This is a genomic window from Sphingobacterium sp. 40-24 (genome assembly GCF_001899705.1).
In the GTDB taxonomy this organism is placed as follows: domain Bacteria; phylum Bacteroidota; class Bacteroidia; order Sphingobacteriales; family Sphingobacteriaceae; genus Sphingobacterium; species Sphingobacterium multivorum.
In genome coordinates this window covers 1-115,343 of sequence record NZ_MKWH01000032.1, presented here as the reverse complement: position 1 = coordinate 115,343, position 115,343 = coordinate 1, and the positions used below count along the sequence as shown (strand labels likewise).

General features: G+C 39.4%; 109 protein-coding genes and 3 tRNA genes (1 of these 112 running past the window's edge). 68 read left to right on the top strand and 44 right to left on the bottom strand.

Annotated elements, in window-relative coordinates:
• Window positions 1–550 carry the final stretch of a M13 family metallopeptidase gene (locus BGP15_RS11740; RefSeq protein ID WP_286769607.1) on the top strand. 1,454 nt of this gene lie to the left of the window's left edge, so the window shows 550 of its 2,004 coding nt (coding positions 1,455–2,004); the start codon falls outside the window, past its left edge; the stop codon is at window positions 548–550.
• 75 nt (window positions 551–625) lie between these two features.
• Here the strand turns inward: BGP15_RS11740 and BGP15_RS11735 are convergent, their stop codons facing one another.
• The 6 genes from BGP15_RS11735 to BGP15_RS11710 form a co-directional block, all read right to left on the bottom strand.
• Window positions 626–1,840, bottom strand: coding sequence for an MFS transporter (locus BGP15_RS11735; protein ID WP_286769606.1), 1,215 nt, complete (start codon window positions 1,838–1,840; stop codon window positions 626–628).
• Window positions 1,841–1,961: 121 nt separating this feature from the next.
• A complete protein-coding gene (locus BGP15_RS11730) occupies window positions 1,962–2,921 on the bottom strand; it encodes a bifunctional metallophosphatase/5'-nucleotidase (RefSeq protein ID WP_286769605.1) in 960 nt (319 codons plus the stop codon).
• Window positions 2,899–3,660, bottom strand: coding sequence for a 5'-nucleotidase C-terminal domain-containing protein (locus tag BGP15_RS11725; RefSeq protein ID WP_286769604.1), 762 nt, complete (start codon window positions 3,658–3,660; stop codon window positions 2,899–2,901). The genes BGP15_RS11730 and BGP15_RS11725 overlap by 23 nt, the downstream gene beginning before the upstream one ends.
• A gap of 145 nt (window positions 3,661–3,805) precedes the next feature.
• Window positions 3,806–4,873, bottom strand: coding sequence for an EamA family transporter (locus BGP15_RS11720; RefSeq protein WP_286769603.1), 1,068 nt, complete (start codon window positions 4,871–4,873; stop codon window positions 3,806–3,808).
• Between the two features lie 18 nt (window positions 4,874–4,891).
• Window positions 4,892–5,365 carry an Lrp/AsnC family transcriptional regulator gene (locus tag BGP15_RS11715; RefSeq protein ID WP_046673335.1) on the bottom strand — a complete coding sequence of 158 codons (474 nt, stop codon included), beginning with the start codon at window positions 5,363–5,365 and terminating at the stop codon, window positions 4,892–4,894.
• A 183-nt stretch (window positions 5,366–5,548) separates the two neighbouring features.
• The gene (locus BGP15_RS11710) at window positions 5,549–6,052 is read right to left on the bottom strand and encodes an FUSC family protein (protein WP_046673336.1); all 504 of its coding nucleotides are present in this window, start codon (window positions 6,050–6,052) and stop codon (window positions 5,549–5,551) included.
• A 210-nt stretch (window positions 6,053–6,262) separates the two neighbouring features.
• On the opposite strand from BGP15_RS11710, the gene BGP15_RS11705 reads away from it, so the two are divergent.
• The 8 genes from BGP15_RS11705 (at window position 6,263) to BGP15_RS11670 (ending at window position 18,478) form a co-directional block, all read left to right on the top strand.
• Entirely contained in the window at window positions 6,263–9,184 is a 2,922-nt protein-coding gene (locus BGP15_RS11705) for an FAD-binding and (Fe-S)-binding domain-containing protein (protein WP_286769602.1), read from the top strand.
• A gap of 93 nt (window positions 9,185–9,277) precedes the next feature.
• Window positions 9,278–9,928 carry a hypothetical protein gene (locus BGP15_RS11700; protein ID WP_046673338.1) on the top strand — a complete coding sequence of 217 codons (651 nt, stop codon included), beginning with the start codon at window positions 9,278–9,280 and terminating at the stop codon, window positions 9,926–9,928.
• Window positions 9,929–10,086: 158 nt separating this feature from the next.
• Window positions 10,087–11,301, top strand: a complete 1,215-nt coding sequence (locus BGP15_RS11695; protein WP_286769601.1) for a DUF763 domain-containing protein — start codon at window positions 10,087–10,089, stop codon at window positions 11,299–11,301.
• A gap of 189 nt (window positions 11,302–11,490) precedes the next feature.
• Window positions 11,491–11,787 (top strand): hypothetical protein, encoded by a 297-nt coding sequence (locus BGP15_RS11690; protein ID WP_286769600.1) that lies wholly within the window; start codon window positions 11,491–11,493, stop codon window positions 11,785–11,787.
• 178 nt (window positions 11,788–11,965) lie between these two features.
• A complete protein-coding gene (locus BGP15_RS11685; protein ID WP_046673341.1) occupies window positions 11,966–13,048 on the top strand; it encodes an efflux RND transporter periplasmic adaptor subunit in 1,083 nt (360 codons plus the stop codon).
• Window positions 13,049–13,069: 21 nt separating this feature from the next.
• Complete coding sequence (locus BGP15_RS11680; protein WP_286751920.1) at window positions 13,070–16,234, top strand: efflux RND transporter permease subunit; 3,165 nt, start codon at window positions 13,070–13,072, stop codon at window positions 16,232–16,234.
• The gene (locus tag BGP15_RS11675; RefSeq protein WP_286769599.1) at window positions 16,227–17,666 is read left to right on the top strand and encodes a TolC family protein; all 1,440 of its coding nucleotides are present in this window, start codon (window positions 16,227–16,229) and stop codon (window positions 17,664–17,666) included. The genes BGP15_RS11680 and BGP15_RS11675 overlap by 8 nt, the downstream gene beginning before the upstream one ends.
• Before the next feature lie 125 nt (window positions 17,667–17,791).
• Window positions 17,792–18,478, top strand: a complete 687-nt coding sequence (locus BGP15_RS11670; protein WP_286751919.1) for a Bax inhibitor-1/YccA family protein — start codon at window positions 17,792–17,794, stop codon at window positions 18,476–18,478.
• A 79-nt stretch (window positions 18,479–18,557) separates the two neighbouring features.
• On the opposite strand, the gene BGP15_RS11665 is transcribed toward BGP15_RS11670, so the two are convergent.
• The 5 genes from BGP15_RS11665 to BGP15_RS11645 form a co-directional block, all read right to left on the bottom strand.
• A complete protein-coding gene (locus BGP15_RS11665; protein ID WP_286751918.1) occupies window positions 18,558–19,070 on the bottom strand; it encodes an SRPBCC family protein in 513 nt (170 codons plus the stop codon).
• Between the two features lie 139 nt (window positions 19,071–19,209).
• Window positions 19,210–19,650, bottom strand: coding sequence for a carboxymuconolactone decarboxylase family protein (locus tag BGP15_RS11660; protein WP_286769598.1), 441 nt, complete (start codon window positions 19,648–19,650; stop codon window positions 19,210–19,212).
• A gap of 124 nt (window positions 19,651–19,774) precedes the next feature.
• On the bottom strand, window positions 19,775–20,140 hold the full coding sequence (locus BGP15_RS11655; RefSeq protein ID WP_286769597.1) for a VOC family protein: 366 nt from the start codon (window positions 20,138–20,140) through the stop codon (window positions 19,775–19,777).
• A 22-nt stretch (window positions 20,141–20,162) separates the two neighbouring features.
• Window positions 20,163–21,194 (bottom strand): glutaminase A, encoded by a 1,032-nt coding sequence (gene glsA / locus BGP15_RS11650; RefSeq protein ID WP_286769596.1) that lies wholly within the window; start codon window positions 21,192–21,194, stop codon window positions 20,163–20,165.
• Window positions 21,195–21,296: 102 nt separating this feature from the next.
• Window positions 21,297–22,688, bottom strand: a complete 1,392-nt coding sequence (locus BGP15_RS11645; RefSeq protein ID WP_286769595.1) for a glycoside hydrolase family protein — start codon at window positions 22,686–22,688, stop codon at window positions 21,297–21,299.
• 320 nt (window positions 22,689–23,008) lie between these two features.
• Here BGP15_RS11645 and BGP15_RS11640 point away from each other — a divergent pair, with 320 nt between their 5' ends.
• From BGP15_RS11640 to BGP15_RS11615, 6 genes are all read left to right on the top strand, one after another.
• Window positions 23,009–24,175 carry a porin gene (locus BGP15_RS11640; protein WP_286769594.1) on the top strand — a complete coding sequence of 389 codons (1,167 nt, stop codon included), beginning with the start codon at window positions 23,009–23,011 and terminating at the stop codon, window positions 24,173–24,175.
• A 20-nt stretch (window positions 24,176–24,195) separates the two neighbouring features.
• Window positions 24,196–25,626: an anion permease gene (locus BGP15_RS11635; protein WP_286769592.1), complete on the top strand. Its 1,431-nt coding sequence runs from the start codon at window positions 24,196–24,198 to the stop codon at window positions 25,624–25,626.
• Window positions 25,627–25,642: 16 nt separating this feature from the next.
• The gene (locus BGP15_RS11630) at window positions 25,643–26,299 is read left to right on the top strand and encodes a succinate dehydrogenase cytochrome b subunit (protein WP_046673350.1); all 657 of its coding nucleotides are present in this window, start codon (window positions 25,643–25,645) and stop codon (window positions 26,297–26,299) included.
• Window positions 26,300–26,311: 12 nt separating this feature from the next.
• Window positions 26,312–28,228 (top strand): fumarate reductase/succinate dehydrogenase flavoprotein subunit, encoded by a 1,917-nt coding sequence (locus tag BGP15_RS11625; protein ID WP_286769591.1) that lies wholly within the window; start codon window positions 26,312–26,314, stop codon window positions 28,226–28,228.
• A gap of 11 nt (window positions 28,229–28,239) precedes the next feature.
• A complete protein-coding gene (locus BGP15_RS11620) occupies window positions 28,240–28,989 on the top strand; it encodes a succinate dehydrogenase/fumarate reductase iron-sulfur subunit (protein ID WP_286769590.1) in 750 nt (249 codons plus the stop codon).
• 248 nt (window positions 28,990–29,237) lie between these two features.
• Window positions 29,238–30,134, top strand: coding sequence for a polysaccharide deacetylase family protein (locus BGP15_RS11615; RefSeq protein WP_286769589.1), 897 nt, complete (start codon window positions 29,238–29,240; stop codon window positions 30,132–30,134).
• Here the strand turns inward: BGP15_RS11615 and BGP15_RS11610 are convergent.
• Window positions 30,131–30,511, bottom strand: a complete 381-nt coding sequence (locus BGP15_RS11610; protein ID WP_286769588.1) for a GNAT family N-acetyltransferase — start codon at window positions 30,509–30,511, stop codon at window positions 30,131–30,133. The genes BGP15_RS11615 and BGP15_RS11610 overlap by 4 nt on opposite strands.
• 491 nt (window positions 30,512–31,002) lie before the next feature.
• Here BGP15_RS11610 and BGP15_RS11605 point away from each other — a divergent pair, with 491 nt between their 5' ends.
• Window positions 31,003–34,218, top strand: coding sequence for a SusC/RagA family TonB-linked outer membrane protein (locus BGP15_RS11605; RefSeq protein WP_159332945.1), 3,216 nt, complete (start codon window positions 31,003–31,005; stop codon window positions 34,216–34,218).
• A gap of 36 nt (window positions 34,219–34,254) precedes the next feature.
• Window positions 34,255–36,132 carry a RagB/SusD family nutrient uptake outer membrane protein gene (locus BGP15_RS11600; RefSeq protein ID WP_046673353.1) on the top strand — a complete coding sequence of 626 codons (1,878 nt, stop codon included), beginning with the start codon at window positions 34,255–34,257 and terminating at the stop codon, window positions 36,130–36,132.
• Window positions 36,133–36,392: 260 nt separating this feature from the next.
• On the opposite strand, the gene BGP15_RS11595 is transcribed toward BGP15_RS11600, so the two are convergent.
• The 3 genes from BGP15_RS11595 to BGP15_RS11585 all read right to left on the bottom strand — a co-directional run bounded on the left by BGP15_RS11595 (window position 36,393) and on the right by BGP15_RS11585 (window position 38,607).
• On the bottom strand, window positions 36,393–36,536 hold the full coding sequence (locus BGP15_RS11595; RefSeq protein WP_159332944.1) for a hypothetical protein: 144 nt from the start codon (window positions 36,534–36,536) through the stop codon (window positions 36,393–36,395).
• Between the two features lie 111 nt (window positions 36,537–36,647).
• On the bottom strand, window positions 36,648–37,859 hold the full coding sequence (locus tag BGP15_RS11590) for an MFS transporter (protein WP_070564519.1): 1,212 nt from the start codon (window positions 37,857–37,859) through the stop codon (window positions 36,648–36,650).
• 88 nt (window positions 37,860–37,947) lie between these two features.
• Window positions 37,948–38,607: a FadR/GntR family transcriptional regulator gene (locus BGP15_RS11585; protein WP_112374116.1), complete on the bottom strand. Its 660-nt coding sequence runs from the start codon at window positions 38,605–38,607 to the stop codon at window positions 37,948–37,950.
• Between the two features lie 204 nt (window positions 38,608–38,811).
• Here BGP15_RS11585 and BGP15_RS11580 point away from each other — a divergent pair, with 204 nt between their 5' ends.
• The 3 genes from BGP15_RS11580 (at window position 38,812) to BGP15_RS11570 (ending at window position 41,651) form a co-directional block, all read left to right on the top strand.
• Window positions 38,812–39,171, top strand: coding sequence for a hypothetical protein (locus BGP15_RS11580; RefSeq protein WP_286751909.1), 360 nt, complete (start codon window positions 38,812–38,814; stop codon window positions 39,169–39,171).
• A gap of 377 nt (window positions 39,172–39,548) precedes the next feature.
• Window positions 39,549–41,345: a serine hydrolase gene (locus BGP15_RS11575; protein WP_286769587.1), complete on the top strand. Its 1,797-nt coding sequence runs from the start codon at window positions 39,549–39,551 to the stop codon at window positions 41,343–41,345.
• 39 nt (window positions 41,346–41,384) lie between these two features.
• Window positions 41,385–41,651 (top strand): hypothetical protein, encoded by a 267-nt coding sequence (locus tag BGP15_RS11570; RefSeq protein WP_046673356.1) that lies wholly within the window; start codon window positions 41,385–41,387, stop codon window positions 41,649–41,651.
• A gap of 80 nt (window positions 41,652–41,731) precedes the next feature.
• Here the strand turns inward: BGP15_RS11570 and BGP15_RS11565 are convergent, their stop codons facing one another.
• On the bottom strand, window positions 41,732–43,309 hold the full coding sequence (locus BGP15_RS11565) for a Na+/H+ antiporter (RefSeq protein ID WP_115048708.1): 1,578 nt from the start codon (window positions 43,307–43,309) through the stop codon (window positions 41,732–41,734).
• A 353-nt stretch (window positions 43,310–43,662) separates the two neighbouring features.
• On the opposite strand from BGP15_RS11565, the gene BGP15_RS11560 reads away from it, so the two are divergent.
• Entirely contained in the window at window positions 43,663–44,607 is a 945-nt protein-coding gene (locus tag BGP15_RS11560; protein WP_286751906.1) for a pentapeptide repeat-containing protein, read from the top strand.
• Window positions 44,608–44,759: 152 nt separating this feature from the next.
• Here the strand turns inward: BGP15_RS11560 and BGP15_RS11555 are convergent, their stop codons facing one another.
• Window positions 44,760–45,224 carry an Lrp/AsnC family transcriptional regulator gene (locus tag BGP15_RS11555; RefSeq protein ID WP_046673359.1) on the bottom strand — a complete coding sequence of 155 codons (465 nt, stop codon included), beginning with the start codon at window positions 45,222–45,224 and terminating at the stop codon, window positions 44,760–44,762.
• Between the two features lie 192 nt (window positions 45,225–45,416).
• Between BGP15_RS11555 and eat the strand changes: the two genes are divergently transcribed.
• The 14 genes from eat (at window position 45,417) to BGP15_RS11485 (ending at window position 59,640) form a co-directional block, all read left to right on the top strand.
• On the top strand, window positions 45,417–46,739 hold the full coding sequence (eat, locus tag BGP15_RS11550) for an ethanolamine permease (RefSeq protein ID WP_115048706.1): 1,323 nt from the start codon (window positions 45,417–45,419) through the stop codon (window positions 46,737–46,739).
• Window positions 46,736–48,097: a glutamine synthetase family protein gene (locus BGP15_RS11545; protein WP_156167603.1), complete on the top strand. Its 1,362-nt coding sequence runs from the start codon at window positions 46,736–46,738 to the stop codon at window positions 48,095–48,097. Before eat ends, BGP15_RS11545 begins: the two co-directional genes overlap by 4 nt.
• 7 nt (window positions 48,098–48,104) lie before the next feature.
• A complete protein-coding gene (locus tag BGP15_RS11540) occupies window positions 48,105–49,262 on the top strand; it encodes an iron-containing alcohol dehydrogenase (RefSeq protein WP_286769586.1) in 1,158 nt (385 codons plus the stop codon).
• On the top strand, window positions 49,237–50,013 hold the full coding sequence (locus tag BGP15_RS11535) for a gamma-glutamyl-gamma-aminobutyrate hydrolase family protein (RefSeq protein ID WP_286769585.1): 777 nt from the start codon (window positions 49,237–49,239) through the stop codon (window positions 50,011–50,013). Before BGP15_RS11540 ends, BGP15_RS11535 begins: the two co-directional genes overlap by 26 nt.
• Entirely contained in the window at window positions 49,991–51,370 is a 1,380-nt protein-coding gene (locus BGP15_RS11530; protein WP_286769584.1) for an aldehyde dehydrogenase family protein, read from the top strand. The genes BGP15_RS11535 and BGP15_RS11530 overlap by 23 nt, the downstream gene beginning before the upstream one ends.
• Window positions 51,371–51,637: 267 nt before the next feature.
• Window positions 51,638–52,126: an NUDIX hydrolase gene (locus tag BGP15_RS11525; protein ID WP_286751901.1), complete on the top strand. Its 489-nt coding sequence runs from the start codon at window positions 51,638–51,640 to the stop codon at window positions 52,124–52,126.
• Window positions 52,127–52,152: 26 nt separating this feature from the next.
• The gene (locus tag BGP15_RS11520; protein WP_286767204.1) at window positions 52,153–52,854 is read left to right on the top strand and encodes an HAD family hydrolase; all 702 of its coding nucleotides are present in this window, start codon (window positions 52,153–52,155) and stop codon (window positions 52,852–52,854) included.
• Window positions 52,855–52,965: 111 nt separating this feature from the next.
• Window positions 52,966–54,693, top strand: coding sequence for an amidohydrolase (locus BGP15_RS11515; protein WP_286769583.1), 1,728 nt, complete (start codon window positions 52,966–52,968; stop codon window positions 54,691–54,693).
• Between the two features lie 398 nt (window positions 54,694–55,091).
• Window positions 55,092–55,814: a hypothetical protein gene (locus tag BGP15_RS11510; RefSeq protein WP_286769582.1), complete on the top strand. Its 723-nt coding sequence runs from the start codon at window positions 55,092–55,094 to the stop codon at window positions 55,812–55,814.
• A 9-nt stretch (window positions 55,815–55,823) separates the two neighbouring features.
• Complete coding sequence (locus BGP15_RS11505) at window positions 55,824–56,309, top strand: hypothetical protein (protein ID WP_286769581.1); 486 nt, start codon at window positions 55,824–55,826, stop codon at window positions 56,307–56,309.
• Between the two features lie 47 nt (window positions 56,310–56,356).
• Window positions 56,357–56,554, top strand: a complete 198-nt coding sequence (locus BGP15_RS11500; RefSeq protein WP_286769580.1) for a hypothetical protein — start codon at window positions 56,357–56,359, stop codon at window positions 56,552–56,554.
• Between the two features lie 162 nt (window positions 56,555–56,716).
• Complete coding sequence (locus tag BGP15_RS11495) at window positions 56,717–57,919, top strand: S41 family peptidase (protein ID WP_286769579.1); 1,203 nt, start codon at window positions 56,717–56,719, stop codon at window positions 57,917–57,919.
• A gap of 80 nt (window positions 57,920–57,999) precedes the next feature.
• Complete coding sequence (locus tag BGP15_RS11490) at window positions 58,000–58,995, top strand: hypothetical protein (protein WP_286751896.1); 996 nt, start codon at window positions 58,000–58,002, stop codon at window positions 58,993–58,995.
• Between the two features lie 177 nt (window positions 58,996–59,172).
• Window positions 59,173–59,640, top strand: coding sequence for a GNAT family N-acetyltransferase (locus BGP15_RS11485; protein ID WP_286769578.1), 468 nt, complete (start codon window positions 59,173–59,175; stop codon window positions 59,638–59,640).
• Between the two features lie 112 nt (window positions 59,641–59,752).
• Here the strand turns inward: BGP15_RS11485 and BGP15_RS11480 are convergent, their stop codons facing one another.
• Window positions 59,753–60,478 (bottom strand): DUF6090 family protein, encoded by a 726-nt coding sequence (locus BGP15_RS11480; RefSeq protein ID WP_286751894.1) that lies wholly within the window; start codon window positions 60,476–60,478, stop codon window positions 59,753–59,755.
• 242 nt (window positions 60,479–60,720) lie between these two features.
• On the opposite strand from BGP15_RS11480, the gene BGP15_RS11475 reads away from it, so the two are divergent.
• Window positions 60,721–61,878, top strand: a complete 1,158-nt coding sequence (locus BGP15_RS11475) for a TlpA disulfide reductase family protein (RefSeq protein WP_286769577.1) — start codon at window positions 60,721–60,723, stop codon at window positions 61,876–61,878.
• A 111-nt stretch (window positions 61,879–61,989) separates the two neighbouring features.
• Here the strand turns inward: BGP15_RS11475 and BGP15_RS11470 are convergent, their stop codons facing one another.
• Window positions 61,990–62,487, bottom strand: coding sequence for a GNAT family N-acetyltransferase (locus tag BGP15_RS11470; protein ID WP_286769576.1), 498 nt, complete (start codon window positions 62,485–62,487; stop codon window positions 61,990–61,992).
• Window positions 62,488–62,565: 78 nt separating this feature from the next.
• Between BGP15_RS11470 and BGP15_RS11465 the strand changes: the two genes are divergently transcribed.
• Window positions 62,566–62,709, top strand: coding sequence for a hypothetical protein (locus BGP15_RS11465; RefSeq protein ID WP_286769575.1), 144 nt, complete (start codon window positions 62,566–62,568; stop codon window positions 62,707–62,709).
• 229 nt (window positions 62,710–62,938) lie between these two features.
• Here BGP15_RS11465 and BGP15_RS11460 read toward each other — a convergent pair whose 3' ends face one another.
• The 3 genes from BGP15_RS11460 to BGP15_RS11450 form a co-directional block, all read right to left on the bottom strand.
• Window positions 62,939–63,484 carry a hypothetical protein gene (locus tag BGP15_RS11460; protein ID WP_286751890.1) on the bottom strand — a complete coding sequence of 182 codons (546 nt, stop codon included), beginning with the start codon at window positions 63,482–63,484 and terminating at the stop codon, window positions 62,939–62,941.
• Between the two features lie 2 nt (window positions 63,485–63,486).
• Window positions 63,487–63,699 (bottom strand): hypothetical protein, encoded by a 213-nt coding sequence (locus tag BGP15_RS11455; protein ID WP_046673369.1) that lies wholly within the window; start codon window positions 63,697–63,699, stop codon window positions 63,487–63,489.
• Between the two features lie 487 nt (window positions 63,700–64,186).
• Window positions 64,187–64,274: transfer RNA gene (locus BGP15_RS11450), tRNA-Ser, on the bottom strand.
• A gap of 144 nt (window positions 64,275–64,418) precedes the next feature.
• Between BGP15_RS11450 and BGP15_RS11445 the strand changes: the two genes are divergently transcribed.
• Complete coding sequence (locus BGP15_RS11445; RefSeq protein ID WP_286769574.1) at window positions 64,419–64,889, top strand: 3-oxoacyl-ACP synthase; 471 nt, start codon at window positions 64,419–64,421, stop codon at window positions 64,887–64,889.
• A gap of 74 nt (window positions 64,890–64,963) precedes the next feature.
• Window positions 64,964–65,476: a BON domain-containing protein gene (locus tag BGP15_RS11440; protein WP_286751889.1), complete on the top strand. Its 513-nt coding sequence runs from the start codon at window positions 64,964–64,966 to the stop codon at window positions 65,474–65,476.
• A 76-nt stretch (window positions 65,477–65,552) separates the two neighbouring features.
• Here BGP15_RS11440 and BGP15_RS11435 read toward each other — a convergent pair whose 3' ends face one another.
• From BGP15_RS11435 to BGP15_RS11410, 6 genes are all read right to left on the bottom strand, one after another.
• Window positions 65,553–66,278, bottom strand: a complete 726-nt coding sequence (locus BGP15_RS11435) for a tRNA threonylcarbamoyladenosine dehydratase (RefSeq protein WP_286751888.1) — start codon at window positions 66,276–66,278, stop codon at window positions 65,553–65,555.
• Between the two features lie 78 nt (window positions 66,279–66,356).
• Window positions 66,357–67,022, bottom strand: a complete 666-nt coding sequence (locus BGP15_RS11430; RefSeq protein WP_286769573.1) for a TatD family hydrolase — start codon at window positions 67,020–67,022, stop codon at window positions 66,357–66,359.
• A gap of 61 nt (window positions 67,023–67,083) precedes the next feature.
• A complete protein-coding gene (locus tag BGP15_RS11425) occupies window positions 67,084–68,370 on the bottom strand; it encodes an anthranilate synthase component I family protein (RefSeq protein ID WP_286769572.1) in 1,287 nt (428 codons plus the stop codon).
• A gap of 3 nt (window positions 68,371–68,373) precedes the next feature.
• Window positions 68,374–69,651: an adenylosuccinate synthase gene (locus tag BGP15_RS11420; protein WP_286769571.1), complete on the bottom strand. Its 1,278-nt coding sequence runs from the start codon at window positions 69,649–69,651 to the stop codon at window positions 68,374–68,376.
• 127 nt (window positions 69,652–69,778) lie between these two features.
• The gene (locus BGP15_RS11415) at window positions 69,779–70,270 is read right to left on the bottom strand and encodes a Fur family transcriptional regulator (RefSeq protein WP_046673375.1); all 492 of its coding nucleotides are present in this window, start codon (window positions 70,268–70,270) and stop codon (window positions 69,779–69,781) included.
• 110 nt (window positions 70,271–70,380) lie between these two features.
• The gene (locus BGP15_RS11410; protein ID WP_070564136.1) at window positions 70,381–72,600 is read right to left on the bottom strand and encodes a RelA/SpoT family protein; all 2,220 of its coding nucleotides are present in this window, start codon (window positions 72,598–72,600) and stop codon (window positions 70,381–70,383) included.
• 151 nt (window positions 72,601–72,751) lie between these two features.
• Between BGP15_RS11410 and BGP15_RS11405 the strand changes: the two genes are divergently transcribed.
• The 3 genes from BGP15_RS11405 (at window position 72,752) to bshB1 (ending at window position 74,794) form a co-directional block, all read left to right on the top strand.
• Entirely contained in the window at window positions 72,752–73,384 is a 633-nt protein-coding gene (locus tag BGP15_RS11405) for a DUF4294 domain-containing protein (protein WP_070564139.1), read from the top strand.
• A gap of 19 nt (window positions 73,385–73,403) precedes the next feature.
• Window positions 73,404–73,895 (top strand): glutathione peroxidase, encoded by a 492-nt coding sequence (locus BGP15_RS11400; RefSeq protein WP_070564142.1) that lies wholly within the window; start codon window positions 73,404–73,406, stop codon window positions 73,893–73,895.
• Window positions 73,896–74,062: 167 nt separating this feature from the next.
• Entirely contained in the window at window positions 74,063–74,794 is a 732-nt protein-coding gene (gene bshB1, locus BGP15_RS11395) for a bacillithiol biosynthesis deacetylase BshB1 (RefSeq protein ID WP_286769570.1), read from the top strand.
• Window positions 74,795–75,080: 286 nt separating this feature from the next.
• Here bshB1 and BGP15_RS11390 read toward each other — a convergent pair whose 3' ends face one another.
• Genes BGP15_RS11390 through BGP15_RS11375 form a run of 4 tightly spaced genes read right to left on the bottom strand, consistent with a single transcriptional unit; the run spans window position 75,081 to window position 78,561 of the window.
• Window positions 75,081–75,839, bottom strand: coding sequence for a phosphate ABC transporter ATP-binding protein (locus tag BGP15_RS11390; RefSeq protein WP_236560198.1), 759 nt, complete (start codon window positions 75,837–75,839; stop codon window positions 75,081–75,083).
• A gap of 8 nt (window positions 75,840–75,847) precedes the next feature.
• Complete coding sequence (locus BGP15_RS11385) at window positions 75,848–76,699, bottom strand: PstA family ABC transporter permease (RefSeq protein WP_046673380.1); 852 nt, start codon at window positions 76,697–76,699, stop codon at window positions 75,848–75,850.
• The gene (gene pstC, locus BGP15_RS11380) at window positions 76,692–77,588 is read right to left on the bottom strand and encodes a phosphate ABC transporter permease subunit PstC (RefSeq protein WP_286769569.1); all 897 of its coding nucleotides are present in this window, start codon (window positions 77,586–77,588) and stop codon (window positions 76,692–76,694) included. Before pstC ends, BGP15_RS11385 begins: the two co-directional genes overlap by 8 nt.
• Before the next feature lies 1 nt (window position 77,589).
• Complete coding sequence (locus tag BGP15_RS11375; protein WP_286769568.1) at window positions 77,590–78,561, bottom strand: PstS family phosphate ABC transporter substrate-binding protein; 972 nt, start codon at window positions 78,559–78,561, stop codon at window positions 77,590–77,592.
• A gap of 145 nt (window positions 78,562–78,706) precedes the next feature.
• On the opposite strand from BGP15_RS11375, the gene BGP15_RS11370 reads away from it, so the two are divergent.
• The 9 genes from BGP15_RS11370 (at window position 78,707) to BGP15_RS11330 (ending at window position 87,622) form a co-directional block, all read left to right on the top strand.
• Window positions 78,707–80,812 carry a ferredoxin-like domain-containing protein gene (locus BGP15_RS11370; protein ID WP_112374135.1) on the top strand — a complete coding sequence of 702 codons (2,106 nt, stop codon included), beginning with the start codon at window positions 78,707–78,709 and terminating at the stop codon, window positions 80,810–80,812.
• A gap of 12 nt (window positions 80,813–80,824) precedes the next feature.
• Window positions 80,825–81,583, top strand: a complete 759-nt coding sequence (cobA, locus tag BGP15_RS11365; protein WP_286769567.1) for a uroporphyrinogen-III C-methyltransferase — start codon at window positions 80,825–80,827, stop codon at window positions 81,581–81,583.
• A gap of 2 nt (window positions 81,584–81,585) precedes the next feature.
• Window positions 81,586–82,164 carry a precorrin-2 dehydrogenase/sirohydrochlorin ferrochelatase family protein gene (locus BGP15_RS11360; RefSeq protein WP_070564161.1) on the top strand — a complete coding sequence of 193 codons (579 nt, stop codon included), beginning with the start codon at window positions 81,586–81,588 and terminating at the stop codon, window positions 82,162–82,164.
• Window positions 82,154–82,855, top strand: coding sequence for a phosphoadenylyl-sulfate reductase (locus BGP15_RS11355; protein ID WP_070564164.1), 702 nt, complete (start codon window positions 82,154–82,156; stop codon window positions 82,853–82,855). Before BGP15_RS11360 ends, BGP15_RS11355 begins: the two co-directional genes overlap by 11 nt.
• 54 nt (window positions 82,856–82,909) lie before the next feature.
• Window positions 82,910–83,800, top strand: a complete 891-nt coding sequence (cysD, locus tag BGP15_RS11350) for a sulfate adenylyltransferase subunit CysD (protein WP_070564167.1) — start codon at window positions 82,910–82,912, stop codon at window positions 83,798–83,800.
• Between the two features lie 29 nt (window positions 83,801–83,829).
• A complete protein-coding gene (locus BGP15_RS11345) occupies window positions 83,830–85,074 on the top strand; it encodes a sulfate adenylyltransferase subunit 1 (RefSeq protein ID WP_286769566.1) in 1,245 nt (414 codons plus the stop codon).
• Window positions 85,075–85,599: 525 nt separating this feature from the next.
• On the top strand, window positions 85,600–86,931 hold the full coding sequence (gene gdhA, locus BGP15_RS11340) for an NADP-specific glutamate dehydrogenase (RefSeq protein WP_070564173.1): 1,332 nt from the start codon (window positions 85,600–85,602) through the stop codon (window positions 86,929–86,931).
• Window positions 86,932–87,033: 102 nt separating this feature from the next.
• Window positions 87,034–87,279 (top strand): hypothetical protein, encoded by a 246-nt coding sequence (locus BGP15_RS11335; protein WP_046673390.1) that lies wholly within the window; start codon window positions 87,034–87,036, stop codon window positions 87,277–87,279.
• A 7-nt stretch (window positions 87,280–87,286) separates the two neighbouring features.
• Complete coding sequence (locus BGP15_RS11330) at window positions 87,287–87,622, top strand: hypothetical protein (RefSeq protein WP_231585243.1); 336 nt, start codon at window positions 87,287–87,289, stop codon at window positions 87,620–87,622.
• Between the two features lie 28 nt (window positions 87,623–87,650).
• Here BGP15_RS11330 and BGP15_RS11325 read toward each other — a convergent pair whose 3' ends face one another.
• From BGP15_RS11325 to BGP15_RS11315, 3 genes are all read right to left on the bottom strand, one after another.
• The gene (locus tag BGP15_RS11325; RefSeq protein WP_112374139.1) at window positions 87,651–88,307 is read right to left on the bottom strand and encodes an MgtC/SapB family protein; all 657 of its coding nucleotides are present in this window, start codon (window positions 88,305–88,307) and stop codon (window positions 87,651–87,653) included.
• Window positions 88,308–88,370: 63 nt separating this feature from the next.
• Complete coding sequence (locus BGP15_RS11320; RefSeq protein ID WP_286769565.1) at window positions 88,371–90,740, bottom strand: endonuclease MutS2; 2,370 nt, start codon at window positions 90,738–90,740, stop codon at window positions 88,371–88,373.
• Window positions 90,741–90,761: 21 nt separating this feature from the next.
• Entirely contained in the window at window positions 90,762–91,532 is a 771-nt protein-coding gene (locus tag BGP15_RS11315) for a DUF4296 domain-containing protein (RefSeq protein ID WP_286769564.1), read from the bottom strand.
• Between the two features lie 73 nt (window positions 91,533–91,605).
• Here BGP15_RS11315 and BGP15_RS11310 point away from each other — a divergent pair, with 73 nt between their 5' ends.
• The 10 genes from BGP15_RS11310 to BGP15_RS11265 all read left to right on the top strand — a co-directional run bounded on the left by BGP15_RS11310 (window position 91,606) and on the right by BGP15_RS11265 (window position 99,542).
• Window positions 91,606–92,298, top strand: a complete 693-nt coding sequence (locus BGP15_RS11310) for a YggS family pyridoxal phosphate-dependent enzyme (protein ID WP_070564188.1) — start codon at window positions 91,606–91,608, stop codon at window positions 92,296–92,298.
• Complete coding sequence (locus BGP15_RS11305) at window positions 92,291–92,743, top strand: GNAT family N-acetyltransferase (RefSeq protein ID WP_046673395.1); 453 nt, start codon at window positions 92,291–92,293, stop codon at window positions 92,741–92,743. Before BGP15_RS11310 ends, BGP15_RS11305 begins: the two co-directional genes overlap by 8 nt.
• Before the next feature lie 21 nt (window positions 92,744–92,764).
• Window positions 92,765–93,556, top strand: a complete 792-nt coding sequence (locus BGP15_RS11300) for a DUF3298 and DUF4163 domain-containing protein (RefSeq protein WP_070564193.1) — start codon at window positions 92,765–92,767, stop codon at window positions 93,554–93,556.
• Window positions 93,557–93,579: 23 nt separating this feature from the next.
• Entirely contained in the window at window positions 93,580–94,842 is a 1,263-nt protein-coding gene (locus tag BGP15_RS11295; RefSeq protein WP_070564195.1) for an aspartate kinase, read from the top strand.
• Window positions 94,843–96,030 carry a THUMP-like domain-containing protein gene (locus tag BGP15_RS11290; protein WP_286751874.1) on the top strand — a complete coding sequence of 396 codons (1,188 nt, stop codon included), beginning with the start codon at window positions 94,843–94,845 and terminating at the stop codon, window positions 96,028–96,030.
• A gap of 46 nt (window positions 96,031–96,076) precedes the next feature.
• Window positions 96,077–97,066, top strand: coding sequence for an LLM class flavin-dependent oxidoreductase (locus tag BGP15_RS11285; protein ID WP_286769563.1), 990 nt, complete (start codon window positions 96,077–96,079; stop codon window positions 97,064–97,066).
• A 58-nt stretch (window positions 97,067–97,124) separates the two neighbouring features.
• Window positions 97,125–97,937: a hypothetical protein gene (locus BGP15_RS11280; RefSeq protein ID WP_286769562.1), complete on the top strand. Its 813-nt coding sequence runs from the start codon at window positions 97,125–97,127 to the stop codon at window positions 97,935–97,937.
• 10 nt (window positions 97,938–97,947) lie between these two features.
• Window positions 97,948–98,604 (top strand): DUF1345 domain-containing protein, encoded by a 657-nt coding sequence (locus BGP15_RS11275; RefSeq protein WP_286769561.1) that lies wholly within the window; start codon window positions 97,948–97,950, stop codon window positions 98,602–98,604.
• A 43-nt stretch (window positions 98,605–98,647) separates the two neighbouring features.
• A complete protein-coding gene (locus tag BGP15_RS11270) occupies window positions 98,648–99,031 on the top strand; it encodes a hypothetical protein (RefSeq protein WP_115048675.1) in 384 nt (127 codons plus the stop codon).
• A 91-nt stretch (window positions 99,032–99,122) separates the two neighbouring features.
• Entirely contained in the window at window positions 99,123–99,542 is a 420-nt protein-coding gene (locus BGP15_RS11265) for a c-type cytochrome (RefSeq protein WP_070564210.1), read from the top strand.
• Window positions 99,543–99,747: 205 nt separating this feature from the next.
• Here BGP15_RS11265 and BGP15_RS11260 read toward each other — a convergent pair.
• A tRNA-Leu gene (locus BGP15_RS11260) sits at window positions 99,748–99,827 on the bottom strand.
• A 182-nt stretch (window positions 99,828–100,009) separates the two neighbouring features.
• On the opposite strand from BGP15_RS11260, the gene BGP15_RS11255 reads away from it, so the two are divergent.
• Window positions 100,010–100,963: an aldo/keto reductase gene (locus tag BGP15_RS11255; protein ID WP_286769560.1), complete on the top strand. Its 954-nt coding sequence runs from the start codon at window positions 100,010–100,012 to the stop codon at window positions 100,961–100,963.
• 192 nt (window positions 100,964–101,155) lie between these two features.
• On the opposite strand, the gene coaD is transcribed toward BGP15_RS11255, so the two are convergent.
• The 3 genes from coaD to BGP15_RS11240 are packed head-to-tail and all read right to left on the bottom strand — an operon-like array spanning window position 101,156 to window position 102,961.
• On the bottom strand, window positions 101,156–101,632 hold the full coding sequence (gene coaD / locus BGP15_RS11250; protein ID WP_075992599.1) for a pantetheine-phosphate adenylyltransferase: 477 nt from the start codon (window positions 101,630–101,632) through the stop codon (window positions 101,156–101,158).
• A 1-nt stretch (window position 101,633) separates the two neighbouring features.
• A complete protein-coding gene (gene rsmD, locus BGP15_RS11245) occupies window positions 101,634–102,173 on the bottom strand; it encodes a 16S rRNA (guanine(966)-N(2))-methyltransferase RsmD (RefSeq protein WP_112374789.1) in 540 nt (179 codons plus the stop codon).
• Window positions 102,164–102,961 carry a DUF3822 family protein gene (locus BGP15_RS11240; protein ID WP_286769559.1) on the bottom strand — a complete coding sequence of 266 codons (798 nt, stop codon included), beginning with the start codon at window positions 102,959–102,961 and terminating at the stop codon, window positions 102,164–102,166. The genes rsmD and BGP15_RS11240 overlap by 10 nt, the downstream gene beginning before the upstream one ends.
• Before the next feature lie 85 nt (window positions 102,962–103,046).
• Here BGP15_RS11240 and BGP15_RS11235 point away from each other — a divergent pair, with 85 nt between their 5' ends.
• From BGP15_RS11235 to BGP15_RS11225, 3 genes are all read left to right on the top strand, one after another.
• Entirely contained in the window at window positions 103,047–104,471 is a 1,425-nt protein-coding gene (locus BGP15_RS11235; protein WP_070564226.1) for an ATP-dependent DNA helicase, read from the top strand.
• A gap of 87 nt (window positions 104,472–104,558) precedes the next feature.
• A complete protein-coding gene (locus BGP15_RS11230; RefSeq protein ID WP_286769558.1) occupies window positions 104,559–107,045 on the top strand; it encodes a S9 family peptidase in 2,487 nt (828 codons plus the stop codon).
• Window positions 107,046–107,052: 7 nt separating this feature from the next.
• Complete coding sequence (locus BGP15_RS11225; RefSeq protein WP_070564232.1) at window positions 107,053–107,595, top strand: HEAT-like fold family protein; 543 nt, start codon at window positions 107,053–107,055, stop codon at window positions 107,593–107,595.
• Between the two features lie 20 nt (window positions 107,596–107,615).
• Here the strand turns inward: BGP15_RS11225 and ruvB are convergent, their stop codons facing one another.
• From ruvB to pdxH, 5 genes are all read right to left on the bottom strand, one after another.
• A complete protein-coding gene (gene ruvB, locus BGP15_RS11220; protein WP_286769557.1) occupies window positions 107,616–108,638 on the bottom strand; it encodes a Holliday junction branch migration DNA helicase RuvB in 1,023 nt (340 codons plus the stop codon).
• A 12-nt stretch (window positions 108,639–108,650) separates the two neighbouring features.
• Window positions 108,651–109,388: a polyprenol monophosphomannose synthase gene (locus BGP15_RS11215; RefSeq protein WP_286769627.1), complete on the bottom strand. Its 738-nt coding sequence runs from the start codon at window positions 109,386–109,388 to the stop codon at window positions 108,651–108,653.
• A gap of 364 nt (window positions 109,389–109,752) precedes the next feature.
• A complete protein-coding gene (locus tag BGP15_RS11210; protein WP_502688438.1) occupies window positions 109,753–110,949 on the bottom strand; it encodes an NADH-quinone oxidoreductase subunit D in 1,197 nt (398 codons plus the stop codon).
• Between the two features lie 5 nt (window positions 110,950–110,954).
• Complete coding sequence (locus BGP15_RS11205; RefSeq protein ID WP_286751866.1) at window positions 110,955–111,443, bottom strand: NADH-quinone oxidoreductase subunit C; 489 nt, start codon at window positions 111,441–111,443, stop codon at window positions 110,955–110,957.
• A 2-nt stretch (window positions 111,444–111,445) separates the two neighbouring features.
• Complete coding sequence (pdxH, locus tag BGP15_RS11200) at window positions 111,446–112,099, bottom strand: pyridoxamine 5'-phosphate oxidase (protein ID WP_070564556.1); 654 nt, start codon at window positions 112,097–112,099, stop codon at window positions 111,446–111,448.
• Between the two features lie 153 nt (window positions 112,100–112,252).
• Between pdxH and BGP15_RS11195 the strand changes: the two genes are divergently transcribed.
• The 3 genes from BGP15_RS11195 (at window position 112,253) to BGP15_RS11185 (ending at window position 115,195) form a co-directional block, all read left to right on the top strand.
• Window positions 112,253–112,816: a YqgE/AlgH family protein gene (locus tag BGP15_RS11195; RefSeq protein ID WP_286769556.1), complete on the top strand. Its 564-nt coding sequence runs from the start codon at window positions 112,253–112,255 to the stop codon at window positions 112,814–112,816.
• A gap of 168 nt (window positions 112,817–112,984) precedes the next feature.
• Entirely contained in the window at window positions 112,985–114,874 is a 1,890-nt protein-coding gene (gene htpG, locus BGP15_RS11190; RefSeq protein WP_286769555.1) for a molecular chaperone HtpG, read from the top strand.
• Between the two features lie 247 nt (window positions 114,875–115,121).
• Window positions 115,122–115,195: transfer RNA gene (locus BGP15_RS11185), tRNA-His, on the top strand.
• The last annotated feature ends 148 nt before the right edge of the window (window positions 115,196–115,343 follow it).

Sequence of the window (115,343 nt, the reverse complement as noted above, 5' to 3'; positions counted from 1 at the left end):
TTATAAAGCTGATGCTGCAGTTAATTTCGGCGGTATTGGTGCGGTAATTGGTCACGAACTTTCGCACGGATTTGACGACCAGGGTGCGAAATACGATGGGAATGGAAACCTGAACAATTGGTGGAGCGACAGTGATAAGGCGAAATTTGAAGCAGCGGCTGATGCTTTGGTACGTCAGTTTGAGTCCTACGAACCTGTACCAGGTGTTTTTGTGAACGGTCGCTTTACATTAGGGGAGAATATTGGGGATTTAGGTGGCTCATCAGTGGCTTTTGATGCATTGCAACTCTATCTGAACGATAAGGGAAATCCTGGTTTAATAGATGGTTTTACACAGGACCAGCGCTTTTTCCTTTCCTGGGCAACGATTTGGAGAACGAAAACTACCGATGAGTTTGTGGTCAATCAAGTAAAAACTGATCCACATTCTCCAGCACAGTACCGTGCTTTTGCCCCAATCATTAACCTAGATGCTTTCCATAAGGCTTGGGATACAAAGAACGGCGACAAAATGTTTGTTCCGGTCGATAAACGTATCAAAATTTGGTAGGTTTCAGGCATGTTTAATGAAAAACGGGTGTATCTCACATGAGCATACACCCGTTTTTCATTTCTCAAGTGTAGGTTACTTCATCCATCTCAGAACCAAGTAGAATCCGATCGCCGTAGCAGATAAGGTTAATGCGGTTGCCCACCATAAGGTTGTAAAACCGAAGGAATCGACAATGCTAGTCCCTAAAAGCGGCGAAAATATATTTGCAGCTGAAAATGCCAACGAATTGAACCCCATGTATGCTCCTTGTGTTTTAGGTGTCGAACGGTTAACAGAAACCGTTGCCATAAAGGGTAGTGTCAGCATCTCGCCAAGGCCGAAGATAAAGAATGTGAAATATAACCACCCGAGTCCACCTGAAAAATTTAACATGGCATAAGAGCTGGCACATAAAAATGTTCCAAAGACGAGCGTGCTTATAAGCGAGAATCTTTTTTCAGCTATATGGACAATGAACATCTCCAGTAATACGATAACGAATCCACTCCAGCCGAGTAGAAATCCGATTTGGTGATCATTCAAATGGTGAACTTCTCGGTAGAAAATAGGTAACGTTGTGATCAACTGAAAGAAACAGAATGAGAAAATGCAACAAAAGATATTGAATAAGACAAAAGGCAGGTCGGTATAGGGATTTCGTGTCTTTTGAGGTAATTCGTTTTCAGCAGTAATCTCTTTTTTAGATTTAATATCGCTTCTTTTTTCTCGTTTATGAAAAAAGACAAAGAAAATCACTGCAGCGCAAAGGACGGCAAAAGAATTTCCATAAAAGATCCAATTGAATGAGATGGTGGCCAAAAATCCAGCCACCGCCGGGCCGATTGAAAATCCCAGATTTATGGCAAGACGATTCAATGAAAAGGCGCGCGTGATATTTTCGGGTTTAGCGTAACTTGCCACTGACACGGAGTTTGCAGGTCTGAAGGCATCAAAGATTAAGCTTAACGTAAAAATCATGATGGATAAGGACTGTACCTCTTTGAAATGTGGGATCAGTAAGAATAAAGGGGCCGCCAATACCAGACTTCCGAACTGAACCTTGAAGCTGCCAATCCGGTCAGTCAGCCAGCCACCAATATAGGAACCACAAACGGAGCCGAATCCATAACTCATCAATACCACACCGACCTGTTTAATGTCAAAATGTAGAATCTGGGTCATGTAGAGGCCAAGAAAGGGAATCACCATACTTCCCATTCTATTAATGAGCATCACTATGGCAAGTAGCCATGCGGCTTGAGACAGTCCCTTAAAGGAGTCGAGGTAAATCGATAAAATTCTTTTCATTGAATGACGAATCAGCGTGTATAGACCGTATAAGTTTTTACTTCATACGTCTTCTTATAGTATTGGTAAAAAAAATGCCAAATTGATTAGTCAACTTGGCATTTGTTAAAATTAGATTATATTATGCCAACATGGACTCCGGAATTGTCGGATTGACCTGATAGGTACTTGCGACCATTTGTTTCTTCTCAGACCCTGGTTCCATAATAAAGTCAATACGTCCTAGATTAATTCCAGCAAAACCGACTTGATTCACAACGGTCTTTGTTCCTTTTAAATTTGTAACCAGTGTTGGTTCATTTAAGAAGGTGTGCGTATGTCCTCCGATAATGAGATCAATGTCTGAGGTTTTGGCGGCAAGGATCAGATCCGACACCTTGTCGTTTTCATATTGATAGCCCAAATGCGATAAACAGATGACCAAATCACATTTGTGTTTTTCTTTCAATGTGCGGACCACCTTGTTGGAAACTTCAATAGGATCCAAATATTTCATTCCCCTGAAGTTATTGGGGTCAACCAATCCCTCAATATCTACCCCTAGTCCAAACACGCCTATTTTTATTCCACCTTTATAGAATATGGTATAATCTTGGGTTCTGCCCTCCAATACGGTTCCTTTGAAGTCGTAATTTGCCGTTAAGAACGGAAATTTAGCGTGATCCAGGTACTTTACAAGACCGTCAAGACCATTGTCAAATTCATGATTTCCAAATGTCCCGGCATCATAACCTAACTTTGTCATGAGGTCAAGTTCAAGTTTTCCTCCAAAAAGATTAAAATAGGGGGTACCTTGAAACATATCGCCTGCATCGAGTAATAGAAGATGTTCTTCTTCTTTGCGGATTTTATTGATCAGTGTACTTCGGCGCGCAACACCAGCCAATCCCTGATATTTCCCGCCGTCCATTGGAAACGGTTCAATACGGCTATGAACATCGTTGGTATGTAAAATTGTAAGTTTTACCTTTTTGCTCTTCGCGTCGACTTGAAAAGGAAGTGATCCCAAAGCAACTGCAGCAGAAAATCCACCAACTTGCTTGATAAAAGATCTTCGGTTAATTGATTTTAATTCTTCCATCTAATTCTGCATTTACTTTTTTGCCTTCTTTTGTTAATTCGCTCACATATTCAATCAAACCTTCACGCATGCGTTGCGGATAATTAGCCCGGGATACAGGTTGTGTCAACAGGCTGAGGTTGTCACCACCATTGGCAAGATAATCATAGGTCACTAATTTATATAACTTATTGTCTTCAATAGCTTGACCTTTGATCTTTATGTCCTGAGCTTTGTTGCCCGTAATTGTCAACGTCATTCCGGCTATAGGTTGTCCATGTGTTGTAGCAATATAGTCAGCCAGCTGACGAATCTGACTACCTTTGAGCTCGAGTATCGTCAATGTGTTCTCAAAGGGCATAACCTCAAAAATATGTCCTACTGTAATATCGCCTGCTTTAAGATCATTTCGGATACCACCTTTTGTTGCGAACGCCAAATCCGCGGGGTTATGGGCATTGTGTTCACTCATCCACAACAAGGCTTCACAAAAAAAATTGCCCATTAATGTTTCCGCTGTTTTCTCTTTTGTCAATGCCTTGTCCGCATTTCCAATCACACGATTCATCTCCGCTTCCATTTTGTGTTTGAAGGGTTCGTAGATTGACACGACTGCAGGATCAGCTTGCATATCGCTATTGATATGATATTGTTGGAAATCTTTTTGCGTTGGATGGAGTTGTTTTGTACAACCTGTAATCATCAAAAGCGAAGCGACACCAAGGCTACCAATAAAGGCAATTTGCTTCGAAATATTCATTCTTTTTAATTTAACCAAATAGTACGCAAAGTTAGCCAATTATATATGAACAAATCTTATCCAATGTTAGCTAATTTTTAAAAACAACAAAAGCTTAACATTGTTACACGTTAAGCTTTGCACATATAATTAGAAAAATAACAACCTAATGAACTAATTCCGTCTCAGGAATATGTTTGTTGTCCGTTTGGGGATCCGCTGCTATCAAACGCTCTAAACTATTCTCCTGCTGAAGGATCTTTTTCCTTTTGCTGCGCGAGGACAGCTTGGTACGATATGCTTTCCAGTTCATTAATAGGACCGAGAATAGAATAACCGCTAGTCCAACAATTTGCAATGAGGTCACCACATGCGAAGTGAAAAAATGACTTAATATAAGTGCAATAATTGGGTTCACATAAGCATAGGTACTTACTTCCATTGCTGGACGTACCTGCAATAACCAAATATACGAGCTAAAAGCAAGGATGGAACCAAATGTGATTAAATACCCCAAGTTAAACCAGTCAATAGGTGCTACACTGCTCAGTGTAAATGATGCATATTCACCGGTAAATAGCGCCGTGATATTAAAGAGAACACCTGCGGTAACCATTTGCCAAGCAGTCTTCACCATAACATGCAGGTCCTCTTTTTCTTCTTTTTCGGATTTTTTAAAATACTTGGAAATCAATGAACCTACAGTCCAAGCGATAGAACCCAATACCAAAATAGATAGGGCAATTACCTTAAGGGTACCGTCTGTATGATCATTTGTCGCCATGATCTGTTCAGCGAAAAGCATCACAACACCACAGAAACCTAATGCTACACCAGCAACCGTGCTAATGCTGCTAAAGTTTTCTTTCCACTTGGGTTTATCCAATAAAATAAACCAGATTGCAGCGGCTGCGGCAATAATAGCGGCAACACCACCAGACACATATTGCTCGGCCCAGATAACCCCGGCCATATCGACAAAGAGCAATAAAAAACCTACGATTGCGGCCTCTTGAATAGAACGCTTGTTAAATAATTTATACCTTTTTATAGCACAATATGTCATTAGAATTGCACTGGCTGCAACAAATCGAAACGAACCCAAAATAAATGGGGGGAAACTATGCAACGCTTTTTCTATAAAGAAAAAGGTCGAGCCCCATACCACATAAATAATGAAATAAGCAACTACAACCATTAATGGGCTAGCAGCCTTTTTTTGTCCTTGCAACATGATTAAACCTCCTTTCTATTACTCAGGTATGACAACCTGCTGATCTTCCTTGACAGTCTGAAGTACAATTGTTGTACGCGTTGAAATAATACCTTCCACTTTACTTAAGGTATTTCGCATAAGATCCACTAAACCTGTAGAATCCGCAGTTCTTACTTTAATAAGGTAACCATCGTCACCTGCAATGTCGTGTACCTCTTGAACTTCAGGGATTTCCGCAAGTGCCAACCCTACACCCTGTTCGCCAATAATATCATTGGCTTTGATAAAAATAAACGATAAAAGTTTCTGATCGACCGCGGCAGGATTGATCTTGGCACTATACTTTAAAATCACATCTTTTTGCTCGAGCTTCTTTACGCGCTCGAGGATCGCCGATGGTGCCATGCCTAATTCTCTTGCGATGTCAGCATTGTTGATCCGTCCATTGTCCTGCATTAAGCGCAAGATTTTATAGTCGACCTGGTCTAAATTATATTCTACTTTTGTCATTTCGACTGCAAAGATAGGTAAAAAAGTATAAAATTCAAAATTGTATATAAAATTCTGAATATAATTCTGAGTGATCGGAAATTTGAGTGAATTTTATTCTTATTTATCAGAAAGAAATCTTGACCATTTGGGCTATGGTACTGAAGGTAAGTATATTGCCCTTTAGACAGGTAGGCGTATAACTCAACAATTGTACCTTTTTCTTAATTTCAGAATAATATTACTCGTTGACAGGATGACGCCCAATCCAATCAGACAACCTAAACAGACACAGCCAAAGCGATCCAAAGCGGCGAAGTAAGAGCGACTTTGCTGTTCATGAAGGTAGACGATAATTAGCGCAACCATAGAAGTCCGTGCTACAGCCATAATATTGAGTAGCTTGCATGTAATCAATGATGCAACAATACCGATAATCATGGCATAGAGTTGCGAAATGGGAACGAAATATAGACTGAGACCAATTGCTGATCCTATAAAGTTGGATTTAGCCCGGTCGATGGCTATTTTTTTCGACTCATTCTCTTGCGGTGAAATGACCAATATAATGGAGATTAGTGTCCAGGAAACCGAATATTGGGGAAAAGATACGAAAAGGGGATAACCTATAAGGAAGCCAATCAATACCCGGATGGTGTATATAATAAAATCAGAATGCAGCGTATAGCGAAGGAATAGATTACGCATATAGGATATGAATCGTTAATTTAAATGATGTAGCGCCACAAAAATACGTGCATTGTCGGAAGGAACGAAATAAAATTGACTTTTATGGTAATTTGTTTGATTTTGCGTTTTTATGCGTTTTTTGTTTTTGATTTGGGTATTTCTTGCAATCTTCTCTTTTTCCGATGCATAAATTTGACTAAATTTGTTTCATACATAAATGCAGATTAAGTGAAAGATCAAAATCAATTAGCCTTATTAGCGTCTCAACTCAAAGGGGAGCTCTATTATACTCATGAAACGAAGGACCAAACGATGTTGCTTGCCTATTCGACAGATGCATCTGTTTATCAAGAAAAACCCTTGGCCGTAGCCTTACCCGTCGATCATGATGATATCAAAAAAATAATTGATTTTGCGCGGCACAACGGTGTCACAATCATACCACGTACCGCCGGCACTTCTTTAGCTGGTCAGGTAGTAGGCAATGGCATTATCATGGATATTTCTCGTCATTTTAACCATATACTTGAACTTAATGTCGACGAGCAGTGGGTTCGGGTACAACCTGGTGTGATCCGTGACGACTTGAATAATTATCTTAAACCGTTCGGACTGATGTTTGGCCCTGAAACTTCGACTGCAAGCCGTGCTATGGTAGGTGGAATGATTGGCAATAACTCTTCGGGTCTGCATTCGATTGTTTGGGGCGATACACGACACAATTTGATTTCGGCCAATGTACTTTTGGACGACTGTTCTGAAGTGACCTTTGAAGCAGTTGATGAAGCAGCCTATTTTAAGAAATTATTATTAGCTGGTCGTGAGGGGGATATCTACCGTAATATGAATGCATTATTGACAGACCCCGAGCATTTAAGCGCCATTGAAGCGGGCTATCCAAAACGATCTATCACGCGCAGAAATACCGGTTATGCTTTGGATATCCTTGCCGATCGCTCGACACCTTTCAATATGTGTAATTTGTTGGCAGGGTCCGAAGGAACGCTGGCTATTGTTACAGAAGCGAAACTCAAACTGATGCCCTTACCACCGCAGGAACTAGGCTTACTTTGTGTTCATTTTGCGGATATGGTGGAGTGTATGCACGGTAATGTGGTAGCCTTAGCGCACAAGCCGGAAGCATCCGAATTGGTAGATAAATACATCATGGATTTTACGGTTGGGCATCCAACTTATAAGTATAATCGTTTTTTTATTGAGGGTGATCCCCAGGCTTTATTAATTGTTGAGTTTAGGGGGCAGACAGCCGCTGAAACAGAGGCAAAAGCGATGGCTCTGAAAGCGGACCTTGTAGCCCGCGGGCTTGGTTATGCTTATCCCTACATTACGGGTATTGAACAGACCAATTTGGTTTGGGATGTACGCAAGGCAGGACTGGGGCTAATTCGCAATTTACCCGGAGATAGTCAACCTGTAAATTTGATTGAAGATTGTGCGGTGTCGCCTGAAGATTTACCTGCTTACGTGCGTGATATCCAAAAACTTTTGGTGGAAGAGGGGGTGCATGCATCCTATTATGCGCACGCGGGAGCCGGGGAACTACATATTGAGCCCTTTGTGAATTTGAAAACAGCAGCAGGGAAGCGTACATTTCGTTCAATCCTCGAAAAAACCAGCGACCTTGTATTAAAATATAACGGTTCGCTGAGTGGTGAGCACGGTGATGGTCGTCTGCGCGGCGAATTTATCGGCAAAGTGCTTGGTGAAAAAGTCTACAAATTGCTTGAAGATGTAAAATATATCTTTGATCCACAGGGCGTTTTTAATGCAAATAAAATTGTCAACACGCCGCCAATGGATGCTCATTTACGTTATGACAACGATAGCAACCGAACGGAAATAAAGACCTATTTCGATTTTTCTAAAGATGAGTCTATTCTTCGGTTGGCGGAGAAGTGTTCTGGTTCGGGAGATTGCCGAAAGACTGAAATTACCGGTGGAACAATGTGCCCTTCATTCATGGCTACGCGCGATGAAAAAGATACGACACGGGCGCGGGCAAATATGTTGCGTCAGTTTTTAACGAATTCCACAAAGAAAAATCGTTTCGATCATGAGGAGATCAAGGAAGTTATGGACCTTTGCTTAAGCTGCAAAGGCTGTAAAACGGAGTGTCCTTCCAGTGTGGATGTAGCCAAAATGAAAGCAGAATTTTTACAGCACTATTATGATGAGCATGGCGCAGGGTTTAGAACAAAATTAATCGCTAATTTCACCCAGTCACAGAAATTCGGATCGTGGGTTGCGCCCATTTACAATTTTGTGGTCAAAAATGATTTCTTGTCAGGAGTAGTCAAAAAAACAGTAGGATTTGCGCCAAAGCGTTCCTTACCTACAGTCAATGGAACGACTTTAACCCAATGGGTAAAGAAACAAGCAGTGGTAAGTGATAGTAAGCGTCGGGTTTATCTTTTTTCGGATGAGTTTACCGAATATAATGATGCCGAGATCGGCATTACCGCATATAAGTTACTGACTGCCTTGGGGTATGAAGTAGTCATTCCAAAACATGTGCAAAGCGGGCGGACTTATCTTTCTAAAGGCTTTGTGAAAAAAGCAAAGGAGATTGCGAATCAAAATATCCATTTCTTAAAGGGACTAATTACGGATGATACGCCACTTTTAGGCGTTGAACCCTCAGGGATAATTACATTTCGCGATGAGTATTTAAGTTTAGTCGATGATGATTTACGTGTTGACGCACAAAAAATAGCCAAAAACGCGCTGATGATTGACGAATTTCTGTTGAATGAAATGAAAGCGGGACGTATTCATTCAGAACAGTTTACGTCGGAAACGAAAAAGGTAAAGCTTCATGGCCACTGTTATCAAAAGGCTTTTCATCTCGTTACTGTTACGGAACAGGTCCTATCATTTCCGACGAACTTTAGCGTAGAAACAATTCCTTCGGGTTGTTGTGGTATGGCAGGATCATTTGGTTATGAGGCTGAACATTATGATATCTCGATGAAAGTAGCCGAATTGGTTTTATTACCAACCATACGCGAAACAGAACCTGGTACTTTAATTGCCGCAGCGGGTACTTCTTGCAGACATCAGATTAAAGATGGTGTAGGAAGAAAATCTTATCATCCTGTGGAAATTTTATACGATGCTTTATTGAAATAAAATAAAAACATTGCTAATAGTTGTTTGTTATCAGTAATAATGGTAATATTATAAGAGCAATATTCATTAATAACTGATAACAAACAATTCAATATGTACAAGATTCAATCTATAGCATTTCTTGCGACCGCTACGGTGCTGATGGCTAGTTGCGGAAATTCCAATCAAAAGAAAACTGATGGAAGTGATACAACAACGGTGAACAAAATTGAAGGTGTAAAAATCGAACAATTTACGAATGGTTCACCGGGCGCAGAAAAGAAGAACTTTTTTCTACGTATTACAGATGAAATTAAAACGGATTCAAGCCGTATTTATATCACAAAATCTCTTTACAAACAGGATACTGTAGGAGCGAAGTTTGAGGTTGTAGATTTTATACCCGCAGGTATAATAGATGGCCAACCGAGTGATGAAGTCGGCTTTACCAAAGGTAAGATTAGAATCTCGTCGTCGGGTCAACAGTCTGACAATTTAATTAAAGCATTAGGTGATTTATTTCAAATAGCTACCACTGATTCTTTTACAAAAGATGTAATTCTTCCAAATGTGTTTTCATCCAATAAGGTGAATGCTGATTTGTCCAAAAAAACAGCGTACAGCTTTAAACTATTTTTGGACAATAAAAAAGCTGCTCCAGCGGAGCTCTTCTTTAATGTAGACACCTATAAGCATTCGATCGAGTTTTCGGAGAAAGATCCTTCGTTCCGGGCTGGATTATTGTCAGCGTTGACCGGTAAGTAGTGAAGCTGTGACTTGTGCCGCTACTTCGATGCGCCCTAAGTTATATGCTCAGATGTAGTGTATAGATTGATCATAAAATAAAAACGGCTAGAAGCTATCTAGCCGTTTTTATTTTATCTAAAAAAGAGATAGATTTGTACTAATATATTTAGTTTGAAATGAAACGATCCGGAACCGCAGATCTCCCATTACACTATGGAAAAGTACCAGCGTGGCTTTACGAACGTATGGCTTTGCTAGGTCGCTCCATTGTTGAAGTAATATTAATGGATTATGGTAAAGACGAGGTTTTGAGAAGACTGGCAGATCCCCGCTGGTTTCAAAGCTTTGGTGCTGTTCTCGGCATGGATTGGCATTCTTCAGGGATCACAACGGCTGTTATGGGGGCATTAAAACGCGCTATTAATCCCGATGCGAAATCTTTAGGACTATATATCTGTGGGGGTAAAGGCAAGCTTTCCATGCAGACCCCACAGGAACTACTTCGGCTTTCGAACGACATGGGACTAGATGGCAACAACTTGATTCGCAGCAGTAAGCTTGTTGCTAAAGTGGATAACACCGCTATTCAGGATGGTTACCAATTATATCTCCACAATTTTATCGTGACGGATAATGGCAATTGGTCGGTCGTGCAGCAAGGTTTGCATGAAAAGGATGGAACTGCCCGTCGTTACCATTGGCATTCTGAAAAGGTCAAATCGTTCGTTGAAGAACCACATGCGGGTATCAGTGGTCCTTCACAAGGTATTATCCTCAACTTGACAGCTGCAGAAGCGGCGGCCAATAGAACAGGTATTATGACGATCGTAGCGGAGGATTCAACTCAAGTGATGCAAGACTTCGCTAAACTTATTATGCCATCCCATCACGATGTCCGTGCTTCGGACGTTGACTTGAAGAGGCTAGGAGCGATGTTGTACGTGGCTCGAGAAAGTCAACCAAGCCATTTTGAAGACTTATTGCTTTTAAAAGGAGTTGGGCCCCGTACGTTACAGTCATTGGCTTTAGTCAGTGAGGTAATCCACGGTGCGCCTTCACGGTTCAATGACCCCGCTCGATTTTCCTTTGCTCATGGCGGGAAAGATGGGCATCCTTTTCCAGTTCCTTTAACCATTTACGATGAAAGTATTCAAATTTTGCAAAAAGGTATTGAAAAATCTAAACTGGGTTACGGTGAAAAATTAAAATCGATTAACAAGTTGCACCAGATTGTCTTGGATAGCGAAAAAGATTTTCAGCCACAGTTTGATATTCAACAAATTATAGCAGAAGAACGGCGAGATTCTTGGAAATATGGTGGCAGAACAGTCTTCGGAGATGCAGAACCTTTGAGAACAAATGGTCGGGGTTTGCAATTGTCACTTTTCTAGCGGAAATCTACGAATTGTAATTGTTTTGTTAAAATGTGTTAAAGATCGTTAAAATTAGTTGTACGCTAGTATATTTGCTCCGCAATGAAAGCGGTTGTTACGATATTCTTATTCTTATGCTTCTTATTTATCAGAAGCAGTAATAGCCATGCCGTGCTCATTGAATCCGACCGACCAACTGTTAGTTTTATGTATCAGCATAATCATGCTGATGTACAGCAGTATATTGACGCATCAGTTGACCACATCGATCCGCTATTTTACGGTAATATTCACAGTGATAATCCAGTTATCGAGGAATTTGATGCCGAAAATTTTCAACTGATCAAGGATTTGCAGGTGACATCCCAATTTGTTGCGCTGCTACTTTTTGCAATTGTCCTTTTTGTTTTCGTTTTTCGATTTGCAAAGAAGATACCTTTTTGCAATTTCATAGCCTATCTTTTCCCTCAAAGATACGTTCTTCAACAAAACTGGAGAATTTAAAATATACCCTTCGAAATTTCATATGCTTTGGTGGATATCCTAAGGGACGCTCCGCTCAGTCGTAATCGATTTGTACAATCTATGAACAAGTCGGAACGACCATAAACCAAAGTAGAGGTCATTTCACCAACCAAGACAACAAACAATCAAACTTATTTTTTTAATTAGACGCTTACAAATGAAAAGAGTATTTATGCTCGCTAGTTTGGCTATTACCTTATGCCAAATCGGGTGTACTTCCAAAAAGGAAGAAAAGGAAGAAAAAGAGAAATTTACAGCGACCTCTCCGGTGCAAATGGACACAACTATCCGTAAGGACTTTGTTTCCCAGATTAGGTCTTTCCGAAATATTGAGCTTCGGGCTCAGGAGAAGGGCTATCTCGAGCAGATTTTCGTAGATGAAGGACAATTTGTCCATAAAGGGCAATTACTTTTTCGGATTATGCCGAAGATGTATGAGGCCGAATACCGTAAATCTTCGGCAGAAGTTAATGTAGCAGAAATTGAAGTTCAAAATACAAAAACGCTTGCCGATAAAAATGTCGTATCGCCCAATGAACTCGCGATGGCTAAAGCAAAACTTGAGCAAGCCAAAGCTGAGGCTGCGATTGCAAAATTACATCTCTCCTTTACAGAAATCAGGGCACCTTTTGACGGAACCATTGATCGCATTCCATTGAAATTGGGAAGTTTGGTGGATGAAGGTGAATTATTGACAAGTCTGTCCGACAACAGTGAGATGCTGGTTTATTTCAATGTCTCCGAACCTGAATATTTAAGTTATCAAACTAACGTGAGTAAACGTGGAGATACTCATGTCGGCTTGTTGCTTGCCAATAATGAGTTGTTCGCTCAAAATGGTCTTGTGGAGACCATAGAAAGTGAGTTCAACAGTGAGACGGGAAATATTGCTTTTCGAGCGAAATTTCCCAACCCAAACCGTCTATTAAAACATGGCGAGAGCGGCAAGGTGGTGATGAACTTTCCGCTGAAACAGGTTTTAATTATTCCACAGAAAGCGACATACGAAATGCAGGACCGTAAATATGTGTATGTAATCGATAAGGAGGGCAAATTAAAAGCCCGTCATATCACCATTGGTAACTCCCTACCAGATCTGTATGTGGTAACGAGCGGACTTCAAAAAGATGATAAATTTTTGTTGGATGGTATTCAGAAAGCAAAAGAGGATGATAAAATCAGCTACAGCTTTGTGCAACCTAAAGACGCCATCTCAAATTTGAAGTTAAAAACAGAATAGATCCCTTACAGTTAAATTACTATGTTTAGTCGTTTTATAAATAGACCAGTACTTTCGATCGTGATATCACTGATCATTGTGTTTTTGGGTGTGCTTGCTATGGTACAGCTTCCTGTAACACAATTTCCGTCAATATCGCCACCGAAGGTGAACATCACTGCCGAGTATCCTGGAGCCAATGGTGAGTTGATGATTAAATCAGTTATCATTCCGCTAGAACGGGCGATCAATGGGGTTCCTGGAATGAAATACATGGCTTCCGATGCCGGTAATGACGGGGAAGCAAGTATTCAGGTCGTATTCAACCTAGGAACGGATCCGAATCAGGCTTCTTTAAATGTACAGAACCGCGTAGCCTCTGTGGTTAACAAGCTTCCGCCAATTGTGGTCCGCGAAGGGGTGAAGATTACACGTGAAGAATCCAATATGTTAATGTACATCAATCTCTACAGTAAAGACAAGGAGCTTGATGGAAATTTTATGTATAACTATGCGGACATGAATATTGTCTCCGAATTACGTCGGGTAGACGGTGTCGGGGTGGCAAATATTCTTGGAACACGCGAATTAGCGATGCGTATTTGGTTGAAACCTGATCGTATGACAGCCTACAAGATTTCTGCAGAAGAGGTGATGAAAGCCTTATCCGAGCAAAGTTTGGAAGCTTCACCAGGTAAAGCCGGAGAGTCGTCTGGTATGACCTCCCAGTCTTTTGAATATGTATTGAAATACCCGGGGCGTTTTACAACTACGGAAGGTTATGGCAATATCGTTTTACGTGCGGGTGAAAATGGTGAAATGTTACGTTTAAAAGATGTTGCGGAAATCAAATTCGGTTCGGCGATGTACGATATCTACTCTACGCTGAATGGAAAACCATCTGCAGCGATTGTCTTAAAACAATCCTATGGAAGTAATGCTTCTCAGGTAATTCAAGACGTTAAAAGCAAAATGAAGGAATTGAAAGCTTCCTTTCCGAAAGGGCTGGATTACGAAATTAGCTATGACGTATCAAAATTCTTGGATGCATCCATGGAAAAAGTAGTCCATACTTTATTGGAAGCATTTGTGCTTGTTGCTATTGTCGTTTTTCTATTCTTAGGAGATTGGCGTTCGACATTGATTCCAACCATTGCAGTACCGGTTTCCTTGGTGGGATCGTTTTTGTTCATGCAGTTTTTTGGAATTACCATCAACTTGATCACATTGTTTGCACTGGTGCTTGCCATAGGTGTGGTTGTGGACGATGCGATTGTGGTTATTGAGGCTGTCCATGCTAAAATGGAAGAGCTTCATATTTCGGCCTATAAGGCGACCAAAAAAGCGATGCACGAAATCAGTGGTGCCATTGTTGCGATCACATTCCTTATGGCGGCGGTTTTTATTCCGGTTGCCTTTATGTCTGGCCCCGTAGGGATATTCTATAGGCAGTTTTCCATTACCATGGCTACTTCCATCATCTTATCGGGTGTTGTGGCATTGACACTCACTCCGGCTTTATGTGCGATTATGCTGAAGAATAACCATGGAAAGGCAAGAAAGAAATCCATTATCGATAAATTCCTGGATTCTTTCAACAGATTGTTTGATAAGATGTCCAACAAATATGTTTACTTGTTGAAGGGCATAGTGGATAAGCGCGTTTTTACATTTTTAGTATTAATTGGTTTTTGTATTGGCGCATATTTTTTGAATAATGCTGTTCCTGCAGGTTTTATCCCCAATGAAGATCAGGGGATGATTTATGCTATTATTCAAACGCCGCCAGGATCGACATTGGAACGGACCAATCTAGCGGCCCAGACATTGCAAAAAGAAGCTGAAGACATTGATGGTGTACAATCGGTATCTTCATTGGCTGGTTATGAAATCCTGACTGAAGGAACCGGGGCAAATACAGGTACTTGTTTGATCAACTTGAAAAGCTGGGAAGAACGTAAAGAATCCTCGCAGGAGATCATAGAGCAACTGGAGGCCGCTGCCAAAAATATCCCAGGAGCGTCTATCGAGTTTTTCCAACCGCCGGCCGTACCGGGCTATGGTGCTGCGGGTGGATTTGAGCTTCGTCTTCTGGACAAAGCAGGTTCTGGCGACTACAAGAAAATGGAAACGGTAAGTAAGGATTTTGTGCGTGAATTGAACAAAAGGCCTGAATTATCGTCTGTATTTACCTTCTATAGTGCAAGTTTTCCGCAGTATATGTTGCATATCGATAATGATCTCGCGCAACAGAAGGGTGTTACCATTGATAATGCACTGAATACGCTTTCGACTTTGGTGGGCAGTAATTACGAAACGAATTTCATTAAGTATGACCGTCAATATAAAGTTATGGTTCAGGCTTTGCCGCAATACAGGGCTTTGCCGGAAGATATCTTAAAACTATATGTGAAGAATGATAAAGACGAAATGGTACCATTTTCAGCATTTATGCATATGGAAAAGGTTTACGGTCTTTCTGAGATCACCCGGCACAATATGTATATGGCATCTGAAATTTCGGGCTCTGCCGCACCAGGTTATAGCAGTGGTGAAGCAATTCAGGTGATTAATGAAGTCGCTGCCAAAACCTTACCACGAGGCTATGGCATTGATTGGGCTGGTATTTCCAAAGATCAGGTAGGTCGTGGAAATCAGGCAATTTATATCTTCTTAATTTGTCTCGGTTTCGTTTACTTGATACTTTCCGCTCAATATGAGAGCTTTATTATGCCCTTTGCGGTGTTGCTTTCTTTACCAATCGGAATCTTTGGGGCATTTCTACTATTGAAGTTATTGGGATTGGAAAACAATATTTACGCGCAGGTTGCTTTGGTCATGCTTATCGGTCTACTTGGTAAAAATGCCGTGTTGATTGTTGAGTTTGCCGCTCAACGGCATTCGCAGGGATTGAGTATCATTGAGGCTGCCTTGGACGGTGCAAAAGTAAGGTTTAGACCTATTTTGATGACATCTTTTGCTTTTATCGCCGGGTTGATTCCCTTAGTTATGGCTTCTGGCCCAGGTGCAATTGGAAACCGTACGATCGGTACAGCGGCAGCGGGAGGTATGTTGTTTGGGACGGTTTTTGGTATTGTGGTAATACCGGGCTTATACTTTATCTTCGGGACTATTGCCTCCAAACGCAAGCTTATTAAACACGAAGATGAAAATCCATTAACTGAAGAACTTGATAATAATGACTAATCGCAGAAAAATACAATGGGTCATTGCATTTTCGCTTTCAGCAGCAGTGACGGGATGTAAGGTTCCCAAAGCGACACAAATACAGGAGAATAAATTCGTTCCGAAGCAGTATACAGATGTAGCTCAATCAGATACAACGAATTCAGCGTCGGTTAAGTGGCGTGAATTTTTTACGGATCCAAATTTAGTTGTATTGATCGATACAGCGTTGAAAAACAATCAGGAGCTGAATGTTACTTTGCAGGAGTTGGCGATCGCAAAGAATGATATTCTTTTACGAAAAGGAGCATTGAAACCCACTGTTGGTTTACGTGCCGGAGGTGGTGTTGAAAAAGTTGGACGATACACCAGTCAGGGGGCCGGTGATGCCAGTACAGAAATTGCCCCTGGAAAGGAAATGCCGGATCCACTAGGAGATTTGACCATTGGTGCGTATGCCAGTTGGGAAATCGACGTTTGGAAAAAACTGAAGGACTCCGAACAAGCAGCACTGAACCGTTATCTTGCTACGGTAGAAGGGAAAAATTTTGTCTTAAGTAGCCTTATTGCCGAAGTTGCCCGTTCGTATTATGAATTATTGGCATTGGACAATCAGTTGGCTATTGTCAAACAAAATATCGAGCTTCAGGACAATGCGCTTGCGGTAATCCGATTGCAGAAACAGGCTGCTCGTGTAACAGAACTGGTGGTTCAAAAGTTTGAAGCCGAAGTGTTGAAGACCAAAGGTATGGAATTTGAGACGCGGCAACAGATCAAAGAAACTGAAAACCGTATTAATTTTCTATTGGGACGTTTCCCACAAGAGATCAAACGTGACAAAAGCAATTTTGTCGATCTGATCCCGGCGAAAGTTCAGACAGGTATACCGAGCCAACTACTAAGCAATAGACCTGATATTCGTGAGGCCGAGTATGAGCTCGCTGCCGCGAAGTTGGACGTACAGATCGCGCGGAAAGAGTTTTATCCTTCTTTGGAGATTTCGGCTGCTCTGGGTTTACAGGCATTCAAGCCTTCTTATCTATTTAAGATGCCTGAATCAGTTTTGTATAATCTAATAGGGGAGCTTGCAGCACCTTTGATCAACAAAAATGGGCTTAAAGCGGAATTTAATACAGCCAACGCGAAACAAATACAGGCGGTATATAATTACGAGAAGACGATTCTGAATGCTTACTTAGAAGTCTCTACACAACTTTCTAATATTGAAAACCTCGGGCGCAGCTACGATTTCAAAACAAAACAAGTTGAGGTTCTGAATAATTCCGTGTCTGTGTCAAATGATCTCTTTAAATCAGCGAGGGCAGACTATATGGAGGTTTTAATGACACAACGCGATGTACTGGATTCAAAACTTGAATTGATAGAAACAAAGAAGCAGCAGCTCAATGCTGTTGTCAATATCTATAAAGATTTGGGAGGAGGCTGGAAATAAGTTGTTTGTTTGAATGGACCCCGCTAGGCGGGGTTCTTTTTTTATAAGCCTATGTAAACTTCTTTCTTGTGAAAATAGAATAAATGCTTATTTTTAATCCTTATTTAATCTATTGTATTTGTTTTATGGAATCACAAGAGTATATTCTTACCAATGATGACGCTGAAAGGGGCGTTTTTTATAAAAAAACCTATCTTCATGTTGCGCTTTCGATTTTAGCATTTATCGTTTTGGAAACTTTGCTGATCAAATTGATCCCTTATGATTTTATCGTTTGGATGGTTAGCGGAAAATTTATTTGGTTGTTCTTATTGGGATGTTTTTGGTTGGGGTCCACACTTTCATCAAGATGGACACTTTCGCAAAGCCGTCAAACCCAATATTTAGGCCTAGCATTCTATATTGTACTGGAGGCAATCATCTTCCTGCCGATGATTTTTATGGCGGTATTTATGACCGAAGGAATTAGTGTCATTTATCAGGCAAGTATAATGACTTTGGCCTTGTTTACTGGCCTTACTGTCGTTGCATTTGTATCCAATAAAGATTTTTCATTTCTCAGAAATATCCTGGTGATCGGAGGCTTCTTATCTTTGGGGGCAATTGTCGCAGGAGCTATTTTTGGTTTTGAACTTGGATTATGGTTCTCGGTTGCCATGATTGCACTTGCTTCCGGAAGCATACTCTATCAAACTCAAAATCTGAAGTATAGTTACGGCAACGAACAATATGTAGGGGCAGCCTTGCAGCTGTTTTCATCAATCATGTTGTTGTTCTGGTACATTCTACGAATTTTAATGCGCAGAAGATAAATTTTGTTCCTTTTAAAAATGAGAAAAAGTGGTTAAAATAAAGTTTATTTTAACCACTTTTTTTTGCATTGTATAGTCGCTATTCTAGTCTATTTTTTAAGTTTTTCAGACCCTGATCGAAGTCTTTATTCATATTCATAAATAAGTTCATAAAGTTCCATGGATAGGGCGATTTTCCTGAAATTCCCCAGGTCACCAAAGTTTGAGTAGGCGAGATCTCTTTTAAGATGAAATAACCCTTGGCTGGTTCACCCATACCGAAATCGAGGGCCGTTTCAATTGTTTCGCCCTCGACGATTTTTGTAATGGTCTGTGAACCTTTACCAACTTTCTTACCATCCCAGCTGGATTTATAGCCGACTTGACCATCTACACCCTGTTCAGTTTTTTTCATTTGCGGGTCTGATAGTTGCCATACACCAAAGTTCTCTTGGTTCTTAAGCATTTTCACGTAGTTGAACACTTCCTGCTTTGGCTTATCGATTGTTATCTCACTTTGGGCCGAGAAGTCTTTACTGACGAAGAGTGCAGTAATTAAGGGAATAGCGATGATGATCGCTAAAACAATGAGGATTTTTTTTAGGATTTTCATAATCATGCATTCATATTGGTTTTCCTAATAAAGATAAAGGATAATCGGGATTTTTATTGGAAAAAACAGGAATATATTTAGCAATGAAAAAAGCCTCTTCCAATATTGAAAGAGGCTTTTTTGTAATCAAAGCGTAGCACTACTTTAATAGTTCTAAATGGGTGCTGATGCCAATTCTATTCCACGCATTTATAGTAATGATCGCCATAATAATCTGTGCAATCTCCTTTTCTTCAAATATTTCTTTTGCTTTTTGAAAAGTGCTTTCTGTCAAACCCTTTTGATGTATCAATGTGATCTCCTCTGTCATCTCCAACAAAATCTGTTCTTCCTTAGTGAATAGATCCGTTTCTCGCCATGCATTTAATAAAAATATCCGTTGTGGCGTTTCACCGTACTTCAGCGCATCCTTGGTGTGCATATCTAAGCAAAAGGCGCAACCGTTGATCTGTGAAGCACGTATTTTTATGAGTTCCTTTTGAATTGGATTTAAAAAAATATCATTGAGATAGGTTTCCAATCCCATCATCGCCCTATAGGCCGTTGCATCTACTTTTGCAATATTCAATCGTGTGTTCATTGTTTTAAGTTTTGATAAGACAAAGTTGCGATTAGTATACGCTAAAAAAATTAAACTGGTTTAAGAATGGAAATTTTACGTATGAAGACAAGCCTCCATTCAATCGATATACAGCGATAGTAGCCTAGTTTGATACAATCAGGTAATAGTTGTCGGGGTCACGCAGGATAAATTGATCCTTTAGCGAGTTCTCATTGTAATGTATATCTTTCTCTATGACTGCATTTAACAAAGTAGCGTTTTCGAAGATTTGCTGTAAATTGTCTACTCTAAAGAATAATATAAATCCATTCCCCGCATGTTTTTGATCCCGCATAGTAGGGTGGTCGTGTTCACCCCATTTGTGTAAACAGAGAATGACAGTTCCGCCATCCGTGAGAATTTCAAATGTTTCGCCGCCATGTTGACTGGTACAGCCCAAAAGCTTTTGGTAGAATAGCGAGCTTTCGGAGACGCTCTTTACAGCAATTATTGGTTCTGTTCGTGTCATATGATTTTGAAAGGTTGAAAATCTAATTAAAGAGGCCGAGCGATTTCTCTTTTACCAAGTCCAATATCATGCGATATGCTGCAACAGAGTTGCCATGTTGATCCAATGCTGGACTGTAGGCCCCTATACCCATTTTATTCGGTACACTTACTGTGATTCCACCACCAACGCCCGATTTACTTGGAAGTGCGACAGTTCTGGCATATTCGCCACTAAATTCGTACATCCCTGCAATGAGCATTTGTGATTGAACTAGCTGAGATAGATCTGGGTTATAGTATTGCTTATTTCCATCATAGCGCACGCAATGATGTGCAAAAAAGAAACCTATTTTAGCCAGATCCTCCGCAGTTATCTCAATGGAGCACTGCTTAAAATAATTATTGAGTTTGTCTTCACCTTCACCATCAATGAGTCCATTGTTGCGCATCAGGTAGAACATGCCTCTGTTTCGATTTCCAGTCTCCCGTTCCGAATGGTATACAGATCTACTGTAATCGATTTTTTCATTATTCGTTATAAAGCGAATCATATCCCTTATTTTAACAAAAGGTTCCTCACCTGTTCCTTTAATAAGCGATGTCGTTAAAATGGCGCCGGCGTTCATCATCGGATTGAGCGGTTTACCCGATGTTTCCAAATTCGCAAAATGATTGAAGGGTTTATCTGTTCCATAGTATCCCATTTTATTAAAAACAACTTCCTCGCCATTTTCCAATACAGCAACCATCAAGGAAACAATTTTTGAAATACTCTGAATTGTAAATCTTTGTTGTACATCTCCGATACTAACGATTGTTCCATCACTATTTACCACCGAAAGTGCGACAGATGCTGCATTGGCTTTACTTAATTCCGGGATGTAATCAGCCACTTTACCTTCTTTGAATGATTGCCTATTTTTATCCAATATTTTATCCAATAGTGCTTTATCAATGATCGCGCTCTTAGTACTGTGCTGGTTTTGAATGTTGTTTTGAGCAAACGATACAGTAATTGATCCGGAACATATCAAACCTATAATACAGGCTACCAACCTGACATTTTTTCTCATTTTTTCAGTATTTGTTTGTTCCAAAGATAGGGAACAGTGTATTAAAAGAAAAGAGGTGCCAAATAAGTAACATTTTAGCACCTCCATCTAGTAGGTCATCCTTTAGGATGCATTTGGAGCTGGATCAACATTCCAACCGGAAAGTATACCGCCATAGAAAAAGAAGGTGACGTAAAAATCCTTTTTGCTCACCTGATCAGTAACCAGGTATTTTTGAGTTACATCGTATGCATCTATTTTTTTATATTTTGATAATGCTATCGGGCTGGCAGCAGGGTTTTCTGAGCGTACCAAATCTTGTATCTTTTGGTTGATTAATTTCATAATACCTTCTTTTTTGAAAGGATTATTTTCGATTTTCACATGTGCCGAATGGGTTAAAGTTCCATTATTTTGCGCTTTTTTAGCTTTCGCAGCAGCTGTATAGTTTTTAAATTTTTCCCTTATCTGCGGATCTTTTAAGCTATGGATGGTAAAAATAGAAATTCCCTGCGCACCATTATTTAGCGCCTCATCCATATCGGCAAATATTTCTTCATTATTTTTAGCCATCAATCCACAATATAGCGTCGTATTTGCTCCTTTATCGCGCACATTTTCTAATGTACAATCTCTAATAAAGCTTGGATCTTCTGTATAAAAATTGCTGTATACCATCGGAAAAACAACATCCAAATTCCACTTACCCCAATCTTGGCGCACCATACGCGAAGCCATTTTGGGAGTCGGAAATGGGGATGCAGCCATTGTTTTACCATGGGAGTGAACGATGTCTGCAATCATATTGGCGATATCGGTTATCTGATCGCAACGAAATTGGCGCCATTTGAGATCTTTCGATGGATCTTTTTGTGCTCTCGGATCATAGCCATACTGTTTCTTGAACTTCGCTATTGCAATTGGATGGTAACCGTAATCCCAAGCTGGGTATTCACGATCTTGAACAATATTGTATTTAGGCCAAAGGGTTGTAGGGAGGACAACATCCACGTAGCGATTATAGTCAATAGAAATCCCCTCCAATCCCTCGACTTCACAATAGGATTCGATTTTTTTACGGATATACTCTTTTACTCCGGGCACAACAGGTGACAAGAATTTATAATAACCAACGTATGCAGTGGTATCTGCCAGACTTTTACCGTTTCGATTGACGCTGAACCAATCCGGATGTTCTCGGAGTATTTTATCCCTGTCATGTTCCAAGTTCATCGTCCAAAGCCACGCGATAACTTGGATGCCATATTTTTTTGCAATGGGAATTGCTACCCGATACTCGTCTGGACTGGCGGCATTTAACATTACGCCATCGATTCCTAAATAATTCATCTCACGGCAAATTGAATCAAAGTTTGTTTTGGCGTTGTAATCTAGCCAAGTCCAAAACATGGCGGGTTTTTCTTTGTCAGCGGCGTGGCTTGTGGTTATTGAAAAACCCTGAATGATCAGGAGAAGCAGGCAAATAAAACATGTCTTGATTAATTTTTCTTTCATAATATTTATCGATTCTAAAAATTGCATACCATAATTTACGCGCGAAGTTTTCAGTGAGTTCAATGGCTCCTTAAAAGATCAATCTGCGAATTTGAAAATTAGATTAGTTTAATGTTCGTCCGTGAAATTACACAAAAACATGGAATTTACACGACACCATTTTAGAGTCGGACTGGTTTTCTTACAGTTATTAAATTATATTAAAATAACAAAACATTTTCTAATGTTATCTGTTGTTACTACAATACCAAATCGAAGAAGTAACATTATTAACAACGAAAAGTAGGCCGGGCTACTCGCTAAGGCCAAATTGTTTTGATATGAAGAAACATTACATTCCACTCCTTATTGCGTGCTCACTATTGAATAACCTGGCCAAGGGGCAAGAAGTAGGGACCGAACAACAAAGCAAAGTAGATTCTGTAAAACTAACCAAGGATGATACGATTTATCCCAAGCTTCAGGTAAAAGGTTTATTTCAGGCCAGATACCTTGTGAGTGGCACAAAAGATGTAGACGTTAATGGACTGCATCACAGTGATGGTTCTGGTACGGACAACAATTTTATGGTGAAGTATATGCGCGTTCAGATGCGTGCTCAAATTAGCAAACGCACAGAGGTGGCAGTTTTGGCAAATCTCGCGGATTTTAAAAGCGATCCGAAAACAAAAGTTCTTGAAAATGCTTATTTGAAATATACATTTAGTCCCAAATTGGCGATCACAGTAGGCCAATTCCGTCCCTGGTTTGGTATTGAAGAGACCTATCCGATTGATATTATCAAATCATTGGATTGGTCTAATCAATATCTTGAGTTTGGCAAACTCGGCTGGGCAAGCTTTCAGATCGGCGTGGCAGCGACAGGCGAGACCACGCTTGGGGAAATGCCTTTTAGCTACTCGTTATCCGTGGTAAATGGAAATGGGAAAAATCAGGTAGTCGATAACGACAATGGCAAACAATATGCTACGCGTCTTGTCTTTGGCCTTTCGAAGAAGTATAGTGTTAACTTAGGGCTCAATGGGGGGATTGGCGAGGTTATGAAAAAACAGGTGCACGCATTGGGTGTTGATCTAACCGGAAATGTGAACTTTGGCAAGCGCTGGAATCTCGATATGCAGCTGGAAGCAAAACAGGCGATCAATCATAGCCTGTATTATTCGTTGGACGAGAGTGCTCGTAGCTCCAAATTGAGCGATTACCTTGTACGGGGTATTTATTTTCTTCCAAACTTAAGATACGAAGTAAATTATTTCAACCTAAGCGCTTTCGAGCTATCTTGCCGATATGAATACATTGATCCTAATTATAAACTAAATGCAAATGGACGTCAAACATACACACCGATGTTTGGTCTAGAATTTTTAAAAAATTATGGTGCAAGGATTCAGCTTGGTCTCCAGTTAGACCGGTATAAAAAGCAGACCGAAAATACCAGTGAATTCAATAAGAATTTATTTATTATTCAAGTACAAAGTCGATTCTAATTTATTAAACCTCGCTTATTATGAAAGAAATCAGTATTAAAAATATTGCCATCACTTTTCTTGTGGCACTCATTTTATGGTTTATCCCAATACCGAAAGGAGTCAGCCCAGAAGCTTGGCATCTCTTTGCTATCTTCGCAGCAACTATTCTTGGGATTATTTTAAAAGCAGCGCCGATGGGTACCATGTGTATGATGGCTATAGCATTTACCGCGCTGACACAAGTGTTGGCCCCCGGAGATGCTGGTAAATCCATTACCAAAGCTTTGACCGGTTTTGGCGACAAAGTTATCTGGCTGATCGGTATCTCTTTCTTTATTGCTCGCGGTTTCATAAAAACCGGTCTTGGCAATCGGATTGCATTTCTTTTCATTCGTGTTTTTGGAAAAAGTTCGCTCGGATTAGCTTATGGATTGGGATTGGCAGACGTCTGTTTAGCTCCAGCAATCCCGAGCAATACGGCTCGAGGTGGTGGTATTATCTATCCAATTATGAAATCCATGGCTATTAGTTTTGATTCCGTCCCCGATAAACCAGAGACACATCGGAAATTGGGATCCTATCTTACTTTAAATAGCTATTATATGAATCTAATAGCCTCTTCGATGTTTTTGACGGGGACGGCCAGTAATCCAATGTGTCAAAAGTTTGCTGCTAACCTGGGAATCGACATTACTTGGATGTCCTGGGCGATTGCAGGGTTCATACCTGGTATTGTCGCCTTTTTTGTGGTACCTCTTGTTCTTTACAAATTATATCCGCCTGAATTAAAAAAAACAGGGGATGCGCCGAAGATGGCTGCACAGAAACTAAAGGAGATGGGGCCTATTTCGAGGAATGAGTGGTTAATGCTTTTGGCATTCTTTATCTTATTGGCATTATGGATCTTTGGTGGATCCTTTTCAATTGATGCTACAACGACGGCTTTTATAGGTTTAACGCTACTGTTACTAACCTCTGTGTTGACCTGGGAGGATGTTAAAGCGGAGAAAGGAGCATGGGATACGATTGTTTGGTTTGCTGTGTTGGTCATGATGGCCAGTTCATTAAACGAATTGGGATTCATCGGCTGGTTTAGTGATTTGATTAAAGTACAGATTGGTGATTTGAGCTGGCAAATAGCCTTTCCTTTCATTATTCTTGTTTACTTCTTTAGTCACTACATTTTCGCTAGTGCAACTGCCCATGTAGCAGCGATGTATGCCGCTTTGTTGGGTGTCGGTGTTTCTTTAGGCATTCCACCAATGCTGCTTGCGATGATGCTTGGATTTCTAGGCTCCATCTATGGTGTATTAACACATTATGGCCATGGCCCTGCACCGGTATTTTTCGGAAGTGGCTATGTTGATTTAAAATCATGGTGGTTGCGTGGATTGGAAATCGGTATCGTATTATTGGTGATTTACATGGGTGTTGGTGGATTGTGGATGAAGGTTATAGGTTATTATTAAAAATTAGGATCTTATTATGTTATCTACTTTGTCAAAAAAGATGCTCATGTGCCTGACTGGATTGTTTTTAGCGTTCTTTTTGCTGATTCACTTCCTAGGGAACTTACAGCTATTCTTGCCGCAGGAACAAGCACATTTACAATTTAATGCCTACTCACATTTTCTAGCGGGCAATATCTTGATCAAGATTATCTCTTATGTACTTTATGCCAGCATTATCCTTCATGCCTTGGATGGCCTTGTTATTACCTTAAAAAATAAAAAGGAGGGAGCTGTTTATAAATCGGATCATCGCGGAAGAGCAAGCAAATGGTATTCGCGTAATATGGGAATTTTAGGTACTATAATTCTCATCTTTTTAGTTATCCATTTTCAGAATTTTTGGTATGTATACAAATTTGGTGCAACCCCGCTTGATGAGCGGGGGAACAAGGATTTATATGTTTTGGTGATCGCTGTCTTCCAACAGTGGTGGTACGTCCTTATTTATGTATTATCTATGATAGCCTTGTGTTATCATCTTATTCACGGGATTCATAGCGCAATCCGAACCTTAGGATTATTTCATCCAAAATTTGTCAAATGGTTTAAGATCCTTGGCATTGGCTATTCGGTTATCATTAGTTTGGGCTTTGCCATGATGCCCATTTATATATTCTTTACAGTAAACTAAAGCGGATAAATCATGATATTAAATTCAAAAATACCAGAAGGGCCATTGGATGAAAAATGGACACGCTATAAGAAGACTGCCAAATTAGTTAATCCCGCCAATCGCAAAAAATTGGATGTTATCGTGATTGGTACAGGGTTGGCGGGTAGTTCTATTGCAGCCTCCCTTGGCGAGATGGGGTATCAGGTGAAATCATTTTGTTTTCAGGACAGTCCGCGACGGGCGCATTCCGTCGCAGCGCAGGGCGGGGTAAATGCGGCAAAGAACTATAAAAATGATGGAGATAGCGTTTACAGAATGTTTGTTGACACCTTAAAAGGAGGGGATTTCCGTGCACGTGAAGCAAATGTATACCGCATGGCAGAATGCTCACTTAATTTGATCGATCAAGCTGTAGCCCAAGGAGTTCCTTTTGGACGAGAATACGGTGGCTATTTAAATAATCGCTCTTTTGGCGGCGTACAGGTAAGTCGGACGTTCTATGCAAGAGGCCAAACCGGGCAGCAGCTTCTTTTGGGCGCCTACCAGGCACTTATGCGCCAGGTAGGGAAGGGAACCGTGCAACTTTTTACACGACATGAGATGCTTGATGTTGTTGTTATCGATGGAAAGGCACGTGGTGTTATCGTACGTAATCTAGATACGGGCGATATTGAACGCCATGCGGCCCATACAGTTGTATTAGCAACAGGAGGTTATGGTAAAATATATTACCTATCGACCTTGGCCATGGGATGTAACGGTTCGGCAATCTGGCGCGCACATAAAAAGGGCGCATTAATGGCTTCTCCGAGCTGGATTCAGATTCACCCGACGTCCTTACCACAATCGGGCAGTTATCAGTCTAAATTAACCTTAATGTCAGAGTCTTTGCGCAATGACGGAAGAATATGGGTCCCCATGAAGGAAGGTGAGACGCGAGAACCCAACGCTATTCCGGAGGAAGAACGGGATTACTATTTAGAACGACGGTATCCCGCATTTGGAAATCTTGCCCCACGGGATATTTCCTCTCGGGCGGCAAAGGAACGGATCGATGCCGGCTTTGGGATTGGTCCACTCAAAAATGCTGTTTATCTTGATTTTGCGAAGGCTATCAGCGAACAGGGGAAACAGAAAATACAGGAAAAATATGGTAATCTATTTGACATGTATGAAAAGATTACGGGATATGATGCTTATAGCGTACCGATGATGATCTCACCGTCTGCACACTTTTCCATGGGCGGTTTATGGGTCGATTATGAGTTGATGACGAGTCTGCCAGGTTTATTTGCGCTTGGCGAAGCTAATTTTGCGGACCATGGTGCAAACAGACTTGGGGCAAACTCACTGCTTCAGGCATCTGTCGATGGCTATTTTATCGGTCCCTATACGATTGCCAATTATTTGGCAAACGATATTCATACGGGGAAAATTTCCACAGATCATATTGCGTTTGAACGTGCTGAAGAGGATGTTAGAAAACAAATCGACGTATTTTTGAAAATCAAAGGCAGTAAAACTGTGGATTATTTCCATAAAACACTGGGCAAAATACTCTATGACTATTGTGGGCTGGCGCGTAATGAAAAAGGGCTTCGCTATGCTATTGAAGAAATTAGAAAGCTAAAACAAGAATTTTTCAAGGACGTTATTGTCAGCGGCGAGGCCGATACTTTAAATAGCGAACTGGAGAAAGCCGGACGCGTAGCAGACTATTTTGAGATTGGAGAACTGATGTGTTATGATGCATTGACGCGAAATGAATCCTGTGGAGCGCATTTTCGGGAAGAATATCAAACTGCAGACGGAGAGGCGCTACGTAACGATGCCGAATATCAATTTATTTCCGCTTGGTTATGGAAGGGAGAAAATGAAGAACCTGAGTTGGTCAAAGAACCGTTGACCTTTGAAGAAATACAACCAACTGTTAGGAGCTATAAATAAAATGAATGATTATGGATTTATATCTTAAAATATGGCGACAAAAGGATCGCAATGCTACAGGCAAATTAGTGACCTACACATTAACTGACCTCAATCCGCATATGTCTTTTTTGGAAATGTTGGATATTTTAAATGAACAGTTGATAACAGGAGGAGAAGAGCCCGTCGAGTTCGATCACGACTGTCGTGAAGGAATTTGCGGACAGTGCGGAATGATGATTAACGGCATTGCACATGGGCCCCTTAAGCATACGACGACTTGCCAGTTACATTTACGTTCATTTAAAGACAAGGATACCATTACCATAGAACCTTTTCGTTCAGCCGCATTTCATATAAAAAAAGATCTAAAAGTGGATCGTTCCGCATTCGATCGAATTATTTCTTCCGGTGGATTTGTCTCTATCAATACAGGACAGGCTCCAGATGCAACAGCCATTCCTATTTCTCATGAATTAGCTGAATCGGCCTTTGACTCGGCAGCCTGTATAGGTTGTGGTGCTTGTGTGGCGACGTGCAAAAATGGCAGCGCGGCCCTTTTTACCTCAGCAAAGATCACCCATATGGCACTATTACCACAAGGAAAGGAAGAGCGTAGTCAACGGGTAATAAATATGATCAAACAAATGGATAAGGAGTCCTTCGGTCATTGTTCAAATACAGAAGCGTGCGAGGTAGAGTGTCCACAAGGCATATCAGTACTGAATATCGCACGTATGAATTTTGAGTATAACAAGGCACTATTTTTTAAAAAGAAATAAAGACCAACGGTCGAAAAAAGTGGCACGATAGTTTCTTATATCGGATTTATAATAAAGACTGAAGCCATAAAAAGAGCTATACCGGATTGTTGAAGATGACTCACCTTATCCCTGAAAGTAGGGATTTGTAAGATTTTATGGTTAATAAATAGGTTTTTGTAGTAATTTTGAAAAAAGAAATTCATTAAGTTATAGCGATTGATATGAAGTGTAGTAGGTTGTTTGTGGTACTTTTCATTTGTAGTATAGTGTTTAGTGTAACCGCATGTAAGGATTTTTCAAACAAAGTCTTGGGAAAAGGCGAACTGAAGGACACACTTACGGAGAAATTGGTTGTTAAGGAAAAAATACCACATTTGTTGAATAGGTGGGATTCGCTTCAGAAAAATCAGATACACTTTACAGTAGATAGTCTACACCCTGTTCCGATCAAACAACAAAAACGTGAGCTAAAGGACTCCCTGCGGAAAGCATTTGATAAGCAACCAAAACATATTTATTTGACTTTTGATGATGGCCCATTAATTGGTAGTGCTTTTATTGATTCTATTGCGAAAGAAAAAAACATTAAAGTGAGTGTATTCTTGATTGGTAAACATGCGAATATGAGCAAAGGAAGAAAACGCGATCTTGCCCGTTATGAATCCAATCCACTTATAGCCTGTTATAATCACAGCTATACGCACGCAAACAATCAATATTCAAGATTTTATAGTAACCCCCAAAATGCTTTTGCTGATTTTGAAAAGAATGAAAAAGATCTCCATTTAAAACATAAAATTGTTCGGCTTCCAGGAAGGAATATTTGGATATATGATAATGTTCGTAAGATTGACCTTAAGAATGGATCCAGCACAGCCGATCTATTGCACAAGAACGGATATACAATTTATGGCTGGGACGTTGAGTGGCGGCTTAATAGCGTTACTGGTACGCCCATACAGAGCCAAGAGTCTACCTTGTCTCATATCCGAAATTATATGAACAACAAAAGCTCAATGGTACCTAATAATGTTGTTTTCTTAATGCATGATGATATGTTTCAAACGCGAAAAGGGCAGCAGGAGTTATCCACTTTAATTGATGCATTAAAAAAAGAAGGCTACCAGTTTGAATTGATGCAAGATTATCCGATTAAGTATTAGATAGGTTCGTCAGCTGTCATCTCATCAAAACCCATTTCTTTTGCAATCTGATGAGCACCAAGAATTAACTTACCGCCAATTCCCTGTCCTTGAAACTGAGGTAGCACAGCGACAGGAGCCAAGGCAAGAGAATCGGATGTTTTTTGATTCTCTTTATCGATAATCTTCACCTTTGTCAGGAGTATATAGCCTGCTATTTCTCCTTCAACTTCTGCTACCATTGACAGTTGTGGTATAAATTCTACTCTCCTTCTTAGTTTTTCTACTAAAATGTGCTCTTGATGATCGCTATACTGTTCGTTTTCAAAAGCGAGTCGGATCAGTTCGAATACAATCGTTGTGTCACTTGACTTTTCTGGCCTAATATTTACAGTCATAGTTTTTTTGTAGATACAACTATTTCTTCGCTATTAATAAAGCCGTTTTTGGCCCCATTATTTGTAGGTACATAGTTGTTTAGAAAAAATCAATTATAGATCTAATTATATAGGATAAATATGCGTATTAATATTTGAAAAATTGATAATATAGTTTCTAAATGATAAAAAGTACTTTTCTTCAGGACTCTCTATTTGCAGTGTTTTACTAGTTCTTTGATCTTGCGTTGAGTAGCAAAAGCGCTGGAAACAATTTTGAGAAAATGAATTTACAATTGATTTGTTTACAACCAATAGGCTGGTTATCAATCGTTTAATAATATGAGTGTTAAATAGTGTAAAAATAACACTTGCAATGTATATTTATTTTCGTATTTTCATATTAAATAAACAATTATAAATCGCCTCCAGTAGACACCTAAACCGATACGTCTTAGAGGTAAAAAAAAATAACTAATTAAACACAAAATTTAAACAATTAAACAGTTTTTATGATTAACTGCCATTATTTCTCAAATCAATGGAAGAGAGCGTTTTGGACTGGATCATTGTGCTCATTAGTGGCCTTGAGTCCCCAAATCGTCGATGCTACAACCCTCGCAAGCTATGGAATTCTCTTTCAACAGGAGCAAAGTGTTTCTGGAACGGTGCATGATGAATCTGGAATGCCAATTCCTGGAGTAACAGTTTCCGTCAATGGAACAAAGCTAGTAACTAAAACCGACGTTCAAGGTAGATACAAGTTAGACAAGGTCCCCGCAAGTGCGATTATTAATTTCCGGATGGTCGGCAAACAATCTATGGATGAAGCTGTAAAAGGAAGACAGACCATTGATATCACACTTCTTAATTCGGAATCGAATCTCGAAGAAGTCGTTGTTGTTGGTTACGGAAAGCAACGCAAAGAGACTGTCACCGGTGCCGTAGCCACTGTGAAGGGAAGCGATCTAGCACAATCACCGGCGTTGAACGTTTCCAATGCATTAACAGGACGCGTCCCGGGCGTTACAGCGACCAACGGCAGCGCCGAGCCTGGCTACGATGGTTCCAATATCAAAATTCGGGGAACGAATACACTGGGTAATAGCAGTCCCTTAGTCGTTATTGATGGAGTTCCTGCGCGTGAAGGAGGAATTGATCGTATTAATCCCCGAGATATAGAAAATATCTCGGTTCTAAAAGATGCTTCTGCTGCTATTTATGGAGCCAGGGCGGCCAATGGGGTTATTCTCGTTACGACAAGAAGAGGAAAAACAGGAAAACCGCAGTTTTCTTATACGTTCAACCAGGGGTATTCCCAACCTACCGTTATTCCTAAATTAACAGATGCCTCCCAGTTTGCGGCAATTAGAAATGAACTCGAAATTTATAACCTCCCTGTTGAAGAATGGTCTGCTGCTTATACAGCGATCAACGAGAAAGGCAGTTACAATAAACAAGGTGGAGGAGTTTTGGATGCGCCGTTTAAACCAGAAGATATCCAAAAGTTCAAAGACGGATCAGATCCTTGGGGGCATCCCAATACTGACTGGTATAAAGCTACGCTAAAAAACTGGTCACCTCAACAGCGCCACAACCTCCAAATCAATGGCGGTACTGAGGATGTCAAGTATCTGATGTCTTTGGGGTATCAAAATCAGGATGCCTACTATAAAAATTCGGCTACAGGTTATAAACAGTATGACTTAAGGATTAATCTGGACGCCAATATAAGTCAGTATATCAAAACACAATTTGGTGTTTTAGGAAGACAGGAAAACCGAAATTTCCCCACCAAGAGTGCTGGCACGGTCTTTAGAATGCTGATGCGGGGAAATCCAACACAACCAGCAATATGGCCGAATGGAATGCCGGGACCAGATATCGAAAATGGCGAAAACCCCGTGGTAATTACGACCAATGCGACAGGTTACGATCACGATAAACGCTACTATTTTCAAACAAATGGTCAGGTTGAGATTACAAATCCCTGGATAGATGGTCTTAAATTAACACTTAATGCCTCTGTTGACAAATATGTAAAAAATCAAAAAACATGGGTTACACCCTGGACTTTGTATTCTTGGCAGGGCGCTTATGAGGCCGATGGCAGCACACCACAACTGGTTCCTGGAAGACGTGGGCCTGCCGATCCAAATTTAAACCAAAGCAATGAAGATCAACTGAATATCTTACTTGGTGGAATCTTAAGCTTTGAGCGGAAATTTGGTGACCATCAGGTAAATGCTATAGCCGGTATCAACAGAGAAACAATTGATAATGATAAATTCAGCGCGTATCGTCGCTATTTTCTTTCAAATGCGATCGACTATCTTTTTGCCGGTGGAGAACAGGAAAAAAATAACGATGGATCTGCATGGAAAAGAGCGCGGCTAAATTACTTTGGGCGATTTGGCTATAATTATAAAAGCAAGTATATCGCAGAATTCCTTTGGCGTTATGACGGATCGTATATGTTCCCTGAAAGTGAACGGTTCGGTTTCTTTCCAGGTGCCATGGCGGGATGGGTCGTGTCGGAAGAGAATTTCTGGAAGGAAAATGTCCCTGTGATTAATTATTTCAAGATCCGTGCGTCATATGGCCAGATGGGTAATGACAACATCTACTATGATGATAAGTTACAAGAATATCAATATTTTTCAACCTATTCCTTTGGTACTTATATCGTCAATGATAAGCTAGCCAAAACCCTTTTTGAAAGCCGTGTTCCTAACGAGATGATTACTTGGGAGGTTGCAAATAACTATAATTTAGGGTTTGATTTTCAATTTTTACAAGGAAAGTTGAATTTCGAGTTTGATATTTTTAAAAATCGCCGTAATTCCATTCTGTGGAGAAAAAATGCATCAATACCACAAAGTACAGGGATGACATTACCGGCAGAAAATATTGGTAAAGTGGATAACAAGGGTTGGGAATTTAACTTAGGTTATCGTGGCAAGGTGGGAGATTTGGGGTACACGGTAGGTGTGAATGGTGGTTATGCTAAAAACAAAATTATCTTCTGGGATGAAGCCCCAGGCGCCCCTGCATGGCAGCAAAGTACAGGTAAACCTATCAAAACGGATATCTATTATGTCTATGACGGCGTATTCCGTGACATGGAAGATATTGCCAACAATAAATTGGACTATAGTGCCATTACGAAAACTTTACGCCCTGGAGATATGAAATATAAAGATTTCAATGGTGACGGAAAGATTACCCCGGATGACAAAGTAAGGCGAGACAAGAATAGTGACCCAACATTTCAGGGAGGTTTCAATTTTAGTCTGACCTATAAGGATTTTGACTTATCGGTACTATTTCAAGGAGCTACAGGAGGAGAGATACGTGTAGGAACGGATGAATCTGGATCTATCGGAAATTTTGTGGAAGAATTCTATGATAAACGCTGGAGCATCAGTAACCCAAGTAGCGTTTATCCACGTTTGACAGACCGTGGCAATCAATATTATTCTTATAACAATACCTATTGGATGCGGAGTACCGATTATTTGCGGCTTAAAAATGTGGAAATAGGATATAATCTAGCCTCAAGCATTTGTAGTAAAATTGGCATTGGTTCTTTACGTCTATATGCAAATGGCATGAATTTAATAACGTGGAGTAAGATCAAAATGTATGATCCAGAAGCCGTTAATGCATTAGGGCAATATTATCCGCAGGCAAGATTGATTAATTTTGGCGCATTATTATCGTTCTAACCAACTGTCATATTAAGAACTTAACGAAGAAGAAAAATGAAAAAAATTAAGAATATATCACTTATACTACTTGTACTTTCTGCATCATTACAAGCTTGCAATGATGATTTTGTGAGCACGAAGCCACTCAGTGAAGTTCCACAGGAGATCGTTTGGTCGGATGCAGGTTTGTCTGAGGCTTTCGTGACAGAAATCTATAACGGTTTTGGGGTAGGAGGCTTTTATGAGCAAGAAATGGCATCCATGACTGACGAAGCTTTATTTACACACCCTAATCGGGGCATAAATACCGTGACCGAATCTCGATCAAATCCAGCTGATCAAGGCTATATTATGGATACTTACGAATACGGTCGCATGTATACGCGCATCCGGGCAACTAACATTGCCATCTCCAATTTGAGTGCACCCAAGTTTGACAAAGCAAAAGCCGATAAGCTGTTAGGCGAAGCCTATTTCCTGCGTGGGTATTATTATCAACAGCTCTTACGCTTTTATGGTGGCATCCCCATCGATAATAAGATATATACATTGAACGATAAAGACTATATGGTTCCGAGGAATAGCTATGAGGAGTGTGTCAATGCCATCGTGAAAGATCTAGACAGCGCAGCTCTTTTGTTAAAGGGCAGTTCATCAACAAAGGGACGTGCAAATGAAACTGCAGTATTGGCCTTAAGATCAAGGGTATTACTCTATGCTGCCAGCGATCTCCATGATGCGGGTAAAGCCAAAGCAAAATCAACATTATTGGCAGGGTATAAAAATCCAGAATATCTAATGTACACGAGTGGCAATCAGGTGGAGCGTTGGACAAAAGCAAAAGCCGCAGCAAAAGCCGTACTGGATCATACAGAATTCGCCTATAAGTTAGACCTAACTCAACCCGCTTCGCCTAATGAGGGTACCGCCAACTATATGGCCGTATCGTTAGGAGGGGGGAGCAAGACAGTTGATTTTACAGCAGGAAAAGATATTATTCTGGGGAGATTCTTTATTGACGAAAAGGATGAACGTGGTGGCTGGGTAGGGCGAGACAACGGTCCAAATGGCTATCATAACTGGGCCGGAAATACACCGATACAACTCTTGGTAGACGACTACGAGACTATTGATGGCCAAAAATTCAGCTGGTCAAATCCTACTATGGCAGCCAGCCCTTATCAAAATCGTGACCCACGTTTAAAGGCAACAATTTTATACGACGGTGCGGATTGGAAACCTAGGACAGCCGATGTCGCTGAAAGAGATAAGGCGAATCAAATCCAAACAGGTCAATACGAAATAATGAATGCCAAAGGACAAAAGGTTATCCAATTTGGCCTTGACACAAGAAAAAGCCCGATTGAAGATTGGAATGGTTCACGGACAGGATATTATATTCGTAAATTTACAGATCCGGACCCTACAATGCAGGATCAAAACACAAGACAGCGCATTCCCTGGCCAATGTTTCGCTATACAGAGGCGATATTGAACTATGTAGAAGCATGTCTTGAATTAGGAGAAGAGAATGAAGCTAAAACATGGTTAAACAAAATCCGCTTTAGAGCTGGAATGCCTGCAATTCCAACCGCCGAAACCGGAGCGGCTCTAAAAGCACGTTATAGAAACGAGCGCCGTATTGAATTAGCCTACGAGGAGCATCGCTTCTTTGACGCGCGACGCTGGATGATAGCCGCGGAAACTATAGGTCGTAAAGCAAATATTATAAACATCACGGGAACCCTTAAGGCGGGTAAAAATGTAACTCTTTATCAATATAATCCCGATAACTACACCTATACCTATACGGTATCCAATATTGATCCAGGTATCGAAAATAGGAACTGGGATGACAAAATGTACTACACGTCTTTGCATCGCGATGAGGTTAATCGAAATACAAAATTGATCCAAAATCCAGGTTACTAGTATTTAAAGAAGCTGTCCAAATGTGCAGTGCCCCCAGAAAATGTCTAACTTTTTGGGGACACTGCATTTTTTTGGACAGCTTTTTTTGCGGCTAATTTTTAATACGTTTTGAATAGGTCCAATTTTAGTAACTATGCTGTATTGATAAGCGACAGGAATAAGTTTCAGTATATGCTGCTAGTGGCGGCAATATGCCTTAGATACCTATTGTGTTCGTACCTGCTTCGGACAAGCTTCGGAGCTCACCGGATAAGGATTAGCTATTGGCCAGTTCCTGACCAGTATTTTCCTGTTCGGAGACTGGTCAATGACTGTTCAGCATCTGTACGGAATCTATTGATGATCCGAAGAAAGTACGAAGCAGGTACGAAGCAAAGGGCTTCCCATTCGCTTATTGTTGCCATTTTTCACCGGATTTCACCATAGCTCTTTGGACAGGTTGAAACTTTATCTGCTATTCAAAAATAGTTTCCACAAAACAAGTGACAAACTTTTCGGACACACTGATTATATAATTACTTTTTCTGCTGACTTATATTAGGTAATAGCCCTGTAACTACTCCAATTAATGGAAGATAAGCACAGATATTAAATACATATTCGATTGAGGTTTGATCTGCAAGCCAGCCCAGAACTGCTGAACCAATTCCCCCCATACCAAAAGCAAAGCCAAAAAATAAACCAGCAATCATTCCGACCTTTCCTGGGATGAGTTCTGTCGCATAGACCAAGATAGCAGAGAATGCAGACGATATAATAAGACCTATTAAAATAGCGAGGATAATGGTTAGCCCTAGACCAACGTGTGGCAATAGTAATGTGAACGGAGCCGCTCCGAGAATCGATACCCAGATAATTAGTTTACGCCCATAGCGATCTCCCAATGGCCCCCCTAATATAGTTCCCGCAGCTACAGAAGCAAGAAATATAAATAAGTATATTTGAGATTCCTGAACCGAAACATGGAATTTATTGATCAAATAGAAGGTGAAATAACTGGTCATGGAAGCCATGTAAAAATATTTGGAAAAAATGAGTACCAATAAAATTACAAGTGCAAATACAACTTTTGATTTTGGCAGGTCGGCTTTTGAAGCACCAACAGCAGTTGTTTGTGTCTTAGGCTTGAGATGTATTTGATACCAATTACCGACATAAGTAAGAATCATAACGGCTACAATGGCCAATACGCCAAATACACCAATGTATTGTTGGCCCAAAGGGATCACAATAAGCGCTACAAGAAGGGGACCTATCGCACCACCAGCATTACCACCGACTTGGAAGATAGACTGCGCGAGCCCCTTTTTGCCTCCGGAAGCTAAATGAGCAACTCGAGAAGCTTCAGGATGAAATATAGACGAACCCATGCCAATAAGACTTACAGAAAGGAGAATGTAGATAAAGTTTGACGCAAAAGAAATGCATATCAATCCTGCTAAAGAGAAAAGCATACCGACAGCGAGTGATCGTGGTGTAGGGTTTTTATCTGTATACAAACCAACGAAGGGTTGCAAAATAGAAGCAGTAAGCTGAAAAACCAACGTTATAATACCAATTTGGGTAAAACTAAGCGCATAATTTGATTTTAACATGGGATATACTGCCGGGATGACCGACTGAATCAAGTCGTTGAGCAAGTGTGAAAGACTAATTGCAAATAAAATCGGATAGACGGTTTCGGAGCTTTTCCAAGATCCACTCGGGTTTAAAGATTGTGTTTTCATAAAAGAAATATTCATCAGGTCATCTGATGTTTTAATTGATAAAAATAAAGTATATTGAGATTGATGATTTGCATATGCTATAGGAAAATTACAGCTGTTGGATAATTCGGTTAGCAATATCAACAGCTTTTTTCACTTCTTTATCTTTGATTGCCAACATCAGTTCCTCGTGTTGCTGTTGTGAAGTTAAGAAGGGTACTGTATCCTTATAAATAGTCATGAAGAACTTATTGACATGTTCAGATAAAGTTGTATATAAAGCGGTCAAAATACTATTTCCACATGATTCAGCAATTGCACTGTGAAAGGCAATATCGGCATCCACGCACGCCATCAAATTTCCCATTTCAGCATATTTTGCTCTATTTTTGAGCGCTTGAGCCATATCCTTGAGGCCTTTCGAAGTACGATTTAAGGCAGCTTTTTCAATAATTCGCAATTCCAATACGTGTCTAACTTCAAAAATATCGTTAAAATTGGCTTTTTCAATTTTTGAATCAAGAGCATGATGACCTGTGCTACTTTTAACAAAAGTACCAAGACCTTGTTGTACATTGAGATAGCCTGATTGACTTAAATATTTGACCGCCTCACGAATGCTGGATCTGCCCACAGCAAATTGTTTCATCAATTCTGGTTCCGTAGGAAGTTTAGATTCTACCGGGAATTCACCTAATTTGATTTTTTCTTCTATTGCCGCGGCAACTTCCTCTGCCAAGGATCTTCGTACGATAGCTTCAGTCTTCATATAGTCATATCATCTGATGATTGCAAAGGTAGTAGAATTTTTTGAATTCTTATTTATTTTCAAAAATTTGATCAAACCAACCGAATATTGTTACGACTACATCAGATATTTATTACAGTGTTTACTGTGTTAAATTTATTGGCAGTTTTAGGTTAATTAACAGTGAGGCAGGTCCTCCAATGTATTTATCTAAAACTTAGTAACATGAAAAAATTAATGATGAGCGCCGTAGCCTTGGCTTTAATGTCATCTGCTACTTTTGCGAAAACGGGGCCAAAAGCGGCCGACAACAGCCTTGTTGAAAAATCAACGATTTACAAATCACAAACTGGAAAAGCTAATTTGAATATCGTGAGCGACGCCAAAGAGATCAAGCTCGGAAAGTCTCGTACCCTATGTAGATTGACGATGAGTATCTATAATACAAGCGGTCAGTTGATCGAAACTCAGGTTCTCACGTACACCAGCTATGGAGCCAATGATATGTATTATAGCAGCTGTGGAGCATGGTTTAGTGCTACCATTCAGAATTATCAAAACTATTATGGTAATCCGAATCATTAAGTATCAATTAATCAAACAATGTAACGGGGCTAGTATGCCCCGTTTTCATTTTTCCACAATTCAACCAAAAGGAAACTTCTATTGGCGATCCTAATACGACAATGAAGATGCTACTGTATGCGAACATGCTATGGGGCTGACAGCTGATGATGTTAGAAAAGCGAGATACCGCTTAGTAAAAATAAATTGATCGTATTCGGACAATAAATGTCCGAATACGATCAATTTATTTTGGAATACTATTTCATAGCATTGTTTTACAGTGATTTATGTTTTTGGCAATAAAATTGGCATCAGCTGTCAATGAAGAATTACAAAGAAGCCAGCAAGAGATAGGAGAGGCGCTTCGTATCATCACTTAAACGATCATAAATAAAATGAAAGCTTTACCAATTACTGGAATTTTTGCGATACTAGTGTCAACCGCATTTGCTCAAACGACCCCTCAAAAAATAAAGGAGATTTCTCATGTCGAATCCAGTCTCATACCGCCTGTTCGTTTTGAGGGTGAGCCGGCCTGGAATATTAAATCGCGCATGGAATTTTATCAGGTTCCAGGTGTAAGCATCGCCGTGATAAAAAACGCTGAAATATTATGGAGCAAAACGTATGGTTTTGCCGATCTCGATTCGAAGACACCAGTTAGGTCAAACACCTTATTTCAGGTGGCGTCCATGAGCAAGCCCGTAAGTGCATACGCTGCATTGAAGGAAGTGGAGCTTGGCAAGTTGGCATCCAATGCCGATGTGAATTTATACCTGAAATCCTGGAAAATACCCGAAAATAATTGGACCAGAGCGAAAACTGTTACACTCAAAAATATCATTAGCCACACTGCCGGACTTACCGTAAGTGGGTTCCCGGGCTATCGGACAACAGACCCAATTCCTACAGCGGTAGAAGTACTGAGTGGTCTAAAGCCTGCTAATACACCTATGGTGTATGTTGATAAACTTCCTAGCTTAAATTTTCGGTATTCAGGCGGTGGCTATACCGTACTTCAACAGATGCTCGTTGATATTGAAGGGAAAGATTATAGTAGCATAATGGAAGAAAAGGTACTCTCACCTTTGGGTATGAAAAATAGCACTTTTGCCCAGCCTCTTCCTGAGTTGAAAAAACAATTTGCGGCGACGGCTTATACTGTAGATGGTAAAAAAGTCGAAGGAAGATATCATGTCTACCCAGAGCAGGCGGCTGCTGGCTTGTGGTCAACAGCAGAAGATTACGCTAGATTCGTGATCGATATTCAACGGACCTTAAATGGCAAAAGTAGTACTATTATTTCCAAGAAGATGGCCGAAGAATTCACAAGCCCCTATATTGAACCTATTATAGGATTAGGTGTCTTTCTGGAAGATTACGACGGTTCATCTTATTTTTGCCATGGTGGATGGAACGAAGGCTTTAGCTCCTATTTTGTTGGAAATAAAACAAGCGGTGATGGCGTAGTTATTCTTACAAATACAAACAAACCTGAATTTATCAACGAACTTGTCCGAGCGGTTGCATTAACCTATCAATGGCCCAATTACCTGGCCCCAATAAATAAAATTTTGCCGCTCAGTTCTCAAGAACTGAATGTCAATAGTGGACGTTATCGATCTGGCAAATACGGTGTTATAAGGGTCTATAGTCAGAGTGGCAAGCTTATGTCAGTCCAAAATCTAGACAAGCCTGTAGAGTTGGTTAAAGTGTCGGCAAATACTTTTGTTATGCGAGATCGAAACGTGAACGTAGTATTTTCAAAGGATACCGAAAGCGGTCAATATGAGCTTGTACAGGTTTTGCGTGATAAAAAGATTTATTCCAAAAATCCGAAAGTCAATGCAAATGACCGGACTCCACTAGAGCTTATTTTAGAAGGAAATTTCGAGGATGGATTAAAAGCTTTTCAAAAAGCAAAAGAACAGGATAGTGACGATGAGTTGCTTTCAGAAGGTTTCCTGAACGGTGCAGGTTATGAATTGCTCAAACAGCATAAAATAAACCAAGCTATTGACATATTTAAGGTGAATACGGTGCTATATCCTAAAAGTGAAAATGTTTATGATAGTTTAGCGGAAGCCTACCTGAAATCTGGACAAATAGATAGTGCCAAGAAGAACTATCAAAAAGTTCGCGAAATTAATCCTAAAAACGAAAGAGTAAGTAAGATTTTAGAAACGTTATAACACAAATATAATGAGCCATATTTTTGTTAATTTGCGAGCATGTCAAATCAAGCTAATAATTATCGATTGTTTTCCAAAGAAATTCTCTCACTTTGGAAGAGCCAGGATGTATCATATGTTAAAGTAGAAGAATTATCCATTGTTGAAGGAATCACTTTTTTTGAACTTATACCAGATTCCGAACTTTTGGATGAAGGTGGGGTAGAAACACTCTATGCCATAGATTCTGAAGATGTAGCGGATATGTTGGTGTTTAGCAAATCTATTCGTTTTGTTGTTCACGACATTTATTTGGATGAAGACTAATAAATTAGTTATTTATGATCGACAATTCAATCTGCATTGTCGATCATTAATGTACGGCAGTAGGCTGAGCTAGGGATAAATTAGCTTCTCATATTCAACCTTTCTTCCTGAAGATCTAACAAACGAAGGTGTTTGCGGATGATCTCTTCGTCCAATAAAAGTTCTTCTCGGTTTTTATTGATAAGCCAAATTCGCTGTGTTTCAAGGATATCGATATAGATTTTACGGTATTCGGCATAATTAATGATAATCTCGGAGCTCCGCAACTGATTCTCATACTTCTGTAGTTGATCCTTTAAGGTCGGAAAACTTTCAACTTTGTCCGCGTAATCATTACGAATCTTGTCAACGGCGACTTGAGCCAATCTATTCTGAATTTCATAATCGATCTCCTTTTCACTTCTTACAAAATCTCTATCTACTAATTTGATTTTCCTCAAGATAAAAGGGAGGGTCAACCCTTGAACAAGTAAGGTTAACAGAATCACAACAAATGTGATGAAAAGAATGAGATTCCTTTGAGGAAAAGGAGTTCCGTCGGCCAAAGTTAATGGGATAGATAGCGCTGCTGCCAAAGAAACGACGCCACGCATTCCAGTCCAGCCGATAATCATTGGCGTTTGCCAACCGGGCGATTGAGCGTCTGCAACCGTTATAAAATTTCTCATGATCAAGGTCGTAATTACTGCAGCATACCCTGCAAAAATTCGTACAAGAATAAGGACTATTGTAACGGCGACGCCATAGCCAATAGCAGTGGAGATATTGGTATCACCCAATCCAGATACAATTTCCGGTAAATCTAATCCGATAAGCATAAAGACAATGCCATTCAGCAGAAAGCAAAAGCTTTCCCATACGGTTACTGTCCGGATTCGAGATGCACTGCTCAAAAAATCGTGACTACGATACGAGAGAAATAAGCCGCCACTGACAACCGCAAGAACCCCAGAAGCATGAAGTTGTTCTGCGATCAAATACATCGAGAAAGGTGCAATAAAAGTTAGCAATATGTCTGTATTGGAATCGGTTGGTAAAAGTTTATGCATTTTCAGAAAAACATAGGCAATTGTAAGTCCGATTCCCACTCCGCCAATACACATCCAAATAAAGCTCCCGGCCGCTTGGTACCATACATACTGCCCAGTAGCAGCAGCAATCATTGCAAAGCGAAAAATTATTAGTGAGGAAGCATCATTCAACAAACTTTCACCTTCCAATATGGACGCCAGCCTTTTGGGTACCTTCACGAATTTTAAAATTGCACCGGCACTAACCGCATCAGGAGGGGAAACTATTCCACCCAATAGAAAACCGAGAGCTAAGGAGAATCCCGGGATAAAATAGTTGGCAAAAACGGCAACGGACAATGCTGTAAAAAAGACCACAACAAAGGCAAAGCTGAAGATAATCCGGCGCCATCGCCAGAGTTCTTTCCAGGAAGTTGACCAAGCTGCCTCGTAAAGGAGCGGCGGTAAAAAAATAATGAATATCAATTCGGGTTCTATCTTAATAGGGGGAACTCCCGGGATAAAACTTATTACAAGTCCCGCTAATACGAGTAAAACAGGGTATGCAACCTGAATTTTTCTCGCCAGCATGATCAACATCGTAATTAGTAGGACTAAAAAAAGGTAAAACTCAAAATTCTCTAACATATGTAAATTTTAGGTATATAAATATAGATCAAATTTCTAGAAATATTTAAACTAGCTTGACGGTATTCATGGTGGTAGATCTTCCTAAATTAGTTAAAGTTTGTCTTTCTCATAACCCACGATCTAAAATATGGGATGGCATTATCATAAAGAAAGGTTCGTCTTTGAGGAGTTTTACTTAAAATATAGTTTCAATAACAGTATAGGACAATACTCTAGGAATAACAACCCGAAGTTGTTCGAATACAACGATAAGTAGCATAATTACAACTAGAGGTATTTCCCTTTTCGCGATAATTACAGATTAGCCTCAATATATTTGTAAAGTTGAACATCATCAATAAACAATAATTATGGATAACAAAACATTAGGTAATAATATTGCCAAAGTGCGGAAAGAGCGAAATATGTCGCAAGCACAGCTTGCTGAACTTTTATTCGTCAGCCCCCAGGCAGTTGGAAAATGGGAGCGGGGAGAGTCTTTACCAGACTTTTTAACACTTCATAGACTTGCGGAAATATTCGCAGTCGATCTAAACTACTTCGCCGAAAATTCGAAATTAGGAGATAGCGTAGCAAGTCAAAAGGTGGTCATTGGCACTTTAGATGGCACGAAAGGAAATTCTCTGGAAGATGCAAAATTTTCTGATACGGGACAAAAGCCCCTACTGACAGATTTTAGTGGTAACACGCTAGCCGAAACTGATTTTTCTGGCGTAAATGCGCCAAAGAGAAAATTTCTCGGAAGTGAGCTGCGTGGTACAGACTTCAGTACAGCAGATTTCACGGCAAGCATTTTTAAAGGAAGTGATATCCGCGATGCTAATTTTGATTCGTCGAACCTTACGGACTGTACATTTTCTGCTAGTAATATGACGAACGCAAATTTCAACAAGACCGTTCTCGCACGTACAGAATTTTATGCGTCGGAGTTGAACAATGCTAGATTTAATAGTATAAAGCTGACTGATGTCAAATTTACGGCGTCGGATCTCAGAAAAACCATTTTTGAACACTGTGAGTTCAATGGTGTTTGCTTTAAGTCTTGTGATATGAAAGGCATAAGCTTTGATGGGCAAGTATTTGTCGACGTAAAATTCGATAATGCAGACCTAGCAAACAGTTCATTTAGAGGGGTTATTCTTAGAAATGTCTCCTTTCGGCCAACGTTTGCGCTTACCAATAAATATTATAAGAGTATTAAAACAATCGATTTTGACGGAGCCTCAATGGACAAATTAACCTACGCAGCTCTTAAGGGAGTAGGCGTATCGCTTGAGAATATTGTGCTCTTATAAACAACACGATACAAATAGAAGGCATGGTTCTGCAAGTATGAACCATTGCCTAAGTGTAGGTGCCATACCAATGAAATTCATCAATTCCGGGAAATTAAATTAGGAGAGTCGTCAGCGCAGCATAGTAAAGCCAAAATATGCTAAACTAATTATCAAAGAAAGATTGGGAGACGGGTTGTATTCACGATTTCTTTCATGACAAAATAACTTTCCATATGTCTTATTCCCTTGATTGTTGCCAGTTTATTAAAATTGAATTCATGATAGTGATCAACATCCCTAACCATCACCTTTATTTGATAGTCAAATGCACCCGTTACGTGGAAACACTCGACTACTTCTGGAAATTTTTGTATCTCCTCCATAAATAACAAAGCACTTTCATTGGAATGTTTTTCCATACTGATGGATACAAGCACCATTAGATTAAGATCAAGTTTTCTTCTGTCCAGCAGAAAGACTTTCTGTTTGAGAACGGAGGTTGCTATTAACTTCTTAATACGTTCGTATACGGGAGTCATGGATAAATTAACACGGTCAGCTATTTCCTTGTTACTTATGTTCGCATCCTGTTGCAAAAGGTCCAGAAGCATGAGGTCTTTCTCATCCAATTTCATTATCGTAGTAAATTAAATCTAAAAAAACTATATCTATGACTGTAGTTAGATCGTAAACACTAGTAAATAAAATACAACCATATTATTTTACTAAAATAGCCATAATTACAGATATATAATACTATCATTTAAACTATATGTAGTAAATTTAAATTAATTAATTACTATCAATTTACCAACCTAAATAAAATTATGAGTGAGCCTCAATTAAAAAAAGTCCTTGGTCCGGTTATGTTATGGGGATTGGGTGTAGGCTATGTTATCTCGGGAATGTATTTTGGATGGAATCTCGGTTTGGCAGAAGGCGGCACATTGGGATTGGCCATTGCTACAGTGTTCGTTATTATCATGTACCTTACATTTACCTTCAGCTATACAGAGATGGCGTGTGCGATCCCTAAGGCTGGCGGAGCCTTTGAATATGCCAATCGAGGATTGGGCAAGCATTTGGGATTTGTCGCCGGTATTGCACAAAATATCGAGTTTGTTTTTGCTCCGCCTGCCATTGCTGCTGCTATAGGTGCTTATCTACATTTATTGCATCCTTCGGTTGACTATCTTATTTTTGCCATTGGGGCCTATGTGATTTTCACTTCAATGAATATACTGGGCGTAAAACTCGCTGCATCATTTGAATTGGTCGTAACTGTTCTTGCGGTTATCGAATTACTGATATTTGCCGGTGTTACATTTCCGGCTTTCGAATTTTCCAACCTTGAGCACAACGCATTGCCCAATGGCTTCTCGGGTATTTTTGCAGCTATTCCGTTTGCTATCTGGTTTTTTCTCGCTATTGAAGGTGTAGCGAATGTTGCTGAGGAAACGATCAATCCACAGAAAAATGTATTAATCGGCTTTGGATCGGCCATCGTAACTTTAGTTGTGCTTTGTATCATTACATTTTTGTCGGCGGTGGGTGTCGGCGGCTGGGAGGCTGTTGTTTATCCTGTCGGAAGCACTGAACCCTCCGATTCACCATTGCCACTTGCCATTGCACATGTCATTGACAATCGCCATATTCTCTATAAACTACTTATAGGCGTTGGTCTTTTGGGTCTTATAGCCTCATTTCATGGTATCATTCTCGCTGGTGGCAGAGCCACCTTTGAGTTTGGAAGAGTGGGGTATGCACCGTCGATTCTCGGAAAAGTGCATCAACGATTTAAGACTCCGGCCAATGCACTCTTAATCAATATGGCTATTGGCATCATAGCATTATTGACCGGAAAGACCGCAGGTATTATTACCATCGCATGTTTTGGGGCAATCTGTCTTTATATAATATCCATGTGGTCATTTTTTGCCTTGCGAAAAAAGGAACCCGATTTGGAACGCCCATTCAAAGTTCCATTGTATCCGCTGTTTCCGGCAATTGCATTTATTATTGCTGTCGTGTGTCTCATTGCAATGATATATTATAACCCCTTGACAGCTCTATTATTCTTTGGGCTTGTCATCTTATCATACCTCTATTTCCTAATCTTCCTTGACAAGGACAAAACCATCAAATTATGATAACTAAAAATGAAATTATTGCCAAATTAACAGCAAGCACAAGTACGCACGTTAAAGTTGCCGTCGCTGATATAGACGGGGTGCTCCGTGGGAAATTTATGCATCGGGATAAGTTTATCTCTGCACTGGACAATGAATTTGGGTTTTGCTCGGTGGTGTTTGGATGGGATGTTAACGATCAGGTTTATGACAATGTGGAAATTACAGGCTGGCATACAGGATACGGCGATTTCCCGGCGCGTATTGATGGAAATACATTTCGACAGATTCCCTGGCAAGAAGATATTCCCTTTTTTCTAGCTGATTTTGAATCTCCGCTTTCTCGCGACCAAAATGTGTGCCCAAGATCACTCCTTAAAAACATAATTGCACAGGCGGAGACTGCCGGATTTAAACCAATTTTTTCACAGGAATTTGAATGGTTTAATTTCGTGAAAGCCGATAATGCCGCTCCCCAAAATAGTTTTAGAGATATGACACCGATAACATCTGGTATGTTTGGCTATTCCATCTTACGGATGTCTGACAACTACGGATTTTTTCAGGATCTTTTGGCTATGCTCGAAAGATTCGGTGTACCTCTTGAGGGCCTACATACGGAGACCGGGCCAGGTGTTCTGGAAGCTGCGATCCAATGTAGTGATGCTCTTGAAGCTGCGGATAGGGCTACGCTCTTTAAATCTGCGGTTAAGGACATCGGAAAAAAACATAATATCACGGCGAGTTTTATGGCGAAACAGACCAAGGACTTACCTGGCTGCAGTGGCCATGTGCATCAAAGTCTTTGGGATCTCAACAAACAGAACAACCTCTTTTATGATAAAGATGATGAACTCGGAATGAGCCAGTTGATGAAGCATTTTCTTGCTGGGCAATTGTATTGTTTACCTGATATTCTACCGTTATTGGCGCCCACTGTTAACAGTTATAAAAGGCTGACTGAAGGAGCATGGGCACCGACAACCCTGACTTGGGGCATAGATAATCGTACCACAGCACTCCGCGTCATCGAAGGTGGCCCCAAGGCCACACGCATTGAACACCGTGTTGTCGGTTCAGATGTGAACCCTTATTTGGCAGTAGCAGCATGTTTGGCTAGCGGGTTGTATGGCATCAAGTATAAATTGCCATTGGATAATCGACATACTAGCGGTAATGGTTATAAAGATCTGCAACACGGCGTGTTACCAAGAAACCTCCACGATGCGACCGCTCGAATGGCGCAATCGCAAATAGCCTCCGAGCTATTTGGCCAAAAGTTTGTCGATCATTTTTGTAAATCACGGTTATGGGAATGGCGACAATTTTCAGAGCAGGTCACAGATTGGGAAACAAAAAGATATTTTGAAATTATTTAACTGAACAATGGATACAGCAAAAATTTACGGTTTTAATTTTCCGACATCGATCCGTTTTGGTGCTGGAGTGATCGATGAGCTACCAGACTATTTATTGACCAATGGACTTAATCGCCCTCTACTGGTAACGGATCCGACTATCGCCCAACTGCCATTTTTTAAGGGAGTCCAACAAAAGCTGACGAACAAAGGGATCGACGTTATTGTCTTTCATGATTTGCATAAAAATCCAATAAAATCTGATGTTCTTTTGGGAGGAGATGTCTTTAGAGGGCAAAATAGAGATTCAATTATTGGCGTTGGCGGTGGAGCAGCACTCGACGTAGCACGGGCAATTGCCTTGCGCGCAAATCATCATCGTGATTTATTTGATTACGACGATCTGATCGGTGGCGATATCTATGTGACCAACGAGATACCACCATTGATTACTGTACCCACGACCGCCGGGACTGGGAGTGAGGTGGGGCGTAGTGCTATTATTTCAGAAGATGAAACCAAGAAAAAACGAATTCTATTTAGTCCCAGATTGATGGCAAAAATTGTATTTGCCGATCCTTTGCTTACAATGGATCTGCCACCGTTTATTACGGCAGCAACGGGAATGGACGCACTTACCCACAATATGGAAGCCTATTTGGCCAAAGGGTATCATCCGATGTGTGATGGTATAGCGCTTGAAGGAATGGCCATGGTGGCGACGTCTATTGAGTGTGCTACGAAAGAATCAGACTTGCCATCCCGCTCTAAAATGCTTTTGGCATCATTGATGGGAGCTGTTGCTTTTCAGAAGGGTTTAGGAGTCGTTCATAGTTTAGCGCATCCGCTGTCCTCGCTCCTTGATACCCATCATGGACTGGCCAACGCGGTAAATCTTCCCTATGGCATGCAGTTTAATTATGTCGGTTTTGAAGATCGTTTCGATAAAATGGCCATGGCTTTAGGGCTCGGCAGTCATGCTGGAGACAGGGTCGTAGACTATCTGTTTGACCTCAATGTACGTTTGGGACTGCCAACACAATTATCTGCGATAGGCGTGCAAAAGGAACATCTGCAACCGTTATCAGAACTGGCGTTTGCAGATTTCTGTCACCCATCAAACCCCAAGCCCGTTAGCAAAGCAGATTTTCTTGCAATTTATGAAACCGCTTACGAAGGAAAATAATATGTTAAAAATCGGTATTAGTGCGTGTTTTTTTTATCCAGACCCCGAGAGGACGGTCTTTGGACACAAATCACTGAGCTATATGGAAAATGATATGGTTCGATGGATAACTAAAAAAGGCGTTCTTCCTATATTATTGCCGGATCTTGAAGAATCATTATTAGCGGACATCTTACACCAGATGGATGGCATAGTTCTTCAAGGTGGAAGCGATATAGCACCCCAGCATTATGGAGAAGAGCCTATCGGACCCTGGAAAGGAGACCCTTATCGGGATCAATATGAGCTAAAGATATTGGATTATGCCATCAGAAATCATAAGCCAGTCTTAGGTATCTGTCGGGGATTTCAGTTAATGAACGTCTATTTTGGAGGCACAATGTATCAGGATATCGGTAGTCAGCTTCCTCAGTCGGCTGTACATCGTTCAGCAAGTCTATACGACACCATCAATCATCCCGTACATATAGAACCAGGAACACTTTTCGACAGACTATATGGCCATGTTGCCAATCCATTGGTCAACACTGTACATCATCAGGCTATTAAAGATCTTGGCCATGATCTCGAAGTCTTTGCGCGCTCGGAAGACGGATTTATCGAAGCATTTGGTTATACCAAAGAAGCGGCCGGGAAAGTGATGGGTGTACAATGGCATCCCGAATTTTCCCAAACACAGAAGGGAATACTTTTAGATGAAAATTTAATTCTTAATGTTTTTATCGAACATGCAAGACAACATAGAAATTAGAAATCCTGCAACCGGTGCTGTAGTAGCAACGTTGCCTTCAACCACAACAGTTGAATTGGAAAATACACTCTCCTTACTAAAACAGGGACAGCAAAAATGGGCCAACGTTCCTTTGAAGGATCGTTTGGCGTGCATCATACAATTTGGGGAGCTGATCTTGGCGAATAAACAGGAACTTGCGGAGATCCTTATCAAGGAGACGGGCAAACCCATCACACAATCGCTTAATGAAATTAACGGAGCACAAAACCGTATCGAGCATCTTCGAAAAAATGCTGAAAGATGGCTTTCAGAAGAAATTATTGTAAATGAGGGAGCTACACTAGAACATATTCGCTATGAACCACTTGGTGTAATTGCCAATATTTCTGCATGGAATTTTCCTTATAATGTGGGCTTTAATGTTTTTCTGTACGCCTTGGTTGCGGGCAATGCCGTGCTTTATAAACCTTCTGAATTTGCTACGCTAACCGGATTGCAGTTTGCAAAATACCTTTATGAAGCCGGTATACCTGATGATGTATTTCACTGTATTGTTGGAGATGGGAGGATTGGCGAGCATATCTTATCATTGCCATTGGATGGCTATTTCTTTACTGGATCCTATAAAACTGGAGTACATATTGCTAGGACCGTAGCGCATAAATTAGTTCCAGTCCAGCTTGAGCTAGGCGGAAAGGATCCACTATACGTAACAGAAGATGTGAAAGATATAAAACAGGCGGCAGTGTCGGTAGCTGAGGGCGCTTTCTACAACAATGGGCAGAGCTGTTGTGCTGTTGAACGTATCTATGTTTCAGAACAGATATACGATGAGTTTGTCGAGGCATTTATTGAGGAGGTAGCTTCCTATCAGGTTGGCGATCCTTGCGCTGGAGACACATTTATCGGTCCTTTAACGAGGGCTGCTCAGCTGGACGTCCTTGAGGATCAAGTGAAAGATGCCCTTGCAAAGGGAGCAACACTACGGTTGGGCGGACATGTATTAGAAGGTAAGGGATATTATTATGCTCCCACAGTATTTGAGCACTGTAATCACAACATGCTACTTATGCGTGAAGAGACTTTTGGTCCGTTGATAGGTATACAAAAGGTCACTTCAGACGAAGAGGCAATTACGTTGATGCAGGATACGACCTATGGCCTTACTGCAGCGGTGTTTTCGTCCGATCAGGATAGAGCAATGAATATCCTTAGCAAAATGGATACAGGAACGGTGTATTGGAACTGCTGTGATAGGGTAAGCCCTAATGTGCCTTGGTCCGGAAGACGAAATTCTGGCTTAGGTTCGACCTTATCGGCTCAAGGTATACGAGCATTTGTTCAGCCTAAAGCCTATCATTTAAGACCCGCATAATTTAATGTTTAATTCTATGGATATAGCCCATTATGCCGATCGTTCATTGGATAATGGGCTTTCCCTCAAAAATAAATTTCGGTACCTCATGAGAGTGAGTGCGTAAAGATTATGGCGTCCGCTTCATGGAAAAGTGATCGCCAAGGTGACTTATGCCGATGCAATAGATATGCAAGTCCTTACTGAGGAGAGATAGACTGAATGAATTCGCTAAAATACTTGAAGACTCTCGCAACATTTTCTATTTTTGTTACAAACAGAAAAGAAATGAGCACTGAAGTGACAGGTTTGAAGCGTGTAGCCACACTATGTATATTAAGAAATAAAGATAAGTTTCTATTGTTAAAGCGCCTTAAAGAACCCAATAAAGATATGTATGTTCCCGTTGGTGGGAAATTAGACCCATTTGAAAACCCGGATGATGCGGTAGTTCGTGAAGTCATGGAAGAAACAGGGATCCATATCACGTCAAAACAATTTTGTGGCATGTTAACCGAAACATCACCGATCAATTACAATTGGATCAGCTATGTATATGTATCCGATATCGAATATGTAGAGGCCCCCTATTGTAATGAGGGTGACCTCGAATGGATCGCTGCAGACGAACTGGAATCTATTCCGACCCCTTTAACCGATCTTTATATTTATGATTATGTGGCTAAGGGAAAACTGTTTGCTTTTAATGCCGTATATGATTCAGACCTAAACTTGACCGGGTTATGGGAACAATATAATGGCATCAAGATCAAGTAAACTACTTAAATTGAATTAAAATTAGAATGATTATCAATAAAACTGCCATTAAAGTCATCGCATTCGATGCAGATGATACATTATGGGTAAACGAACCATATTTTCAAAAAGCAGAACATGATTTTTGTGCACTGTTAGAAAATTATCTTCCACAGCATGCAGTATCAAAAGAATTATTTGAAACAGAAATGAATAACCTGTCCCTCTATGGGTATGGTGTGAAAGGCTTTATTCTTTGTATGATAGAGACTGCCAGCCGTATTTCGGCAGGACAGTTATCGCTGAAGACAATAAACAAAATCATAGCGATTGGACAAGATTTATTAAAGATGCCGATTGAATTATTGGAAGGTGTTGAAGATACGTTGGTAAGGCTGAGTGCACATTATAAGCTAATCGTAGCCACAAAAGGCGACCTTTTGGATCAGGAAAGAAAGCTGAAAAATTCGGGTCTCCAAAAGTACTTCCATCATGTGGAAATTATGAGTAACAAGAAAAATGACGATTACTCAAAATTATTAAGAAAAATTGAATGCCCCGCTGAAAATTTTATCATGATCGGAAATTCAATCAACTCCGATGTTCTGCCTGTTTTGGCATTGGGGGGACAGGCAATACATGTCCCTTACCATGTGACTTGGACACATGAGCAAGCTTGTGATGAGGTTAAACCAAGCAATTTCCTGCAGGTAGAAAGTCTAGATCAACTGCTACCGATTCTGCTTTAATCGAAAATGCGCATCTAGATGCGCATTTTTCCACCGACTGTTCCCCAGCAAAGAGCTGCGAAACAATTAACTGTATTCTGTTGTTATTCATCAGTACAGTTAACCTCTCACATGGCAATAATTACGAAATATCTAATTATCCTTTTACCCTTTTTTATTTTAAGCTGTAAGAGCAGTCAGCAAAAAGGCGATACGTTCTATTTTGGTGGAAATATTATTACGATGGAAGATGATTTTCCCCAAGTAGATGCGTTAGTAGTAAAAGGCGGGAAAATTCTTTTCGTCGGTAGCCGGAAAGAAGCGGGCCCCTATGTAGGGGAAAACACGAAACAGATCGATTTGAAGGGAAAAACTTTACTGCCTGGCTTTATTGATGCCCATGGCCATATCACTTCAAGAGCAGGAATGGAACAGGCAATAGATTTATCGCCAAGTCCATATGGTACCGTTAATTCAATACCAGATCTTCAAAAGACTATATTATCAGTTATTAAGCGAACAAAATTAGGCGCGTCTGTTCCTGTATTAGGAAATGGTTACGATGATGCTATCATGCGTGAGCATCGCCATCCGACTCGTCAGGAATTGGATGCGATCAGTACGACAAATCCGATTATTGTCATTCATGCTTCTGGTCATGCAAGTGTTGCCAATAGTGCGATGTTGAAGTTATTAGGTATTGCCGAAAATGTGAAAGACCCGGAGGGGGGACATTACGGCCGAAGCCCTGATAATCGACTAAACGGCAAACTAGAAGAAAATGCCTCTTTTGCCGCACTGGTGAAGTTGACGAATATGATTCCCAAGCCTCAACAGGCCAAAAATGAGCTATCTCAATCCCTAAAAGATTTTGTCAAAGCGCAAGACGAATGGCTTAGTTATGGGCAGACAACAATCTGTGACGGACGTTCGATGGGAGTGGGGGTTGGCCTGTTGAAGGAAGCAGCTTCGAAAAATCTTCTAAAGGCAGATGTGGTTTATTTTCCGGATTTTGAAGCAAACAAAGCCGAATGGAAATCCTTTAAACCCAGTTACATGAAATACGAAAAGCGTTTGAAATTTGGTGGATTTAAATTTTCTGATGATGGTTCGCCTCAGGGGAAGACAGCTTGGTTGACAGAACCATACCTGATTCCACCAGAAGGTCAACCGGCAGATTACAAAGGCTTTCCAATCTTTTCGGACCAGACCCTCTACAATGATTTAAAAACAGTGTTTTCAAATCATATTACGGCACAACTACATGTTAATGGCGATGCGGCTATTGATCAGGCACTTCGTGTGATCGGCAGATTGAAAGCCGAAGGAATTTATAAACCTGAGCTTAGGGCAACCTTGATACATGTGCAGAACAGCCGCCCCGATCATATCGCCAAGATAAAAGATATCGGTGTTATTCCTTCCTATTTTTCATCCCATGTTTACTTATGGGGAGATTGGCACTATCAAAGTGTTTTTGGTCCCAAACGTGCGGCGTTTATTAGTCCAGCTCAGTCGGCAAAAAAAGCGGGAATACTGTTTACCATCCATCATGATAGCCCAGTAACGCCTCCAGATCTATTGACCGGGGTGTATGCTGCAGTCAATCGGACGACACGTTCGGGAATGTTGTTGGGGCCAGATGAACGTATTGATGTCAGGGACGCACTCAAAGCAATTACCATCAATGCTGCCTATCAGTATCAGGAAGAAAAAGATAAAGGGTCTCTCAAAAAAGGAAAACTAGCTGATTTGGTTATTTTGGATCAAAATCCATTAACAATTGATCCCCAAAAATTACGGGACATCAAAGTAATTGAAACAATCAAAGAAGGGAATGCCGTCTTTAAGCGAAATTGATCGATCTGTCAATCCCATAATAAAACAGCATTGTAAACTCATTTTGATTCGCGATTGTTTGGAAAAACCCGCTATTGTACTGTTAGTTGCCACTCTGCTGGACTAGTGACGATGAGTCGAAGTCATCGTTTTCAAGAGGATCAAATGTTGGGATAAAACAGGAGAGTTGTATAGTAATACAACAGCGTCAAGTCTTCATCCTTTAAAGAAATAGCGAATAATAAATCGCCACATGCAAATATTAAATGGTCTTAAACTTTTGCGGCTTGTGGCCTATCTTTACACGATGATCGATTCATGATGTCACTTTTGAACAAACAATAGATCTATTTCATCATGCAACGCAGGGAGGGTTATGTTAGATGGAATCCTGTTTTTACTAAAATCCAGAAATAAATATGAAATCGCTATTGATATTTCTTTTTTCGATAAACCTTGTTTACGGTCAATCTATACCAAATTTGACAGTAGGTTATGGAGATTGTTATGATAGCCTTCCCAAATTAGTAATCAAAGCAGCTACACCAGAAGACTATCATAAAGCATTTAGCTCCAACATTATCAATAAAACTCCTGCTGTTGAACGGAAAAGCTTTGTGATTCCTACAGGCAAAGGCAAGCTAAAGTTCAGGAAATATAGTTTTTCAGCCGGTTATGGCGATGGATTTAAGGGTTGGGCGTATAAAGGCTATCTTCCCAAACTGAAAATGCATATTCTCGTAAGCATTCATGTTGCTGAATCATTAGGTTTTAGCGATTTAGTTTTACTCGATAGCATCAACGGTAGTCAACATACAATTGCTTCAGTCGGCGACGGTGCAGTTGAAATACCAATTCCATCTCCAAACGGAGATTTTCTTGCTTATTATTATAATGAGGCCTATGCTGCGAATAGTTGCTTTATAGGGGTACTTGCTGTCCGCAAAGAAAAGGCTCCTTTCCGGATCAAACTTTCCGAATACAACAGTTTTGAAACGGACAATTGGGCGGTGGAAAACATCAGATGGATCGATAGCACGACGATTATCATAAAAGCTTATACGCTTAAAAAAGTTGCCAATGAAAATATGAAGCAGTTTGCGTACTACACTGCCCGGTTAAGCAAAGAAAATACAAACTAAGGTATAGAGATGAACATACAACAAAATATCATCATGCTAACTGTTGCTGCAATTTGCTCTTGTAACAATCCTAGCGTACCCCTACAAAAACGGGATGTTAAGCAATCAGAACATCCTATTGACGGAGAAGTAGTGATATCCAGGCAGCAGATAGATACGGTCCCCGCCTCACATACCACGAATGAGGTTAAGACTACAACATCCATAAAATTCAATGAATTTGTCGTTTCGATTCAAGGTATGGCCATTTTTGATCCAGAAAGGATGGATCGACTACAACGTGATACCGTAGAAATCGAAGCAGAAGTCGGGGAAAGCATCGAGGGAACTTATATTTCTATTTTAAGTGATCAGGTCCGTGACTTGAAGGTGGAACAACGCTATGAAACCAGCGTAACTATTATGAATGAAGGTCCCCATTGTGATCTTACCGAATGGAAACATTTTAACTCAGACTGGAAGCCTTTAAAACAAATGGGAATGGCCTTTTTCTAAGTGAAGAATATACTGATCAGGATCATCGGACCTTTCCCAGCGTATCTATGGACGAGTTGAAACAAAAAGTAAAAGAGCAGTGTGGTGAAGAATGGTTTAAACTTTTGACTAAAGTAAAATCGCCATCTGAATATCCATCAGGAGTCGGTATAAGCCGTTATTTCTTACGAATCGCATGTCGTCTTAAAGATAACGGTAAAAAAGTTACCAAATTAATCATTATCAAAACTCCAATGGGATGTTAACAGCTTAATTGCTGAATCACAACACCAGGATTTTCCAAGTTATAAATCTATACAAAGAGATTACGAAAAAAGTAATGCTTTCAAAAGATTCAGTATTTTAACACCGGTTTTATTATTTTTGCTATGGTTGGACCAATGAAATACCACTTCAAGAACACAACAATGAAATTAAGCCTATTGACTAAAGCAATTTTTACTATAGTATTCTTATTTTTAACAAAGAATAATATTTTCGCCCAAACCAAATACCAAAAGGATTTTTATGAGTTTTGGTCTGATATCAATAAACATTATGCTTATTTAGAAAGGCAAAATATCGACTGGAATAAAGTCAAAGAAATTTATTCTTCACAAGTAGAAAAAGTTACAAATGACAACGAGTTTATTCAGTTGCTTGAAAATACGTTGAATGAGCTGTACAATGGACATTCGTCGTTAAGCACAAATCTTAATACATCAAACAGGATAATTCCATCATGGTCCGACCTACGTGTCGAAAAAAATGGAAACAAATATTTAATAAAAGACTTAAGAAAAGGTTTTGGTGCAGATTTAGCTGGGTTAAAAATTGGTATGCAAGTAACTCTTTTCAACGGAAAAGCAATCGATGAACAGTTAAAAAGTTTCTTACCTCGATTTACAGATCATTACAGTCCAAAGATGTATCAGTATGCTTTAGATATGCTTTTTGCGGGAACTCATGATAAGAAACGCGTGATTACTGTCGTTGAAAACGGCGAACGTAAAACATTTGAACCGGTAAGCTATGGCAATCGGAATGAATTGTTGTATTATAAAATTATAAATGGAAACACAGCCTATATCAAAATCAATAATTCACTGGGAAATAATAACTTGATCGCTGAATTTGATAAGACGCTTGACAGTTTGATTTCTAATAAAAACCTTATTTTGGATTTGACTGAAACTCCTAGCGGTGGAAATTCAACGGTTGCGAGGGCCATTATGGGGCGGTTTGTCAATAAAGTTCTACCTTATCAAATTCACGAATTTGATGAGAAGGATTATGACACAAAACGACATTGGGTAGAGTATGTAAGTCCACGTAAGGAAATCTTCAAGGGTAATGTGTATATCCTCGTGGGACACTGGACAGGAAGTATGGGCGAAGGGATAGCTATAGGTTTTGACGCGCTTGATAGAGCGACAGTTATTGGCACACCTATGGCCGGGCTATTAGGCGCAATTTCAAACTTCCGTCTCACAGAAACAAAAATTGGATTCCAATTCCCAACGGAAAGATTGTATCATATCAACGGAATGCCAAGAGAGGATTTTATTCCCAAGATTTTGTGTGAAAATATCGAAGAAACATTAAAAAAAGCGAAGGAGATAGCTTGGTAGGTTAGATAGGAGATGATGGCTCAGTTTGCCTGAAAACTCATGGAGCAATGTTAGGATCAATGTGAACAACTAAAGAGTATATGTTTAGTAAAATTAATAAAACCTTTATCCTTCTTGTGCTTGTACTTGTTTCCAACTACAGCAAAGCACAAACCGGATATAAGAATTTAAATATACCTGCATCAGTTGAAGGATCTAACTTTTTTAATACGGATAAAAGGAATTGTATAACGCTTCCATTTGGGTATTCAAATATTTCAAAACAACTACCTGTCGATTCCGTATTGTCGGCTATGCAAGATCACCGTGGTTTAGGAAATCGCTATGCATTAAAATTTGATCAATCAATCAAAAACAATCTCGTAACGATACCCGAAGCATATGATGTTTCTTTTCCATTTGAGCAAGATATCGGCAAAGAATATAATCAGATTAAACTTGCCTCCAATTTCCTCCGTTATGGGGATTATTCGCTTCATTTTCTGGCCATTTATAACGCTGTCCGCTATAGTGAACCATTCATAGAAAAAATATATTTAATTTCAGTAAAGAATGGGAAGCCGGTTGATATAAGAAGAATTTATCTTCATCATGAGGGAGAAATGGGATTCACAGACTATACACTATTCTATATCGATAAAAATTTTATAATCTCATTGCGGGATTATGAATTTAATGAGAATCCCTTTAGGCAAAAACCTGTTTATCAATTTCAGCTCTTAAGCAACGGAACATTTGTCAGATACTATGATCAGAATGGATTATATAAAACAGATGAAGAACAGGGCTCAATTAAAAATCACCATAAAGAAGGAAAATGGATCGAATTTAAAACAAATCGGTTTGTGGACTTACAAGAATATCCATCATTTACAGATTCGTATACGTACTTGGAAGCAAGGTATAAAGGAGGGCTTCCTGATGGCAAATGGAAGTATTATAAATTATTGCAGGAATATAATGAAGAAACGGGGGAACCAATAATCAACACAAGAAAAAGAGGACCGTTGATTTATACTGAACTATACAAAAATGGATTATTGGAAAAACGAGAGTTCCATATTCTTGATAAGTAGCCCCTCCGTTATAAGTGATAAATATGTAACTTGTAGAAAAGGTGAAAAAGGCTCCGAAGTTCCTTCTAATTAGAACTTAAAATATGAAAATAATACTACAGGTGCTATGCGATTTGTAGTTTGCCAACAGTGGATCGAGCCCGAAAGAGGCGGAATAATACATGCAGAATATTAATTATGGAAATAATCATCAGACAAGCAAAAGAAAGCGAAATCAATGTGTTAATTGAGTTTGAACAAGGGATCGTTGAAGCGGAACGACCTTTTGATAACACATTAAAGCCAGGCGAAATTCATTATTATGATCTCCTCGAATTGATCAAGTCTAGGGAGGCTGAAGTCCTTGTTGCAGTTGTTGACGATCAACTTGTCGGATCAGGATATGCGAAATTATTGGATTCAAAACCTTATCAAAAGTATGAAAAGTATGCTTATCTTGGTTTTATGTACGTTAGGCCAGAATATCGAGGTCAGGGTATCAACAAGATGATTTTACACCGATTGATCGATTGGGCAAAAGAAAGAAATATCTCGGAAGTAAGACTTCAGGTTTATGAAGAAAATACCAGTGCAATAAAAGCCTATGCAAAGGCAGGATTTAAACCAAATCTTCTGGAAATGCGTATGGAAATCGATGACAGATAACAGTGAAAATCCGATGAGATAATATCTATAACAAGTAAAAAAGACTTCTTTTAAAACTTTAAAAGAAGCTTTTTTTTATTGGTAAGGCATTACACACTCATTTTAAACCGATTTATTCGTTGTTATGCTCAATTTCGGCAATGATTTCTTTGGCAGATTTAATCACCTGATCATTCAGCTGAATAATCATATTTGCTTGAGATGCTGCATTGATAAGAATCCCTTTTACTTTTGGCGATGCGTTAATTGCTTTGTACATTAAATCAGGATTGATATTTGCATTGGGAACGGATACCAGCTCATCTGCGAGATTAAAAACCAATGAGTTATAGTAGGTTTGCCAATCGTCTTTTGATGGTACTACGGTTTGATAATATTCCAAAATTCCTGTTTTTAATTTTCGATCCTTAATGAGACCGATTTTTCCACTAGATCGAAATCCTTCATAATTTCCAGTATTTCTGATCTTAAAGATCGGATTAAGGTTCATCTTAATACGGTCATTTGGGTTGACTTTCACCAAGCTATCAATTTTTTGTTGGTTTAATTCCCCGTAAAATTTACATCCTTCCGCTGTGTTCGTTAGGTAGGAATTTTGCTTTTCTAAGTCGTGGACATCTTTTTCGAGATCGACTTTTAGGTCCTCCAAAAATTCTTTTACTTCTTGTTGTTCATGCCTATGCTCACTCCAACCGTGAAGCCATATCGAAAGTGATACTGCAAAAACGATAATGAAGATCTCAATGGATATTTCTTTCAATTTTTCGGTGAGACTATGCTTTGGCTCCTTTGCGGTTTTATAAATTTTCTTCGTGTGCTTAATGATCTCGTCTTGCATTTTACAGCTTTAAGTTAATATAAAGGTGATTTGTTAAATATTGGTGCTAATACGCAAAGATGCAAAAGTTTGGTAAAACACACAAATTAATAACTTATCTATTACCTCTTTTATGGCAGAAAACACCTGTCAAATTGTTTTATCGGGTATATACCATGGATTATACTAAATAGTGACTGGTTTAGAACAGAAAAATTCCGTATATTTAGGTTCGTAAATTAACGGAAAATAGACTTTATATTATGAGAATTCGGGCAGGATTGCTAGTAGTGGCTCTTACGCTTCCTTTCCTCGTTTGTGGGCAAAATCGCTATCAAATTAATGGCACAATACCCCCACTGCAGGATGGTGCTAAAGTATTTTTGATCTACGAGATAGAAGGTAAGTCTGTCGTGGATTCCACTTTTTCCAGAGGAGGAAATTTTTCATTTTCGGGAACCGTAGACTATCCTGTTTCATCATCGTTATATCTCAATAAAAATCCATATGTAAATAGACCAGCTCGCAACGAGCAAATGGATTTTTTTCGTTTTTACCTTGAGCCTGTGACTATGGAAATGCGAGCAAGCGACTCCTTGAAGAACATTGTAATTAGCGGGTCTCAAATTAATCTCGACCAAGATGCTTTAAAAAAAATGCGAAGCGTTGTAGATGATAAATTTACAGCACTTAATAAAGAATTTTATGCACTTTCAGCTAATCAACAGAGCGATCCTAAAGTACGGGAAGCTTTTATTGATCGGGAAAAGGGATTAATGGATGACCTGTATAGCGTTCATTTAGCATTTGCTCGCCAACATCCATCGTCTTACCTTAGTTTAATCAGTTTATCCTTTGTTGCTGGACAGGAGAAATTTATAGAAGAGGTTAAAGGGATATACAGCGGTTTAGCGGAGGAGCTCAGAAGCTACCCTTTGGCCAAAGAGATACCCATGCAATTAGAATCGTCGATCAGGACCAAAGTTGGACAGATTGCCCCCGATCTTGAACTACAGACGCAAATGGGTACGAGTCTAAAACTAACTGAATTCCGAGGAAAGTATCTATTAGTAGACTTTTGGGCTAGTTGGTGTGGACCATGCCGTGAGGAAAATCCAAATCTTGTAGCGCTTTACAATAAATACAAAGATTCGGGATTCGAGATCTTAGGAGTATCCCTGGACAAGGCGGCTCAACGCGAACAATGGATGAAAGCAATTGCAGATGATAAGCTCAGTTGGCCACAAGTATCTGATTTAAAAGGTTGGGATAGCCAAGCAGCAAAACGTTATGGCATAAATTCCATACCAGCAAGCTTCTTATTGGATCCCACAGGAAAAATTATATACCGCGACCTCAGGGAAAAAGATTTAGAAGAAAAGTTAAAGGCGATCTTTTCCGATAAAGACGATCCTAAATAATGCGTCTAGTAGTGTGTCCGATAAGACATATTAAGACTGGAATATTCTTGTCAGGCCCAGAAACGTAAATGCAAAATGTACTAAGAAGAAAGCTGGTAATGAATAGGCTGATCAAATCACTGATTCATCTAATCTATAAATAAATTCCTCGATTTCGATTTGGCGTGCATTAGCAAAACCTCGGTCTGTACCAACCTTAACAAAACCACAATTTTCCAGTACTTTTTGAGAACCGATATTATCGAAAGCGACACGCCCATAAATCGGACGGCTTGTTTCAAATGAAAGAAGTTCTTTAAGCGCCTTTGTTGCAATTCCACGTCCCCAGAATTTCCGGTCAATCCAATAAGTGATCTCAGCATCACCATCAATAACAAACTTCGCAATACTTCCTACAATTGTCCCATCAACCAGAATCGTTTGATTGTTTATACTTGGCTCATTGAGAAATTTAGCATATTTCTCAAGGTAAGCTTCTTTGTCTGAAGAAGTACTTGAGGTAAATGCGGCGAGATAATTTGCTTCTTCATCAAGCTGAAACTGATAATGTGTTTCTAAATCCGTGTATATTGTCGGTCTAAGCGTAAGTTGAAAGTTGAGGGCATCCATGTTTTTTTATGTTCGGTTTATTCTCAAATATAGTAATAAATACACTATTGTTTAAACTCGCCTCAGCTATACGTGGATATGAATCAAAAAACAAATTCTATCGTCTTCGAATTGGGCGTTTCTATCTTTCCGACCTATATTGTCATTGACCGAGATGGCAAGATCATCTTTAGCGATTCATCCGAGGGGCTTGCTCGTATAAAAGATATTGTACTAAAATAATGATTATAATAGGCCAAAGTTATTATAATCGTTGTGGTAGTAATAATATCTATCGCTTAAAAGGATCAACCATTTGGAACTGCAGTAAGTATGAATATGAAAGTTTTCATCAAAGCCAACTTAAAGTCCAGCTGAGGAAAAGCCGAACAAAGGTAGAAGTTGGTCAGGTCAAGAGCCTTTAAATTTAGACTTCTCCTTTTATCGAAATTTAAGTGGGTATGATGTTCCTTCACTGAGCCCATACGGGGAGAGATCTAGCCTCCTCGATTCCTAAAACATTATCTTGGTATTTAAACACAGTTTCAGGTACTATGTGGTTTTCGCTTATATCGATCCCCTTAACGGAGGAAAAGAGATTTAGATGCCTTTTCACAAGCGGCATGGTATGAATATATGAACGGGTTATTTTGTCAGGGTCGGAGTCGCAACTACTATTTTTCTTAGCCTTAGACCTCGCTTGACATATGTACATATTATCGGTGTAAAAAAAGATCATTTCAATCTTATTTTCAGGATACAAGGCTTTAATGTCTTGTAGCATTTGAAGATGCGCCTTATTAACGATATTGACCTCAACAGCAAAATCTTCGTCATGACTCAGCAGCCCCAACAGCTGTTCCTCAAATCTCCGATATCCATCTTTTAAACCTAGTTCAGCATAGCTTTGAACAAAGAGATTTGGGTCAAGTATCTTAATCCCTTCTGGGATGAAATACTGACCACAAGTACTTTTCCCAATGTAAGGGGGACCGGTTATCACATATATTGTCGCCATGATCAAATACTTTGAATCGTGCCATCGCGATGCTCTTCAACCATTTGCCCATCCTTGTTATAAACCAATGGCTGTTCGCGAGAAAATAAATAGGAACGAATGCTCTTTTGCAATTCTTGCCTCCATTGTATCTTTTCATCCGCAGACATAGTGAGCGGATCTTTTTTCATCTTTCCAGTTTTGACAAGTTCTTCTTCTTGAATTATCCTTTTCATTTAAAACTTAATTAACATTAGCTTGTACGATTAATTAAATATAAACATATATTAATATATTATAAAAAAATATTAATATAAAAAACGCCAATAATTTGATGAATTGACTTTTGATTGGCAACAAGATCCATTAATAAAAATTGACTGATGTTGTTAATTCTCTTGATCAAGAAAGCCTACGAAAGAATTATACAGTTCATAGGTAAAGTTATGTGCCTACTTGAATATCTTAAGGTAAAATTTAGACAACTAACAAAATGTAGAGCGATAATGTAAAACTTTCGAACTCATTAATCTAGCTCAGAATCTCGTATTCATAACGACTCTCCAGTCACCGGATTTGGCTCTTATTATACGTGGGATTTGGAAGAAGACAGTCCCATTAAACATGAACTTCTTTGCTTTTATCTAAGTGCTGTTTTTGGTGCCGATTTAGTACTTAAAACAGAAAAACCGTTTTTAACAGTGTTAAAAACGGTTTGTTTTGCGGAAAGGGAGGGATTCGAACCCTCGATACAGTCATCCCGTATACAGTCTTTCCAGGACTGCTCATTCGACCACTCTGACACCTTTCCGTGTTTCAGTGCACAAATGTAGTAATTTTTTAATTTATTGCAACCTTATTCGTATTATTTACCATCCAATTTATTATATTCTATTGAGCCTAAGCCTATTGTTTTTATTTTTTAATGAATAAAACTTATTCCTTATTTTTCGGAATGACAAATAATTATTTCGACATAAAAGGGGAGGTCCTTGACATAGCGCTAAAACGCACCAAGGAACGTATTACAATGATAGAATCTGCTTTGGAAACCGCACGGGATTCAAGCAATGACGATACAAAAAGTAGTGCTGGAGACAAATATGAGACGTCACGTGAAATGATTCAACAGGACATCAATCGATACCAAAAACAACTCCTTGAAGCAAATAAAGATCTACAGCAACTGATCAGTATAGAATCATTATCAAATGATGTAATTGATGTCGTCAGATTAGGAACACTTGTTCAAACCAATGTTGGACTATATTTGATCGCCACAAGTATCGGAGCTGTAAAAATAGGGACCAATAATATCTTCGTTATCTCGCCTGCATCTCCAATTGGACAACTACTTATCGGGAAAAAAATAGGTGATAGTTTTGTTTTTAATAACGTTAATCAAAAAGTTATTGCAATTTACTAGGTGATGAAAATACCGAAAAATTAAACAATATGCCGACGCATCTGTTCTTATTTAGTACAGAAACAAAGAATGACATGAAATTCAATAGTTTAATTTTAATCTTCTTGCTTGGTGCTGCACTATTTATTCACTCTTGTAGATCGCCCGAGTCGGACGAAAAACTAAGATCAAAAATCGAGACAGCGTTGGAAACTACTGCGGGCATCGGAGTCGATGTCGAAGAGGGTAATGTAACCTTGAATGGACAAATAGGTTCAGACTCTCTCAAGCAGGACATAGAAAACAAAACAAAGCTAGCCGGAGGAGAGGATATCAAATCCATTCACAACAATATTGTCGTAAATCTTCCTGAACCAGAAGATGCCCGTGAAAAATATCACGAAATTTTGGGCGGCGCGATAGATTCTACCTTAACACGAGATGTTAACCTTGTTCTGGAAGATTTTCCGACCATTACAGCACAGGTTAAAGAAGGGATTATAATTGCAACGGGTAATCTTGAAAAATCAAAAATAGATACACTCAAGAAACGATTGGAACATATCAAGCCCAAAGGTATTGATATAAAAGGGGTCACAAGCCGATAGCCTAAGAAAAAAAGAAGCTACCCGCAATTGGCAGGCAGCTTCTTTCATTTCTTCATATGTTTATTTAATACCTAAGTTAAGCATTTTCTATTAAATCTCGTATAGCAACAGAAGCTATTGCCCCACCAAAAGCCGCTGGTAAATAGGACATGGTGCCATAAGCGGACTTTTTAAAATTACTTCCATCGGTATACAATAATGAATCCTTGTTTGGAAGTTCGGTTGAAAATGCCACTTTCACTCCATCACGTATACCATGTTTGCGCAATTTCTTACGGATATGTTGGGCCAACTTACAATTATAAGATTTACCGATATCAGCAATTTTTATTTTTGTCGGATCCACTTTGCCACCGGCACCCATTGAACTCACAAATGGTATATTGGCTTCTAACGCCCTCCGAATGAAAAATAGTTTCGGTGTAATACTATCAATGGCTTCCACACAATAATCTGGCGCCAATTCTAATAAAGCGGGTATCTTTTCTGGAATGATAAAATCTTGTATTACGGTTAAATCCAACTCAGGATTAATGGCCAACAATCTTTCCCGCATAATTTCAGCTTTTGCTTCACCATGATTAGTTGCCAAGGCAGGCAATTGTCTATTACGGTTAGACGGATCCACTGTGTCTCCATCGATAATGGTCATTTTCCCAACTCCCGCTCGGCATATAAATTCTGCAGCAAAGGATCCAACACCACCTAATCCCAAAACCATCACATGTGAATTTGCCAATTTTTCAACCGCTGATCGACCTATCAATGCTTCGGTACGTGACAGCCAACTTAAATCTTTCATCTATCTAAATTTGTTTTTTTATATTTTCATGAAACCTTATAGCTATCCGACAACGTGAATAAACAGACTATGATGGCCTCACTTATTAAATACTTTCTTATAATTTTGGTATAAAGCCAGCTTTAGCTCCTCCAACTCGATCGATCTGATCCGAGCTACGTATTGATAAAGCGTAGTAATTTCTACGGTCGTATCTGTATCCGTTTCTAGAAACAATTGACTGAGTGAAATATTTTCCAAAAGCTCGTCTTGACTTCCATTTAAACAATGTCCACCTATTGAAAGATAGTACCCTTGATCAATTAATTGCCGAGCTAGTGTCCAATTTTTCCGATAGCCATGGAAAACAACAGCTTCGTTAAAATTCACTTTTTTTAAACAACCGACAATCTCCTGAAAAGCTCGAACACAATGAATAATCAACGGTTTTCGATAAACTTGAGCCAGTTGAACCTGTCGATCAAAGACCTGCTGCTGCTGGATGAGGGGAATGGCAATATTTTTATCCAAACCGCATTCGCCTATCGCCAAAACTTGATACTGCTTTAATCCTCCTTTCATTAAGGCTAAAGCAAGTTCAGAATTCCCGTCTATATACCATGGATGTAACCCTATGGAGCAATCTGTTTCAGTGATTTCTTCGGCATGATTCAATGCGATATTCTTCACCGAGAGAATCGCGCGCTCTTTGATCGGATAATTCCGATGAGTATGTAGATCGATATAAGGAACTTGTGGTACCAATGGGACAAAGGTCGAAAAAATACTTGAAGCAAAAAATATTCTCTACAAAATTAGTATAGTTTTATTCTTCCAATCTTGCATCTAGGGCTTCAAGGATGGCTGAAGCTTTCAAAAGGCATTCTTGATACTCCTGATCTGCAGCTGCCTGATTGGTGACCGCCCCTCCAGTATGAAAGGAAAGGTACCGTTTTTGTTTATTATACAGCAGTGAGCGGATGACAACATTAAAATCGAACTCATCATGTACAGTGTCAAAGTATCCGATAGACCCTGCATAGACACCTCTCTTTCGAGCTTCAAGCTGATCGCAAATTTGCATAGCTGCAATTTTGGGAGCACCTGTCATCGAACCTGCAGGAAAGGTATTTCTAAATACATCCACATTGGCGACTTCTGGGTCTTGCATGCAGGTAATGGTAGAAATCATTTGATGCACTTGTTCGAAGGATTGAATCTCAAAAAGGCGAGTAGCCTCAACCGTGCCAGGAAGAGCACTTCGTGTCAGGTCATTACGCACCAAATCAACGATCATCACATTTTCAGCAATCTCCTTTTTTGACCGCAACATATCAGCTATAATCTGTCGGTCCTCTGTTGGATTTGCCCCCCTTTTCGCCGTACCTTTAATCGGCTGAGAAATCAGCTTTCCCTGCCTTTTCGCTAAAAATCGCTCCGGAGAAGCACACATGATAAAATGATGTCCTACTCTGAAGAACGAACTAAATGGGGTAGGTGATATGCTATTCAATTGATGATAAACTTCGAGCGGCGAGATGTCGGCGTTCTCAGCAAAAAATTCTTGACAAAGGTTAACTTCATAAATGTCTCCACGTTGAATATGCGCTTGCACATCTTCAAATGCTTTGACGTACTCACTTTTTGTCCAACGCGATTGTACTTGCACTACGATTGGAGCTGCTAAAGGAATCTTCGTATCGGAAATAGCTTGATAGATTTTAACTGGATCTTCAGCCTCTATATGCACTTGATTTGCCGTCCATCGGAGCGTAATCGCTGGCACGAAGAAATAAGCTTCCGGAAATTCGAGCTGATCCTTTCCCGTTGTCTGTAATTCCTCTATCTCATTCTTGAGGTCGTAGGATAGAAATCCAGGGATAAACTGAGATTGATATAAATTCAAAAATGTATCGAGCTGATCAAATACATTTTCATTTGCACGGAAGGAGAATAATGCCTTGACAGCCAATACTTGCTCATATCTTCCCCATTGATCGGACATCCCATTACTATTAAAGAAAGAAATTTCATCAAATTGCCCCGACCAATGCAGGGCTTTTTGATGAAATTTATCTTTAGAATCGAGAAGATCAAAACTTTCGATCCGCATAGTTTATTTTGATAAAGCTAATGTTTGTTTACGATCAGGACCTACCGATAGGATTGTGATAGGTACTTCAAGAGCTTTCTCTAAATAAGAAATGTAATTTTTTAATGCTTCAGGTATCTGCTGTTCAGACGTTATACCAGTCAAATCTTGTTTCCACCCATCAATTTCTTCCAAGATAGGTTCGGCTTGATGTGTGATGATTTCATAAGGCATATAATCAATCACTTCACCATTATATTTATAATGTGTACATGCATAGATTTTGTCGAAGGTATCCAAAACGTCGGCCTTCATCATAATCAAGTCTGTTACGCCATTAAGCATAATAGCATATTTCAAGGCAGGAATATCAATCCAACCTGTACGGCGAGCACGACCAGTAGTTGCTCCAAATTCATGACCTAATTGACGTAATTTTTCGCCAGTTTCATCGTGAAGTTCAGTAGGGAAGGGACCACCACCTACACGAGTCGCATAAGCTTTAAAGATACCATATACCTTGCCGATTTTATTTGGCGCAATACCTAGGCCTGTACAAGCTCCGGCTGTTGTGGTATTCGATGAAGTTACAAATGGATAAGAACCAAAATCCACATCCAACAGCGTACCTTGCGCACCCTCAGCCAACACACGTTTGCCTTCTTTCAGATATTGATTCACCAAATGCTCTGAATCCACATGTGGGATAGATTTAATGAATTCGATAGCATCTAAAAATGCCTTCTCTTTTTCACTGAAATCAGGTATCTCACCATAGTGCGAAAGAATGCTTAGGTGTTTTTCTTTCAACTTTTGGTAACGCTCTTGAAAATCCGGAAGTGTCGTATCACCTACACGTAAACCATTTCTACCGGTTTTATCCATGTAAGTTGGACCGATACCTTTCAAAGTGGATCCAATTTTTCCTGCACCCATTTTTGATTCTGAGGCAGCATCCAATAATTGGTGTGTAGGCAGGATAAGGTGTGCTTTTCGCGCTAAAACTAAATTGCCTTTACCCACCGGATCAAAACCAGCTGTCTTCAGGTTGTCTAACTCTCTTTTTAAGATAATCGGATCGATAACGACACCATTACCAATAAGATTTAGTGTACCTTCATTGAAGATACCAGATGGAATTGTGTTGAGTACGAATTTCTTGTTATCGAATTCCAACGTGTGTCCGGCGTTAGGGCCGCCTTGGAAACGAGCGATTAAATCGTATTTTGGACAAAATACGTCTACGATTTTACCTTTACCCTCGTCACCCCATTGTAAGCCCAAAAGCACATCAACTTGCATAGCTTTTAAAGTATAGTAATTAAAATGTTATTAATAAAAATAGACTCTATTTAAAAATAAAATGTTCAGGAATTTTCCCCTGAACATTCCTGAACAAATGTACTATTATATTTAAGAAAATATAAGATTAATTTGAAATAGCTTCGTGAGCGACGGTCTCTTCTTTTTTGTTCTTAAGTTGACAGTCTTGACATACACCATACAAATTGAGTGAGTGGTGCTTAATATCAAATTTTAAAAGATCTCCCATGAGACTCTGAATTTGGTTGATACGTGGATCACAGAATTCAACAACCTTATTACATTCAATACAGATCACGTGATCGTGTTGTTTGAACCCATATGACTTCTCAAATTGTGCCATGTTCCTTCCAAACTGGTGTTTTGTAACCAAGTCACAAGAGACCAAAAGTTCTAGGGTATTATAAACTGTAGCACGACTGACACGATATTTCTTGTTCTTCATATGGATATACAAAGACTCTACATCAAAGTGATCAGTACGGGAATAAATCTCTTCCAAAATCGCATAGCGCTCTGGTGTTTTTCTTAGATTTTTATTTTCTAAGTAGGCTTCAAAGATTTTTTTTACAGTTGCAAAATTTTCAGCTTGATTCATAGTAAAAATATTCTTGTACAAATTTACCAATTAAGATTGATATTTCCTCTATTAAAAATAGTGCTTAATAGTAGTCGCCTTAGCGTAATTTTCAATCCAACGGTTGGCTACTAATTTTCCGATTCATATCGATTGACACCTGTTATCCCCCTGACTTGCTTTAAATTTCTCATCAAACTTTCAAGCTGAGCAGTATCATTTACATACACCATAATATTACCATCAAAAATACCTTCGTTACTTGAAATTGATAAGGATCGAATATTAACAGCAAATTCTTGAGAAATAACAGTTGTAAGTTTATTTACTAATCCTACATCATCTATGCCAACGATATGTAAACCTGTCAAAAATGCAGAATCCTTTGTAGAAGCCCAGCGTGCTTTTAAAATTCTATAGCCATAATTTGCCATCAGCTTGGAGGCATTTGGACAGCTCGTACGGTGAATTTTTATACCATCATTAACTGTCAAAAAACCGAAGACATCATCACCAGGAATAGGATTACAACAGGGTGCTAAAGTATAATCAACCTTTTGCATATCATCGCCGATCAAGATCGTGTCGAATTCCTTCTTATTTATCTTTTCAACTAGCCCACCTATATGGGTATTAAATTGATTTCCTGATGAAGAACTTACATTAATTTCAACCGCTTTCTCATGCGCAACATATTCTCTCAGTTGCCTGATATCAACAATGCCCTTGGCAACATTATAGAAAAGGTCCTGCGAACTGGGATATTTTAAAAAGTTGGCAATTTTGTTAATATTATCCGTATTGTAAGTAACTTTTAACGATTTCAACTTACGTTCCAAAATTTCTTTCCCATCTTCCGCTACTCTTCTCTTTTCTTCTTTTAGAGAAGATCTGATTTTGGATTTGGCTTTCGCAGTCACAACAAAATTCAACCAATCCTCTTTAGGTGATTGCTTGCTTGATGTAATAATCTCTACCTGATCCCCATTTTGCAAAATATGGCTTAAAGGAACAAGTTTGTGATTTACTTTGGCGCCAATACAACTTGCACCGATATCAGAGTGAATCTCAAAGGCAAAATCTAAAGCAGTGGCATTGTTTGGGAGTTGAATCAGTGTTCCTTTGGGGGTGAATATAAAAATCTCATCGGAGAAGAGATTCATCTTAAAATCGTCCACAAAATCCATCGCATTCTGATCGGGACTGCTTAAGACGTCACGTACCTTTTTGATCCATTGATCCAAGCCAGAATCTGAATTTGATTCTTTGTACTTCCAATGTGCTGCAAACCCTTTTTCGGCAATTTCATTCATCCGTTTGGTTCGAATCTGAACTTCTACCCATTGCCCTTTAGGCCCCATCACCGTAGTGTGTAAGGACTCATACCCATTTCCTTTCGGAGAGGAGATCCAATCCCGAAGACGGTCGGGGTTAGGACGGTACAAATCAGTGACAATAGAATAAACTTTCCAACATTCGGTCTTTTCTTTCTCATCCACAGCATCTATTACAATACGTATAGCAAACAAATCATAAACCTCCTCAAAAGGAATCGATTTTTTTCGCATCTTATTCCAAATAGAATGGATTGATTTAGGTCGCCCAAATACGGACGCCTTAATACCCTGTTCCTCCAATATCTCTTTGATTGGACCAATAAAATCGCCTATAAATTTTTCACGCTCAGCTTTTTTCTCATTCAGTTTTCTAGCGATAAATTTATAGGTATCCGGATCAGTAAATTTCATCGAGAGATCTTCCAATTCGGATTTTATCGCATATAGCCCAAGACGATGTGCTAATGGCGCATAAAGGTAGCTTGTCTCCGACGCAATTTTCAGCTGCTTATCCCTGGCCATAAATTCCATGGTGCGCATATTGTGGAGCCTATCTGCCAATTTAATGAGAATCACACGAACATCGTCGGCCAATGTGAGCAACATTTTTCTAAAGTTCTCCGCTTGCATGGAGCTGTTTGGATCGAAAATTCCTGAAATTTTGGTAAGCCCATCGATAATTCGGCGAACTTTCTTACCAAACATTTCTTCAATTTCATCCAGAGTAACATTGGTATCTTCAACTACATCATGGAGCAACGCGCATACAATAGATGTCGTCCCTAAGCCAATCTCTTCAGCAGCAATTTGGGCAACAGCAATTGGGTGATAGATGTAAGGCTCCCCTGATTTACGTCGCATCTCTTTATGACTATCCAACGCCAAATCAAATGCCTTGCGGATCTCTTGCTTGTCCCCGCGTTGTAAAGTTGGTTTACAGGCGCGTAACAATGCACGGTAACGTTTCCTTATCTCTTTGTTTTCTGCTTCAATATCAATCACATAATCTTTCATAAACGTTGCAGGTAAATGATGTTTTTTGAGTAAATTTGTGTAATTTAGTTATTGTATTCTTGAATACTAATTTTCAAGCTAACTATTTTGTAATAAATCTACCAAAATATTATAGCATTGACAAATTAAAAAGCGTTATATAATTGCCCAAATGAAGACAATATTATTTTGTTTGCTATTCCTCACAGCGACTCTGTCCGGATGGGCGCAGTCTCAATCACTCACTCTTCCTTTGTATGGAGAGGGGGCACAGGAGACCGTAAACAGTTATATGACAACAACCTTGGCAAACGGAGAGGTATTACCCTGGTTTCCGATTCCACAGGTCACTGTTGTGGCCAAAAGGACCTGGTCAAGTGAAGAAGCACGAAGAGAATATCTCCGCTTTAGAAGAAATGTCCTCAAGGTTCTTCCTTATGCTATCTATGCGCAAAAAAGATATGATCAACTTGACAGAGACCTAGCGCTGACTTCGGACAAGAAGGAACATAAAGCATTGGTTGAAAAATGTGAAAGTGACGTAAAACAGATGTTTGACCGAGAAATCAAAAATATGACTATTTCACAAGGCAAAATACTCATTAAATTGATCGATCGTTATACGGGACATACCGGCTATGAAATGGTAAAGGAAATGAAGGGTGGGATTTCCGCTTTTTTTTATCAGGGAGTCGCGAAAATATTCGGTCACAACCTAAAGTCAACTTATGACCCAAAAGAAGACTTTGCCATTGAAAATATCATTAGGGAATTTGAGAAATCGAGACCCCAACCTGTCATGTGACCAATCAAACTAAAACCAGATGAAAACAGTATACGACTTTGACGCACTTCAGTTTAATGGTAAAAAAAAATCTCTCGCTGATTTTGAAGGTAAAGTTTTACTCATCGTCAATACTGCTAGTCAATGCCTCTTTACCAGACAATTTAAATCCCTCGAAAAACTCTACCAAAGATATAAAGACCAAGGTTTCGAAATCCTGGCATTTCCGGCAAATAATTTTCGTAACCAGGAACCATTAACCGGTGGTACACTAGAGACATTCTGCCGGATCAATCAACAGGTGAGTTTCCCTATTTTTAAGCGTAGCCATGTTATCGGCGAATACACAACACCCTTATACAGTTTTCTTTCAAGCAAAGATCAGAATGGACATATTAACAGTAAACCATCTTGGAATTTTCACAAATACCTGATAAACAAAAAAGGAGAGGTCATTGATTTCTATTATCCGACTACTTCGCCATTATCAAGTAAAATTTGCCGCAATATCGAGCGTCTTTTACAAGAGTAACCCATAAACTGCTTACCTTTGCCGCGGCTTTCACAACGTCAATCTAATCGTATATCGACTCAGGAACAATAGTATATTGAAGCTGTCTATAGCATCTCAGTAAAATTGTTCGTTGATTAAATGGAATGATTTGTCATTGAAGAGCCAAATAAAAAGAGAGATATCATATGTTAAAATTAGATCTACTTATCATTGCTGTACATCCTGATGATGCTGAATTAGGCGCAGGTGGAGTAATGGCAAAATATGTTGCTGAAGGAAAAAAGGTTGGAATTGTTGATTTGACTCAAGGCGAGCTTGGCACACGCGGCACAGCAGAAACCAGGGCTCAGGAAGCAAAAGATGCTGCCGAAATCCTAGGACTGGCAGCTAGAGAGAACCTGGGCTTAAGAGATGGTTTTTTTGAAAATGCCGAAAGAGAGAAAATGGCAGTAATAAGAGCTATCCGCAAATATCAACCCGAAATTATTATTACAAATGCCATCACAGACCGCCACCCGGACCATGGAAGAGCGGGGCAGATGGTCAGTGAAGCTTGCTTTCTTGCTGGCTTGAGAAGAGTGGAAACTTTTGATCAGGACAATGTTCCTCAGGAGGCCCACCGCCCCCGATTGGTACTGCAATTTGTACAGGATTATTATATAAAACCAGATGTTGTTATCGATATAACACATTATTACCATGTTAAAGAAAAATCCGTTTTAGCCTATAAAACTCAATTTTACACAGGAGAAAACGTAAATCCTGATGAACCACAAACCTACATTTCCAATCCGGATTTCATGGAATCAACTGCTGCCAGAGCCCGAGAATTTGGACGATATATCCAAGCGAAATATGCCGAAGGATTTACTTCCAAGAAGATACTTGGCGTTGATGATTTATTCCACCTGAAGTAGGAAATAGAGTCTATCTGATACCATGATAAAATAAAGGCGGGAGTATTCCTATTTTAAACCTGAATGCTCCCGCATAATTTCTTAAACGAAGTTACGGACTGATTTGATGGAAACAATATCGGTCATATGCTGATTTTGCTAATGTTTATCCCAACAAAGCAATCGTCTTCACAATTATAGGGAAGATATCCCACAGTAGAAATTAAGCCTTTGGCTTATTCTTTTTATCAGCCAATCCTTATTGCTTTCTCATAAACCTAATCCAGTGTCGATGTTTCTTAAGCTTCTAGGAAATAAATCCTTTTACATACTGTTTTGTGATTTCATTCTGCGGATTCAATAAAACCTGTTCCGTCGGTCCAAACTCAAGAATTTCTCCACCATAGACAAACAGAATATAGTCAGACACCCGTCTTGCCTGCCGTAAAATATGCGTTACCAATACGATGGTATAATCTTTCTTCAATTCAATTAGTAATTCCTCAATTTTAGCAGTTGAAAGCGGATCTAACGCTGATGTCGATTCATCTCCAAGTATAATCTCAGGTTCTACAGCCAAACCTCTTGCAAGACAAAGCCTTTGCTGCTGACCGATGGACAATCCGCTAGCCGAATGTCCGAGACGGTCCTTGACTTCGTCCCATAACGCCACATTTCGCAATTGCGTTTCCACAATTCTGTCCAACTCCTTTTTGCTTCGAGTACCATGTATGCGAGGACCGTAAGCCACATTATCATAGATCGACATTGGTAAAGGATAAGGTTTTTGGGATAAAAGTCCCATTTTCTTACGGATATGTGTTACTTCAGCATTTCTACCATAAATATCCTCACCATTAACAAGTACAGATCCCGTTATTTCAACCCCCTTGGTATCATCTACTAATCTATTGAGTGTCTTTAAAAGCGTCGTCTTTCCGCAACCTGAAGGACCAATAATCGAAGTTACACTATTGTTAGGAAGGGCGAGATTAATATTTTTAAGTATATGTCGGCCGTCAATATAGACATTAAGATCCTTGATTTCAATGTGGGGATTGCTCAAAGGACTTATTATCGACGATTTTTTTGTTTCGATTGAAGGATATGAGTGCATACTACAATAATTAAAATAATGATTGTTAAAACTAAAGCTGAAGCATAAGCGCGCCCCTGAACTTCAGGAATAGGACTACTTAGCTGAAAAAAAATGGACAATGGCAACGTTGCCGCTGGTTCATCAATATATTTTGGAAGATTGTCACTAAAACCTGTTGTCAATAAAACGCCCGCAACATCACCAATAGCACGCCCAAAAGCCAGCAGAATCGCGGTAAGAAGCCCTGATCGGATGCTTCTTAGCATGACCTTAGCCAATTCCCAGCGTGTGGTCCCAAGGGAAAGAGTGACATTCTTTAAATCGTCAGGAATTGTTTTTATCAATTCATCAACCGTGCGAACCACAATTGGAATGGTTAACAGTGTCACTGTAATAATTCCCCCCAATAACGATGCTCGAATACCTAAATAAACCATAATACCAAAACCAACCGCTCCATAAACAATAGAAGGAACACCATACAAGACATCAAACAACAATTTAGCAAGCTGTGTCACTTTTGATTTCGCCCCCAAATAAACGTTGAGGTACAGCGAAATCGGAATACCTATAATTGCGGACAAGGCTGTCGCTACACCTGCTAGATAGAGGGAGCCCAAGATTGCGTTCAAAATCCCACCTTCTTTTCCAATATAAAATCCACCTTTTGGCAACTGGCTAACCATCTCCCAACTGAGATAAGGAAGCCCTTTATACAAGATAGTTCCTACGATAAAAAACAAGGAAGCAGTCACGGTTATCCCAGAGAGATGCATAAAACCTTTCGCTACTTTTTCACTCAATAACCGTCTTTTCGTATTATCCATGCTGAGCTCCTTCCAGTCGTCTCAATATAAGACGAGATATTAAATTAAAAACAAATATGATCACAAACAGCAACAACGCAGAGAACATTAACGCAGATTCATAAAGTGGAATTGACATCATTTCCCCGAAATTATTGGCTATTAATGCTGGAATTGGATATCCGGCATCAAATATCGAAGTAGGGACCTTTGCAACGTTGCCGCAGACCATCAACACCGCTATTGTTTCACCAAATGCCCTCGATGTTGACAAAACAATTGCAGCAACAATGCCAGGTCTAGCCTTCTTCAGAATAACATGCTTAATGGTATCCCATTTTGTTGCACCTAATGATAGCGAAGCCGCTTTTAGCTCATAAGGTATCGTTTGAAGCACCTCTACCATAATGGAAATCATAATGGGAAAGATCATCACTGCCAATACAATTCCACCGGCAAGCACTGAATATCCCGATGTAACAACCCCAAAGATGGGAGCGATATACAGCTGAATTAAAGGTACAATAAACAATACCCCCCAAACACCATAGAGAACCGGGGGTATCGCTGCTAAAATATTGACCAACGGAAACATCATATTTTTTAAAGCATCCGAAGCATATTCAGTCAAATAAACCGCAGTCATTATACAAAGCGGAATCGCAATAACAAGAGAAATCAAGGTAACAGCAAGCGTACCTGCAATAAAAGGCAAAAAGCCAAACGATCCTTTCATTGGTGACCAAACCTTGTCGGTCAACAGTTGAAAGATATTACTGTATTCAAATAACGGAATCGATTTTATAGTTAAACCAATCGCAATAATCACCACAACTGAAAGTGAAATCAGTAGCAGGAGCAAGGTGGATCGCTTGACCAGAGAATCTTTAACGAGACGAGTATTTAGCATGCTATAACTTATTAAGTTCTTCTTTTATCAATGTTTCATTTAGTGGGACATAACCATTCTCAAGGAGTTGCGATTGCGCCTGTTTCTGGAGCACAAAAGAAATAAACTCCTTCAACAGAAGGGATTCGGTCTTATTGCGCGTTACAAAAGTTAGCTCTCTTGAGGGTGGAGCTGGGTATTTTCCTGTAGCGACGGCCTCTGTCAAATTAGATAGAGTGCCATAAAACTGCTCATCATCCTCAATGTGCCCATTTTTATTGAGATCCAAAGGAACAACCGCAATACGATCAAACACGTTATTGGTTTTCAGATTATAGACGTAGTTAATGTTATTGAATCCAATCCCGTGAGTATCATCTTTAATGGCCTGAGCAATCCCAGGGTCACCAAAAATGCCAATACCTTGCAGATCCTCCTGCTTATGACCAAAAAATTTAGCCCATGTTTCAGCTGCTCCGGCAGCATCCGAACGTACATAAACGTTGATAGGATCCGCCGTAAACTGAGGATCAATTTCTTTCCAGGTCTTAAACTTTCTATTTACAAAAATATTCAGCAATTCTTCGCGGCTCAGACCACGCTTCAAAATAGCGGAATAATTAGGGTTACCGGGATTAATCGTACAGATAACAGCGTCTTTAGCAACAATAACTGGAACAGCCCCTTTTTTTATTTCCTGCTCGTGTAGGTCTCTCGACACCATTCCAATATCAACCATACCTGTCAGAACATCGGCGATTCCTTTTCCAGCACCTCCCGCTGAAATATTGAAACGAACATTAGGGTGTATTTTTTTAAAATCTTCACTCCAAACTACAGCTAAAGGATAAAGGGCAAAGGCACCGGACAAAGAAATATTACCTTCAAAACCATGTTCCTTATTATAACCATTTTTGACTTTTGGCGCACAGGAAGTCATTTTAAATACGATTACATAGCTTAAAATCAAGATTATAAAAAACTTTCTCATCATTACACCTAAAAGTCTACAGGTTTTATATATTAAATTTTATAGGGCAAATATATATTAATTTGGTAGATATTATAGAATATTAAAAAAATATTTTTACATTTGACATCGAGAAAAGAATACTAAATCAATAGATTTTATTTGTTATATGCAAAGCTTCCGCACAGAATTAGAAAATCCTATCGTGGAGAAGGAAATTATCGAACTTGAAAAAAAGATTCGATTGTTCCACGAGGGCAAAATTGCCGACGAAAAATTTAGATCGTTGCGTTTGGCTAGGGGGGTATATGGACAAAGACAACCTGGAGTTCAAATGGTTCGTATAAAGCTTCCGTTTGGAAAGGTTACGTTTAAGCAATTGAACAAAATTGCAGCAATATCAGACGAATACGCAAGCCGTAATCTGCACCTGACCACACGTCAAGATATACAGATTCATTACGTTAGTCTTGACCGTACACCAGAACTTTGGTCCAAATTGGCTGAAGACGATATTACATTACGCGAAGCTTGTGGAAATACAGTCCGTAATGTCACCGCTTCTCCAAGTTCGGGAATCGATCCAAAGGAGCCATTTGATGTTTCGCCATATGCTCAGGCGACCTTTGAATATTTTTTGCGCAATCCAGTATGTGCGGAAATGGGACGAAAATTCAAAATGTCATTTTCTGCCAGTGATGAAGACACTGCGTTTTCCTATATTCATGACCTTGGTTTTATTCCAAAACTAAAAATTGTTGATGGTGTGGAAGTTCGTGGTTTTAAAGTGTTATTGGGTGGGGGATTGGGATCTCAGCCTTTTTTAGCATCAGTAACAAGCGAGTTTCTACCAGAGGATGAATTGATCCCTTATATCGAAGCGACACTTCGTGTCTTTGATCGTTATGGTGAAAGAAATAACCGAAATAAAGCTCGATTCAAATACCTTATTCAGAAACTAGGGTTAGAGGAAGTGCTAAGTTTAATTGAAGCCGAGAAAATCGCCACGAAGGTGAAAAGCTATCCGATCGACCGAACCAAAATCGAACAGCCAATACCACCGGACGACAATCAGCTATCAACTATTAACCTAGATAGTGATCTAAACTATCAAGTTTGGAAGGGCACCAATACATTCGAACAAAAACAAAAAGGATATTACGGTGTCTATGTGCGGGTATCCACCGGTGATATAGGTACAGATAAAGCACGCGCGTTGGTTGCAGGTCTGAAGGATTTGGTCGCGGACGATATCCGTATCACACAAAACCAAAGCCTACTGCTAAAATACGCAACAGAAAAGTCACTGCCACATATTTATCAACTACTTAAATCGTTGGATCTAGCGCAGGTAGGTTTTGATAGTACTGCTGATGTAACAACTTGCCCTGGTACGGATACCTGTAATCTAGGCATTTCAAACAGTACTGAAATGGCGCGGGTTATCGAATCTTATATCGCCGAATTTCATCAGGATTTTGTCTTTAATCGGGATTTAAAAATCAAAATTTCGGGTTGTATGAATTCTTGTGGCCAACATGGTCTGGCACATATCGGCTTTCATGGTAGTTCGGTTAAAGCGGAGGGCAAAGTGGTCCCTGCAGCCCAAGTTATGCTTGGCGGCGGGACAATTGGTAATGGTGAAGGACGTGTTGCAGAGCGTATTATTAAAGTGCCGACAAAAAGAGTCTTGCATGTTGTAGAATGGGTGCTGAATGATTATAAAAAAAATGCGGAAGCAAATGAAAACTTCCATGCTTACTACGACAGACAAAGTAAAAATTACTTTTATAATCTTTTAAAGCCTCTATCGGATTTGACCAATCTTGCTGAGGACGAATTTGTCGACTGGGGACATGAAGGAACTTTCCAAACGGCAATCGGAGTTGGCGAGTGTGCAGGCGTGGTGATTGACTTGGTTGCTACGTTGATCTATGAGGCGGAAGAGAAATTACAATGGGCAAATGAAACATTTCGGGAATCCAAATTCTCGGATGCGATTTATCATGCTTATAATGCCTTTGTACAAGCAGCAAAAGCCCTACTATTGGATAAAGGGATTAGCGCCAGCACGCAAAATATTGTAATCAACGAATTCCAAACACATTTCGTGGAAACAGGTGAATATAATTTTGAACAAACGTTTCCAGAATTAGTTCTACAGATTAGTAAAAATGAACCAACGGAGCATTTTGCAATCAACTACCTTCAGGAAGCAACGAAGTTTATCAATGAAGTCTATCAACGGAAAAATTTAAAACCAGTATTGGTATAGGAGGGAATAGGTATGTCAATAAAAGCAAAAGTAACATTGGTAGGAGCAGGCCCTGGTGATCCGGATCTGATCAGCCTAAAAGGCATCAAAGCAATAGAAAAAGCAGATGTCATTTTATACGACGCCTTGGTGAATGATGAACTACTGGATTATGCACAGGCTGAATGCATCAAAATATATGTTGGAAAACGAGCCGAACAACTCTCTACTTCACAGGATGAAATCAATCGCCTTTTGGTGGATTATGCCTTAAACTATGGCCATGTTGTACGTCTAAAAGGTGGTGATCCCTTTGTTTTTGGCCGTGGTGGCGAAGAAATTGACTTCGTACAGCAATATGGTATTGAAACTACCGTTGTGCCAGGTATTTCCTCCGCAATTGGACTTACCGGACTACAGCAACTTCCATTAACTTACCGGGGAATCAGTGAGAGCTTTTGGGTCATCACAGGCTCCAAATCGGACGGTTCACTTTCAACAGATCTTTATCTGGCGGCAGAATCCAAGGCCACTGTCGTTGTCTTGATGGGATACGGAAAATTGGCAGAGATCGTGGAAATCTACCGCCAAAGAAATCTTCATAATTTACCAATAGCCTTGATTCAAAATGGTTCATTGCCCAATGAAAAAGTTGTACTAGGTACTATCGATAATATTCTTGACGAATCAACAGAGAAAAGGGTCGGTGTCCCAGCGATTATTGTAATCGGCGAGGTCGTTGCCAAGCATCGTTCATTCCAACACATTAAAGAAAAAGCTTTAGCTTTATAGATATGAACCAGCTATTTCCAATATTCGTCAAATTGAATCAAATTGACACCTTACTTGTTGGAGGCGGGAAAGTTGCATTGGAAAAATTTCAAGCTTTAATTTCCAATGATGAGGGATTAAAACTGACCATTGTGACTCGGGAAATCATCCCGGAATTTAAGGAGCTATTACAAAATTACACACAAATTCAGCTCCACATGCGTCCGTTTAGACCAGACGACCTTACGGACAAACAACTTGTTATTGCAGCAACCAATAACATGGAGCTCAACGAGCAGCTGCGTAATTTAACAGGGCAAAATAACATACTGTTTAATGCCGCGGACAAACCCGAATTATGCGACTTCTACCTGGGGTCCATCGTAAAGAAAGGCGACTTGAAAATAGCTATTTCCACCAATGGCAAATCACCGACGATTGCCAAAAGGGTGAAGGAACTATTAAATGACTTGTTACCGGAGGAAATTGACGAAACACTATCACTCATGAGTGCTTATCGAGAGCAGCTTCGAGGAGATTTTGAATACAAAGTAAAGCAGTTGAACGAGCATACCAAAAATATATTACGTTATGAACGTTAAGGAAATTAAAGAAATTATTGGCGAAAAAAAAGGAGTGGAGCTCTTACAAACAATAGCCTCACTATTTCCTAATGAGGTAGTTTTTTCAACCTCTTTCGGTATTGAGGATCAAGTAATCACGGAATGGATCGGTAAAAATAATATTAATATCGACATATTCACACTGGATACTGGAAGACTGTTCAAAGAAACCTATTCCCTGTGGAGCCGCACCTTGGAGCGTTATCAGTTGCGTATTAAAACATATACTGCGGATACAACATTGTTGGAAGATTTTATCAGCAGAAAAGGTCCAAACTCCTTTTATGAGTCGGTTGAGAATCGGAAGGAATGTTGTAGGATAAGGAAAATTGAACCTTTACAACGCGCGATTAAAGGGAAAAAAATTTGGGTAACGGGCATCCGATCAGATCAATCCATCAATCGCCACGACATGGACTTTATCGAATACGATGAAACGAACCAAATCATCAAAATCCATCCTTTATTTGACTGGACTTTTGAGGAAGTTAAAAATTATTGTAAAGAGCAATATATCCCGTACAATGTGCTACACGACAAGGGTTTCCCAAGTATCGGTTGTCAACCTTGTACAAGAGCAATACAAGAAGGAGAGGACTTCCGCGCTGGTAGATGGTGGTGGGAAGATCAAAGTAAAAAAGAATGTGGTTTGCACGCCGTTAAATCATAAAATAGCGAAGTAGAAACCCAAATTCATTAAAATCAAATTTTATTATTTCAGAGAATGGACTATTTAGATCATTTAGAAGCGGAAGCAATATATATTTTAAGGGAGGTAGCCGGACAATTTGAAAAACCAGCGCTATTATTCTCTGGTGGTAAGGACTCCATTACACTTGTTCACCTAGCAAAAAAAGCATTTAGACCTGGTAAATTTCCTTTTCCACTAGTTCATATTGACACTGGTCACAATTTTCCCGAGACAATTACGTTCAGGGATTCATTGATTGAAGACATAGGAGAAAAACTCATCGTTGGTTATGTTCAAGACAGCATTGATCAAGGAAAAGTCGTTGAGCAAAAAGGAAAAAATGCAAGTCGGAACGCCTTGCAAACAGTTACCTTACTCGATACAATCGCAAAACATGGTTTTGATGCCTGTATCGGTGGCGCACGTCGGGACGAAGAAAAAGCGCGTGCTAAGGAAAGAATCTTCTCCGTGCGTGATGAATTTGGACAATGGGATCCGAAACGCCAAAGACCTGAGCTGTGGAGCATCTTTAATGGCAAAATAAACAAAGGCGAAAATGTACGGGTGTTTCCTATTTCAAACTGGACCGAGCTCGATGTTTGGAACTATATTAAACGTGAACAGATTGCATTGCCATCGATTTATTTCAGCCATGAACGGGATGTTATTACCCGCAATGGGCAACTGATGGCTGCTGCCTCATTCTTAAATATCGATGCAGATGATATCATAGAACGCAAATCTGTACGTTTCAGAACTGTAGGCGACATGACTTGTACAGCAGCTGTAGATTCAACAGCAACGGAGTTAGATGATATTATCGCCGAAATCAAGGCCTCAACGGTAAGTGAACGTGGCGCTAGAATGGACGATAAGGTATCGGAAGCAGCCATGGAAGAACGTAAAAAACAAGGATACTTTTAATTCAAATCAAATACCTGATATTGACAACAATGAATATATTGAAATTTATAACGGCCGGTTCTGTAGATGATGGTAAAAGTACCTTGATTGGCCGATTACTATATGATACAAACTCCATTTTGGACGACCAATTGGAAGCTATACAGCGTGCCAACCGGAAAAATGACGATGGGACGGTAGACTTGGCCATATTGACTGATGGACTTAAAGCTGAACGTGAACAAGGCATAACAATTGATGTAGCCTATAAATATTTCCAGACTGAACACCGAAAATATATTATAGCCGATGCTCCAGGACATATCCAATACACCAGAAACATGGTAACTGGAGCTTCCAATTCAGATCTCATAATCATTCTGGTTGATGCACGCAAAGGCGTAATAGAGCAAACAAAACGTCATTCTTTCATAGCCAAATTATTGGCCATGAAACAAGTCTTGGTCTGCATAAACAAGATGGATATGGTCGATTATAGCGCTTCTGTTTTCGAACAGATCAAGGCTGATTATTTAACTTTAGCTAACAATCTCGGACTTAAGGATATTGATTGCATACCTGTTTCAGCCTTAAAAGGAGACAATATTGTCCATAAGTCAGAAAGAATGAGCTGGTATGCAGGCGAATCTTTATTGGATTACCTGGAAAATGTAGAAATTCACGAACAGGAAGCAGCCAGTTGGAGGTTTCCCGTCCAATGGGTTGTAAGACCACAAACCGATGATTTACACGACTATAGAGGCTATGCAGGCCGAGTACTAGGAGAGGGGCTGACGGTTGGTGACCAGGTTATTGTTTATCCAGCAGAAACATATAGCACAATTCAAGCGATTGAATTAAACGGGCAACAACTTCAACGGGCTGAAAACGGACAATCTGTCATTGTACACCTCAGTGACGATGTCGACATTAGTCGCGGCGATACCATTGCAAGTGTAGAACAGCCGCCAAAGTTTGAGCGCAATATTCAAGCAAACTTATGTTGGTTCGACAATAAACCTTTGGATACTGCGCAAGTTTATCTTGTCCAAAGCCACAGTAAATTAACCAAGGTTAAGATTGTAGATGTGTTATACAAATTTGATATCAATACACAGGAAAAAATATATAATGATCCAATCAAACTAAATGATATTGGTCGAATAGCCATTAAGTCCGCTGAGAATCTAGTATTTGATCTACAGCAGGAAAATCCGGCAAATTCTCAAGCGATTGTTATTGATCCACGGACAAATCTAACCGTTGGTGCTTTAATGATTCAGGCAATCGATTAATATTTTTTTAAACGTAAATATTCAACCTAAATATTATTCAAGGAACTCAGGCATTGTTTGGGTTCCTTTTTTTTATGAAGTTGAACTTATACACCACAGAATCTATTTTAAAGAACCAAGCTTAAAGATCAACTGTATAGAGAGGGCACACTCCGATATTTACTATTTAACATAATATAAATTATAAATACCAAATATATAAAGAAAATAGGGGTCATCTACATTTATCAAATAGTCAGAAAAAAAAGCTAAACATTAAATATTCATCAATTGTAATGAGTATTCATAGCTATTTTGTTAAAAACGAAAATGATTCTATCTTTTAGATTTAATTTCGAATAAAATACTGTTAAATGGTCATTATGCCTTCATTTCGCTATTGATTAGTCTGTTTTAAATAATTTTAAAAAAATATGAAATTTCATTAAAAAAGACCAATAATTGTAAATAATTAACAAATATTGGTTTTTTATTAAAAATTATATAAATTAGTGCCAGCCAAAGGGAAATTTTACTAATTAAAACATGTCAAAAAACTTTAACGAGTTCATTTCAATCGTTGAGAAACGCAATCCAAATGAACCAGAATTCTTACAAGCTGTAAAAGAAGTTACTGAGGATTTATTTCCTTATATTACTGAAAATCATCCTGAATTTTTCGACCAAAAAATTCTTGAAAGACTTACTGAACCTGAACGTATTATATCTTTTCGCGTAACTTGGTTGGATGATAATCACCAAGTACAGGTAAATCGTGGTTATCGTGTTCAAATGAACAGTTCAATCGGTCCATATAAAGGTGGCCTTCGCTTCGCCCCTTCTGTCAACCAAAGTATTTTAAAATTCCTCGCTTTTGAACAAGTATTTAAAAATAGCTTAACAGGACTACCAATTGGTGGTGGTAAAGGAGGTTCTGATTTTGACCCTAAAGGTAAATCAGATAATGAAATTATGCGTTTTTGCCAAAGCTTTATGACAGAACTTTATCGTCATATTGGCGCAGATACAGATGTTCCTGCAGGAGATATCGGCGTTGGAGGCCGCGAAATAGGCTTTTTATTCGGTCAATTTAAACGACTTCAAAACAATTTTACAGGCGTTCTAACGGGCAAAGGTGAATTATGGGGTGGATCATATATTCGTCCTGAAGCTACCGGCTATGGGCTCCTATATTTTGTTGACTGCATATTCAGATATCAAGGAAAATCTTTACAAGGTAAGGTAGCTACAGTATCTGGTGCTGGCAACGTAGCCTTTTACGCTGTTGAAAAGGCTGTTCAACTTGGCGCCAAAGTAATTACTGTATCAAATAGCTTGGGCACACTTTACGATCCTGATGGTTTTAATGCTGAAAAAATGGCATTTGGGGCTACTTTGGGAAGAAACCTCGATCAATATCCTGCTCGCTATCCAAACGCCAAATTCTTACCTGGTCAAAAGCCATGGCAATTTAAATGTGATATCGCTCTGCCATGTGCAACACAAAATGAATTAGAAGAATCGGATGCTAAAGCGCTTGTAGCAAATGGTTGTATCTGCGTAGCTGAGGGTGCAAATATGCCTTCTACTGCAGAAGCTATTAAAGTTTTTCTAGATGCAAAAATCAGTTTTGCACCTGGCAAAGCTGCGAATGCTGGTGGTGTTGCAGTCAGCGGCTTGGAAATGTCTCAAAACTCAATCCGTACACAATGGTGTACAGAAGAAGTTGACAATCGCTTAAAAACCATTATGGAAAGCATTCACGAAACTTGCTTGAAATATGGCCAAGACAGTGGATTCGTTAATTATTTGAAAGGTGCCAATATTGGTGGTTTTATAAAAGTCGCTAACGCGATGAAAGCACAAGGTATCGTATAACACGCCTTTTTCTAATCATATCATAATCCTGAGCGCTCAAATGCATTGCATTTGGGCGTTTTTTTATACTTTTATGCTAATTTTAAAAAACACGAAATTTACATGAGATTAATAGCTGAACTCCCCCATCCCGATTGCAAGATTTCAATCTTTGGTATGAATCAAAAATTCATTATAAAATTTGAACAAGGAAACTTAGAACAATCCTATAAAATTGCAGAAATGGATATAATTGGCGGTGTAAATGGGGTCTTTGATTTACTTGACGAAGAATTTCTGAAGAGTGTGATCGATCAATTCGCATTGATGCGCCAATCTTTTAATAGTGCTTATAGTAGATACGAATAAAAAATCCATGCTGAACTATATATATTTTGTGGCATTTTGGGCCTGTCAAATTATTTCATCTATCCTGTTTAAACTTGGCGGGATACATCCAAAGTATAAATGGACAACTTTAATTATAGGAAACATTATTCTTTTATCAGCAAGTTGGTTTCTTGTGCAGTTATTTAAGAACGTCTCTCAACCTATCGTAATAGCCTTATGTTCTGGTGGCACATTTCTGACTGTCCAATTGGCGATGGCGCTATATTTTAAAAGTTCATTGAGCTGGCAGCAGGTACTGGGTATGTTTGTCATCATTTCAGGTATGGTTTTGATTACTTTCGGAGGTAAAGAAACGACTTAAGCTACAATGAGGTTAGTTATAGATGTGTTTATTTGTTATAATAAAACTCATCTATAACTAATGAACCTGCCAATTGTTGGTTAAAACGATCTAAATCGGTCATTTTCCCAGAAATATCATACATTACTTCTAACTTACCACTAATCTTTTCAATAACACGCCTGGTAGCTTTAATCTTAAAATCCAATGCCAATTGTTCAAACTCATGTAAGTGATAAAACTCATTGGAACTAAACTTTACGTGTAGAGAACGGACTAGGTAATAACGAGCCAAAAGAATTTCGATCCGCTGAAAAAGCGCGAGTATTACCACCATAAAAACAGCAAAGGAAATCGCATAAACCAGTTGCCCCAATCCGGCAAACATGCCAATACCAGCTGTCGCCCAAATAACGGCTGCTGTTGTGAGACCACTAACCGATAGTTTGCCTTTAAAGATCACACCAGCACCAATAAAGCCTATACCAGTCACAATATTTGCAGCAACGCGATCAGTACTATTGCCAATAAACAAACAGGAAACAATAGTAAACATCGCCGAACCGAAACAAATAAGCACTACCGTCCGAAATCCAGCAGATTTATTCCTATACTCACGTTCAAAACCAATTAAACTCCCACACAGAATTGAAGTGAGAGCGTTTAACAAAGGCTCACTAGTCAAAAAGTTAATGATATTCTCCATACCGAACTTTACAGAAAGATGAAACACGGAGTTTCGAACATGCTCAGCTCCATGAAATTAAGACTATAGATAAGCGTAAGTTATACCATCGCCCCCACGATCTTGATGTTCGTCCTCAAAACGGCTTACATGACTATATTTACGAAGGTAATCGCGAATAAATTTGCGCAAAATACCATCACCTTTACCATGAATAATTTTTAAGGACGGATAACCTATCATGACGGCCCGATCCAAAACACGTTCTAATTCATGCAGTGCGTCTTCTGTGCGCATGCCTCTTAAATCAAGTTCTGGCTTGAAGTCAGCTACACTACCAGAAGATAATGATCTTGATAGACTTTTTGCAGACTTCTTCCCTTCCCGCCCTTCAAGTTTAATCACATTCTTTCGCTTTTGAACAGTGCGAAGTTCCCCCATGGCAAGAATAAGGTTATTCTTTGCAATTTCGACAATCTGCGCTTCAGCACCATTATCTATAATCTGTACCCAATCCCCAATATTTAATTCGGTGGCTTCAGGCGTTTTCTCTTTGACGATTTGCTTCGCCGGTTTTTGCTCTTTGGGAAGAACAGCTTGAAGTGCCTGATCCAAATTGCTGCGCAACTCACGCGTTTTCTCTTTATCCGCTTTTGCAGATTTGATCTGCGCTACCGTATTTTCGATTAACTTATTCGAACTTTTAATAATCTGTTGCGCTTCCTCTTTCGCCTTTTTCAAAATTACGCGCTTATTTTCTTCCAAATAACTTTGTAATTCCAAATACTCCGATTTAATCGACTCCAGTTCCTTCTCGCGCTTATTAATAGCAACCTTTGTATCAAACACCTCTTTCTTTTCTCGCTCAAGATCGATCAATAATGTATCTACCTTCTTCTGTTGAACACCAATTTTACTTTTAGCAGATTCCAAAATATCCTTACCTAATCCTATTTTCTGCGCGATTTCGAAAGCATAAGAGCTTCCTGGCTTACCAATTTGTAGGATATACATCGGTTTCATTTCGCGATTATCAAATAACATTGAAGCATTTTCCAGACCTGTCGTATTGCTGGCAAAAACTTTGAGATTTGAATAGTGGGTGGTCACAACTCCCCTGATTTGTTTTTTGTTAAGGGATTCCAATACAGCCTCAGCAATAGGTCCGCCAAACAAAGGGTCGGTACCGGTTCCAAACTCATCGATCAGTACCAAAGTACGTCCATTTGCAAATTCCGTAAAATATTTCATTTTGGACAGATGTGCACTGTAGGTACTCAAATCACTTTCAATAGATTGATCATCGCCTATATCTGCAAATAGCTGCTTAAAAACACCGACTTTACTTGTCGGTTCCGCTGGTATTAATAAGCCCGATTGCACCATGATTTGCAAAAGACCAACCGTTTTCATACATACCGATTTTCCGCCGGCATTAGGACCCGATACAACAATAATACGTTGAATATGATCAATTTGAATGTTTAAAGGAACAACAGTATGATGCTGATTCAGCAATAGAAGCGGATGTCGACCATTGACCAAATTAATTTCAGCCTCCTTTGATAATTCAGGCATTTCTGCCTCAATATCCAAGGCAAAAAGTGCTTTCGCTCGCACAAAATCTACTTTGGTTAATAGGCTGTGATAGGAAAGCAAGAGCGGAATATGTGGCCGGACCTTGTCCGTTAGTTCGACTAAAATACGGATTACCTCACGCCTACGTTCAAACTCTAGGTCCCTAATTTTATTATTTAACTGAAATACTTCTTCAGGCTCTATATAAGCAGTTTGTCCCGTAGCGGACTCATCATGAATCAAACCTTTGAGCTTTCTTTTATTTTCCGCAAGAATAGGAATACAGAGCCTTCCATCCCGTATCGTCAGATTCCCATCCGCTGTCCATCCGCTGTCCTGTGCGCTCTTAAAGATACTATTGATACGTTTTAGGGCCTCCTGTTCTGCCCGTTGAATTTGTTGGGTTATTTCCAACAGTAATCGGGAAGCATTATTTTTAAGCTTTCCACGCTCGTCAATGACCATTTCGATATCGCGAATAATCCCCTTCTCGATCGGTAAATGCTCAAACAATACCTCTAAATTGGGATAGAGACCTTCCCGCTCATTAAAATAACGGATAATAGCGTAAACAGTCTTGAGGGATAGTAATACCCGAAAAAATTCATCCTCGAGTAAGAACGCGCCCTCGACTCGAGCTTTCTCGATAATGGATCTAAGCGGAAAGAAATTTTCAACAGGAAATGCGCCATCATTCATTAGAAGATCCTTAAACTCGCTGGTCTGTCTTAGAAATCGGTCGATTTGGTCAAACCGGGTTTGAGGTTGAATTTTTTCAACTAGCTCACGCCCAGACTCGCTTAGGCATTTTTGTTTTATTTTATCTTTTATCTCGGAAAACCCGAGTTTATCAATTGCATTTATTGGATATACCATAAAAATTATATTCTTTGATGGTTAAAGTTCCGTCGGCGGCTTAATGTGCCGTGGCGGTGTAAGAATTGGTCTTTTTTCCAATTCACTTGTTGGTAATTGTGGCTCCACATGGTTTTGTATCACAAGAGTATCCTTGACTGAAGTACCAGGTGTTTTCAGTTGGGAAACCGTATCTTTCTGTGGAGAAGGCGATTCAATTGGTAAATTTGAATTACCGACCGACAATTGGTTCATGAGATAGCCATTCATGCTTATACCAGTCTTTGTTTGAAAGCTTGTATTAAACAAGGAAGAAGCTTCTCTAAAGTTGAATTTCGTCTTATTTGGCAAATAATGTATAAGTGCTGCAATTCGTTCCTGATAAGACTGTTGTGCACGCATAACGCGATTGGTGCTATCTTGAATACGCATATTCTGGATTGAATCGCGCGTTAGAATTGAATCTTGTTTTTTTCGTTCTATATCGGCGTAAATCTTATTTTCCTTCGTTAAATTATCCTCCACTTTTTTATAAATCGCAGACATCACTTCAGCATCCTTACCATAATAGTCTAAGTTCTTTCGAAAAGAAACCGAATCCAATCCATATTTATCAAACGTCACTTGATACAAAGGCAACATCACTTTACGTGCACTATCAATGGGTAAAATATTGAGATAGGAGTCTGTCAGTTGGATTTCGGTCAATGCATCCACAAACTTACTTTTGGAGATAATATCTTTCCTTCCAGTTCCGATACAAGAACCAAATAAAAAAATGACTGCAAGTAGATTCAGTATTAATCGTAGCATTTCGTAGTTTTGTACAAATTTACAAAAAGCACCGACATTTGGCGCTTTTTACATCATCAAAACTATATCGGAAATGAGTATTGCTCGTAATTTAGAAGCGTTAAGATTGGAAACCGAGGCTGTTGGGGTACAACTTGTAGCAGTTTCAAAAACAAAATCCAATTCGGACATTATGGAAGCCTATGAGGCAGGACAGCGTATATTTGGTGAAAATCATGTTCAAGAATTAGTTGAAAAAGCAGCACTTTTACCTAAAGATATTCAATGGCATATGATTGGTCACCTTCAAACTAATAAGGTTAAATATATTGCACCATTCATCAGCTTAATTGCGTCAGTTGATTCATTAAAATTATTAAAAGAGATTAACAAACATGCGCAGAAAGCGCAACGTACAATCGACTGTTTGTTACAAGTATATATTGCAGAAGAAGAAACAAAATTTGGTTTCGACCATGCTGAACTAATCGAACTTCTTCGCGACGACGAGTTTCTCGAATTAAAAAATATTCGGATCTGTGGCTTAATGGGCATCGCATCCAATACAGATAATGAAAAAGTCATTAAAGCCGAATTTTATGAGTTAAAAATGTTATTCGATGGAATTAAGGTAAGTTTCTACCGGAAGGAAGAGTATTTTAATATCCTATCCATGGGAATGTCTTCAGACTATAAGTTAGCGATTGAAGAAGGTTCGACAATGGTGCGGATTGGAAGCACAATATTTGGCAAAAGAGTAATCAAACACTTCAAAAACAATGATTAAAACAACGATACGAGAGGCAATTGAAAGTGATTGCACCCAAATGCTCGAGCTAATTAAAGAATTGGCTATTTTTGAAAAAGCACCGGACGAGGTCACCGTGTCGCTTGAAGAATTTAAAGATGCAGGATTTGGAAAGAATCCCGTTTGGGGTGCATTTGTTGCCGAAGTGGATGGCGAAATTGTCGGAATTTCATTATATTATGTTCGATATTCAACGTGGAAAGGCAGAAGACTTTATTTGGAAGATCTAATTGTTACCGAAAGAATGCGAGGTTTAGGGATAGGCAAGCTGCTTTTTGATAAAACTTTAGCTTACGGCAAACAGTGTGGATTTCATGGCATGGTGTGGCAGGTCCTCGATTGGAATGAGCCAGCTATAAAGTTTTATGAAAAATATAAAGCAAACTTCGATGCCGAATGGATTAATGTGTCAATCACGTATTAAATAACGAGAATCATCAATTCAATGCGATTTTACTTTTTTTTAATAGTATTATTTATTAGCTGCGTTCTGTCCGCTTGCAGTGACCACAAAAAGGCCGCTATAGCGAAACAGCCCACAGACACACTTTCCTATAGTCAAAAAATCATCGATGAGCATAGCAATTATTTTCTAAAAGAAGATGATCGCTTGGACACAACTTATTTTCGCGCAAAATACCCGATTTTCCAAGAAAATAAAATCAATACCCTCATATCAAGTATCGTTCATCTTGAAGGCGACACAAGCATGGCAGATGCAGCACATCGCTTTATAAATTCATACAACGAATATGTGGAAGACAATAATGGCAAATCTACATCAACCTGGAGTCGGGATCTACAGATTGATGTGATCGTCAATACGCCTGTTTTCTTGGGTGTAAGAACCAAACAAGAGGAATATACTGGTGGAGCGCATGGGGACCATTTCACGCTGTACTCCAATTTTGATCGTCAATCTAACAGTGCAATTACAATCAATGATATCATTCAGGAAGAGAACAAAAATAAATTCGTTCAAATCGCCGAGCAATACTTCCGTAAGCAAGAAGGATTAAATGCTGATGATTCCCTAAATGGAAAGTACTTTTTTGAAGACGGTAAATTTTCTTTGGCCGATAACTTCACTTTTGAAAAAAATGACATCCTGTTTTACTACAACGTATACGAAATCAAATCTTATGCTGAAGGAAATACTGAATTACGTATTCCCTATACAACATTTAAACATCTGATTTCAGAAAAAGGATTACACTATATTAATAGTATCAACTAGCAATCAACTAAACTAATAAATAAATGCAGGTTTTTAAATTTGGGGGTGCATCAGTAAAAGATGCTGAAAGTGTCAGAAATTCGGCGCGGATTATTTCTAAATACAAAGGCGACGCCTTGTTAGTCGTCATATCCGCCATGGGAAAGACAACAAACCTTCTAGAGAAATTGACCAAAGAATATTTTAACAACACGGGGAACCAATTTCAGACACTTGAAGAGGCGAAAGCATTTCACTTTCAAATCCTTCAAGAATTATTCCCTGAAGCTGAACATCCTATATTTGATGAGATTTCCAACTGCTTTGTGGAGATCGAGTGGATTTTAGAGGAAGAACCTCAAGATTCATATGATTATCTTTTCGATCAAATTGTTTCGATGGGTGAACTTATCTCCACCAAGATTGTTGCAGCCTACGTTGCATTCATTGGTGAAAAGGTAAAATGGCTAGATGCACGAGATTATATATTTACGGACAACACCTATCGCGAAGCTGTCGTAGACTGGAACAAAACGGAAGAAAAAATCCGTGCCGAACTGCCAGCCATCCTAGACGAGTATATTGTAATTACGCAGGGATTTTTAGGTTCTACCTCTGAAAATTTCACAACCACTTTGGGCCGTGAAGGTTCCGATTACTCTGCGGCAATTTTTGCTTCTTGTCTAAATGCCGAAAATGTAACTATATGGAAAGACGTTCCAGGTGTACTTAATGCGGATCCGAAGTGGTTTGAGAAAACCGAGTTGATTCCTGAGCTATCTTATACCGATGCTATAGAGCTTACCTATTATGGGGCTACGGTTATTCACCCGAAAACAATCAAGCCGCTTCAGAATAAAAAGATCGCATTAAATGTGCGATCCTTTGTGGACCCTGACTCACCAGGAACAATGATAAAGAGTACAAACCAAACTTTACCTGTGCCTTCCTTCATCTTTAAGGTGAACCAGATTTTTATTTCCATCTCCCCGAGGGATTTCTCATTTATCGTTGAAGACAATCTGAGAGACATCTTCAACCTATTTCATGAACATCGTATTAAAATTAATATGATGCATAATACGGCGATCAACTTTACGGTTTCCGTCGATGATACTGGAAAAAATCTAGTCGACTTAATTAACGAACTGGAGCAAAAATTCAAAGTCAGGTATGAATCTGGGCTAGAACTCATTACAATCCGTTATTATAATCAAGAAACCATTGATCGCGTTTTGGTTGATAAAGAAGTTATTAGCGAACTAAAGGATACCTATACTTGCCAACTTCTCGTTAAGAAAATATAAATGAACACATTAATCCTTCAAGAGGAGGCTCAACAGTTTTTAGAACGAAACAAACTGGAGTCTCCGACTAAAATCGCTTTAAAAAAATCTCCTTTTGAAGGAATATCATCTTCCGAGCTCGCGGCACAACTCGATGGTAGACAACGGGCGAGCGGCAAAATTCCACTATGGGCCGAAACAGCAGGGATTTACTTCCCCACCAAACTCAATCTCGAACAATGTTCTTCCGAGAAAACCGGATTATTTAAAAGTTCACTCATCGAAAACAACAGCCATTTAATTGATGCTACCAGTGGCTTCGGTGTTGATAGCTTTTACTTCTCTAAACGGGCAAAGCAAGTAACATCCTGCGAACTCAATCCCGAACTCGCTGCAATCACCCAACATAATGCAAAGATATTGAAAGCAGAAAATCTTCAGATCATTGCGGCAAATGGAGTTGAATATATACTAAACGATCCAAAGAGAAGATTTGATTATATCTATTTGGATCCTTCAAGAAGAGTTCAAAACAAAAAAGTGTTTCTACTTGATGAATGTGAACCTAATTTGGTTGCCTTGCAAGATGAATTTTTCAAACATACCAACAAAATAATAAGTAAGCTAGCTCCACTATTGGATATTTCTGCAGCAATACACATGCTGCAACATGTTAAGGACGTTTATGTCGTCTCTTTGCAAAATGACTGCAAAGAACTTATCTTCGTGCAGGAGAAAGGATACGAAGCTGAACCTTGCATCCACGCGGTCAGGTTATATCAAGAACAACAGCAGATTATATCTTTCACTTACGAAAATGAACGTGCAATTTCAAATGACTACAGTAGGCCGCTATCCTATTTATACGAACCGGATGTAGCTCTCTCCAAAGCCGGAGCATTTAAGACTATTGCCGAAGTATTCAACGTAAAAAAACTCCATAAAAATACCCATCTCTACACCTCCGATCAAAAGATCGAAAATTTTCCCGGTAAAACATTCATCATCAAACAGGTGGAATCATTTACAGATTTTAAGAAAAATAAAAGAGCATTGAATTCCGATATCATCGCCAAAAATTTTCCCTTGAAGACCGAAGAGATCAAAAAGAAATTTAAAATCAAAGACGCTAGTGATTCGTTCACATTTTTCACGACAACCGTGAATGATCAATTTAGTGTCATACATACACAACGCATTTTAGAATAGACATTTTCATTACAATTGTCGAATAACTTCTCTGTAATTTTAATGCATGGATAAAATAGCGTTATCAGCATTGGACTTGGCTCCGATCAAAAAAGGAGAAAATACAGCAAGCGCGTTGGCTCGAACCGTAAAAATAGCCCAACATGTAGAAAAATTAGATTTTGAAAGGATATGGGTTGCCGAACATCATAATATGGAATATATTGCCAGTTCAGCAACCTCACTCCTCATACAACATATCGCATCAAACACCAGTTCTATACGCGTGGGTTCTGGTGGGATCATGTTACCAAATCACGCTCCTTTAGTCATTGCAGAGCAATTTGGAACATTAGAAACCTTGTTTCCCGGGCGTATTGACCTCGGTTTGGGACGTGCACCGGGCACTGATCAATTGACCGCAATGGCTTTGCGCAGAAACAACTTGAATACAGCCTTTCAGTTTCCACAAGAGGTAAAAGACTTACAGCGCTACTTCAGTGGAGACAACTACGACGCAAAAGTACGTGCGTTTCCAGGAGAAGGATTGGACATCCCACTCTATATCCTCGGGTCAAGTACCGATAGTGCCTATTTAGCTGCTAGCTTAGGTCTTCCATATGCTTTTGCAACGCATTTTGCTCCGGCACAGTTTGCCTCAGCAAGCATGATCTATCATCAAAATTTTGTTCCTTCTAATACCTTAGAAAAACCATATTTCATCTCTTGTGTCAATGTTATCGCTGCCGATAGTACGGAAGAAGCCAATTTCTTAGCAACAAGCTTCTATAATCTATTCGCTGGTATTGTGACAAATACCAGAAGACCACTTTCAGAACCTACTCAAGAGGTAATCTACAAAGGCATTCCCGCGATAGAGCAAGCTGTGCAAAGTATGGCTTCCTGTGCATTTATTGGCGATGGCCCTAAAATCCTTCCGGAAATAGAAAAATTCGTAAACGATCACAAAGTGGACGAGATCATGGCGACTTCCTATATCTTTGATGATGAAAAGTGTCTCCATTCATTATCATTGTTGAAAGAAATTATTACGTAAGAATCCAAACTACTTTATATACGGTGAATTTTATATATTTAAGCAAAATTCACCGCATATGAATGTTTTTTTTTCCCTCAGCCTGATATTGGGTTTGCTCTCCCTGCAGGCATGTTCAAACCAGACAACAAAACAACAGCAAGATCGACCTGATGCAAAAATAGTATCAGACAGTTTAGCGGTATCGACTGTGGATGACACAACATCTTCTATTTACCAAAAATCAGACCCTGCTAAAGGTCAGATTTTCCTTGTTCGTAGTTACCGTATCTGGGAGAAGGAAGATCCAACGGCTGTCTTAAATAAAGAATGGTATGATCTTTACGAAGAAAGTGGACAATATTACTTGGCAAAGGCGGATTATGTGATTAAAGATGGTTTTGACGAGTGTGCTCAGGTACCGTCTAAGAGTGTCGAATCACGCAGAAATTCATTGTTATTCTTGAAGTTAAGCGGACTTAAGCCTGGTCTCATTGAACATGTCAAAATAAATCAAGCCGAAATCTGGCCAAAAGAATCTGTCCAGTATACTTTTAAAAACCAAAAAGTTACCCTCAAAGCAGTGGGTGATATTAGATCGACTGAAGTGCAAACCGACGAAAACGGTCACGAGAAAGTATTTCATGAGGTTGCCAATTATAAACTCAACTATAGCGCAACCAATGGAGGTAAAGAAAAGACACTTTTCCAGGTAGATCAATATGACCATGTATTTATGAGGACATTATTTGTTGGAGATATTGACCGGGATGGCGCGCTGGATTTTATTTTTTCCAATCCAAGGAATTATGAGGAAGAGGCACTATTACTGCTGCTTTCCAATCATGGCAATCCATTGATTTTTGATGCAGAAGAACAGTTTGATTGTTAATAGAACTGAAATGGGAAAAATAAACAATTACCTACATCGAATGCAATCCATTCATAGGGCAATGATTTCGGTCTGTATTTTTTTATTGATCTACTTCATCTCTCCCATTAAAACCATTCCCTTGCTCAATTTAATGTTGTGCTGGTTTGGTTTTTGTCTTTCCTACGTTTCTATATCTTGGTATACATTCTACACCACACCTATTTCTACCATTGCGCGCAAAGCACAGCAAGAAGATGGCAGCCGTCTCTTTGTATCCCTTTTTATTATTTTAGTGACCATAGGCTGTTTTATTTCAGTATTAATGATTATCATATCAAGTAAGGATAAACAGCTGAATGATGCCTACATTATCATTATTTGTATGCTGGCCATGTTGGCTTCATGGATATTGGTTCACACCCTATACACCTTTCATTATGCGCGATTATACTACGAACATCACGCAAATGGAGCTGGACTGGAGTTTCCAGGAGATGACCATCCAGATTATTTAGATTTTGCTTATTTTTCATTTGTGATGGGCTGTACCTTTCAAGTATCTGATGTGGAAATATCGTCAAAAAAAGTAAGAAGAGTAGCATTATTTCATGGCCTCCTCTCCTTTGCTTTAAATACGTTTGTCGTTGCATTGACCATTAACATCATTTCTGGATTGATCAATTGAGATTTTGGCCAAAAAAGCTTATTTTAGCACAAAAATTACACACATGAAGTTGTTTAAGCCTTTAGTCTCGTCCGTTTTATTCGTTATCTTATTTATCTCGTGTAAAAAAAATGAAAATACAGGTGGTGCTGCGGACGCTTCCGGCAGCTTTATCGGTCGTGTTAAATACCAAGGCAATTCCATTGAAGTGGACCGGGATAATCGCCTGATACGGGTGCTTCGAGATGGTACCGATACCTATAAAATTGAGTTTTTCACAGGCATCCCAAATATTACAGGCGTTCGATTTGATAAAACCAATGATAGCACTTGGACGTCTACTGATACAACACTCTTAAAAGACGTGAAGATCGAAGGAAAGTTGCTGAAAATTAATTATCAATCCAATAGCCAATCTTGGGTTGTGGATAATGCAGTACGTAAATAATAATCAATCTAAATTGTCATATTAACTTCATTTTCTATTTGAAAATTATCTCTTTCTCCCTATATTTAGGTAAGCATAAAGGAAAAGAGAAATGAAAAAAATAAATAAATTAGGTGCAATTGCATCTGTGTTTGCTATTGCCATTGCTTTGAGTGCATTTAGCTTCCAACAGGAAAAACCTAAAGAAGAACCAAAACCGACTAATCTCAAAGTTCTTCCCAAAAATATCTCCCACGATGAATTGATTTCCACTATGAAGGAATTTAATGTCGCATTGGGTGTAAAATGTGGTTTCTGTCATGCACCGTCGAAGGAAGATCCCAAAAAAATGGATTTTGCGAGTGATGATAACCACAAAAAAGAGATTGGACGAGCGATGATTAAGATGACCCAAAAGATAAACAAAAAGTATTTTAATCGAAGCTGGGATAGCTCGCCTGCCAAAGCTATTTCCTGTAAAACCTGTCATGGCGGAAAAGAAGAACCAGAAATGGTCTTAGCAAAAAACTAATCAAACCACATATTCATGTAACACCATAATACGCTGTATTGTGGTGTTTTTTATTTCTATTACATTTTAATGGAAAAAAGTTTTAGAACCAGAAGAATAAGACCATTCATTTTGGAAATGAATAAGGAACCGCGCGAAACTACGCTAAGCTAAGTATAAAAAATAGTCAGTAAATAAAAAAAGCTTCTCGATTGAGAAGCTTTAGTACCCGGAGCCGGAGTCGAACCGGCACGGTTTCCCACTGGTGTTTGAGACCAGCGCGTCTACCAATTCCGCCATCCGGGCATATCCGTTTGGGATGATGCAAAAGTAAGTAAAGTTTTTATTATTCCAAATCACTATACTGATCATTTTTAAAACTCATTGAAAATGAATGAGAAAATTTTAAAAAAACTTTTCATTGCCCTATAGAACGATTGAAAACGACCTTTTTTACGTATTTTTAATCAGAAAACAATCAAATGATCATGGAAAAAGTAAAACTCGGAAACAGTGAAATTGAATTCAAACCTCTTGTTTTCGGTGGAAATGTATTTGGCTGGACCGTCGATGAGAAACAATCTTTCGCCCTGTTAGATGCTTTTATCGATATGGGATTCAGTCTTATTGATACATCCAACAACTATTCACATTGGGTGCCGGGACACAGTGGGTCAGAATCAGAAACAATCATTGGCAAATGGATCAGCAAAAGAGATATTCGCGATAAAATTCAGATTGCAACAAAAGTCGGCGGACGTCGAATAGACAATAGTAAACCTAATCTTAAAAAAGAGTATATTATTAAATCTGTGGAAGATTCACTCCTGCGATTGAATGTAGACACAATCGATCTTTATCAATCTCATCACGATGATCTGACAACTGGAATCGATGAAACACTGGAGGCTTATCATCACCTGATACAGAATGGGAAAATAAAATGGATCGGTGCTTCCAACCTAAGTCCAGAACGGATTTCAGAATCCCTTCGTATAGCCGAAGACCACAATTTACCGTATTATATCGCTATTCAGCCCGAATATAACCTTTACGACCGGATGAAATACGAAGAGCAGTATGAACAATTGGCCCTCGATAATCATCTTGGCGTCATCAGCTATTATTCACTTGCCAGTGGTTTCCTCTCGGGTAAATACCGCTCTATTGATGACATCAAAGGTGCCAAGCGTTATGACGCATTAAAAGACAAGTTTAACACCCGCGGCCTGCGCATTTTAGATGTTTTGGCTGAGATAGCACATATCCAACAAGCTAGCATGTCCGCTATAGCGTTAGCCTGGAGTTTACACAGGCCTTCAGTTACAGCGCCTATAGTGAGTGCAACTAGTATCCAGCAGCTCGAAGAACTTAGCAGAGCTGTAGAAATCAAGCTGACACCGGAAGAGTATTACCTCCTAAACCAAGCAAGCGATTACTAGACCAAAAGCACAAAAAAACAATCTAGTATATTGAAAATAAGAACATTAAAAATATACTAATCAAGTTACCAAATAATATTTGGCTATACCGCATAGGAGAAAGTGAGCTGTTCTAAAATAAAGAAAACAGATGATTTAGATAACGAATATAAACACCTGTTTTTCAATAACTTTTTCTCAGCCCGAGGCAACTTATCTTATTTTTTCATTCAGCAAGGATAAAATGGAAACAGGCACCATCGCACTGATATCTCCTCCATTAAACCACACGTCTCTAACAATGGATGAAGAAATATGAGCCTTTCCAGATCTACTCATTAAAAAATAACTTTCAACATCATTATTGAGCAACAAATTATTTTGAGCAACTGCATTTTCAAATTCAAAATCATTGGTATTTCGGAGCCCACGCAATATAAAACGTGCTTTAACTTGCTTACAGAAATCTACTGTAAGACCTTTATATTTATGCACCTCAACCCTACTCACATCGTTAAAAACACGGCTAATTGAATCTACCCGTTCGTCGTGATCTAACATTCCTTTTTTATTGGCGTTATAGCCCACTGCAATAATAATTTTATCAAATAGCGGCATTGCTCTCTCAACAAGATCTTGATGAGCTAATGTAAAGGGGTCAAAAGAGCCCGGAAAAACAGCAATTTTCATATTAGATAGTCTTAGCGTAAAAAGAAAATGATGAATACCCGTATTTTCTAGTTTCTATAAAATTTGGATGATCTTCCATTTGTCTTGTTGACGGATGCTCAACAACAAGGAGCCCATGTTCATGCAGCAATTCCTGTTCAAAAATTAATTTTGGCAATTGTGGCAATTTAGGAATATCATAAGGTGGGTCTGCAAAAATAAAATCATAGGTATTCTTACAGCTGGCAATAAACTTAAATACATCGGCTTTCCTTGCTTTAATTTGCTCCAGTTTCATCTTCCCGGCTGTTTCATTGATATATTGCACACATTTGAAATGAAGATCTATTGCATCTACTGACTCCACATCTCGCGATGCGAGCTCAAAACTAATATTTCCTGTTCCTGCAAAAAGATCCAGACACTTTAAACTATCAAAATCCAGTCGGTTCTGTAAAATATTAAACAGCGCTTCCTTAGCGATATCCGTGGTTGGCCTCACAGGTAAATTGGTTGGTGGGTTCAGCCTTAAACCACCTAAACGACCTCCGATTATTCGCATAGTATAGAATCAAACAATACATTATATGGGGTCAAATTTGACTCGATCTCGCTATCCGCCAATACGACTTTTGTCTTCAAATCCAATATTTCGATATCACCCGCATAAGTAGAGATACGTTTATAATAGGATTCATTTGGAATTTCTCCTGAAAGGAGCACTTTATTGATGGAGTCCCCTAGATTGAATTGTGTTAAAATATTAAGGATAAAGTAGCTGATATCATCAAGATTATGAATTTCAAAACTATTATAAAGCTGAAAAACCCCGTTTTTAAACAGATAAAAATCAACTGTATTTTCAGCTACAAAATGAAGCCCCAGCACACTCCCTCTAATAGATACACGCTCCTGGGCACGATCAAGCACAACCGCAAATTCGGGAAGTATAACAGCATCAGGAAACAACCGCTTCCACCTATTTAATAAAAGCCCATCAAACTGGTATACAGCAACTAAATTAAGATTATCTAAAGAATAGCTAAATGTATTTTCAAGATCAGTTGTACCTAAAAACTGTAGGTAATCGCTGATATTTTCGCTCAGAAAAAATTCTTTTGGAATAAACGTAAAAGTTTGATGTGGTATCACAACGCGGACAAATCGAAACGGAAGGCTCATAATCCGTGTGGCATCCAAAATTGGCTCCTCAGACGGATACTCGATCAAAATCGGTGCGATCGACTTTTTATCAACCACCGCCAAGACATCCTTCTGAAAGCCAGCCTTGACCAAAAGATTGTACTCCGGTAAATAATGAATATTAAATTGTTTTGAAATATAATTCATTCGCTGAATTGTAAAAATTAAAACTTCTTAGAGCAAAAATAGCTTTTTCTAGAGGATAAGACAAACCTTTTAAATAACTTTGAGGGTGTTCATCAAAAATCTGTTAATACAGCAATTCCCATGGCAAGCCACCGAACAGCAGTTGGAGGCTTTCGAATTATTGCAAGAATTTCTTCTCGCTTTTGACAAGCAATCCTGCTTTGTACTTAAAGGATACGCTGGTACGGGAAAAACAACATTAATTTCGGCGCTGGTTAAAGTGCTGCCTGCATTACGGAAAAAGGCTGTTCTGCTGGCGCCAACAGGCAGGGCGGCAAAAGTGATCACCTATTATTCTGGTCGCAAAGCACTGACAATACACAAAAAAATATACCGAAAAAAATCTGCTGTATCATTTCAGCTGGATTTCACCTTGGCGGAGAACCTGCACGAAGACACTTTATTTATCATCGATGAAGCTTCAATGATATCCAACGCACCTGTGAATGCATTTTCGGCAAGCCTGTTGGACGACTTGATCCGTTATGTACAATCGGGGAAGAACTGTACCCTATTATTTGTTGGAGATACGGCTCAATTACCTCCTGTAGGACTCCTGGATAGTCCTGCCTTAAACCCAAGCTATCTCGAAAGTGAATTTCATCTTTGCGTTTATCCTTTTGAGCTAACCACGGTTGTCCGCCAATCCAAAGACTCCGGTATATTGTACAATGCAACCAAAATACGCGAAGAGATAACCTCGGCAGAAGAAGATCAAGACGACTTCCCTTTTCCAAAATTCATAACAAAAGGATTTAAAGATCTTTACAGAATGACAGGTGAACGGTTAATCGAAGGTATAAACTATGCATATGACAAATATGGACTCGAAAATACCATGATTATCTGCCGTTCAAATCGATCTGCAAATTTATACAACCAAAATATAAGGAACCGAATTTTGTTCCGGGACGAGGAACTGACGGGCGGAGATTATATTATGGTTGTAAAAAACAACTACTTCTGGTTACAGGAAAACAACATGGGCGATGGATTTATTGCAAATGGCGATATGGCCAAAGTACGAAAAGTAAGTAACATCCACGATCAGCATGGATTTCGATTTGCAGATGTCACACTTGAATTTGTAGACATTGACGAAATAGAACCCATCACCTGCCGCGTTATCTTAGATAGCCTCTATACAGACGGCCCCAATCTGCCCTATGAAAGCCAAAAAGCTCTCTACGAAGAGATTGCCTTGGATTATGCCGATATCATGGATAAGAAGGACAGGCTCGAAGCAATCAAAAAAGACCCTTATTATAATGCGCTTCAGATTAAATTTGCATTTGCAATTACCTGCCATAAAGCACAAGGCGGTCAATGGCCAATCGTGTTTGTTGACCAGGGCTATATAAACGATGATATGTTGGATCTTGAATTTTTAAGATGGTTATACACTGGGGTTACCCGAGCAACAAAGGAACTTTTTCTGGTCAATTTCAATGAAAACTTCTATCCATCATAGGATTATTACACGAATCATTCGCAAAAGAACCTAATAATAGATATTTTTACGTTCAGAACCATTATTATACAATTATCTATATTATTAATGCATAAGTACTACTTAATCCTAGCGGCGAGCTTATTGCCCTATGTTAGCACTGCACAACAGGCGAAGGAAGCCCCTATAAAGTCAAATTATCAGCTGGCTGCAAAATTCTCCCCTGAAAAATTAAAGAAAATGATTTTTTCGACCAGCATCAAACCAAATTGGATCAATTTTTCCGATCGCTTTTGGTATGATTACGCAAGTCCGCAGGGAAGAAACTGGTACATTGTAAACCCTGCGCTGAAAAAGAAAGAACTTCTTTTCAATAACGACAACCTCGCCGCACAAATTACTAAAATCGTTAAAAATCCTGTAGATGCACAACATTTGGAATTACAGGGCCTTCGATTTACCAAAGATGAGAAAAAATTGAGGTTTCAGATTCAGAGCACCAAAGATACGGTGAAATCCAAAGATGAAATACAAAAGCTCAAGAATAAGTCCGATACCACCAAAAAGAAACTATTTTATCTGGAATATGACTTAGCAGCACAGTCTGTGGTAGAAATCAGCGACTCGACAAAGGTAAAACCGCCATTGGGTTGGGCGACATTCTCGCCTGACACCAATACAGTCTATTTTGCGAAAGATTACAACTTGTATTGGATGGACAAATCCAACTATCTTAAAGCGGTAAAGGATGAAAAAGACAGCACCATTGTTGAGCACCAGATAACAAAAGACGGGGTGCAATATTATGCTTGGGGCGGTGATGAATATAGCACAACTACGGGTGAGGAAAAAGATAAAGACAACGATACTAAACGCAAGCGGGTATGGATCAGCTGGTCTCCGGATGGACGTTATTTTACCTTGACCAGAAAGGACAACCGTTCTCTAAAGCCCTTATGGGTAATCAATAATGTTGGCTCATCCCGGCCGACACTTGAAACTTATAAATACCAAATGCCAGGCGAAGTCGATTCGACAGAAACTGAACTATATATCTTCGACGCGGCAGCAAAAACTCCACGCCGCATCAATATAGCTGCGTTTAAAAATCAGACCGTCTCTACCTGGACAAAAACCCCGGATAAAAATTCTTATAAAGAGGATTATTTTACCAACTATTGGCTGGGCAATAACGAAGAGTTTTACATTTCACGCTCTAGCCGTGACCTCAAACGGATTGATCTCCTAAAGGTCAATATAAATGGTACGGTAAACAATATTATCCAGGAGCGTTCCAATGTATATCTGGATGTTCAAAAACCATTCCTGATCGAAAACAAGAAGCAATTAGTTCATTGGTCGGAAAGAGATGGCTGGGGCCACTACTACCTCTACGACACAAATGGAAAATTGATTAATCAAATTACAAAAGGAGCTTTTCATACGGAGGAAATTACCGGCTTTGACCCTGCTTCCGGAACATTATACTTTACAGCATCGGGACGTGAGAAAAACGAAGACCCCTATTATCTACATCAGTACAGTGTAAATACAAATGGTTCCGGAATTAAATTATTGAATCCAGGAAACTTTGACCACCAAGTGGAAGTGAGCGAATCTTCCCGATATTTTGTCAATAATTCCTCCAGAGTAAACACGACTCCTGAATCCGTCTTATACAATAGCAATGGACAGAAAATAATGACACTGGAAAAAGCTGACCTATCCTTGCTATTTGCTGCAGGTTACAAATTTCCAGAACCTTTTAAAGTGAAAGCTGGGGATGGCACCACGGATCTCTATGGGGTCATGTACAAACCATTTGACTTTGACAGTACCCGAACTTATCCAATTGTGGAATATGTATACCCTGGGCCTCAAACCGAAGCTGTCAATAAATCCTTTGGAAGAAGCATGGACAGAATCGACAGGCTAGCGCAGTTTGGCTTTATCGTCATCACAGTTGGTAACCGTGGTGGACATCCTTCACGTTCGCAATGGTATCATACCTATGGATATGGCAATCTGCGCGATTATGGTTTGGAAGATAAAAAAGTAGCGGCGGAACAGCTCGCAGATCGTTATAAATACATCGACATTAACCGCGTTGGTATAACTGGTCACTCCGGCGGTGGTTTTATGTCTACAGCGGCGATGCTTGTTTACCCTGACTTCTTTAAAGTTGCGGTGTCTGGCGCCGGAAACCATGAAAATCAGATTTACAACCGCTGGTGGAGTGAGCGTCATCATGGGGTGACAGAAAAAGTATCGGCTAAAGGCGATACAACATTCTCCTACCAAATCAATAAAAATACAGAGCTCGCAAAAAACCTAAAAGGCAGACTACTTATCGCTACAGGAGACATTGACAACAATGTGCACCCGGCAAATTCAATTCGCATGGTAGACGCATTGATCAAGGCTAACAAAAGATTTGATTTCCTGCTATTACCTGGACAAAGACATGGCTTTGGCGATATGACGGAGTATTTCTTCTGGAAAATGGGCGATTACTTTAGCCAATATCTATTGGGTGATTCCAAGATGAACGAAGTTGACATGACTGAAATGAATCGAGGAAAGCCACAAAAATAACGGTTACATGACCTACAATGAAAAATTAGCATTTTTATCCGTTACCTTGAGATCTTTCGAGGTAACGGATTTTTCTTTGGAGATGCTCCAAGGAATAACCCTGGCTGATCTGCTGAACATCTCCTTAGAGAAGGATAAAAAGGTTGCCTTTCGCGCCGCATGGGTATTTGAAACCATCGTTTTAAAGAATACAGCGTTGCTAAAATCTGTTCTCCCGCAATTCTTGAACAATTTAAAAAAACAAAAAAACTGGAGTTGTCTTAGAAGCTATACTAAAATTCTATTATTTTTAACATCTAAAAAAAATAAAGAATATACACTTCAAAATGAGATAGAAGAAGAAATTATCGAGCATTCCTTCCAATGGATGATCGAACCTGCATGTCCTGTCGCTGTATTGGTCAACTGCCTGGACATCTTAAATAACCTACGAAAAAAGTACCCTTGGATACATGAGGAGTTACAGGCTCAGATAAGCTATTTTCAACGAACAAAACCGAGTCCAGCCCTAATGAGCCGGACCAATAAAATTATTCAGCAGAAAAGTTAAAGTATCGTTTCTATTCGCGATTAAAACAATGTATTTCCTTTCGAGTGATTGACACGGCCCAAATGCTTATAAGCAGCCTCGGTACATTCGCGACCCCGCGAGGTCCGCATAATGTATCCTTCTTGAATCAGAAAGGGTTCGTAGACTTCCTCAATCGTACCTTCATCCTCCCCAACTGCTGTGGCTACAGTTTTTAAACCGACAGGTCCACCTTTAAATTTGTCTATAATAGTCGTTAAGATTTTGTTGTCCATCTCGTCTAAACCATTTTCATCCACATTAAGCGCGTGCAAAGCATATTTCGCTATTTCTTTATCGATGCTTCCGTTACCCTTTATCTGTGCAAAATCCCGTGTACGGCGCAGTAAAGCATTGGCTATCCGGGGTGTACCTCTGCTCCTTCGTGCAATCTCATAGGCACCTTCATCAGAAATCGGTGTGTTTAAGATATGTGCCGAACGCAACACGATAGTTGTCAGGAGTTTTGCATCATAATATTGTAGGCGTGAATTAATTCCAAAGCGCGCACGCAAAGGAGCAGTCAAAAGCCCTGAGCGTGTTGTTGCCCCGATCAGGGTAAACGGATTAAGGGAGATCTGCACAGACCGTGCATTCGGCCCTGTTTCCAGCATAATGTCGATTTTAAAATCTTCCATTGCCGAATAGAGATATTCTTCTACTAAAGGGCTTAAACGGTGGATCTCATCGATAAACAAGACATCCCCTTCTTCGAGATTTGTCAATAATCCTGCAAGATCACCCGGTTTATCCAATACAGGTCCCGAAGTAATTTTAATGCCAACACCCATCTCATTAGCAATGATATGGGATAAGGTCGTCTTTCCTAAGCCTGGGGGGCCATGTAGCAAAACGTGATCCAGCGCCTCGCCTCTCAGCCTGGCTGCCTTCACAAAAATATTGAGGTTCTCTAATATTTTAGCCTGACCTGTAAAATCTTCAAAAGCCTGAGGCCGCAATGCCCGTTCAATATCACGATCTGTGTTGCTCAGACGGTCTGGATTTGGATCTAAATTCTCGTTCATTGTAGCGATCTTTTAATTTCTCTTGTACCGCTTTCCGATACTTCCTAATTTCAATTGGATAACTCCAAAAAAAGCTTCCTTAAAGATACTTGTGCTCATCTTTGATGTGCCTTCGGTCCGATCTGTGAATATAATGGGTACTTCGACTACATCAAAGCCATATTTTATGGCGGTGAATTTCATTTCAATCTGGAAAGCATACCCTACAAACTTAATCTTTTCGAGTGGGATTGTCCTCAGGACTTCCCTGGTGAAACAAACAAATCCTGCGGTAGCATCCTGGATATTTATTCCCGTTATAAAACGAACATATACTGAAGCAAAATAGGACATCAACACACGGCTCATCGGCCAATTGACAACATTCACGCCCTTGATATAACGCGAACCTATGCTCATGTCTGCACCATCCGCACAAGCCTGCCGTAAACGAAGTAAATCCTCTGGATTGTGGCTGAAATCTGCATCCATTTCGAAAATATAGCGGTAATGTTCGCGGGATAGCGCCCATTTAAATCCATGGATATACGCTGTTCCTAAACCCAGCTTCCCGGTTCGCTCTTCGATAAACAAACGGCCAGAAAATTCATTAACCTGTAAATTCTTGATGATTGTAGCCGTCCCATCGGGCGAACCATCGTCTACAATTAGAATATCAAATGCGTGTGATAAGGAAAAAACTTTGCGAATGATTTTTTCAATATTTTCCTTTTCATTATATGTTGGAATGATAACTAAACTATCCGTCACTTTTTTATATTTAAGACCAGTAAAGGTAATCATTTACGTTAAATTCTAGTACAGGAATTCGATGAAATCTACAGGATAATCAACAATACTCGCGAGAAAAGGCAGTAAACCCTTCAAGCTCAAACCAACACACCAGTATCATAAATGCACAGCATCAATAGATTGCACGCCATAAAAAAGAGAAGCCCGTTACTTTGGGAGTAACGAGCTTTCATTAACCAATTATAAACTTAAATTATGAGACTGCAAATATGATGAAAATTGCTTTCAATTACAAATTTAATTGCGTTTTTATGCAACATTTTCAATACAATCTCTATTTTATTTTGCTAAATCGTTTATAAAACATGCGCACTACCGCAATCTAACGATCAACCTCACCCAAAACGATATCAATCGATCCTAGGATCGCAATTAAATCAGCAATCAGCACCCCTTTTCCAAGTTCTGAAATCACCGAAAGGTTATTAAAGCTTGGGCCCCTTGACTTGACCCGCAACGGGATATCTGATTTATCTTTTGTGACAAAATAAAACCCTAATTCTCCTTTCGGATTTTCAGCACGGACATAGTAGTCCTGAGTTTTCAGGTTCACTTTCTTCGGGACCAAAGCGCGCGGATCAAATTCGGCCGTACGTTTAAAGTCTTTCTGTAGTCGTTCAAGGCATTGCTCGACAATGCGAACCGATTCCTTGACTTCGTCCATCCTAACTTTATAACGATCCCAGCAATCACCGATTGCCCCCATTTCACCTTTTCCCACAGGTATCTCGAAATCAATTTCCGGGTAGACAGAATAACCATCTATGCGTCTCAAATCCCATTTTATTCCCGAAGCACGCAGCATAGGTCCCGATACACCATAATTTATGGCTACATCAGCAGGAAGTACACCTATTTTAGCCGTACGGGAAATAAATATTTGGTTCTGTGTCAATATCTCATCCAGTTCGACCAATTTAGGTTTGAAATACGTGATAAATTCTGTACAGCGCTCTTCAAAGCCAACGGGCAAATCATAAAATAACCCGCCTACCCAGATATAGTTGTACAGCATCCTGGAACCTGAGGCCCATTCCAACATATTCATGATATGTTCACGATCCCTAAAACACCACAAAAATGGCGTTGTGGCACCGATATCAATACCATATGTACCAATAGCAATCAGGTGGGATGCTATTCGGTTGAGTTCACAGACCAAAACCCGAATGTACTCTATTCTTTTAGGTATTTTGCTGTCAAGGCCAAGCATACGTTCAACTCCCATAACGAAAGCATGGCTATTATTCATCGAAGCTAAATAGTCCAAGCGATCGGTAAAAGGAATTGTCTTTGCATAATTCAACGATTCAGCATGCTTATCGAAACAACGATGCAGATAACCCAAATGTGGAACAACCTCTTTCACGATCTCTCCGTCTGTAATCAGTTGTAACCGAAGCACACCATGTGTCGAAGGGTGCTGAGGTCCCATATTCAACACCATTTCCTGACTTGAGATCTCTGTAAGGTGTTTTTCATAGCGCAGTAATGCCTCTTTATATTTTGGATTCGCCATTTCTATCAATTAATATGAATGCCATGATATTTCTCCGCTTCCTCATAATCCTTCCGTAAAGGATAGCCCTCCCAATCGTCAGGCAGCAAAATCCTTCTAAGGTCCGGATGTCCCTCAAAATAAATCCCCATCAGGTCAAATGCTTCGCGCTCATGCCAGTCTGCCGTGCGCCACACCGAAGTAAGCGAAGGAATCTCCGGTAGTTCATCCAGCGAACGATGACCAGACAACTCAACTTTTAAGACCAAACTGTGTTGATACGGCAAGGAATTTAAATGGTAGACAATGGTAAAATGCGTTTGATAATCCACTGCAGTAAGGTTGCTTAAAAAATCAAAATATAGGCCTTCGGTATCCCGGAGGAATAAACAAACAGCTACAATATCTGCTTTATCTATAAATAGTGCAGGCTGCAGCCCATTGCGATCTTCTTTAAGAATAAGTTGAGTTCCAAATTTGGAAACAAGCATCGATTTAATTTCGTCAAATGTCATATTTATGGAGCTATACGCGTAATCTTCCAGGAATCCGACACCTTTTTATAGACTATGCGATCATGTAGCCGGCTTGCACGCCCCTGCCAAAACTCAAAATAAATCGGTTTCAACAGATAGCCACCCCAATGTGACGGTCTCGGTACAGAATCGCTTCCATTGTATTGGTTTTCGAGTGCTTCTACCCTGTTTTCCAAAAAACTACGGTTGGGGATTTCATGGCTCTGCGGGGATGCTAGTGCACCGATACGGCTTGCTTTTGGGCGCGATTGGAAATATTCATCGGAATCGGCCTCACTTACAAAATCAATAACACCTTCAATTCGGACCTGCCTTTGTAATTCAGGCCAAAAAAACAACATGGCAACATGCGGATTCGCTTTCATGTCTTCCCCTTTACGGCTTTCATAATTTGTAAAAAAGACCAGTCCTTCAGCTACAATGTCCTTCAATAAAACAACTCGCGAGGAAGGTAATTGATCGGATGACACCGTTGAAAGCACCATGGCATTAGGCTCGATTACCTCGCTGTGAATAGCCTCATCAAACCATTTTTTAAACTGGTGGACTGGATTACGATCCACATCCGATTCAGATAGGCTACCTAATACGTAATCCTGTCTGATTGCTGCAATATCTTTATGTTGAATGGACATAGAAACCTGTTTTTATATCCCACAAACTTACTAAAATCATTGCTTTTTCTCTATAAAGTTAGTAGAAATTGACAAAATCTCAATTTTGGCACAAATCTCGCATAGATTAAATAAAAAAGATTAAATTCAATAAATAATTAAAATTCGCGCTATATGTTTACCGAACTAAACCCACAAAAAGGAAGTCTATTGATTTCCGAGCCATTTATGCTAGACCCTAGATTCCTCAGATCCGTGATATTGTTATGTGAATACAATACAGAGGGTTCCCTCGGATTTGTCCTAAATAATCAAACCAATGTTCGCATAGGCCAATTATTGGAAGCTATACCGAATTGCAATTTCCCCATCTACGTCGGTGGTCCTGTGGCTCAGGAAAGTCTTTTTTTTGTACATAGCCGTTTTGATTTACTGCTAAGTGGCGAGGAAGTGGCTCCTGGAATCTATTTTGGAGGCGATGAAGAAAAGCTTATTGAAGCCATACAAACCGATAGCATAAAACCTGACGAATTAAAATTCTTTATCGGATATTCTGGATGGTCTGCTGGTCAGTTGGACGGCGAAATCAAAGAAAATAGCTGGGCTGTACAAAACAAATACCACCATCAGCTCATTTTTGAAGGTAATGGCGAATTGCTATGGAAGGATGCCATCATTGGATTAGGTCCCAAATATGCACATGTCGCCAACTTCCCACAGAGCCCAGGCCTAAATTAGCGAAAGGGACTTACGCTATATGACAGTTTGCTTTACGAGTCCGTAAATCACCGAATGAGCCTATGACAAAATAGGCGATTTTCTGCCATCATGTCCTGTAGGGACGATTTGGAACACTGATTGTATGTTTTAAACAAATCATAAAATTAAAATAGCGACATACAAATTATGAATCCAGAAAAAGGTAGTATTTCAATTCACACGGAGAATATATTTCCCGTAATCAAAAAGTTCTTATACTCTGATAATGAAATTTTCTTGCGTGAACTGGTATCTAATGCCGTTGATGCTTCTCAAAAAATCAAACGTCTGGCTTCTTTGGGTCAATACCAAGGGGAAACAGGAGAATTGATTGTAGACGTAAAATTTGATGAAGCGGCCAAGACCATCACTATTTCCGATAATGGTATTGGTATGACAGCCGATGAAATAAAAAAATACATCAACCAGATCGCTTTCTCAGGAGCAACAGAGTTCATGGAAAAATTCAAGGAGGCAAATGACGCAAATGAAATCATTGGTCGCTTTGGTTTAGGCTTCTATTCCGCATTTATGGTAGCCGATACCGTAGAAATCCAATCTTTATCCTATCAAGATGGCGCAGAACCTGCTCATTGGACTTGCGATGGTAGTACATCTTACGAAATTTCTACGGGCTCAAGAACCACACGTGGTACCGACGTCATCTTACATATTAATGAAGAATCAACAGAATTTTTAAGCCAGGCACGACTACAGGACATTTTAGATAAGTATGCTAAATTTCTTCCTGTTTCAATCCGTTTTGGCACCAAAACAAATTCTGAACAGGACGGTGAAGACGAAGAAGGAAAACCAAAATACAAATCTGTAGAGGTAGATAATATCATCAATAATACCAATCCAGCCTGGACAAAATCACCGTCTGAATTAAAAGACGAAGATTATCTAGCCTTCTACCGCGAACTCTATCCATATTCAATGGATGAACCTTTGTTTTGGATACACCTCAATGTTGATTACCCATTCAACCTGACAGGTATCCTCTACTTCCCTAAAGTTAAAAATGAACTGGAAATCCAGCGTAATAAAATCAAACTCTATTCTCGACAAGTGTTTATCACCGACGAGGTGAAAGATATTGTTCCTGAATTCTTGATGTTACTTCATGGGGTAATTGATTCACCGGACATTCCATTAAACGTATCCCGTTCATTTTTACAGGCAGACAGTAACGTAAAAAAAATCAACAGTTATATCACCAAAAAGGTGGCTGACAAATTGAACGAAATATTTAAGACCGACCGTAAGGGATTTGAAGAGAAATGGACGGATATCGGTTTATTTATCAAATACGGTATGCTTAGCGATGAGAAATTTGCTGAAAAAGCAAATGACTTCTGTCTAGTAAAAAACACAGGTAACCAAAGCTTCACCATTAAAGAGTATTACGAAAAGGTCAAAGATATCCAGGTAGATAAAGATGGTAACATTGTCTACTTATATACACATGACGCCGCTCAACAAGATGGCTTTATCCAAACGGCATTAAACAAAGGTTATGATGTTTTGATGCTTGATGGGCCATTGGATACACACTTTGCTGCTTATTTGGAGCAAAAGGGCGGTGAAAAGGTTCAATTGAAACGTGTGGATGCTGACGTTATCGATAAATTGATCCAAAAAGACGAAAAGGTCGAACTTGCCCTTTCGGAAGAAGAATCCAAAAAAGCGCTGGAGGTTTTCGAAAAAGCAATTTCGCGCCAAGATATGAAAGTTGAAGTTGACGCATTAAATGAAGGTGACCTGCCTGTATCGGTAACAATTGATGAATTTATGCGTCGAATGAAAGATATGGCCAAGACAGGTGGTGGCATGAATTTTTATGGTTCATTGCCCGATAATTATAAGGTAACAGTCAATGGGAACCATCCGCTGATCAAAAGAATTTTATCGTCATCAGACGAAGAAGGTTCAAAACTGGCAAAACAAGCTTTTGATTTAGCACTCTTATCCAGAGGTCTATTGTCTGGAGCAGATCTGACATCTTTTGTGAAGAGAAGTGTAGAAATGATTTAAGGGTATTCCTTCTAATAAAAAAGGCGGTCTCTTTAATAGTAACCGCCTTTTTTATTAAAAATTGGACACAAATGACAAATTTGGAGCAGCCAAATGCATGGCATTATCGAAATGCAGCCCTTTAGATGTTTTTTATTAAAATTTAATAAACTAATCTTCACCCAGTTGACTTTAAACGCTGTTTTTTTTCAGTCAAATATTTGGAGGGAATAGGGTTTAATCGTACTTTTGTATCATCAAAATCACGGTAGGTATAGCTCAGTTGGTTAGAGCACTAGATTGTGGTTCTAGGGGTCGTCGGTTCGAGCCCGATTACTTACCCAAAAAGGCAGATCAAATGATCTGCCTTTTTTAATTTGATAAGTTCTCAGCCAACTAAACAAATGCGGATCAAGCAGACTTCTTGGGGGAATATTAAAAATTTCCTAGTTTAGCATCTTTAATACAGATATCCCTTGCAAGACGCCGA

Bases quoted from the DNA above. Each gene is read 5' to 3' on its own strand.
- BGP15_RS11735 (WP_286769606.1), bottom strand. From the start codon at position 1,840: ATGAAAAGAATTTTATCGATTTACCTCGACTCCTTTAAGGGACTGTCT.
- BGP15_RS11730 (WP_286769605.1), bottom strand. From the start codon at position 2,921: ATGGAAGAATTAAAATCAATTAACCGAAGATCTTTTATCAAGCAAGTT.
- BGP15_RS11725 (WP_286769604.1), bottom strand. From the start codon at position 3,660: ATGAATATTTCGAAGCAAATTGCCTTTATTGGTAGCCTTGGTGTCGCT.
- BGP15_RS11720 (WP_286769603.1), bottom strand. From the start codon at position 4,873: ATGTTGCAAGGACAAAAAAAGGCTGCTAGCCCATTAATGGTTGTAGTT.
- BGP15_RS11715 (WP_046673335.1), bottom strand. From the start codon at position 5,365: ATGACAAAAGTAGAATATAATTTAGACCAGGTCGACTATAAAATCTTG.
- BGP15_RS11710 (WP_046673336.1), bottom strand. From the start codon at position 6,052: ATGCGTAATCTATTCCTTCGCTATACGCTGCATTCTGATTTTATTATA.
- BGP15_RS11700 (WP_046673338.1), top strand. From the start codon at position 9,278: ATGTACAAGATTCAATCTATAGCATTTCTTGCGACCGCTACGGTGCTG.
- BGP15_RS11695 (WP_286769601.1), top strand. From the start codon at position 10,087: ATGAAACGATCCGGAACCGCAGATCTCCCATTACACTATGGAAAAGTA.
- BGP15_RS11690 (WP_286769600.1), top strand. From the start codon at position 11,491: ATGTATCAGCATAATCATGCTGATGTACAGCAGTATATTGACGCATCA.
- BGP15_RS11685 (WP_046673341.1), top strand. From the start codon at position 11,966: ATGAAAAGAGTATTTATGCTCGCTAGTTTGGCTATTACCTTATGCCAA.
- BGP15_RS11680 (WP_286751920.1), top strand. From the start codon at position 13,070: ATGTTTAGTCGTTTTATAAATAGACCAGTACTTTCGATCGTGATATCA.
- BGP15_RS11675 (WP_286769599.1), top strand. From the start codon at position 16,227: ATGACTAATCGCAGAAAAATACAATGGGTCATTGCATTTTCGCTTTCA.
- BGP15_RS11670 (WP_286751919.1), top strand. From the start codon at position 17,792: ATGGAATCACAAGAGTATATTCTTACCAATGATGACGCTGAAAGGGGC.
- BGP15_RS11665 (WP_286751918.1), bottom strand. From the start codon at position 19,070: ATGAAAATCCTAAAAAAAATCCTCATTGTTTTAGCGATCATCATCGCT.
- BGP15_RS11660 (WP_286769598.1), bottom strand. From the start codon at position 19,650: ATGAACACACGATTGAATATTGCAAAAGTAGATGCAACGGCCTATAGG.
- BGP15_RS11655 (WP_286769597.1), bottom strand. From the start codon at position 20,140: ATGACACGAACAGAACCAATAATTGCTGTAAAGAGCGTCTCCGAAAGC.
- glsA (WP_286769596.1), bottom strand. From the start codon at position 21,194: ATGAGAAAAAATGTCAGGTTGGTAGCCTGTATTATAGGTTTGATATGT.
- BGP15_RS11645 (WP_286769595.1), bottom strand. From the start codon at position 22,688: ATGAAAGAAAAATTAATCAAGACATGTTTTATTTGCCTGCTTCTCCTG.
- BGP15_RS11640 (WP_286769594.1), top strand. From the start codon at position 23,009: ATGAAGAAACATTACATTCCACTCCTTATTGCGTGCTCACTATTGAAT.
- BGP15_RS11635 (WP_286769592.1), top strand. From the start codon at position 24,196: ATGAAAGAAATCAGTATTAAAAATATTGCCATCACTTTTCTTGTGGCA.
- BGP15_RS11630 (WP_046673350.1), top strand. From the start codon at position 25,643: ATGTTATCTACTTTGTCAAAAAAGATGCTCATGTGCCTGACTGGATTG.
- BGP15_RS11625 (WP_286769591.1), top strand. From the start codon at position 26,312: ATGATATTAAATTCAAAAATACCAGAAGGGCCATTGGATGAAAAATGG.
- BGP15_RS11620 (WP_286769590.1), top strand. From the start codon at position 28,240: ATGGATTTATATCTTAAAATATGGCGACAAAAGGATCGCAATGCTACA.
- BGP15_RS11610 (WP_286769588.1), bottom strand. From the start codon at position 30,511: ATGACTGTAAATATTAGGCCAGAAAAGTCAAGTGACACAACGATTGTA.
- BGP15_RS11605 (WP_159332945.1), top strand. From the start codon at position 31,003: ATGATTAACTGCCATTATTTCTCAAATCAATGGAAGAGAGCGTTTTGG.
- BGP15_RS11600 (WP_046673353.1), top strand. From the start codon at position 34,255: ATGAAAAAAATTAAGAATATATCACTTATACTACTTGTACTTTCTGCA.
- BGP15_RS11595 (WP_159332944.1), bottom strand. From the start codon at position 36,536: ATGGCAACAATAAGCGAATGGGAAGCCCTTTGCTTCGTACCTGCTTCG.
- BGP15_RS11590 (WP_070564519.1), bottom strand. From the start codon at position 37,859: ATGAAAACACAATCTTTAAACCCGAGTGGATCTTGGAAAAGCTCCGAA.
- BGP15_RS11585 (WP_112374116.1), bottom strand. From the start codon at position 38,607: ATGAAGACTGAAGCTATCGTACGAAGATCCTTGGCAGAGGAAGTTGCC.
- BGP15_RS11580 (WP_286751909.1), top strand. From the start codon at position 38,812: ATGAAAAAATTAATGATGAGCGCCGTAGCCTTGGCTTTAATGTCATCT.
- BGP15_RS11575 (WP_286769587.1), top strand. From the start codon at position 39,549: ATGAAAGCTTTACCAATTACTGGAATTTTTGCGATACTAGTGTCAACC.
- BGP15_RS11570 (WP_046673356.1), top strand. From the start codon at position 41,385: ATGTCAAATCAAGCTAATAATTATCGATTGTTTTCCAAAGAAATTCTC.
- BGP15_RS11565 (WP_115048708.1), bottom strand. From the start codon at position 43,309: ATGTTAGAGAATTTTGAGTTTTACCTTTTTTTAGTCCTACTAATTACG.
- BGP15_RS11560 (WP_286751906.1), top strand. From the start codon at position 43,663: ATGGATAACAAAACATTAGGTAATAATATTGCCAAAGTGCGGAAAGAG.
- BGP15_RS11555 (WP_046673359.1), bottom strand. From the start codon at position 45,224: ATGAAATTGGATGAGAAAGACCTCATGCTTCTGGACCTTTTGCAACAG.
- eat (WP_115048706.1), top strand. From the start codon at position 45,417: ATGAGTGAGCCTCAATTAAAAAAAGTCCTTGGTCCGGTTATGTTATGG.
- BGP15_RS11545 (WP_156167603.1), top strand. From the start codon at position 46,736: ATGATAACTAAAAATGAAATTATTGCCAAATTAACAGCAAGCACAAGT.
- BGP15_RS11540 (WP_286769586.1), top strand. From the start codon at position 48,105: ATGGATACAGCAAAAATTTACGGTTTTAATTTTCCGACATCGATCCGT.
- BGP15_RS11535 (WP_286769585.1), top strand. From the start codon at position 49,237: ATGAAACCGCTTACGAAGGAAAATAATATGTTAAAAATCGGTATTAGT.
- BGP15_RS11530 (WP_286769584.1), top strand. From the start codon at position 49,991: ATGCAAGACAACATAGAAATTAGAAATCCTGCAACCGGTGCTGTAGTA.
- BGP15_RS11525 (WP_286751901.1), top strand. From the start codon at position 51,638: ATGAGCACTGAAGTGACAGGTTTGAAGCGTGTAGCCACACTATGTATA.
- BGP15_RS11520 (WP_286767204.1), top strand. From the start codon at position 52,153: ATGATTATCAATAAAACTGCCATTAAAGTCATCGCATTCGATGCAGAT.
- BGP15_RS11515 (WP_286769583.1), top strand. From the start codon at position 52,966: ATGGCAATAATTACGAAATATCTAATTATCCTTTTACCCTTTTTTATT.
- BGP15_RS11510 (WP_286769582.1), top strand. From the start codon at position 55,092: ATGAAATCGCTATTGATATTTCTTTTTTCGATAAACCTTGTTTACGGT.
- BGP15_RS11505 (WP_286769581.1), top strand. From the start codon at position 55,824: ATGAACATACAACAAAATATCATCATGCTAACTGTTGCTGCAATTTGC.
- BGP15_RS11500 (WP_286769580.1), top strand. From the start codon at position 56,357: ATGGACGAGTTGAAACAAAAAGTAAAAGAGCAGTGTGGTGAAGAATGG.
- BGP15_RS11495 (WP_286769579.1), top strand. From the start codon at position 56,717: ATGAAATTAAGCCTATTGACTAAAGCAATTTTTACTATAGTATTCTTA.
- BGP15_RS11490 (WP_286751896.1), top strand. From the start codon at position 58,000: ATGTTTAGTAAAATTAATAAAACCTTTATCCTTCTTGTGCTTGTACTT.
- BGP15_RS11485 (WP_286769578.1), top strand. From the start codon at position 59,173: ATGGAAATAATCATCAGACAAGCAAAAGAAAGCGAAATCAATGTGTTA.
- BGP15_RS11480 (WP_286751894.1), bottom strand. From the start codon at position 60,478: ATGCAAGACGAGATCATTAAGCACACGAAGAAAATTTATAAAACCGCA.
- BGP15_RS11475 (WP_286769577.1), top strand. From the start codon at position 60,721: ATGAGAATTCGGGCAGGATTGCTAGTAGTGGCTCTTACGCTTCCTTTC.
- BGP15_RS11470 (WP_286769576.1), bottom strand. From the start codon at position 62,487: ATGGATGCCCTCAACTTTCAACTTACGCTTAGACCGACAATATACACG.
- BGP15_RS11465 (WP_286769575.1), top strand. From the start codon at position 62,566: ATGAATCAAAAAACAAATTCTATCGTCTTCGAATTGGGCGTTTCTATC.
- BGP15_RS11460 (WP_286751890.1), bottom strand. From the start codon at position 63,484: ATGGCGACAATATATGTGATAACCGGTCCCCCTTACATTGGGAAAAGT.
- BGP15_RS11455 (WP_046673369.1), bottom strand. From the start codon at position 63,699: ATGAAAAGGATAATTCAAGAAGAAGAACTTGTCAAAACTGGAAAGATG.
- BGP15_RS11445 (WP_286769574.1), top strand. From the start codon at position 64,419: ATGACAAATAATTATTTCGACATAAAAGGGGAGGTCCTTGACATAGCG.
- BGP15_RS11440 (WP_286751889.1), top strand. From the start codon at position 64,964: ATGAAATTCAATAGTTTAATTTTAATCTTCTTGCTTGGTGCTGCACTA.
- BGP15_RS11435 (WP_286751888.1), bottom strand. From the start codon at position 66,278: ATGAAAGATTTAAGTTGGCTGTCACGTACCGAAGCATTGATAGGTCGA.
- BGP15_RS11425 (WP_286769572.1), bottom strand. From the start codon at position 68,370: ATGCGGATCGAAAGTTTTGATCTTCTCGATTCTAAAGATAAATTTCAT.
- BGP15_RS11420 (WP_286769571.1), bottom strand. From the start codon at position 69,651: ATGCAAGTTGATGTGCTTTTGGGCTTACAATGGGGTGACGAGGGTAAA.
- BGP15_RS11415 (WP_046673375.1), bottom strand. From the start codon at position 70,270: ATGAATCAAGCTGAAAATTTTGCAACTGTAAAAAAAATCTTTGAAGCC.
- BGP15_RS11410 (WP_070564136.1), bottom strand. From the start codon at position 72,600: ATGAAAGATTATGTGATTGATATTGAAGCAGAAAACAAAGAGATAAGG.
- BGP15_RS11405 (WP_070564139.1), top strand. From the start codon at position 72,752: ATGAAGACAATATTATTTTGTTTGCTATTCCTCACAGCGACTCTGTCC.
- BGP15_RS11400 (WP_070564142.1), top strand. From the start codon at position 73,404: ATGAAAACAGTATACGACTTTGACGCACTTCAGTTTAATGGTAAAAAA.
- bshB1 (WP_286769570.1), top strand. From the start codon at position 74,063: ATGTTAAAATTAGATCTACTTATCATTGCTGTACATCCTGATGATGCT.
- BGP15_RS11385 (WP_046673380.1), bottom strand. From the start codon at position 76,699: ATGGATAATACGAAAAGACGGTTATTGAGTGAAAAAGTAGCGAAAGGT.
- pstC (WP_286769569.1), bottom strand. From the start codon at position 77,588: ATGCTAAATACTCGTCTCGTTAAAGATTCTCTGGTCAAGCGATCCACC.
- BGP15_RS11375 (WP_286769568.1), bottom strand. From the start codon at position 78,561: ATGATGAGAAAGTTTTTTATAATCTTGATTTTAAGCTATGTAATCGTA.
- BGP15_RS11370 (WP_112374135.1), top strand. From the start codon at position 78,707: ATGCAAAGCTTCCGCACAGAATTAGAAAATCCTATCGTGGAGAAGGAA.
- cobA (WP_286769567.1), top strand. From the start codon at position 80,825: ATGTCAATAAAAGCAAAAGTAACATTGGTAGGAGCAGGCCCTGGTGAT.
- BGP15_RS11360 (WP_070564161.1), top strand. From the start codon at position 81,586: ATGAACCAGCTATTTCCAATATTCGTCAAATTGAATCAAATTGACACC.
- BGP15_RS11355 (WP_070564164.1), top strand. From the start codon at position 82,154: ATGAACGTTAAGGAAATTAAAGAAATTATTGGCGAAAAAAAAGGAGTG.
- cysD (WP_070564167.1), top strand. From the start codon at position 82,910: ATGGACTATTTAGATCATTTAGAAGCGGAAGCAATATATATTTTAAGG.
- BGP15_RS11345 (WP_286769566.1), top strand. From the start codon at position 83,830: ATGAATATATTGAAATTTATAACGGCCGGTTCTGTAGATGATGGTAAA.
- gdhA (WP_070564173.1), top strand. From the start codon at position 85,600: ATGTCAAAAAACTTTAACGAGTTCATTTCAATCGTTGAGAAACGCAAT.
- BGP15_RS11335 (WP_046673390.1), top strand. From the start codon at position 87,034: ATGAGATTAATAGCTGAACTCCCCCATCCCGATTGCAAGATTTCAATC.
- BGP15_RS11330 (WP_231585243.1), top strand. From the start codon at position 87,287: ATGCTGAACTATATATATTTTGTGGCATTTTGGGCCTGTCAAATTATT.
- BGP15_RS11325 (WP_112374139.1), bottom strand. From the start codon at position 88,307: ATGGAGAATATCATTAACTTTTTGACTAGTGAGCCTTTGTTAAACGCT.
- BGP15_RS11320 (WP_286769565.1), bottom strand. From the start codon at position 90,740: ATGGTATATCCAATAAATGCAATTGATAAACTCGGGTTTTCCGAGATA.
- BGP15_RS11315 (WP_286769564.1), bottom strand. From the start codon at position 91,532: ATGCTACGATTAATACTGAATCTACTTGCAGTCATTTTTTTATTTGGT.
- BGP15_RS11310 (WP_070564188.1), top strand. From the start codon at position 91,606: ATGAGTATTGCTCGTAATTTAGAAGCGTTAAGATTGGAAACCGAGGCT.
- BGP15_RS11305 (WP_046673395.1), top strand. From the start codon at position 92,291: ATGATTAAAACAACGATACGAGAGGCAATTGAAAGTGATTGCACCCAA.
- BGP15_RS11300 (WP_070564193.1), top strand. From the start codon at position 92,765: ATGCGATTTTACTTTTTTTTAATAGTATTATTTATTAGCTGCGTTCTG.
- BGP15_RS11295 (WP_070564195.1), top strand. From the start codon at position 93,580: ATGCAGGTTTTTAAATTTGGGGGTGCATCAGTAAAAGATGCTGAAAGT.
- BGP15_RS11290 (WP_286751874.1), top strand. From the start codon at position 94,843: ATGAACACATTAATCCTTCAAGAGGAGGCTCAACAGTTTTTAGAACGA.
- BGP15_RS11285 (WP_286769563.1), top strand. From the start codon at position 96,077: ATGGATAAAATAGCGTTATCAGCATTGGACTTGGCTCCGATCAAAAAA.
- BGP15_RS11280 (WP_286769562.1), top strand. From the start codon at position 97,125: ATGAATGTTTTTTTTTCCCTCAGCCTGATATTGGGTTTGCTCTCCCTG.
- BGP15_RS11275 (WP_286769561.1), top strand. From the start codon at position 97,948: ATGGGAAAAATAAACAATTACCTACATCGAATGCAATCCATTCATAGG.
- BGP15_RS11270 (WP_115048675.1), top strand. From the start codon at position 98,648: ATGAAGTTGTTTAAGCCTTTAGTCTCGTCCGTTTTATTCGTTATCTTA.
- BGP15_RS11265 (WP_070564210.1), top strand. From the start codon at position 99,123: ATGAAAAAAATAAATAAATTAGGTGCAATTGCATCTGTGTTTGCTATT.
- BGP15_RS11255 (WP_286769560.1), top strand. From the start codon at position 100,010: ATGGAAAAAGTAAAACTCGGAAACAGTGAAATTGAATTCAAACCTCTT.
- coaD (WP_075992599.1), bottom strand. From the start codon at position 101,632: ATGAAAATTGCTGTTTTTCCGGGCTCTTTTGACCCCTTTACATTAGCT.
- rsmD (WP_112374789.1), bottom strand. From the start codon at position 102,173: ATGCGAATAATCGGAGGTCGTTTAGGTGGTTTAAGGCTGAACCCACCA.
- BGP15_RS11240 (WP_286769559.1), bottom strand. From the start codon at position 102,961: ATGAATTATATTTCAAAACAATTTAATATTCATTATTTACCGGAGTAC.
- BGP15_RS11230 (WP_286769558.1), top strand. From the start codon at position 104,559: ATGCATAAGTACTACTTAATCCTAGCGGCGAGCTTATTGCCCTATGTT.
- BGP15_RS11225 (WP_070564232.1), top strand. From the start codon at position 107,053: ATGACCTACAATGAAAAATTAGCATTTTTATCCGTTACCTTGAGATCT.
- ruvB (WP_286769557.1), bottom strand. From the start codon at position 108,638: ATGAACGAGAATTTAGATCCAAATCCAGACCGTCTGAGCAACACAGAT.
- BGP15_RS11210 (WP_502688438.1), bottom strand. From the start codon at position 110,949: ATGGCGAATCCAAAATATAAAGAGGCATTACTGCGCTATGAAAAACAC.
- BGP15_RS11205 (WP_286751866.1), bottom strand. From the start codon at position 111,443: ATGACATTTGACGAAATTAAATCGATGCTTGTTTCCAAATTTGGAACT.
- pdxH (WP_070564556.1), bottom strand. From the start codon at position 112,099: ATGTCCATTCAACATAAAGATATTGCAGCAATCAGACAGGATTACGTA.
- BGP15_RS11195 (WP_286769556.1), top strand. From the start codon at position 112,253: ATGTTTACCGAACTAAACCCACAAAAAGGAAGTCTATTGATTTCCGAG.
- htpG (WP_286769555.1), top strand. From the start codon at position 112,985: ATGAATCCAGAAAAAGGTAGTATTTCAATTCACACGGAGAATATATTT.